Source organism: Micromonospora sp. SYSU B005 (assembly GCF_055362685.1).
Map to the genome: position 1 here is coordinate 1 of NZ_JAXCFU010000016.1, position 103,765 is coordinate 103,765.

At 73.0% G+C, this 103,765-nt stretch carries 112 protein-coding genes, 1 pseudogene and 1 riboswitch; of the genes and pseudogenes, 47 read left to right on the forward strand and 66 right to left on the reverse strand.

The genetic code is table 11. From position 1 onward, the window contains the following. The 3 genes from SM452_RS26280 to SM452_RS26290 all read right to left on the reverse strand — a co-directional run. Positions 1 to 874: alkene reductase (locus SM452_RS26280; RefSeq protein WP_463840916.1), on the reverse strand; the 874-nt coding region annotated here is incomplete at its 3' end. A gap of 65 nt (positions 875 to 939) precedes the next feature. Beyond that, positions 940 to 1,662, reverse strand: a complete 723-nt coding sequence (locus tag SM452_RS26285; RefSeq protein ID WP_463840956.1) for a zinc-binding dehydrogenase — start codon at positions 1,660 to 1,662, stop codon at positions 940 to 942. Further along, positions 1,650 to 1,871 (reverse strand): hypothetical protein, encoded by a 222-nt coding sequence (locus SM452_RS26290; RefSeq protein WP_463840917.1) that lies wholly within the window; start codon positions 1,869 to 1,871, stop codon positions 1,650 to 1,652. Before SM452_RS26290 ends, SM452_RS26285 begins: the two co-directional genes overlap by 13 nt. A gap of 133 nt (positions 1,872 to 2,004) precedes the next feature. Between SM452_RS26290 and SM452_RS26295 the strand changes: the two genes are divergently transcribed. Next, a complete protein-coding gene (locus SM452_RS26295) occupies positions 2,005 to 2,562 on the forward strand; it encodes a MarR family winged helix-turn-helix transcriptional regulator (protein WP_262012712.1) in 558 nt (185 codons plus the stop codon). 213 nt (positions 2,563 to 2,775) lie between these two features. Here SM452_RS26295 and SM452_RS26300 read toward each other — a convergent pair whose 3' ends face one another. After that, positions 2,776 to 3,399: a TetR/AcrR family transcriptional regulator gene (locus SM452_RS26300; protein WP_463840918.1), complete on the reverse strand. Its 624-nt coding sequence runs from the start codon at positions 3,397 to 3,399 to the stop codon at positions 2,776 to 2,778. Positions 3,400 to 3,516: 117 nt separating this feature from the next. Between SM452_RS26300 and SM452_RS26305 the strand changes: the two genes are divergently transcribed. The 3 genes from SM452_RS26305 to SM452_RS26315 are packed head-to-tail and all read left to right on the forward strand — an operon-like array spanning position 3,517 to position 5,322. Next, the gene (locus tag SM452_RS26305; RefSeq protein ID WP_463840919.1) at positions 3,517 to 4,203 is read left to right on the forward strand and encodes an SDR family NAD(P)-dependent oxidoreductase; all 687 of its coding nucleotides are present in this window, start codon (positions 3,517 to 3,519) and stop codon (positions 4,201 to 4,203) included. Between the two features lie 53 nt (positions 4,204 to 4,256). Then, positions 4,257 to 4,655 carry an ester cyclase gene (locus SM452_RS26310; protein ID WP_262012716.1) on the forward strand — a complete coding sequence of 133 codons (399 nt, stop codon included), beginning with the start codon at positions 4,257 to 4,259 and terminating at the stop codon, positions 4,653 to 4,655. Between the two features lie 13 nt (positions 4,656 to 4,668). Beyond that, positions 4,669 to 5,322: an NADPH-dependent F420 reductase gene (locus tag SM452_RS26315; RefSeq protein WP_262012717.1), complete on the forward strand. Its 654-nt coding sequence runs from the start codon at positions 4,669 to 4,671 to the stop codon at positions 5,320 to 5,322. Between the two features lie 28 nt (positions 5,323 to 5,350). Here SM452_RS26315 and SM452_RS26320 read toward each other — a convergent pair whose 3' ends face one another. Then, on the reverse strand, positions 5,351 to 6,217 hold the full coding sequence (locus SM452_RS26320; protein ID WP_463840920.1) for a LysR family transcriptional regulator: 867 nt from the start codon (positions 6,215 to 6,217) through the stop codon (positions 5,351 to 5,353). Positions 6,218 to 6,312: 95 nt separating this feature from the next. Between SM452_RS26320 and SM452_RS26325 the strand changes: the two genes are divergently transcribed. After that, positions 6,313 to 7,239, forward strand: a complete 927-nt coding sequence (locus SM452_RS26325; protein ID WP_463840921.1) for an MBL fold metallo-hydrolase — start codon at positions 6,313 to 6,315, stop codon at positions 7,237 to 7,239. Positions 7,240 to 7,298: 59 nt separating this feature from the next. Here the strand turns inward: SM452_RS26325 and SM452_RS26330 are convergent, their stop codons facing one another. After that, positions 7,299 to 8,684 carry a glycoside hydrolase family 6 protein gene (locus tag SM452_RS26330; RefSeq protein WP_262012720.1) on the reverse strand — a complete coding sequence of 462 codons (1,386 nt, stop codon included), beginning with the start codon at positions 8,682 to 8,684 and terminating at the stop codon, positions 7,299 to 7,301. Between the two features lie 156 nt (positions 8,685 to 8,840). Between SM452_RS26330 and SM452_RS26335 the strand changes: the two genes are divergently transcribed. After that, on the forward strand, positions 8,841 to 10,133 hold the full coding sequence (locus tag SM452_RS26335; RefSeq protein WP_355510257.1) for a GAF domain-containing protein: 1,293 nt from the start codon (positions 8,841 to 8,843) through the stop codon (positions 10,131 to 10,133). Between the two features lie 69 nt (positions 10,134 to 10,202). Here SM452_RS26335 and SM452_RS26340 read toward each other — a convergent pair whose 3' ends face one another. The 12 genes from SM452_RS26340 to SM452_RS26395 all read right to left on the reverse strand — a co-directional run bounded on the left by SM452_RS26340 (position 10,203) and on the right by SM452_RS26395 (position 20,406). Continuing rightward, on the reverse strand, positions 10,203 to 11,699 hold the full coding sequence (locus tag SM452_RS26340; protein ID WP_463840922.1) for a glycoside hydrolase family 130 protein: 1,497 nt from the start codon (positions 11,697 to 11,699) through the stop codon (positions 10,203 to 10,205). Continuing rightward, positions 11,696 to 12,748: a glycosyltransferase gene (locus SM452_RS26345; protein WP_355510261.1), complete on the reverse strand. Its 1,053-nt coding sequence runs from the start codon at positions 12,746 to 12,748 to the stop codon at positions 11,696 to 11,698. The genes SM452_RS26340 and SM452_RS26345 overlap by 4 nt, the downstream gene beginning before the upstream one ends. Positions 12,749 to 12,750: 2 nt before the next feature. Further along, a complete protein-coding gene (locus SM452_RS26350; protein WP_355510264.1) occupies positions 12,751 to 13,881 on the reverse strand; it encodes a glycosyltransferase in 1,131 nt (376 codons plus the stop codon). 138 nt (positions 13,882 to 14,019) lie between these two features. Further along, positions 14,020 to 15,033, reverse strand: a complete 1,014-nt coding sequence (locus SM452_RS26355) for a glycosyltransferase family 4 protein (RefSeq protein WP_463840923.1) — start codon at positions 15,031 to 15,033, stop codon at positions 14,020 to 14,022. Next, positions 15,030 to 15,203 (reverse strand): hypothetical protein, encoded by a 174-nt coding sequence (locus SM452_RS26360; protein WP_262012726.1) that lies wholly within the window; start codon positions 15,201 to 15,203, stop codon positions 15,030 to 15,032. The genes SM452_RS26355 and SM452_RS26360 overlap by 4 nt, the downstream gene beginning before the upstream one ends. A gap of 67 nt (positions 15,204 to 15,270) precedes the next feature. After that, entirely contained in the window at positions 15,271 to 15,636 is a 366-nt protein-coding gene (locus tag SM452_RS26365; protein ID WP_262012727.1) for a DUF5994 family protein, read from the reverse strand. After that, positions 15,636 to 16,028 carry a LapA family protein gene (locus SM452_RS26370; RefSeq protein WP_262012728.1) on the reverse strand — a complete coding sequence of 131 codons (393 nt, stop codon included), beginning with the start codon at positions 16,026 to 16,028 and terminating at the stop codon, positions 15,636 to 15,638. Before SM452_RS26370 ends, SM452_RS26365 begins: the two co-directional genes overlap by 1 nt. Before the next feature lie 166 nt (positions 16,029 to 16,194). Beyond that, on the reverse strand, positions 16,195 to 16,947 hold the full coding sequence (locus SM452_RS26375) for a SigB/SigF/SigG family RNA polymerase sigma factor (protein WP_262012729.1): 753 nt from the start codon (positions 16,945 to 16,947) through the stop codon (positions 16,195 to 16,197). A gap of 188 nt (positions 16,948 to 17,135) precedes the next feature. After that, a complete protein-coding gene (locus SM452_RS26380; RefSeq protein ID WP_355510272.1) occupies positions 17,136 to 17,960 on the reverse strand; it encodes a GAF and ANTAR domain-containing protein in 825 nt (274 codons plus the stop codon). A gap of 48 nt (positions 17,961 to 18,008) precedes the next feature. Beyond that, positions 18,009 to 18,227, reverse strand: coding sequence for a hypothetical protein (locus SM452_RS26385; RefSeq protein ID WP_244253947.1), 219 nt, complete (start codon positions 18,225 to 18,227; stop codon positions 18,009 to 18,011). A 118-nt stretch (positions 18,228 to 18,345) separates the two neighbouring features. Next, a complete protein-coding gene (locus tag SM452_RS26390; protein ID WP_355510276.1) occupies positions 18,346 to 19,413 on the reverse strand; it encodes a DUF2855 family protein in 1,068 nt (355 codons plus the stop codon). An 87-nt stretch (positions 19,414 to 19,500) separates the two neighbouring features. Next, positions 19,501 to 20,406, reverse strand: coding sequence for an oxidoreductase (locus SM452_RS26395; protein WP_463840924.1), 906 nt, complete (start codon positions 20,404 to 20,406; stop codon positions 19,501 to 19,503). A 132-nt stretch (positions 20,407 to 20,538) separates the two neighbouring features. Here SM452_RS26395 and SM452_RS26400 point away from each other — a divergent pair, with 132 nt between their 5' ends. Further along, entirely contained in the window at positions 20,539 to 21,420 is an 882-nt protein-coding gene (locus SM452_RS26400; protein WP_355510279.1) for a helix-turn-helix transcriptional regulator, read from the forward strand. A gap of 5 nt (positions 21,421 to 21,425) precedes the next feature. Here the strand turns inward: SM452_RS26400 and SM452_RS26405 are convergent, their stop codons facing one another. Continuing rightward, a complete protein-coding gene (locus SM452_RS26405) occupies positions 21,426 to 21,902 on the reverse strand; it encodes a TspO/MBR family protein (RefSeq protein WP_151010867.1) in 477 nt (158 codons plus the stop codon). Between the two features lie 170 nt (positions 21,903 to 22,072). On the opposite strand from SM452_RS26405, the gene SM452_RS26410 reads away from it, so the two are divergent. The 3 genes from SM452_RS26410 to SM452_RS26420 all read left to right on the forward strand — a co-directional run bounded on the left by SM452_RS26410 (position 22,073) and on the right by SM452_RS26420 (position 24,741). Further along, positions 22,073 to 23,236, forward strand: coding sequence for a M23 family metallopeptidase (locus SM452_RS26410; RefSeq protein ID WP_463840925.1), 1,164 nt, complete (start codon positions 22,073 to 22,075; stop codon positions 23,234 to 23,236). A 168-nt stretch (positions 23,237 to 23,404) separates the two neighbouring features. After that, positions 23,405 to 24,202 carry a S1 family peptidase gene (locus tag SM452_RS26415; protein ID WP_463840926.1) on the forward strand — a complete coding sequence of 266 codons (798 nt, stop codon included), beginning with the start codon at positions 23,405 to 23,407 and terminating at the stop codon, positions 24,200 to 24,202. Positions 24,203 to 24,300: 98 nt separating this feature from the next. Next, positions 24,301 to 24,741: a hypothetical protein gene (locus SM452_RS26420; RefSeq protein ID WP_463840927.1), complete on the forward strand. Its 441-nt coding sequence runs from the start codon at positions 24,301 to 24,303 to the stop codon at positions 24,739 to 24,741. A 7-nt stretch (positions 24,742 to 24,748) separates the two neighbouring features. On the opposite strand, the gene SM452_RS26425 is transcribed toward SM452_RS26420, so the two are convergent. The 5 genes from SM452_RS26425 to SM452_RS26445 are packed head-to-tail and all read right to left on the reverse strand — an operon-like array spanning position 24,749 to position 29,879. Beyond that, a complete protein-coding gene (locus tag SM452_RS26425; protein WP_463840928.1) occupies positions 24,749 to 25,459 on the reverse strand; it encodes an ABC transporter ATP-binding protein in 711 nt (236 codons plus the stop codon). Next, complete coding sequence (locus tag SM452_RS26430; protein WP_355510291.1) at positions 25,456 to 26,424, reverse strand: ABC transporter ATP-binding protein; 969 nt, start codon at positions 26,422 to 26,424, stop codon at positions 25,456 to 25,458. Before SM452_RS26430 ends, SM452_RS26425 begins: the two co-directional genes overlap by 4 nt. Continuing rightward, positions 26,421 to 27,287 carry an ABC transporter permease gene (locus tag SM452_RS26435; RefSeq protein WP_355510294.1) on the reverse strand — a complete coding sequence of 289 codons (867 nt, stop codon included), beginning with the start codon at positions 27,285 to 27,287 and terminating at the stop codon, positions 26,421 to 26,423. Before SM452_RS26435 ends, SM452_RS26430 begins: the two co-directional genes overlap by 4 nt. Further along, complete coding sequence (locus SM452_RS26440; RefSeq protein WP_355510297.1) at positions 27,280 to 28,299, reverse strand: ABC transporter permease; 1,020 nt, start codon at positions 28,297 to 28,299, stop codon at positions 27,280 to 27,282. Before SM452_RS26440 ends, SM452_RS26435 begins: the two co-directional genes overlap by 8 nt. Next, positions 28,281 to 29,879 (reverse strand): ABC transporter substrate-binding protein, encoded by a 1,599-nt coding sequence (locus tag SM452_RS26445; protein WP_463840929.1) that lies wholly within the window; start codon positions 29,877 to 29,879, stop codon positions 28,281 to 28,283. Before SM452_RS26445 ends, SM452_RS26440 begins: the two co-directional genes overlap by 19 nt. 203 nt (positions 29,880 to 30,082) lie before the next feature. Here SM452_RS26445 and SM452_RS26450 point away from each other — a divergent pair, with 203 nt between their 5' ends. Continuing rightward, positions 30,083 to 31,354 carry a PP2C family protein-serine/threonine phosphatase gene (locus SM452_RS26450; protein WP_463840930.1) on the forward strand — a complete coding sequence of 424 codons (1,272 nt, stop codon included), beginning with the start codon at positions 30,083 to 30,085 and terminating at the stop codon, positions 31,352 to 31,354. Here SM452_RS26450 and SM452_RS26455 read toward each other — a convergent pair. After that, entirely contained in the window at positions 31,337 to 31,687 is a 351-nt protein-coding gene (locus SM452_RS26455; RefSeq protein WP_463840931.1) for an STAS domain-containing protein, read from the reverse strand. The genes SM452_RS26450 and SM452_RS26455 overlap by 18 nt on opposite strands. An 83-nt stretch (positions 31,688 to 31,770) precedes the next feature. Beyond that, positions 31,771 to 33,048 (reverse strand): MFS transporter, encoded by a 1,278-nt coding sequence (locus SM452_RS26460; RefSeq protein WP_463840932.1) that lies wholly within the window; start codon positions 33,046 to 33,048, stop codon positions 31,771 to 31,773. Positions 33,049 to 33,156: 108 nt separating this feature from the next. Here SM452_RS26460 and pdxR point away from each other — a divergent pair, with 108 nt between their 5' ends. The 4 genes from pdxR (at position 33,157) to SM452_RS26480 (ending at position 37,626) form a co-directional block, all read left to right on the forward strand. Continuing rightward, positions 33,157 to 34,575: a MocR-like pyridoxine biosynthesis transcription factor PdxR gene (gene pdxR / locus SM452_RS26465; RefSeq protein ID WP_463840933.1), complete on the forward strand. Its 1,419-nt coding sequence runs from the start codon at positions 33,157 to 33,159 to the stop codon at positions 34,573 to 34,575. Positions 34,576 to 34,663: 88 nt separating this feature from the next. After that, positions 34,664 to 35,173, forward strand: coding sequence for a SigE family RNA polymerase sigma factor (locus SM452_RS26470; protein ID WP_463840934.1), 510 nt, complete (start codon positions 34,664 to 34,666; stop codon positions 35,171 to 35,173). After that, the gene (locus SM452_RS26475; protein ID WP_463840935.1) at positions 35,170 to 36,006 is read left to right on the forward strand and encodes a hypothetical protein; all 837 of its coding nucleotides are present in this window, start codon (positions 35,170 to 35,172) and stop codon (positions 36,004 to 36,006) included. Before SM452_RS26470 ends, SM452_RS26475 begins: the two co-directional genes overlap by 4 nt. A 36-nt stretch (positions 36,007 to 36,042) precedes the next feature. After that, positions 36,043 to 37,626, forward strand: a complete 1,584-nt coding sequence (locus SM452_RS26480; protein WP_463840936.1) for a DUF4139 domain-containing protein — start codon at positions 36,043 to 36,045, stop codon at positions 37,624 to 37,626. A 49-nt stretch (positions 37,627 to 37,675) separates the two neighbouring features. Here SM452_RS26480 and SM452_RS26485 read toward each other — a convergent pair whose 3' ends face one another. The 10 genes from SM452_RS26485 to SM452_RS26530 form a co-directional block, all read right to left on the reverse strand. Then, positions 37,676 to 37,945 carry a GlsB/YeaQ/YmgE family stress response membrane protein gene (locus SM452_RS26485; protein ID WP_174533488.1) on the reverse strand — a complete coding sequence of 90 codons (270 nt, stop codon included), beginning with the start codon at positions 37,943 to 37,945 and terminating at the stop codon, positions 37,676 to 37,678. Between the two features lie 111 nt (positions 37,946 to 38,056). Continuing rightward, positions 38,057 to 38,998 (reverse strand): ion transporter, encoded by a 942-nt coding sequence (locus SM452_RS26490; RefSeq protein ID WP_355510429.1) that lies wholly within the window; start codon positions 38,996 to 38,998, stop codon positions 38,057 to 38,059. Positions 38,999 to 39,115: 117 nt separating this feature from the next. Further along, positions 39,116 to 40,222 carry a magnesium and cobalt transport protein CorA gene (locus SM452_RS26495; RefSeq protein WP_262015928.1) on the reverse strand — a complete coding sequence of 369 codons (1,107 nt, stop codon included), beginning with the start codon at positions 40,220 to 40,222 and terminating at the stop codon, positions 39,116 to 39,118. Positions 40,223 to 40,280: 58 nt separating this feature from the next. Then, on the reverse strand, positions 40,281 to 40,961 hold the full coding sequence (locus tag SM452_RS26500; RefSeq protein ID WP_262015927.1) for a response regulator: 681 nt from the start codon (positions 40,959 to 40,961) through the stop codon (positions 40,281 to 40,283). Next, entirely contained in the window at positions 40,958 to 43,504 is a 2,547-nt protein-coding gene (locus SM452_RS26505; protein ID WP_463840937.1) for a sensor histidine kinase, read from the reverse strand. Before SM452_RS26505 ends, SM452_RS26500 begins: the two co-directional genes overlap by 4 nt. 71 nt (positions 43,505 to 43,575) lie before the next feature. After that, positions 43,576 to 44,457, reverse strand: coding sequence for a potassium-transporting ATPase subunit C (locus SM452_RS26510; protein ID WP_355510325.1), 882 nt, complete (start codon positions 44,455 to 44,457; stop codon positions 43,576 to 43,578). Then, positions 44,457 to 46,640, reverse strand: coding sequence for a potassium-transporting ATPase subunit KdpB (gene kdpB / locus SM452_RS26515; protein WP_355510328.1), 2,184 nt, complete (start codon positions 46,638 to 46,640; stop codon positions 44,457 to 44,459). Before kdpB ends, SM452_RS26510 begins: the two co-directional genes overlap by 1 nt. 20 nt (positions 46,641 to 46,660) lie before the next feature. Further along, positions 46,661 to 48,316, reverse strand: coding sequence for a potassium-transporting ATPase subunit KdpA (gene kdpA / locus SM452_RS26520; protein ID WP_355510331.1), 1,656 nt, complete (start codon positions 48,314 to 48,316; stop codon positions 46,661 to 46,663). Beyond that, positions 48,316 to 48,405 (reverse strand): K(+)-transporting ATPase subunit F, encoded by a 90-nt coding sequence (gene kdpF, locus SM452_RS26525; protein ID WP_036311210.1) that lies wholly within the window; start codon positions 48,403 to 48,405, stop codon positions 48,316 to 48,318. The genes kdpA and kdpF overlap by 1 nt, the downstream gene beginning before the upstream one ends. A gap of 184 nt (positions 48,406 to 48,589) precedes the next feature. Further along, positions 48,590 to 49,009, reverse strand: coding sequence for a hypothetical protein (locus tag SM452_RS26530; protein WP_463840938.1), 420 nt, complete (start codon positions 49,007 to 49,009; stop codon positions 48,590 to 48,592). A gap of 172 nt (positions 49,010 to 49,181) precedes the next feature. Between SM452_RS26530 and SM452_RS26535 the strand changes: the two genes are divergently transcribed. Further along, the gene (locus tag SM452_RS26535; RefSeq protein ID WP_355510336.1) at positions 49,182 to 49,763 is read left to right on the forward strand and encodes an AfsR/SARP family transcriptional regulator; all 582 of its coding nucleotides are present in this window, start codon (positions 49,182 to 49,184) and stop codon (positions 49,761 to 49,763) included. Positions 49,764 to 49,771: 8 nt separating this feature from the next. Here SM452_RS26535 and SM452_RS26540 read toward each other — a convergent pair whose 3' ends face one another. Further along, positions 49,772 to 49,990, reverse strand: a complete 219-nt coding sequence (locus tag SM452_RS26540) for a hypothetical protein (RefSeq protein ID WP_013283796.1) — start codon at positions 49,988 to 49,990, stop codon at positions 49,772 to 49,774. 85 nt (positions 49,991 to 50,075) lie between these two features. Here SM452_RS26540 and SM452_RS26545 point away from each other — a divergent pair, with 85 nt between their 5' ends. Continuing rightward, positions 50,076 to 50,831, forward strand: coding sequence for an SAM-dependent methyltransferase (locus tag SM452_RS26545; RefSeq protein WP_463840939.1), 756 nt, complete (start codon positions 50,076 to 50,078; stop codon positions 50,829 to 50,831). Positions 50,832 to 50,869: 38 nt separating this feature from the next. Beyond that, positions 50,870 to 51,295: an ATP-binding protein gene (locus tag SM452_RS26550; protein ID WP_262015918.1), complete on the forward strand. Its 426-nt coding sequence runs from the start codon at positions 50,870 to 50,872 to the stop codon at positions 51,293 to 51,295. A gap of 28 nt (positions 51,296 to 51,323) precedes the next feature. On the opposite strand, the gene SM452_RS26555 is transcribed toward SM452_RS26550, so the two are convergent. After that, positions 51,324 to 52,106: a DUF3152 domain-containing protein gene (locus SM452_RS26555; RefSeq protein ID WP_262015917.1), complete on the reverse strand. Its 783-nt coding sequence runs from the start codon at positions 52,104 to 52,106 to the stop codon at positions 51,324 to 51,326. 204 nt (positions 52,107 to 52,310) lie between these two features. Here SM452_RS26555 and SM452_RS26560 point away from each other — a divergent pair, with 204 nt between their 5' ends. The 3 genes from SM452_RS26560 to SM452_RS26570 all read left to right on the forward strand — a co-directional run bounded on the left by SM452_RS26560 (position 52,311) and on the right by SM452_RS26570 (position 55,211). Beyond that, on the forward strand, positions 52,311 to 53,501 hold the full coding sequence (locus SM452_RS26560) for a DUF2786 domain-containing protein (protein ID WP_463840940.1): 1,191 nt from the start codon (positions 52,311 to 52,313) through the stop codon (positions 53,499 to 53,501). A gap of 100 nt (positions 53,502 to 53,601) precedes the next feature. Continuing rightward, a complete protein-coding gene (locus tag SM452_RS26565) occupies positions 53,602 to 53,964 on the forward strand; it encodes a YciI family protein (protein WP_262015933.1) in 363 nt (120 codons plus the stop codon). After that, positions 53,961 to 55,211, forward strand: a complete 1,251-nt coding sequence (locus SM452_RS26570; protein ID WP_262015915.1) for an RNA polymerase sigma factor — start codon at positions 53,961 to 53,963, stop codon at positions 55,209 to 55,211. The genes SM452_RS26565 and SM452_RS26570 overlap by 4 nt, the downstream gene beginning before the upstream one ends. Positions 55,212 to 55,277: 66 nt before the next feature. Here SM452_RS26570 and SM452_RS26575 read toward each other — a convergent pair whose 3' ends face one another. From SM452_RS26575 to SM452_RS26590, 4 genes are all read right to left on the reverse strand, one after another. After that, positions 55,278 to 55,451, reverse strand: a complete 174-nt coding sequence (locus tag SM452_RS26575; protein WP_013283784.1) for a CsbD family protein — start codon at positions 55,449 to 55,451, stop codon at positions 55,278 to 55,280. 67 nt (positions 55,452 to 55,518) lie between these two features. Continuing rightward, a complete protein-coding gene (locus tag SM452_RS26580) occupies positions 55,519 to 57,774 on the reverse strand; it encodes a heavy metal translocating P-type ATPase (RefSeq protein ID WP_463840941.1) in 2,256 nt (751 codons plus the stop codon). Between the two features lie 17 nt (positions 57,775 to 57,791). Further along, positions 57,792 to 58,772 carry a hypothetical protein gene (locus SM452_RS26585; RefSeq protein ID WP_463840942.1) on the reverse strand — a complete coding sequence of 327 codons (981 nt, stop codon included), beginning with the start codon at positions 58,770 to 58,772 and terminating at the stop codon, positions 57,792 to 57,794. 36 nt (positions 58,773 to 58,808) lie between these two features. Continuing rightward, positions 58,809 to 59,015 (reverse strand): heavy-metal-associated domain-containing protein, encoded by a 207-nt coding sequence (locus SM452_RS26590; protein WP_262015912.1) that lies wholly within the window; start codon positions 59,013 to 59,015, stop codon positions 58,809 to 58,811. Positions 59,016 to 59,095: 80 nt separating this feature from the next. Between SM452_RS26590 and SM452_RS26595 the strand changes: the two genes are divergently transcribed. The 4 genes from SM452_RS26595 (at position 59,096) to SM452_RS26610 (ending at position 62,487) form a co-directional block, all read left to right on the forward strand. Continuing rightward, positions 59,096 to 59,395 carry a metal-sensitive transcriptional regulator gene (locus tag SM452_RS26595; RefSeq protein WP_013283780.1) on the forward strand — a complete coding sequence of 100 codons (300 nt, stop codon included), beginning with the start codon at positions 59,096 to 59,098 and terminating at the stop codon, positions 59,393 to 59,395. A 125-nt stretch (positions 59,396 to 59,520) separates the two neighbouring features. Beyond that, a complete protein-coding gene (locus tag SM452_RS26600; RefSeq protein ID WP_030503502.1) occupies positions 59,521 to 59,730 on the forward strand; it encodes an SHOCT domain-containing protein in 210 nt (69 codons plus the stop codon). A 164-nt stretch (positions 59,731 to 59,894) separates the two neighbouring features. Further along, complete coding sequence (locus SM452_RS26605; protein ID WP_463840943.1) at positions 59,895 to 61,169, forward strand: YibE/F family protein; 1,275 nt, start codon at positions 59,895 to 59,897, stop codon at positions 61,167 to 61,169. Between the two features lie 154 nt (positions 61,170 to 61,323). Beyond that, positions 61,324 to 61,454: riboswitch (cyclic di-AMP (ydaO/yuaA leader) on the forward strand. Positions 61,455 to 61,458: 4 nt separating this feature from the next. Further along, entirely contained in the window at positions 61,459 to 62,487 is a 1,029-nt protein-coding gene (locus SM452_RS26610) for a coiled-coil domain-containing protein (RefSeq protein WP_262015910.1), read from the forward strand. Positions 62,488 to 62,544: 57 nt separating this feature from the next. Here SM452_RS26610 and SM452_RS26615 read toward each other — a convergent pair whose 3' ends face one another. Then, positions 62,545 to 63,198 (reverse strand): carbonic anhydrase, encoded by a 654-nt coding sequence (locus SM452_RS26615; RefSeq protein ID WP_463840944.1) that lies wholly within the window; start codon positions 63,196 to 63,198, stop codon positions 62,545 to 62,547. 167 nt (positions 63,199 to 63,365) lie between these two features. Here SM452_RS26615 and SM452_RS26620 point away from each other — a divergent pair, with 167 nt between their 5' ends. Further along, a complete protein-coding gene (locus SM452_RS26620) occupies positions 63,366 to 63,707 on the forward strand; it encodes a helix-turn-helix transcriptional regulator (protein ID WP_463840945.1) in 342 nt (113 codons plus the stop codon). A gap of 56 nt (positions 63,708 to 63,763) precedes the next feature. Beyond that, positions 63,764 to 65,002 carry a type VII secretion-associated serine protease mycosin gene (gene mycP, locus SM452_RS26625; protein ID WP_262015907.1) on the forward strand — a complete coding sequence of 413 codons (1,239 nt, stop codon included), beginning with the start codon at positions 63,764 to 63,766 and terminating at the stop codon, positions 65,000 to 65,002. Between the two features lie 61 nt (positions 65,003 to 65,063). On the opposite strand, the gene SM452_RS26630 is transcribed toward mycP, so the two are convergent. From SM452_RS26630 to eccCa, 7 genes are all read right to left on the reverse strand, one after another. Next, complete coding sequence (locus tag SM452_RS26630) at positions 65,064 to 65,345, reverse strand: WXG100 family type VII secretion target (RefSeq protein ID WP_013283773.1); 282 nt, start codon at positions 65,343 to 65,345, stop codon at positions 65,064 to 65,066. A 28-nt stretch (positions 65,346 to 65,373) separates the two neighbouring features. Continuing rightward, positions 65,374 to 65,682: a WXG100 family type VII secretion target gene (locus tag SM452_RS26635; RefSeq protein ID WP_013283772.1), complete on the reverse strand. Its 309-nt coding sequence runs from the start codon at positions 65,680 to 65,682 to the stop codon at positions 65,374 to 65,376. Between the two features lie 215 nt (positions 65,683 to 65,897). Continuing rightward, positions 65,898 to 66,167, reverse strand: coding sequence for a hypothetical protein (locus SM452_RS26640; RefSeq protein ID WP_262015906.1), 270 nt, complete (start codon positions 66,165 to 66,167; stop codon positions 65,898 to 65,900). 12 nt (positions 66,168 to 66,179) lie between these two features. After that, positions 66,180 to 66,908, reverse strand: coding sequence for a hypothetical protein (locus SM452_RS26645; RefSeq protein WP_262015905.1), 729 nt, complete (start codon positions 66,906 to 66,908; stop codon positions 66,180 to 66,182). 31 nt (positions 66,909 to 66,939) lie between these two features. Next, positions 66,940 to 67,233, reverse strand: coding sequence for a hypothetical protein (locus SM452_RS26650; RefSeq protein WP_194798849.1), 294 nt, complete (start codon positions 67,231 to 67,233; stop codon positions 66,940 to 66,942). Between the two features lie 16 nt (positions 67,234 to 67,249). Beyond that, positions 67,250 to 67,660, reverse strand: a complete 411-nt coding sequence (locus SM452_RS26655; RefSeq protein ID WP_262015904.1) for a YbaB/EbfC family nucleoid-associated protein — start codon at positions 67,658 to 67,660, stop codon at positions 67,250 to 67,252. Between the two features lie 74 nt (positions 67,661 to 67,734). Beyond that, complete coding sequence (eccCa, locus tag SM452_RS26660) at positions 67,735 to 71,700, reverse strand: type VII secretion protein EccCa (RefSeq protein ID WP_357207434.1); 3,966 nt, start codon at positions 71,698 to 71,700, stop codon at positions 67,735 to 67,737. Between the two features lie 168 nt (positions 71,701 to 71,868). Here eccCa and eccD point away from each other — a divergent pair, with 168 nt between their 5' ends. Then, positions 71,869 to 73,266 (forward strand): type VII secretion integral membrane protein EccD, encoded by a 1,398-nt coding sequence (eccD, locus tag SM452_RS26665; protein WP_355510367.1) that lies wholly within the window; start codon positions 71,869 to 71,871, stop codon positions 73,264 to 73,266. Here the strand turns inward: eccD and SM452_RS26670 are convergent. Then, positions 73,250 to 74,422 (reverse strand): type VII secretion protein EccE, encoded by a 1,173-nt coding sequence (locus tag SM452_RS26670; protein ID WP_135243009.1) that lies wholly within the window; start codon positions 74,420 to 74,422, stop codon positions 73,250 to 73,252. The genes eccD and SM452_RS26670 overlap by 17 nt on opposite strands. A 162-nt stretch (positions 74,423 to 74,584) precedes the next feature. On the opposite strand from SM452_RS26670, the gene eccB reads away from it, so the two are divergent. The 8 genes from eccB (at position 74,585) to SM452_RS26710 (ending at position 81,089) form a co-directional block, all read left to right on the forward strand. Further along, positions 74,585 to 76,054: a type VII secretion protein EccB gene (gene eccB / locus SM452_RS26675; RefSeq protein ID WP_262015901.1), complete on the forward strand. Its 1,470-nt coding sequence runs from the start codon at positions 74,585 to 74,587 to the stop codon at positions 76,052 to 76,054. A gap of 116 nt (positions 76,055 to 76,170) precedes the next feature. Beyond that, entirely contained in the window at positions 76,171 to 76,542 is a 372-nt protein-coding gene (locus tag SM452_RS26680) for a hypothetical protein (RefSeq protein WP_013283763.1), read from the forward strand. Further along, positions 76,535 to 77,821: a WXG100 family type VII secretion target gene (locus SM452_RS26685; protein ID WP_262015900.1), complete on the forward strand. Its 1,287-nt coding sequence runs from the start codon at positions 76,535 to 76,537 to the stop codon at positions 77,819 to 77,821. The genes SM452_RS26680 and SM452_RS26685 overlap by 8 nt, the downstream gene beginning before the upstream one ends. Positions 77,822 to 77,981: 160 nt before the next feature. Beyond that, complete coding sequence (locus SM452_RS26690; protein ID WP_463840946.1) at positions 77,982 to 78,419, forward strand: hypothetical protein; 438 nt, start codon at positions 77,982 to 77,984, stop codon at positions 78,417 to 78,419. 157 nt (positions 78,420 to 78,576) lie between these two features. Beyond that, entirely contained in the window at positions 78,577 to 79,407 is an 831-nt protein-coding gene (locus SM452_RS26695) for a hypothetical protein (protein WP_463840947.1), read from the forward strand. Positions 79,408 to 79,554: 147 nt separating this feature from the next. Next, positions 79,555 to 79,890, forward strand: coding sequence for a YkvA family protein (locus SM452_RS26700; protein ID WP_013283759.1), 336 nt, complete (start codon positions 79,555 to 79,557; stop codon positions 79,888 to 79,890). A 30-nt stretch (positions 79,891 to 79,920) separates the two neighbouring features. After that, positions 79,921 to 80,334 (forward strand): pyridoxamine 5'-phosphate oxidase family protein, encoded by a 414-nt coding sequence (locus SM452_RS26705; RefSeq protein WP_262015897.1) that lies wholly within the window; start codon positions 79,921 to 79,923, stop codon positions 80,332 to 80,334. A gap of 146 nt (positions 80,335 to 80,480) precedes the next feature. Continuing rightward, positions 80,481 to 81,089: a C39 family peptidase gene (locus tag SM452_RS26710; RefSeq protein ID WP_262015896.1), complete on the forward strand. Its 609-nt coding sequence runs from the start codon at positions 80,481 to 80,483 to the stop codon at positions 81,087 to 81,089. Positions 81,090 to 81,138: 49 nt separating this feature from the next. Here the strand turns inward: SM452_RS26710 and SM452_RS26715 are convergent, their stop codons facing one another. Next, positions 81,139 to 81,321, reverse strand: a complete 183-nt coding sequence (locus SM452_RS26715; RefSeq protein ID WP_262015895.1) for an antitoxin — start codon at positions 81,319 to 81,321, stop codon at positions 81,139 to 81,141. 131 nt (positions 81,322 to 81,452) lie between these two features. Here SM452_RS26715 and SM452_RS26720 point away from each other — a divergent pair, with 131 nt between their 5' ends. Continuing rightward, entirely contained in the window at positions 81,453 to 82,550 is a 1,098-nt protein-coding gene (locus SM452_RS26720) for an AI-2E family transporter (protein WP_463840948.1), read from the forward strand. A gap of 28 nt (positions 82,551 to 82,578) precedes the next feature. Here the strand turns inward: SM452_RS26720 and SM452_RS26725 are convergent, their stop codons facing one another. Further along, positions 82,579 to 83,232, reverse strand: a complete 654-nt coding sequence (locus tag SM452_RS26725) for a dienelactone hydrolase family protein (RefSeq protein WP_355510383.1) — start codon at positions 83,230 to 83,232, stop codon at positions 82,579 to 82,581. A 207-nt stretch (positions 83,233 to 83,439) separates the two neighbouring features. On the opposite strand from SM452_RS26725, the gene SM452_RS26730 reads away from it, so the two are divergent. The 3 genes from SM452_RS26730 (at position 83,440) to SM452_RS26740 (ending at position 84,410) form a co-directional block, all read left to right on the forward strand. Further along, a complete protein-coding gene (locus SM452_RS26730) occupies positions 83,440 to 83,832 on the forward strand; it encodes a MerR family transcriptional regulator (protein WP_315985952.1) in 393 nt (130 codons plus the stop codon). Beyond that, on the forward strand, positions 83,802 to 84,149 hold the full coding sequence (trxA, locus tag SM452_RS26735; RefSeq protein WP_355510386.1) for a thioredoxin: 348 nt from the start codon (positions 83,802 to 83,804) through the stop codon (positions 84,147 to 84,149). The genes SM452_RS26730 and trxA overlap by 31 nt, the downstream gene beginning before the upstream one ends. Before the next feature lie 81 nt (positions 84,150 to 84,230). Further along, positions 84,231 to 84,410 (forward strand): hypothetical protein, encoded by a 180-nt coding sequence (locus SM452_RS26740; RefSeq protein WP_071097001.1) that lies wholly within the window; start codon positions 84,231 to 84,233, stop codon positions 84,408 to 84,410. Positions 84,411 to 84,452: 42 nt separating this feature from the next. On the opposite strand, the gene SM452_RS26745 is transcribed toward SM452_RS26740, so the two are convergent. Genes SM452_RS26745 through SM452_RS26755 form a run of 3 tightly spaced genes read right to left on the reverse strand, consistent with a single transcriptional unit; the run spans position 84,453 to position 88,089 of the window. Continuing rightward, the gene (locus tag SM452_RS26745; protein WP_355510389.1) at positions 84,453 to 86,825 is read right to left on the reverse strand and encodes a glycoside hydrolase family 65 protein; all 2,373 of its coding nucleotides are present in this window, start codon (positions 86,823 to 86,825) and stop codon (positions 84,453 to 84,455) included. Then, positions 86,822 to 87,574 carry an HAD family hydrolase gene (locus tag SM452_RS26750; RefSeq protein ID WP_355510392.1) on the reverse strand — a complete coding sequence of 251 codons (753 nt, stop codon included), beginning with the start codon at positions 87,572 to 87,574 and terminating at the stop codon, positions 86,822 to 86,824. The genes SM452_RS26745 and SM452_RS26750 overlap by 4 nt, the downstream gene beginning before the upstream one ends. 47 nt (positions 87,575 to 87,621) lie before the next feature. Further along, positions 87,622 to 88,089, reverse strand: coding sequence for a DUF4442 domain-containing protein (locus tag SM452_RS26755; protein WP_262015889.1), 468 nt, complete (start codon positions 88,087 to 88,089; stop codon positions 87,622 to 87,624). 131 nt (positions 88,090 to 88,220) lie between these two features. Between SM452_RS26755 and SM452_RS26760 the strand changes: the two genes are divergently transcribed. The 3 genes from SM452_RS26760 (at position 88,221) to SM452_RS26770 (ending at position 90,405) form a co-directional block, all read left to right on the forward strand. Then, the gene (locus SM452_RS26760; protein WP_355510395.1) at positions 88,221 to 89,399 is read left to right on the forward strand and encodes a Fic family protein; all 1,179 of its coding nucleotides are present in this window, start codon (positions 88,221 to 88,223) and stop codon (positions 89,397 to 89,399) included. A gap of 88 nt (positions 89,400 to 89,487) precedes the next feature. Beyond that, positions 89,488 to 90,012 (forward strand): hypothetical protein, encoded by a 525-nt coding sequence (locus tag SM452_RS26765; RefSeq protein WP_355510398.1) that lies wholly within the window; start codon positions 89,488 to 89,490, stop codon positions 90,010 to 90,012. Positions 90,013 to 90,117: 105 nt separating this feature from the next. Then, on the forward strand, positions 90,118 to 90,405 hold the full coding sequence (locus SM452_RS26770) for a hypothetical protein (RefSeq protein ID WP_355510401.1): 288 nt from the start codon (positions 90,118 to 90,120) through the stop codon (positions 90,403 to 90,405). Between the two features lie 13 nt (positions 90,406 to 90,418). Here SM452_RS26770 and SM452_RS26775 read toward each other — a convergent pair whose 3' ends face one another. Beyond that, entirely contained in the window at positions 90,419 to 91,375 is a 957-nt protein-coding gene (locus tag SM452_RS26775; protein ID WP_463840949.1) for a sulfotransferase family protein, read from the reverse strand. Between SM452_RS26775 and SM452_RS26780 the strand changes: the two are divergent. Together SM452_RS26780 and SM452_RS26785 are read left to right on the forward strand one after the other, a co-directional pair. Then, positions 91,374 to 92,078, forward strand: a pseudogene (locus tag SM452_RS26780) (cytidylate kinase family protein); the annotation flags it as partial. The gene SM452_RS26775 and the pseudogene SM452_RS26780 overlap by 2 nt on opposite strands. A gap of 27 nt (positions 92,079 to 92,105) precedes the next feature. After that, on the forward strand, positions 92,106 to 92,489 hold the full coding sequence (locus tag SM452_RS26785) for a YybH family protein (protein ID WP_262015931.1): 384 nt from the start codon (positions 92,106 to 92,108) through the stop codon (positions 92,487 to 92,489). 12 nt (positions 92,490 to 92,501) lie between these two features. Here SM452_RS26785 and SM452_RS26790 read toward each other — a convergent pair whose 3' ends face one another. From SM452_RS26790 to SM452_RS26800, 3 genes are read right to left on the reverse strand one after another with little or no spacing between them, the layout of a single operon-like run. Then, positions 92,502 to 93,413, reverse strand: a complete 912-nt coding sequence (locus SM452_RS26790) for an aminoglycoside phosphotransferase family protein (protein ID WP_463840950.1) — start codon at positions 93,411 to 93,413, stop codon at positions 92,502 to 92,504. After that, the gene (locus SM452_RS26795) at positions 93,410 to 93,598 is read right to left on the reverse strand and encodes a DUF397 domain-containing protein (protein ID WP_355510409.1); all 189 of its coding nucleotides are present in this window, start codon (positions 93,596 to 93,598) and stop codon (positions 93,410 to 93,412) included. Before SM452_RS26795 ends, SM452_RS26790 begins: the two co-directional genes overlap by 4 nt. Next, positions 93,589 to 94,389, reverse strand: a complete 801-nt coding sequence (locus SM452_RS26800; protein ID WP_355510412.1) for a helix-turn-helix domain-containing protein — start codon at positions 94,387 to 94,389, stop codon at positions 93,589 to 93,591. The genes SM452_RS26795 and SM452_RS26800 overlap by 10 nt, the downstream gene beginning before the upstream one ends. Positions 94,390 to 94,547: 158 nt before the next feature. On the opposite strand from SM452_RS26800, the gene SM452_RS26805 reads away from it, so the two are divergent. Beyond that, positions 94,548 to 94,817 (forward strand): hypothetical protein, encoded by a 270-nt coding sequence (locus SM452_RS26805; protein ID WP_463840951.1) that lies wholly within the window; start codon positions 94,548 to 94,550, stop codon positions 94,815 to 94,817. Beyond that, positions 94,814 to 95,164 (forward strand): hypothetical protein, encoded by a 351-nt coding sequence (locus SM452_RS26810; RefSeq protein WP_463840952.1) that lies wholly within the window; start codon positions 94,814 to 94,816, stop codon positions 95,162 to 95,164. The genes SM452_RS26805 and SM452_RS26810 overlap by 4 nt, the downstream gene beginning before the upstream one ends. Before the next feature lie 44 nt (positions 95,165 to 95,208). Here SM452_RS26810 and SM452_RS26815 read toward each other — a convergent pair whose 3' ends face one another. The 6 genes from SM452_RS26815 to SM452_RS26840 all read right to left on the reverse strand — a co-directional run. Continuing rightward, positions 95,209 to 96,522 (reverse strand): ABC transporter ATP-binding protein, encoded by a 1,314-nt coding sequence (locus SM452_RS26815; RefSeq protein ID WP_135242986.1) that lies wholly within the window; start codon positions 96,520 to 96,522, stop codon positions 95,209 to 95,211. A 157-nt stretch (positions 96,523 to 96,679) separates the two neighbouring features. Continuing rightward, positions 96,680 to 98,863: a bifunctional glycosyltransferase/CDP-glycerol:glycerophosphate glycerophosphotransferase gene (locus SM452_RS26820; protein ID WP_463840953.1), complete on the reverse strand. Its 2,184-nt coding sequence runs from the start codon at positions 98,861 to 98,863 to the stop codon at positions 96,680 to 96,682. Between the two features lie 16 nt (positions 98,864 to 98,879). Beyond that, positions 98,880 to 100,814: a DUF5941 domain-containing protein gene (locus SM452_RS26825; RefSeq protein ID WP_463840954.1), complete on the reverse strand. Its 1,935-nt coding sequence runs from the start codon at positions 100,812 to 100,814 to the stop codon at positions 98,880 to 98,882. After that, positions 100,811 to 101,554 (reverse strand): ABC transporter ATP-binding protein, encoded by a 744-nt coding sequence (locus SM452_RS26830; protein WP_013283732.1) that lies wholly within the window; start codon positions 101,552 to 101,554, stop codon positions 100,811 to 100,813. Before SM452_RS26830 ends, SM452_RS26825 begins: the two co-directional genes overlap by 4 nt. Next, on the reverse strand, positions 101,555 to 102,382 hold the full coding sequence (locus SM452_RS26835; RefSeq protein WP_357207419.1) for an ABC transporter permease: 828 nt from the start codon (positions 102,380 to 102,382) through the stop codon (positions 101,555 to 101,557). Positions 102,383 to 102,447: 65 nt separating this feature from the next. Next, positions 102,448 to 103,765: L-serine ammonia-lyase (locus tag SM452_RS26840; protein ID WP_463840955.1), on the reverse strand; the 1,318-nt coding region annotated here is incomplete at its 5' end.

The window sequence follows — 103,765 nt, forward strand, 5'->3', positions numbered from 1 at the left end:
TTCCGGGCGTGAACGGGTTGAGGATCAGCGGGCCGTCCCACCGGCGGCGCAGCTCGCGGGTGAGGTCGCGGTCGTCGGCCTCGGCGATGTGCAGGTAGGCCAGGCCGAGCGGGTTGAGGGTGTCGGCCAGCGCGGTGTAGGTGTGCTGGTGTGCGTCCTCGGTGATGTCGTTGAACGGGTTGGCGGGAGAGATCCTCAGTCCGGTCCGGTGGGCGCCGATCGCGTCGGCGACCGCGCGGACGACGTCGACGGTCAGCCGGCTACGGCCGGCGACCGTGCCACCCCAGCGGTCGCTGCGCCGGTTGGCATTGGTGGAGAGGAACTGGTGCAGCAGGTAGCCGTTGGCGCCGTGCACCTCCACGCCGTCGAACCCGGCGGTAACGGCGTTGCGGGCAGCGGCGGCGAAATCGCCGATGGTCGTGAGGATCTCCGCGTCGGTCAGCTCGCGGGGCGTGACGAAGTCCTGTGGGCCCTGCGCGGTGAACACCTTTCCGGCGGCGGCGACCGGTGACGCACCGACCGGGACGAGGCCCTCGGGCAGCAGGCTGGGGTGACCGATCCGGCCGGTGTGCATGAGCTGGGCGAAGATGACCCCGCCCTGGGCGTGGACGGCGTCGGTGACCTGACGCCACGCCGCTACCTGTTCGGCACTGTGCAGGCCCGGGGTGCTGGGGTAGCCCTGGCCGATCACCGAGGGCTGGATGCCCTCGGTGATGATCAGACCGGCGGAGGCGCGCTGGGCGTAGTAGGTGGCGGTGTCGGCGGTCGGCGCGGCGCCCGGGCCGTAGGCGCGGCTGCGGGTCATCGGCGCCATCGCGATCCGGTTGCTCAGCTTGGTGCCGGCGAGGCTGACGGGTTCGAATGCGGTCGTCATCGTGATCTGTCCTCCGTGCAGGGGGGTGGGTGGTGGCAGACGCCCCGCGAAGGGGGGCGGCTGACTCAGGGAATGAGGACGGTCTTGCCGGCCAGCCGACCGGCCTCCGACTCGTCGTGCACGGCGGCCAACTCGCGCAGGGCCCGCCGCTGGCCGACGTCGATGCGCAGGTCACCGGCGTCGACGCGGGCCACCAGCTGGGCGAGTTGGGCGGCGTCGCTGCGGACGAAGACCCGTACCGTGCGGATGCCGCGTCCGGGCTGCTCCGGGCCCGGAGCGGTGGTGCTCACGAAGGCGCCGCCGTCGGCGACCAGATCCACGAGTTCGACGCCCTGTGCGGGAGTGATGGGCGCCAGGTTCAGCACCACGTCGAACCGTTCGCCCGCCACGGCGTCGGTGAGCGCGGTGGTGGTGTGGTCGACGATCCGGTCGGCACCGTAGGAGAGCAGCCGGTCGCGGCTGCGCGCACTGGCGGTTGCGGTCACCTCGGCACCGGCCTGCTCGGCCAACTGGACGGCGTATCCGCCGACCGCGCCACCCGCACCGTTGACGACGATGCGCTGCCCGCTGGTCAGGCCGGCGTGCTCGAACAGCGACTGCCAGGCCGTCAGGCCGGCGGAGGGCAGGGCCGCAGCGTCGGCGAGTTCGCCGGTACGCGGCGCGGCGGCAAGCGCTTCGGCGGGGACGACCGCGTACTCGGCGGCCGCTCCCGGCGCGGCCATCGGCGCAAACGCCAGGACCGCGTCACCGACGTTCCAGTTGCCGGCGCCCTCGCCTACCTCGGTGATGGTTCCGGCGACGTCGAAGTTCGGCGTGTGGGGAAGGTCAGCGGGAAGACGTCCCGCAGGTAGCCGGCGCGGATCGCCACGTCCACCGGGTTGAACGAGGTGCCGGCCACCTGGACGACCACCTCTCCGGCTCCCGCCACCGGCCGTTCGGTGTCCTCATAGGTGAGCACGTCGCTGCCGCCGTGGGAGTGGTAGCGCACTGCCTTCATGGTGTCCTCCTCGGGTAACCGCTTCGAACTCGAAGCATGACTCGACACTAGGTCGCTTCGAGTTCGAAGCAAAGCCACGTGAGGAGTGACACCACTCACAATGCTGCGAGTTCGAAGCAGGTAAGGTGCGCACATGACATCCACCCGCACGGCGGGGGACGGCAGCGACGACGGGGTGCCACCGCTGCACCCCGAACAGCTGCAGACCTACTTCGCGCTCCTGGAGGCCGTCAGCCTGCTGCAACACCACGTCGAGCAGCAGCTACGCACCGAGGGCGGCATCAGCTACGTGCAGTTCCAACTGCTGGCCAACCTCGCGCGGTCCGAGACGCCGCTGACCATGACCCAGCTCGCCGACGGCGTCGTCTACAGCCGCAGTGGGCTGACATATCAGGCCGGACTGCTGGAGAAGGCCGGCCTGATCACTCGCAGCAGCTTTCCCGGTGACGAACGAGCCACCCTCGTCGCCCTGACCGACGCGGGCGCCGCCCTGTTCCGCCGGATCCTGCCCGGCCACATCGAGGTGTCGCGGCTGCTGCTGTTCAACCCGCTCTCCGACGACGACGTGCGTCACCTCGGCGACATCATGACCCGGGTACGCGACCACATGCGCGCGCTGCCGCCCCGCTCGGCCGCACCACGCAAGCGCCGCCCCAGGTCCACGCCGGACACCCCGGCCCAGGCCGACTGACCCGCTCCGCCGTCAGCCCGCCCGGACAGAGCAGTCCCCGCCGCTTTCCTCGGCACTACGCCGATCCCTCGTCGTACGTCCTCCACGTCGTGGCTGCCGCCGGTCAGGTTCAAACCCTTGTGCCACAACGAGATCAACGGCGTCCATGATGGAAGCCGTCGAGCGGGGAAGCTACCAACGCCACCCGAGAAGTAGCTGAGTGAATCCGGACGGTTACCCTCCGGAACCGGGATGGAGTGCCGCGACCGCTCGCATGGCGACGTCGACGGATGCCTGGAGGTCCTCGCAGCTCGCGCCGGCCGCGGCGTGGACGGCGTGACCCTCGCTGAGCGCCATCACGAAACGAGCGAGCGCCCGACTGTCCAGGCCGTCCGGGAGGTCCCCCTCCTTCGCCGCGCGGGACAGCCGCTCTTCGAGCGCGGCCTCGGTGGCCGCCCGGCCGGCGGCGAGGATCTCGGAGATGCGGGCGTTCTCCGGGGAGCAGGCCAGGCCGCCCTGGATGGAGAGACAGCCGGCGGGGTGGCCGCCGGCGGTCAGGTTGTCGGCGCTGGCGCGCAGGAAGGCTTCGATCGCGGCGTACGCGGTCGGCTGGTCGAGGGCGGCGCGCGCGTTCGCGAGGTTGGTCTCGTGGTAGCGGTCGAAGGCCCGCCTGAACAGCTCCTCCTTGCTGCCGAACGCGGCGTAGAGGCTGGGCCGGTTGATGCCCATCGCCCTGGTGAGTGAGCTCAACGACGCACCCTCGTAGCCCTGCTGCCAGAAGACCTCGGCGGCCCGGTCGAGGACCGTCTGCTCGTCGAAGGCCCGCGGCCGTCCCGGGGTCGGAGTCTCAGCGCTCATGCCTCGACTATACCGCTCGGTACAGAAGTGACCCAGCCCACGAACCGATCGGTACAGAAAGCTGTTACCGTGGTCCACGAACCGATCAGTACAAAACTGGGAATACGAGGGAACAGCATGACCGTCACGTTGATCACCGGCGCGAACAAGGGCATCGGTTTCGCGACCGCCAGACAGCTTCTCGACCTGGGGCACGTCGTCTACGTCGGAGCGCGCGACACCGGGCGGGGCGAGGAGGCCGCCTCGGCTCTGGGGGCACGGTTCGTGCCGCTCGACGTGACCGACGACGACTCGGTCACGAAGGCGCTGGCGACCATCGACGCCGACGAGGGGCGGCTGGACGTCCTCGTCAACAACGCCGGCATCGCCGAGAACGGCGTCGTCGACGGGCCGACCGCCCTGCGCGTCTTCGACACCAACGTGGTCGGGATCGTCCGGGTCACGGAGGCGGCGCTGCCGCTGCTGCGCCGGTCGTCCAATCCGAGAGTGGTCACGGTGTCGAGCAGCGCCGGCTCCTTCTGGGCGGTCACCAACCCCGACCGGCCGGAGTACCACCTGACGTCACCGCTCTACTCGGCGTCGAAGTCCGCCGCCACGATGATCACCCTCCAGTACGCCAAGTCCCAGCCGGGAATCAGGTTCAACGCGGTCGAGCCGGGCTACACCGCCACCGACCTGACCGCCGCGATCGGCGGCGGCAGGACCCCGGCGGAGAGCGCCCGGACCGTCGTACGCCTGGCGACGCTTCCCCCCGACGGCCCGACCGGAACCCTCCAGGACGACCTCGGGCCCCTGAGCTGGTAACCGTCCGCCCCGACCGCATCCGCACATCATCCGCACAGCAGAGGAAGAGTGACATGACTCAGCACGATCTCCGCGACTGGTACCTGCGCTACGTCGCCGCACTGAACGCCCACGAGTTCGACGGCATGGACGAGTTCATCAACGACACGGTGATGCTGAACGGCGAGCCGGGCACCCGGGACGACGTGCTCGCGGTGCAGAAGCACGACGTGGACGCCGTTCCGGACCTCCGCTGGGAGGTCAAGGAACTGCTGTTCGACCGCGACCGGATCGCCGTACGCGCGATCAACTACGGCACGCCGGTGAAGGAGTGGCTGGGCGTGCCGCCCTCCGGCGCCTCGTTCGAAATCGTCGAGTACGCCATCTACAAGGTCAGCGACGGGCGGTTCGTGCAGATGACCGCGCTGCACGACTCGGCCGAGATGCTGCGGCAGCTCACCGCCGCCCGCTGACGGACCACCGACGATGACATCCATCGGCATCATCGGCGCGGGCGAGGTCGGCAGCCAGCTCGCCCGCGCGGCGGTAGCGGCCGGGTACACGGTCGTGATCGCCAACTCGCGGGGACCGCACACGCTGACGGACCTCGTGGCCGAACTCGGGCCGTCGGCGCGGGCGGCGTACGCCGCGGAGGCGGCGGCAGCGGGCGACTTCGCGATCGTCGCCGTGCCACTCAAGGTCGTGAACGACATGCCGGTCGAGGAGCTGGCCGGCAAGGTCGTGCTGGACACGAACAACTACATGGTCTGGCGGGACGGGAACATCCCGGTCCTCGACTCGGGCGAGAAGACGGTCCACGAGCTGCGCCAGGAACAGCTCCCCACGTCGAAGGTCGCGAAGGCGTTCACCCACATCCAGGCGCCACGGCTGCTCACCTCGGCCCGGCCCGCCGGCGCGCCGGACCGGCTGGCGCTGTCCGTCTCCAGCGACCACCCGGAGGCGGTCGAGCTGGTGACACGGCTCTACGACCGGTTCGGCTTCGACACAGTGGACAACAGTCCGCTGAGTGAGTCCTGGCGTACCGGCCCGGGTCAGCCGGCGTGGCTCCGCCACGCGCACCAGAACCGCGAGGAGTTGGCGCGCAACCTGACGAGGGCGCGGCGGTTCGTCGCCGCGTGACTCCGGCCGCCCCCGCCCGGTGAGGTGCTCACCGGGCGGTGGCGACGTCGACGAAGCCGTGCACGAGTGACCTGCGGTCGCGGCGCCGCCACGCCACGACGAGCGGGCTCGGCACCACGCCGTCCACCGGGACGACGACGATGCCGGGGACCGGAGTGATGGCGAGCGGGGCCAGCCCGATCGAGTCCGACCACAGGACCGCCTGGATGCACTCGCGGACGGTCCGCACCACCGTGTCGGTGCCGTCCGCGGGTGCGCGACCACCGGTCCAGTAGTCCCGCCACACGGGGTCGACGGTGTCCGGGACGCGGAACCAGCGGCGGTCCCGCAGCTCGTCGAGCCGCACCCGGTCCCGGGACGCGAGCGGGTCGCTCGCACGCAGGACGACCCCGACCGGATCCCGGCGGAGTTCGGCAACGGCGACCTCGCCGGCGGTGAACGGCCCCCGGGTGAGCGCGACGTCGACCAGACCGCGGTCGACGCCCACCGTGGGGTCGGTGAGGTCGCCCTCGACGACGCGGATCTCGACGCCCGGGTACCGGGAGCGGAAGGCGTCGATCAGGGTGCCGCCGGCCCGGTCCACGCTGTCCGCGAGCGTCCCGATGGTGATGGTGCGCGGCTCGGCCGCCGGAGCGACGAGCGACGGCAGGGACTCGATCCGGGCGAGCAGCTCGCGCGCCTCCGGGAGCAGCACCTGACCGGCCGGCGTCAGCGTCATGCCCCGGACCGAGCGGGTGAACAACTCGACGCCGAGTTCGACCTCCAGGCGCTGGATCGCCCGGCTCAGGGGCGGCTGCGAGATGTGCAGGCGGGCCGCGGCGCGGCCCACGTTGAGCTCCTCGGCCACCGCGACGAAGTAGCCCAGAGAGCGCATGTCCACCACCGGAGGGACCATACCCTCAAGGTATTGCCGCCGCAGATCAGGTGTTGGACGCCGACGCGCCACCGGCTGTCGAATCGACCGGTGAGAAACGCGAAGAGGCACGACAGATGATCTACGTGTGGAGCGCTGTCGCGCTCGCCGCTGTGGCCGCCGCGCTGGTCACCGTCCGGTCGTTCCGGCCCGCGCCCCTTCCGGGGCCGGAACCGTGGACGGGTCCGCTGCCCGACGCCGCACCGCCACCCGAGATGGCGATCTACCAACTGCCCACCGGGACGTACGAGAATCGGGCTTTCCTGGCCTACCGCGGCGGCGCGTTCGGCGACCGGCGACGGTTCGCCGCCACCGCCGTGCTCGTCCGGCACCCGCGCGGTGACCTGCTGATCGACGCCGGGTTCGGCGCGGACGTCGAGGCGCACATCGCGGCCATGCCGTCCTACCGGCGCACCCCGCACGAAGTCGGCGCGACGGTCCGGGAGCAGTTGCGGGCGCGGGACTACGACATGGCACGGCTGCGGGGCGTCGTCATCACGCACGCCCACTGGGATCACGTCAGCGGCCTGGCCGACCTCGACGTGCCCATCTGGCTGAACCCCGCGGAGGGCCGGTACGTCGACCGGGCCACCGACGCCGCCGTGTTCCGGGAGGTCGCGAGCCACCGCCGGATCCACCACTACACGTTCGACGGGCCGCCCTACCTCGGCTTCCCCGCCAGCCACGACGTCCACGGCGACGGTTCGGTGGTGATCGTGGAGGCGGGCGGCCACACGGACGGCTCGGTAGTGGTCTTCGTCAACCTCCCCGACGGCAGCCGATACGCCTTCATCGGCGACCTGACGTGGCAGATGGAGGGTGTGACGCTCCGGGCGGAGCGTCCGGCGCTGCTACGGATGCTGGCGGACGTGGACGCGACGCGGGTCCGGGAGGGCCTTCAGCGCATCATCGCCCTGGCCGACCTGATGCACGTGGTGCCGGCCCACGACGTCCGCGCCCACGATCCGATTCCGCTGTGGACGGCGGCGGAGGGCCAGGGCTGACGACGAGAGGCCCGGCGCGGAGAGCGATCCTCCGCGCCGGGCCCCGGGATCGGTTCCGGTCAGGCTGCGCAGGTGGCGGTAGCGCCCTGGCCGGTGCCGGTGCCCTGGAAACCGAAGTTGGTCGTCTGGCCGGCGCCGACCTGCCCGTTGTAGCCCACGTTCGTGAACCGGACGGTGCCGCTGGTGCCGCTGGCCTGGGCGTTCCAGGTGCCGGTGATCGCGGCGCCGCCGGGCAGCGCGACGGTCACGGTCCAGCCGTTGATGGCCGCGGAGCCGGCGGTGACGTTCACGCTGGCGGTGAAGCCGCCGTTCCACTGGTTGATCGCGACCGACGCGGAGCAGCCGTTACCGGCCGGCGGCGGCGTGGTCGGCGGCGCCGTGGTGGGCGGCGCGGTCGTCGGCGGGGCCGTGGTCGGCGGAGCGGTCGTCGGCGGGTTGGTCGTCGGCGGCGCGGTGGTGGGCGGGTTCGGCGCGCCGTTCGCGAGGCTGAAGGCCAGGTCCGGCTGGAACGAACCGGCCGTGTAGCGGCAGCCGTCGGCCTCACCCGGGGGCTTCACCCAGAGGTACGCGTCGATGTTGGCGTCGCCGGTGTTCGTCGTCGGGTACTGCCCGATGCGCCGGTCGGTGTTGTCGTCGGCGCACCAGTCACCGGCGGCTCCCCCGTTGCGGCTGGTGTCGATGACCTGCCGCTTGCCGGAGATGCCCATGCCGTTGAGCGCGGAGATGACCGCCCGGCCGAAGTTCGCCTCGCTGGAGGTGGGGTTGAAGTTCGACACGTTGGTGAAGAAGCCGTCGGCGTACTGCACGCCGGCCGCGCGGAGCCGGTTCGCAGTGTCGTTGGCGCTGTTCCAAGTCGAGTGGCCGCCGTCGAGGTACACCTTGGCGTTGGGGTTGGCCGACTTGATGGTCTGGGTCGCCGTGGTGAGCGCCTGGTTGCGGGCGTTCAGCTCACCGGTGCTCAGGCAGGTCTGGAGCGCGAGCGAGTCGGTCTCCAGGATGATCAGGACGGTCTGGTTGCCGAGTCCGCGGGCGAAGTTGGACACCCAGGTCTGGTACTGGTTGAGGTCCGGCGCCCCGCCGGCGCTCGCGCCGCCGCAGTCCCGGTTGGTGATCTCGTATACCGACAGCACCGGGATCTGCTGCGCCGAGTTGGCGGCGCCGATGAACGCGGAGACCTCGGACTGGATGGTCGACGGGTTGAAGTTGGCGTACCAGCGGGCCTGCGGCTGGCTCGCGATCTTGTCGCGGATGACGGCGGCGCGCGAGTCGCCGGGGTTGGCGGCGACCCAGCGGACGACCGCCGAGGACGGGTCGCGGTAGAGCGATCCGGACACGGTGCCGGCGGACGCGCCGCCGACGGCGAGACCGACGCCGGCCGCGGCGAGCCCCGCGACCGCGGCCACGCTGATGGCCGCTGAACTGCGGCGGGATGAGAGGATAGCCACGTCGTGTTTCCTCCTGATCAAATAGATGTATCTAAGTTCATGGGAGCGTTCCCACGACGGTAACGGAGGCGGGCGTCGATGCCAAGATGTGAACGCCGGCCACTGCCCCGTAATCTGGCGACGGTCGACGAGGCGGGCGTGGGAGGAAGACCAGGCATGACGGCGCTACCAGGCCAGCACCTGCCTACGGCGGGTTCGCCGGTCGCCGGGCGGCCCGCGGACGAGGATCTGCGGACGCTGTTCGGCAAGTCCATCGCCGTCTTCGCCGCGCTCGCCGGGCCGACGCACGTGGTGGAGGCGGCGAACCCGGCGTTCTTCACCGCCATCGGCGAGGAACGGGCCCGTACCGGGGTCGCGCTCGCCGAGCTGATGCCCGAACTCGACGGCCAGGGCTTCATCGCCCTGCTGGACGAGGTCTACCGCACTGGCGAGTCGTACACCGGCCACGACGCCCGGATCATGCTGGGCACCGGGTCGCAGGCGCGGGAGGCGTTCTTCGACTTCACCTACGAGGCACGCCGCGACGCCGACGGCACGGTGACCGGGATCCGCGTGATCGGCGTGGAGACCACGCAGGTCAAGCACGCGCAACGGCTGATGGCCGAGCACCGCGCCATGCTGGAGCAGATCGCCCGGCAGGCGCCGCTGGCCGAGGTGCTCGACGGGATGGCCCGCTGCATCGAGAACCTCGCGCCGCAGGAGGTGCTCGTCTCCGTCCTGCTCGCCGACGCCGACGGCCGGCACCTGCGCCACGGCGCCGCGCCCAGCCTGCCCGACTTCTACAACCAGGCCATCGACGGGATCGCCACCGGTGAGGGTGTCGGCTCGTGCGGCACCGCCGCGCACCGGCGGGAACCGGTCGTCGTCACCGACATCGCCACCGACCCGTTCTGGGCCGACTTCCGCGACCTGGCCGAGCGGGCCGGGCTGGCCGCCTGCTGGTCCACGCCGATCCTGGCCCGTGACGGCGGCCTGCTCGGCACATTCGCCATGTACCACCGCACCCCGCGCGTCCCGCGCGACGCCGACCTGGCGCTCGCCCGGGTCTTCACCGGCACCGCCGCCCTGGCCATCGAACGCCACCACATCGAACAGGCGAAGGCCGACGCGGACGCCCGCGCCCGGGCCGCCCACGACGAGCTGGCCCGGGTGGTGCGGGCGGAGCGGGAACTACGCGCCGAGGCGGAACAGCGCGCCGCCGCGGCGGCGGAACTCACCGCCCGGCTGCGCGCCGCCGCCGCCGCGCAGGCCGCCACTCCGCGCCCCGAGCGGTGTCAGCTCGGCGGCGGCGACGGCTGCACGGCACCCGCCGAGATCAAGATCGCTGACTCGTGGGGCGACTCGGCGTGGGGCTGTCCGCTCCACGTCGAGGAGGCAATCATCAACGTGCGTTCGGTCTTCATCGCCAACGAGGAACTCGGCGGCCTGGCCGCCTACCTCAACCGCTGACCACCGGTCGATCCCGCGCCCGGGAAGCGTCGACGCCGCGCCGGGGCCTGGAGCGGGCGCGTCCTTCGTCTACTCCGCCGCCTGGGCGGAGGGGCCGTGCGGCGATCGCACCATCGCCCCGATGAGCACGGCCAGCGGCACGGTGGCGAAGCCGACCCGGGCGTCGCTCGCCCCGTACGGCAGCCACAGCTCGCCTGCGTGGACGAGCCCGCCGCAGGAGTAGACGACGTTCGGTACGTATCCGTCCCGGTCTGCCTCGTCGGGTGACAGGAGCGCGCCGGGAAGCCGTGCGACGACCCGCTCCGGCCGGCGCAGGTCCAGCAGGAGCGCGCCGATGGCGTAGCGGCGCATCGGGCCGACGCCGTGGGTGAGCACCAGCCAGCCGTCGTCGGTCTCGATGGGCGACCCGCAGTTGCCGACCTGGATCAGCTCCCAGCTGTCCCGGGGGGCGTGCAGCGGCACCGGTTCCTGCCACCGGTTCTCGCCGTTCAGACAGGTCAGGCCGATGGTCTCGCCGTCGGCGCGGCACAGGGCGAGGTGCCGGCCGCCGACGGTACGGGGGAACAGCGCGACGCCCTTGTTGCGGACGCCCGGCCCGCGCATCGGGGTGACCTCGAATCGGCGCAGGTCGGTGCTGGCCAGCGCGCGGGTGGCGATGCGCCGGCCGTCGTAGGCGGTGTAGGTGGCCCGGTACACCGGTCCGTTCTCGTCGGTGAACCGCACGAACCGGGCGTCCTCCATGCCGTTGCTCTCCGCCGGCGTGGCCGGCCAGAGCACCCGTTGATGCAGGGCGGTGTCGGCGGGGAAGGCGGTGGCGTAGCCGGCGGCGTTGGTGCGGCGCAGTTGTTCGAGACTGGCCATCCCGCCACTGCGGGACAGCAGGTCCGGTGGCAGGTCGCCGAGCACCCGCTCGAAGGTGGCCTCGTCGTACCGTTCGGGCAGGGCGTCCAGCACGGTGGCGGTGATCTCGTTGTCGCAGTCCACCTCGGCCAGGCCGGCGGCCAGGAGGTCCCGCCGGTGCCGTACGCCGGTCCGCTGCCCCACCACGAGCGGACCCGAGCGTTCGGCGACTGTCAGTCGGCGTCCGGGTCCGAGGACGGCGGTGGCGAAGCCGATGGACGACAGGTGGCCCTCGCCGATCTGGCGCAGGCTGACCGCGGCGCGTACCTGCCCGGCGCTCAGACCGGTCTGATCGGGGTGGACCACCATCGACGGGTTGCACAGCGCGGCGGACTCGACCGCGTACTCGTGACTGAAGTAGGCGCCGACCAGGAGACGGGCGGCGGGGGAAAGGTCCCAGGCCCGGGCGGCGCGGTGCCGCACCAGGTCGTAGTGGTGGTGAAGCCGGCCGTCCAGATCCCGGTGCCGAGCTCCGAAGCGCTCGAAGGTGCCCCGCAACAGACGGCCGGTCTCCTCCTCGTCGAGGTGCGCGACGCGGTCGATGAGCGCCCTCGCGCGGCTGCGTACCAGGGCGGCGTCCTCGCCCGGGACGAAGAGTTTGAGAATCACCCGGCGTGGGTCCGGGGTGAGGACGACGTCCTGCCGGACGGCCAGGCTCCCGGTCACGACCACCGCCGGGCGTGCTGCAGGGTGGAGATCAGCGCGAGGGTCGACTCGGCGCCCTGGTTGGCGTTCGGCCCGTGCGTGGTCAGACCGTCGTAGGCGCCGCCGGTCGCCGGATCCCACATCCGCGTGCCGGTGTCGTTCTCACCGAGGAACCACCCCACCGCCTGCCGTATCCCGGCCTCCCAACCGGGATCGCCGGTGACCTCGGCGGCCGTGGCGCAGGCGTCGGCGAAGGCGGCGACCTCGATCGGTTGCTGGTCGTGGCGCAACCGCGCCGCGCCGCGCTGCCACCCGCCGGCGGGTATGACCGACAGCCGCCCGTCGCGCAGTTGGACCTCACGCAGCCAGGCCAGCATCCGTAGCCCGTCGTCGAGGGAGGGACCGCCGTGACGCAGCTGGCTGGCGGCGACGACGACCTCCGCGAGGGCCGCGCTGGCGTAGGTCAGCCCTTGCTGCGGCCAGGGCCACCGCGGGTCGGATCCGGGGCGGCCGATCGTCGTCGCGGCGTCCGTCAGCAGCGCGGCAGCGGCAGCGTGGGCGGGGTGGCGGCGAAGCACCTCGACCGCGCCGAGCCCGGCGAAGGCCATCGTGTGCGGCGCCGGGGAGCGCCGGTTGGCGCCCCGGCTGAAGGCGACGAGTGCCTCCTCCCGGATCCAGGCGGCGGGACTGCGGGCAGCGGCGGTGCCGAGCCCCCACAGCGCCCGGCCCCACCAGTCGCCGAGGCCGGCCTCGTCGGTCCAGCGCCGGTCGTGCCCGAGCCGGTTGTGAAAGGCGCCGCCGACGTCCTGGGCGTGGGTCAGGAAGGCGAGGTAGCGCTCGGCGAGCCGCAGCACCTCCTCGGCCGGCTCCGGTTCGCGGCTGGTGACAACCAGGCCGCGGGCGACATCGTCGGTGCAGTAACCGTGCTCGCGCCGGACGATGGCGTGCCGGGCGTGTTCGAACAGCCCGGTGTCGTCACTCAACCGAATCAGGTGCGCGAAGCTCGGCCGGGGCGTCGGCTGCCGGCGGCCGGTTTCCGGCACGCTGGACAGACCAGTGGTCGCGGTCACGCCTATGCCGCACTGGCCGCGGTAAGGCGGGCGGCGACGAGCCGTTCGGCGAGGGCGCCGTAGCGGGCCGCCACCGCCGGCCAGCGCAGGTCCGAGGCGATCGGGCGGACGCGGCCGGCCAGCCGGGCCGCCAGGCCCGGTTCGCTGAGGATCCGCCGGATCGCGGCGGCCAGCGCCGCCGGATCCCGATGGGGTACGACCAGACCGGGGCCGCCGGTGAGCAGTTCGACGGCGTGCGGGAAGGCGGTGGCCACGACGGGCACCCCGGCGGCCACCGCCTCGACCAGCACACCTGAGGTGACCTGTTCGCGGGAGTCGTAGGGCAGCACGACCACATCGGCGGAGCGGATCAACCGGCCGAGGGCGGCTTGGTCGTGGTAGACGTCCTGGTAGTCCACGGCGTGGGCGATGCCGAGCTGCGCGCCGAGCCGGTGCAGTCCCGACCGGTACGCCTCCCCGTGTTGCTCGACCACCTTCGGGTGGGTCCGGCCCGCGACGGTGTAGGTGGGGGTCGGGTCGAGGTCCTGCAACCGCGCGAGCGCCTGCAACGACCACTCGACGCCCTTGCCGGGGCCGAGCAGTCCCCAGGTCAGCAGGTGTGGGCGGGTACGGCGGTCGGCGGGCACGCGGACGTGCTCGGCGGCGCCGTGCGGGATGACAGTGACCTTCTCCGGCCGTACGGAGTAGCCGACGAGCAGCCGGTCGCGAGCCGTGCCGGTCATCGTGACGACCGCTCCGGCGGCGGCGACGATCTGCTCAAGCAGGGACTTCTGCCGGGCGGTCGGACGGCGGAGCACGGTGTGCAGGACCACGATGCTGGGCACGGTGAGCCGGCGCAACACCGGCAGGACGTCCTCGCCGTCGGCCCCGGGGTAGATGCCGTACTCGTGCTGCACGACGGCCACGTCGAAGGCGTTCAGGGCGGCTGCGGCGTCCCGCCAGCCGGCCTGGGTGCACGTCGACCAGGTGTGCACGACCCCGGGCCCGGCCCGCTGGTCGTCGCCGCGGTCGGTGACCCGGACGATGCCACCGCGCGTGCCGTCGGCGGTCAGGTGGGCGGCGAGGGTGGAGTTGAAGGTGGCCAGTCCACACCGTGTCGGCGGGTGGGTGCTGAGAAATCCGTAGCTGGGCATGGGTGTCGGGCCTTCCGGTTGTCGGCCACCTCCGGGGTACGGGGACGAGCCTCACGCGGTATCGGCGTACGCCGGCCAGCGTGTGTGGCCGGCGGAACGGATTCGGGAGCTGCCCGGCGCGGGGCGCCCCCGGCAGGTTCAGCGTCTCGGTCGACGGATGAGGTCGTCGTAGACGGCAAGGTATTCGGTGGCCATCCGGTCGCCGCCGAAGCGCTCCCGGGCCCGCGCCCCACAGGCGGCCCGGTCCAGCTCGGCAGCCCGGGTGACGGCGTCGACCGCCTGCTCGACGGTGTGCACGAGGAAGCCCGTCAGCCCTTCGTCGACCACCTCCGGCATGGATCCTCGCGCGTACGCGACGACAGGCGTGCCGCAGGCCATCGACTCCACCACGGACAGCCCGAACGGCTCGTCGAAGGCGATCGGGTGCAGCAGCGCGGCGCTCGCGCCCAGCACCTCCGCACGTCGTTTCGGGCCGACCGAGCCGAGGAAGACGACCTGGTCGCCGTCGATGTGCGGGGCCACCTGTTCGGCGAAGTACCGCTCGTCCTGCACGATGCCGCAGATGGTCAGCGGCCGTCCGGCGCGGCGGGCGATCTCGATGGCGGTGTGGATGCCCTTGTCCGGATGGATCCGGCCGAAGGCGGCCAGTCCCGGGCCCGCCTCCCGCCTCAACGGCAGCCCGGTGAGGTCGACACCGTGGTACACCGTGGCGACGTAGTCGAGTTCCGCGCTCCGGTCGGCGTCGGAGATCGACACGTAGGACGAGCGGGCCCGGGCGTACGCGGGGAGGATGCCCGCGCCGGAGAAGCCGTGCACGGTGGTGAGCAGCGGAGCACGACAGTGTTCGGCGAACGCCAGCGGCAGCCAGTCGAGATGACTGTGCACCAGGTCGAACCGGCCGGAACGGGCCATCGCGTGGGACACGTGCATCGCCTCCCACACCCGCCCGTCCATTCCCGGGTCGTCGGCGTAGCCACGGGGGCACACGCCGTCGAGGGCGGCGGACGTGACGGAGTCGAGTGTCGCGAAGAGGGTCACGTCCACGCCGCGAGTGACCAGCCCTTCGGCGAGCAGCCCGGTCACCTGCTCCCAGGGACCGTAGTGGTGCGGGGGTGTCCGCCAGGCGATCGGCCCGAGCAGGGCAACCCTCACCAGGACCGGGTGGCGGCGAGGTCGGCCGGATCGAGACGCAGGGTGGCGAGCAGCCCGGCGTGCTGGTCGGAATCCACCAGCTCCGGCAGTTCCCGCTCGACCCATTCGGCCCTGACCTTCTGCCCGCGCTCGCGCAGCGCCGCAGCGATCCGGTATCTGGCGATCCTCATCGGTACCCCCTTGTGAAGCGGTGCGGAACGGTCATGGCCCGCCCTCGGGCCGGGCTGGCCCAGGCGTTCAGGCCCGGACCGGCGCTGTCACGGCCAGGTCGATCCGCAGATTCGGCGTGCCTGTCAGGATCACCCGCTCGGCGTCGAGGGTGGCGAACCAGCCCACCCGCACCACGGTGCCGCCGACACCGATCCGCGTCGGATGGCTGTCCCAGGCCGCCGGCGGAAGCATGACCCGTTCGATCACGCCGTCGCCTCGGGCGGCGAGCGCGGTGATCAGGCTGGACAGTTCGACGACCGGGTCTCGTGACGTGGGCCACCAACCGCCGTCGAACATCGCGCGGCTGGACGGTGGATCGGCCAGCCGCAGGCGTGCCGTCGGCAGGTCACTGGTGCAGACCCACGTCATGCGGTCCTGGGCTGAGCGGACCATCAGTTCCGTCCCTCTCGTACGCCGGCGTCCGGGTCGGTGCCGGCGAGGTCTGGACGGGTGCCGGGGGTGGCGCGGCGCCTGCGGGTCGCCAGCCGCAGCTGGATGACGCGTCGCGTGGTGGTCTGGACGGTCACCAGTAGCACGCCGAACACCGCGGCCAGCAGCAGCGCGACCCCCATCGGGAGCTCCCCGCTCGCACCGAAGAAGTGCACGGTCGTGCGTTGACCGTTCTGCAGGATGAAGATCAGAAGCAGGAGCAGCACCACGGCGAAGGCCGTGATCGCGACCAGCGATCCCGGGGCGCGGACGCGCGGCACCGGACGGGGCCGGTTGTTGATCTCAGGTGTGGACCGCACGGTGGCGGAGCGGGTGGAGTCGGCGAACCTGGTCATGGTGGACCTCATCTCGGCGGTGGTGCGCGAACAACGCGAACCGGGAGCCGTCGGGGTCCGGGACGACATCCTGAGCCTACCCGCGGCCTGACCGATCGGTACGTCCAAGATGTCGGAACTACCCCTCTGGCCGAACACGTACCGTCAGAGCCCGGCCGGCGACCGCTCAGCGGAGCATCCCGGCTCTCAGCTGGGCCAGAGAGCGCGTCAGCAGCCTGGAGACGTGCATCTGCGACAGCCCGACCCGGGCGGCGATCTCTGCCTGGGTCAGGTCACCGTAGAACCGCATGGTCAGGATCCGACGTTCACGTAGGGGAAGCGCCGCGAGGAGTCCTCGGAGGGTGAGGTGGTCGTCCACTGCCGCGTATCCCGGATCGGCGGCGCCGACGTGTGCGATCCGCTCGACACCGTTGCCCCCGGGCCGTGGCTCGTTCACCGACTGCAGACGATAGAAGTCGAAGGCGGTGACAGCGGCCACGATCTGGGGGACAGTCACCTCCAGGTGGTCGGCGAGCTCTGCGTCGGTTGGTTCGCGACCGTGCCGCTGCCCGAGCTTGCTCCGCGCCTCCGGCACCCGGGCGCTCAGTTCCTGCATCGATCGCGGGGGCCGGATCGCCCAGGCCGAATCGCGGAAGTGTCGTCGGATGCCGCCGAGGATGGTCGGGATGGCGTAGCCGGCGAACGGCGCGCCCAGGTCGGTGTCGTAACCGTCGACGGCTTTGATCAGACCGAGCGCGCCGACCTGAGCCAGATCCTCGTATGACTCTCCGCGGCCGGTGTAGCGGCGGGCCAGCCGGTCCGCCATCGGCAGGTTCGCCTCGATGATCCGGGCTCGCAGCCGGGCCCGGTCGGGATCTTCGGGGCTCAGGGCCGCGCGTCGACGCAACAGCTGTTCACTCGCCCCCGTTGCCGGGGTCACTGTCGGAGGGGACGGCACGGCCGGCGGTGTCACGATTGTGGTGACCATTGTCCTGTGCCCCTAACGGGCTGGTGGCGGCGAGACTGGCGGCCACCGGGGACCCGGGCGACACCGTCACCGTACGCCTTCATCCCCCCGGCCGAAACCCGGGCGGCCCGGCGAAGCACCCTCAGGTGTCGAACCGGTCGTCAGTCGGACTTGTCGGCGACCGGTACCGGCGCGAGCTGCTCGGAGCCGTCGACGATCGCCTGGGCCAGTTCGGACAGCCGCCGGTTGCGGCTGCGGGCGCCGTCGCGCAACATCGCGAAGGCCTGGCCGACGTCCACCTGGAGGCGCTCGGCCAGAATGCCCTTGGCCTGTTCGATCAGCACACGGCTGTTCAGGGCGGTCTGCAGCTGCTCGGTGACGATGTCGCGCTCGTGGATGGCACGGTGTTGCAGCAGTCCGATGGTGGCCACGTCGGCGAGCGCCCGGGCGATGCGGAGCCTGCCCTGGTCGACAGCTCCCGGCCGGACGTCGAAGAGGCTCAGCGCGCCGATCACCTCGGAACGCAGGCGCATGGGCAGGGCGTGCACCGCAGCGAATCCGACCTCGGCCGCGGCGGCGCTGAACCTCGGCCATCGGGCGGCGGTCAGGGTCAGGTCGGCGACCGACACCGGTTGCCCGGAGGTGAAGCAGTCGAGGCAGGGCCCCTGGCCGGTCTGGAGCTGGAACAGCTCCAGCTGCCGGGTGCGTTCGGAGGAGGCGGCGACCACCCGCAACGTGGCGCGCTTGTCGGTCAGGAGCAGCCCGGCCGCCGACACATCCAGCAGCTCGACACACCTCTCGGTCAGCCCCTGCAGGAACTCGATCACGTCGAAGTCGTCGACCAGAGTGTCGGCCATCTCCACGAAGACGTCGGCCAGCTGGATCTCGGTCATCTCGGTCACCTCGCCGATCAGCGGTCCCGCGGTCGGACCGCCGAGCGGCGCGTCATCGCCCTGGCGGACCAGATGCACGTGGTGCCCGCCCACGACCCGATTCAGAGGTAGGTCTCTGCGTCCGTCACCCTGGATGACGGCCTAGCGCCGGGCCGGCTCGCCGGCCGACTCGCGAGCGAAGCGCTCTGCGGTGAACGGGCTCCGCAGGCGGGTCATGGATTCGGCGCTGATGTCCGCGATCGGACTGCGCTCGTCGTCGGTGACCCCGAACCTCTCCGCACGGAAGGGATTCAAGGCGAACGTATTGTCGGGCACGAGGTGCTCCAAGGGAATCTGCACGGCAGCGCTCGACTCAGTCATCGCGGCTGGGAAACCGTGGGAAAAGCAAGGGGTCGGCGATCAGCCGCCGGTACCCCGTATCGACAGCCTAGCGCGCATCGGCCGACCGGGCCCGTCACGGTCGAAATCGGCGACGTTCTCAGAGCTGGACGACGTGCCCCACCCGGGGCGGCGTACGGCCCGCGAGGACGTCGAGCCACGCGTCCCGCAGCGCCTCCGGGCCGGTGCCGACCCGCACGTCGAGCCATCCGCTCACCACCCGGGAGAACCGCTGCCAGGCGTCGGCGAACCGCTCGTCGAGGCCGTCGCGACCCCAGTCCTGGCTCCGCTTGCGGATGCGCACCGGCGCGAAGAAGACCTCCCCGGCTGCCCCGGCGTTGGGCGTCTGCTGGGTGAGGCCGACGGCGATGTCCCGGACCAGCAGGTCGCCGAGGTGCCCACGCAGGGCGGCACGGGTGGTGGGTGAGCCGGACAGGTCGAGGTAGACGGTCGGTACGGCGTCGAGCGCGCCGAACTCGTCGTAGGAGAGAACCTCGTCGTAGCAGCCCAGCGATCGGGTGAAGGCGAGGTTCCCGGGCGAAGTGAGCCCGATCAGGCGCGGGCCGCGGCCGTACAGCTCGAACGCGGCGGCGTACGCCGTCTTGCTCGACGCGGACGACAGCACCAGCGCCGCCGCGCCGTAGCCGTCCTCGTCGATCACCTGGTCGGCGAGCATGAACGAGGTGAAGAACAGCGGCCGGAACAGGATCAGCAGATCCTCCTGCTCCGCGCGGTAGGCGGGGTCGCCGTCGGTGGCCCGGTAGGAGTTGTACGGCGAGGGCAGTTCGGCCCGGTGCGGGCTCGCGTCGCGGAACCCGGACGCGTCCACCCGGTCCGGGCGTACCACCAGGTGGCCGGCGGGCGGCAGGTAGCCGTAGACCCGTTGCCCCGGCTCGACGCCGGCCACCGTGGACGCGACGACCTCGGCGAAGCCCCACAGTGGCGGGAGCCCCCACCCGCCGTCGAGCCCGCGCGGCTGCGGCGGGAAGAACTCCCAGTAGCGCATCGCCTCGCCGAGCACCGCGTAGGTGACGTTGTTGGCGGTCAGGCCGACGCGGTCCACGCGCAGCAGCGCCTCCCCGTCGGCGAGGCCGGGCACGGCGCCGTCGACGAGCGTGGTGCGAGCGAGGTCGTCACGGGCCACAGCGAACGTCCACGAGTCAGCCATGGCCTGACGCTAGGCAGCGGCGAAACCGGAGACAAGTGCACTGGGAGTGCAAAATCCCACTCGGCCGCGTCGTTGCGCGCCGCCGGTTCAGAGGTAACGAACACCGGTCAGCTCCGCCGCCGCAGCCCAGAGGCGCTTCCCGACGGCCGGGTCGGCGGCCTGCCGGCTCAGCCGCGCCTCGGTCACCGGGCCCCAGGTCTCGAAGAACCGGGACGGGCCGAAGAACTGGCCGCCGCGTACCTCCGGGTCGGTCGCGGCCCGCAACTGCGGAAGGACGCCCCGCTCGACCGGCTGGGTGGCGAGCAGGCCGAGCCGCCCGATCACCCGTCCCAGCCGGCCCCGGTGCTCCCAGGCACGCGGCGTGAGGTTGCTGCGGGTGAGACCGGGATGCGCCAGCGCGCTGACGACCGGCGACCCGGCCGCGCGCAGGCGGCGGTCCAGCTCGACGCCGAAGACCGTGGTGGCGAGCTTCGAGCGGCCGTACGCGGCAGAGGCCCGGTAGTCGCGCTCGGACATCAGGTCGCCGAAGTCGAGGCGCGCGTTGCGGTGGGTGAGGGAGCTGAGGCTCACCACCCGCGCCGCCCGCGCCCCGGCCAGGGCGTCCAGCAGCAGGCCGGTCAGCGCATAGGGGCCCAGCGTGTTGGTGGCGAACTGGAGCTCGAAGCCGTCGGCGGAGGTACGGCGCGGGCCGAGCAGCACCACACCGGCGTTGTTGACCAGCAGGTCGATCGTCGGATGGTCGGCGGTCAGCTTCGCGGCGAACGCGCGTACCGAATCGAGGCTTGCCAGGTCCAGCTCGCGTACCTCGGTGTCGCCGCCGATGTGGCGGGCGGCCTGCCGGCCGGCGGCGGTGTTCCGCACGGCCAGCACGACGTGGGCGCCGCGGCGGGCCAACTCGGTGGCGGTGACCAGGCCGAGGCCCGAGTTCGCGCCGGTCACGACGGCGACCCGGCCGCGCTGGTCGGGGATGCGGTCGGCGGTCCATCCGGTCATCTGCTGCTCCTCGGGTGCGGGGTTCGCGTCCGGCGATGACGCTAGGAGCGATCCGGCCGGTCTCGGTCGTTCGCGGTTGCCTAGGTCCGCCGGACCTACCCTGGGCGCCCGGCGTCGCGGCAGACTGGCGGCATGAGCAGCCCGCATCCGTACGCCCGCGAGCTGGGCGCCTTCCTCCGCGCCCGGCGCGGCCGACTTCGCCCCCGCGACATCGGCCTGGAGCCGGGCGGCCGACGCAAGGTGACCGGCCTGCGGCGGGAGGAACTGGCCCTGCTGGCCGGGCTGAGCACCGACTACTACCAGCGGATGGAGCAGGGCCGGGAGGTACGCCCCTCGGACGACGTCCTGGACGCGATCGCGGGCGCCCTCGGTCTGGACGACACCGAACGCCGGCACCTGTTCACGCTGGCCCGGGCCGCCCGGCGGCCGGTGCCCGCGCGCGTCGAGCGCGGCCCGGAGCGGGTGCCGGACAGCACCCGGCGGCTGCTGCGGGTGATGGACACCCCGGCGGTCGTCCTCGGCCGGCATCTCGACCTGCTCGACTGGAATCCGATGGCGCAGGCGCTGCTCGGTGACCCGGCGGATTACCCGCCCGGCCGGCTCAACATGCTCCTGCTGATGTTCGACGACGCGCTGACCGGGGGACGGAGCTGCCCGGACTGGGAGCGGCAGGCGCTGGACTACATCGGCATGATGCGCGCCGCCGTCGCCGACGACCCGACCCATCCCCGCGCCACGGCCGTCGTCGGCGAGCTGAGCATCCGTAGCGCGGAGTTCCGGCGGCTCTGGGCACGGCACGACGTCCGCGCCTCGGTGAGCGGCACCAAGACGTTCCGGGTGCCCGGACTGGGGGACATCGTCCTGGACTGGGACACCTATCCGCTGCCGGGCAGTCCCGGCCCGGTCATACTCGTCTTCACCGCCGAGCCGGGCAGCCCGGACGCCGACCGGCTACGGCTCCTGGCGTCGTGGCGTGCGACCCGCCCGGCGCCCGCCGACGTCCACCCGGCCTGATCCGGTCACCGCCCCCGGTTGAGGCCGACGATCGCGCCGTTGAGGGCGGTGGCGAAGAGGGTCCAGGCGACGTACGGGGCGAGTGCCGCCCCGGCGGGACGGTCGGTGCGCGCCGCGCGGCCCAGCAGCACGACGTTGGACACGTTGAGCGCGGCGATCTCGGCCAGCGCGGCTCCGGGCCTGCGGGCGCCGAAGAACAGGGCGCTCCAGCCGGCGTTGAGCGCCAGGTTGAGCGCGTAGCCGCGCGCGAAGGCGGCGCGCTCGGGCCCCTCGGAGCGGTCCAGCGCGCGGGCGCCGGCCACCGCGATCAGCCCGTACAGCGGGGTCCAGACCAGGGGGAACGCGGCCGACGGCGGCTGCCAGGCGGGCTTGCGCAGGCGGCGGTACCAGCGCGACGAGGTGCCGGTGGAGGTGGCGGCGGCGCCCGCGGCGGCGGTCGCGGCGACTGCTGCCGCAGTCTTGACCAGGGTCGGTACTCGCATCCCGCTCATCTACCCGGTCGGCGGCGGATCAACCCGCCACCCACCGGAAGATCCACTTCCGGATACGCCCCGATGCACAGATCCTTCACCGTCGCGCCGAGAGTCGTAGACAACTTTCACGACCGTCGATAGCCACTCAATCCAGTGACAGATGTCGATAAGGAGGCTCCATGCGACGGCTCATGCTCTCCTGCGCCCTGGCGGCCATCGGCGCCTGGGCGGTAGCCCCGGCGCCAGCGACCGCCGCCCCTCGCCCGGCACCGGGCCCCGTCGCCGACGCCGTGACCGCGAAGCTTCTCGGCTCGGCCGGCTCGGCCACCGCCCGCGCGGCGGACGCGCAGCAGGCCCGGATCACCGTCACCCGCACGAACGGCCGGTGGGCCTTCGGCACCGCTGTGCTGCTGGCCGACCGGTCCGAGGACGCGCACCCCACCGGATCGGTCTTCCTCGCCCGGTCCGACAGCAAGGGCTGGACCGTCGCCTTCGACGGCGAGGCGTCGTTCGGTGACCTGGCCGCCGCGTCACCGCTGGTGAGCGAGAACGAGAAGGCCGTGTTCCGCACGCCGGTGGCGCCACTGGCCGCGGGCGGGGACTTCCGCACCGGCATGGCGCTGCCGTTCGCGGTCGGGCAGACGTGGACGCTGACCTCCGGGCCGCACGGCTGGGGCGGGGCGGCCGCGCCGTGGAGTTCGGTCGACCTCGCCGGTGGCGACCAGGTGGTCCGGGCCGCGCGGGCCGGTACGGCGTACACGATGTGCACCGGGTGGATCCGGGTCATCCACGACCGGGGCTACTCGACCGACTACTACCACCTGTGGAACAGCATCTCCGTCAACGGCGCCGCCGTCGCGCAGGGCGCGTACCTCGGCAACACCGGCACCGACGTCACCTGCGGCGGCTCCGCCACGGGCCGGCACGTGCACTTCGGGCTGCGGCAGAACTCGGCGTACGTGCCGATCGCCGGGCACGGCATCGGCAAGTGGGACTTCGTCAGCGGCGCGGCCGCGTACCAGGGTGGCGCCCGGCACGGATCCGCCTACGTCGGCGGCGGTGGCGGCGTCTACAACTACGGCGCGCTCGGCTTCAACCAGGGAGTCGTCGACGCCAACGGGGGCGGCTCGCTGACCCGGCGCTCCGGCCCCGGCACCGGGTACGGCGCCCTCGGGTCGGTGGCCGACGGCGCCACCGTCACCATCTCCTGCTCCGCCAACGGCACCTCGCACACCGGCCGCTACGGCACCACGGCGCTGTGGGACCGGCTCAGCGACGGAAGCTGGGTGTCCGACGCCTACCTCTCCACCGGAGTCAACGGGCCGATCAACGGCTGGTGCTGACCACGCGGGCGACACGTGCCGGCGCCGGACACGGCGTCGGCACGCGCGGCGTATGACGCAGACGGGATGCCCGCATCCATTGCCGTTCATCGATGCCTGCCCATAGGCTCCCTGCCACCACGAGTGCGGCCCGGCGGGGCGGCACAGCGTCGATGTCTGGAGGGAACCATGGTCCGTTGGCGCAGATTCCTCGGCCGGATGGCGGCCGTTCTGGCAGTGGTCACCGCGGGAGCGGTCACCGCGGTGGCGCCCGCCGCAGCGGCACCGGCCGGGGACATGACGCCGTACGTCGTCGGCGGCACCCGGGCCGCGCAGGGCGAGTTCCCGTTCATGGTCCGGCTCTCGATGGGCTGCGGCGGAGCGCTCTACAGCCCGCGACTGGTCCTCACCGCCGCGCACTGCGTCGGCCGTACCGGCGCCAACACCAGCATCACCGCGACGCTGGGCGTGGTGGACCTCCAGTCCTCCAGCCGGATCCAGGTCCGCTCCAACTACGTCTACCGGGCCCCCGGCTACAACGGCAACGGTGACGACTGGGCGCTGATCCGGCTCGCCACCCCGGTCACCGCGCTCGCCACGCTCAAGATCGCCACCAGCACTGCGTACGACAACGGCACGTTCACGGTGGCGGGCTGGGGCGCCGCGCGGGAGGGCGGCGCGCAGCAGCGCTACCTGCTCAAGGCCACGGTGCCGTTCGTCGACGACACCACCTGCAACCGCTACTACGGCGGCGACGTGATCCCCAGCGAGGAGATCTGCGCCGGTTACGCCAGCGGCGGTGTCGACACCTGCCAGGGTGACTCGGGTGGCCCGATGTTCCGCCCGGACGCCGCCGGCGCCTGGATCCAGGTGGGCATCGTGAGCTGGGGCAACGGGTGCGCCCGCCCCAACTACCCCGGCGTCTACACCCAGGTCAGCACGTTCGCCTCGGCGATCCAGTCCGCCGCCACGAGCCTCGGCGGCTGACCGCGCACGGCGCGGTGGCCCGGTCGCGGCGTTGCGGCCGGGCCACCGCCACGTCCACGCGGATCCGCCGGTGACGGTGACTGCTACCTTTCGGACGCATGGACGACTCCCCTCGCTGGTACCGCCCGGCCCCCGACGTGCTGCTCACGGTCGGCAGCGCCACCGCGCTGCTCGGCTACCTGATCCCGTGGTTCCGCGCCAGCCGCCGCCACCAGTGGTCGTACTCGGGCTGGGCCTACCTGGAGACCGAGGGCGGCTGGACCTGGCTGGTCGTGGTGTCCCTGGTGATCGCCGTCCTCGCCGGCCTCTGGGCCGGGCGGAGCGTGGCGTGCGCCAAGCTCGCGGTCGGCGCGGCGGTGGCCGGGATGTTCCTCGCCAGTGCGGTGGTCGCGGTGAGCCTGGGCGCACTGCCGGAGCGCGACAGCATCAACTGGGTCGGTGAGCTGCCGTTCGAGATGGGGATGCCGCTCATGGCGGTCGGATTCGGGGCGGTCGTCGCCGGGGCGCTGGGCACCGTACGCCGCCCGGTGCAGGAGTGACGCGACGTCACGCCGCCGGCAGGTCCACCACCCGGGTGGCCCAGCGGGCCATCAGTGCCGGGTCGTGGGTGATGACCAGGACCCCGGCGCCCTGTCGGCGCTGGTAGTCGCCGATGACGGCGGCGACGTGCGCCTGGGTGGAGGCGTCGAGCATCGCGGTGGCCTCGTCGCAGAGCAGGTAGTCCGGCCGGTGCACCAGGGCGCGGGCCAGGCAGGCGCGTTGCAGTTGCCCGTCGCTCACCGCGTGCGGGCGGCGGGTCAGCAGGTCGGGCGTCAGCCCGGCCAGGTCGGCAAGCTCCGCCGCGCGGGCGGCGGCCTGCTCGCGCGGTGTGCCGGTGGCGCGCAGTGGCTCGGCGACGATGTCGGCGAGGCTGAGCCGCGGGTCGGTGGCGGCGCGCGGGCTCTGGAACAGGATCGCGACGCGGGTACGTACCTGCGCCGGCAGGCGGTGGCGGACGCCGCCGACCGGTTTCCCGTCGATCGTGACGTGACCGCCGTCCGGGGCGTGCAGCAGGGCGAGGACGCGGGCGAGCGTGGACTTGCCGCTGCCCGACGGGCCACGCAGCCCGACCGTCTCGCCCGGGGCGATGTGCAGGTCGACCCGGTCGAGGACGCGCCGGCCGCCGTACGCGACGGAGACCTGGTGCGCGGCGAGCCCGGCCGCCGGCGCGTCGCCCGGGGCGGCGGCGTCGGTGGCATCCGGAACCGTGACCGTCATGCCGGTACTCCCTCTCGCAGCGGGTGGTGACAGGCGACCCGGCCCGCGCCGTCGGCGGCGAGGCGGGGCAGGGCGTCGCAGGTGCCGGTGGCGCGGGCGCAGCGCGGGGCGAAGGCGCAGCCGCCGGGCAGATCGGTGAGCGCCGGCGGGTGGCCCGGTACCGGAACGAACGCGCGGTCGGGCAACGCGTCGAGCAGACCGGCGGTGTACGGGTGGGCCGGTGCGTCGAACAGCGCCCCGGCCGGGCGGTGTTCGACGATGCGGCTGGCGTACATCACCGCGACGGTGTCCGCGACGCGGCGCGCGGCGGCCAGGTCGTGCGTGATGAGCAGGACGGCCGCGCCGGTGTCGCAGCGGCGGCGCAGCAGGTCCAGCGTGTGGTCGACGAGCGGCCGGTCGAGGCCGGTGGTGGGTTCGTCGGCGAGCAGCACCGGCGGGTCCGGTGCGAGAGCCAGCGCGGTGGCGAGCCGCTGGGCCATCCCGCCGGACAGCTCGTGCGGGTACCGGTCCAGGTCAGCCGGGTCGAGACCGACGTCGGCGGCGATCCGGCCGGCGGCGGCCGGCGCGTCGCGGCGGGTGTGCCCGTGGGCGCGCAGCGTCTCCTCCAGCAGCTTCCGCCCGGTACGCACCGGGGTGAGCGCGGTGGCGGGGCTCTGCGGGACGAGGCCGACGCCCCGGCCGCGTACGTGCCGGGCGAGGTGCCGCTCCCCCGCGCCGATCAGGTCGACCTCGTCGCGTCCCGGCGCGCGCAGGCGGGCCTGCCCGGTGACTGCGGCGTTGCGCGGCAGCAGGCCGAGCAGGGCGTGCGCGAGCACGGACTTGCCGCACCCGGACTCACCGACCACTGCAAGCAGCTCGCCCGGCCGCAGCGTGAGGCTCAGGTCGGTGACGGCGTGCACGACCGCGTCGCGCAGCCGGAAGCGGACGGTCAGCCCGTCGACGGTCAGCAGCGCCGGGGCGGTCACAGGTGCAGCTCCGCCCGTACGCGCGGGTCGAGGCGGTCACGCCAGCGGCCGGTGAGCACGGCGAGCGCCAGCGTGGCCGCCACGAGCAGGAGGCCGGGGACGATGCTGGCCCACCAGGCGCCGGTGAGCAGGGACCGCTGCCCGTCGTTGATCATGTTGCCGATCGAGGCGAGGTGCGGCGGCAGGCCCAGGCCGAGGAACGACAGCGCGGTCTCGTGCCAGACGGCGTGCGGCACCATGAGCGTGGTCGCCAGCGCCAGGCGCGGCAGCACGTGCGGCAGCAGGTGCCGGGTGAGCACCCGGACGCGTCCGGCACCACCGGAGATCGCGGCGTCCACGAACGGCCGGTTGCGCAGGCTGAGCAGCTCGGAGCGGACGATCCGGGCGGTGGACAGCCAGTGCGTCAGCGCGATGGACGCGATCACCGCGCCGAGGCTGGGACGCAGCATCGCCACGATGAAGATGCCCAGCAGCAGGTGCGGCAGCGCGGCGACGGTGTCCACGACGCGCATGAGCGCCCGGTCGACCCACCCGCCGACGCTGCCGGCGACGGCGCCGACCAGGCCGCCGACGACCGCTGCGACGAGCGCGGCGACCGCGCCGACGAGCAGCGAGACGCGCAGGCCGTAGAGGCTGCGCACGGCCACGTCGCGGCCGAGGTCGTCGGTGCCGGCCAGGTGGTCGGGCGAGGGCGCGAGCCGGGTACGGGACAGGTCGACGGCGCTCTGGTCGAGCGGCCACAGGACCGGGGCGAGCAGCGCGGCGGCCACCACACCGGCGAGCACGACGACGGCGACTGTCGTGCCCACGCTGCCGGGGCGGCGCAGGCGCCGGACGCGCGCGGGGAGGGCGAGATCAGTCATCGAGGCGTACCCGGGGGTCGGCGGCGGCGTAGGCGAGGTCGGTGACCAGGTTCGCGGTCAGCACCACGACGGTGGTGGCCAGGGTCGTGGCGGCGAGCAGCGGGAAGTCGGCGCCCAGCGCGGCCTCGACGGTGACCGCGCCGAGGCCGGGCAGGGAGAACACGGTCTCCACCAGGACGGCGCCGCCGACGAGTTCGGGCAGGTGCGTGCCGACCAGGGTGAGGAACGGCAGCAGCGCGGTACGCAGTGCGTGTCCGAACAGGACGACCCGGCCGGGGAGCCCGCGGGCTCGGGCGGCCAGCACGTGGTCGTCGCGCAGGCTCTCGGCGACCGCGTCGCGGACGAACAGGACGAACCACGGCGCCTGGGAGATCGCCAGCACTGTCACCGGGAGCACCAGGTGCCGGGCCACGTCGGCCGGGTCGGTGCTCGTGGCGGTGATGTCGGTGAGCCCGCCGGCGGGCAGCCAGCCGAGGCTGAGCGCGAACACGGCGATCGCCGCGAGGCCGATCCAGAACACCGGCATGGACTGCACGGCGTACGCGACGGCGCGCAGCGCCCTGTCGAACCAGCCACCACGCCGGTACGCGGCCAGTGTGCCCAGCAGCACGCTCGCCACCAGCACCAGGGCGAGCGCGGTGCCGACGAGCAGCAGCGTCCAGCCGGCCCGGGCGGCGAGCACCGACGTGACCGGCTCGTGCCGGCTGGTCGACCAGCCCAGGTCGCCGCGCAGCAGGTTGCCGACCCAGCGGGCGTACTGCACCGGCAGCGGGTCGTCGACACCCCAGTTGGCGCGGATCTGCGCGAGGTTCTCCTCGCTGGTGGTGAACGCCGCCGCGCCCGCGTACTGCTGGGCCGGGTCGATCGGGGAGGCCGCACCGAGCGCGAACATGCCCATGCTTGTCGCGGCGAGCACCGGTACGGCCACCAGCAGCCGCCGCCGGACCACGGTGCCCGCCCCGGCCAGCCGCCGCCGGCCGGTCGCGGGCGCGGTCACGGCTTCTTCGTCCATGTGTGCACGTTCCACCAGATGCTGTTGGCGACGTCGTGCTCGTGCGGCTCCACCCGCGGCGTCACCCCGGTCACGGCGTCCTTCAGCACGTAGGTGTGCTGGAGATAGGTGAGGAACACCCACGGCACGTCGGCGGCGAGCTGCTTCTGGAACGTGGCGTACGCGGCCTTGCGGGCGGCCGGGTCGGCGTTGTCCCGGCCGTCCTGCAACGCGGCGTCGGTGACCGCCGAGCGGTACGAGCCGGGGTTGAAGAAGCCCTGCCCGGCGAAGGCCGAGCTGAACAGCTTGTAGGAGACGAAGTCCGGGTCGTAGGGCGTGCCGTAGCCCATCATCAGCGCGTCGTTCTTCATCCGCGGGGTGATCGCGTCCCAGGTCAGACCCTCGGGCGTGACACTGATGCCGACCTTCTTCGCGTCGGCGACGACGGCCAGGGCCAGTTCCTTGCGCAGGCTGTCGGTGGCCGGGTACAGGAGCGCGAACGCGGCCGCCCGGCCGTCCTTGACGCGGATGCCGTCCGGGCCGGTCTTCCACCCGGCGGCGTCCAGCGCGGCGGTCGCGGCGGCGGTGTCGGCGGCGGGCCGGCCGGCGATCGACGGCTCCGCGTATTCCGAGGTGGGTGGCACCGGCCCGAACGCGGGCTCGCCCGCACCGCCGAGCACACCCGTCACCATGGCCTGCCGGTCCACCGCGACGTTCAGCGCCTGCCGGATCGCGAGGTCGCCGGTGACCGGGTTGCCCATCGGCAGCATGACGCCCCGGTAGTCGGCGGTCGGCACCTTGTGCACCCGGTAGCCGTTCCGGTTCTCGAACCCGGAGGCGAGCTTCGGCGCCAGCTCCGCCGCGTCGAACTCGCCGGCCCGCATCCGCTGGGCCCGGACGTTGTCGTCGGCGACGAACGCCACCATCACGCCGGAGTTCGCCGGCTTGCCGTCCCAGTACGTCTCGTTCGCCGCGAGCACGAGCCGGTCACCCGGGGTCCAGGAGGTGAACCGGTACGGGCCGGTGCCGACCGGCTTGCGGTTGAACGCGGCCTTGTTGACGTCCTGCCCGGCGAACGCCTTCGCCGGGACGATCCCCAGCGCCAGCCGTTGCAGGAACGGCGCGTACGCGTACCTGAGGGCGAACACCACAGTCGCCGGGTCGGGCGCGGTGACGGAGGCGAGCATGTCCAGATCGGAGCGCAGCGTGGAGTCGACGGCCGGATCGAGCACCGCCTGGTAGGTGAACACCACGTCCTGCGCGGTCAGCGGGCTGCCGTCGTGGAACAGCACGCCCTCGCGCAGCTTCGCGGTGACCGTCTTCCCGTCCGCCGAGACGGTGGGCAGCTCGCGGGCCAGGGCGGGCACCAGATCGTTGCGGGCGTCCCGGGCGACCAGCCCGTCGAAGATCAGCGACGCGCCGTCGACGCCGTAGTTGAGCACCGGGTTGAGCGTGTCCGGCTCGCCCGCGGTGGCGACCACCACCGTGCCGGCGTTGTTCGTACCGCCGGTCGAGGCCGTCGGCGACGAGCAGCCGGTGACGGCGAGCAGGGCGGCGGCGAGCGCCACGGCCACGCGTACGGGCTTGGGCTTGATCGCCACCGGCAACCCCTCGAACACTCGTCTGCGGATGGCAGCGGGCGGGCGCTCCGGCGAGGATCGATCATCGCGTGCCGGAGCGCCCACTACCGCCACTATTCGGTAGTTGCCAACTATATGCAATAACCTCTGATCGATGACCGCGCCCCGCCGCCCCCGGTGTCGCTCGCGAGGCGGCCGTCCGGCGGGCTGAATATGCTCACGAGGTGAAGGAGAGCGAGCAGGCGATGCTGGCCGAGATGTTGCAGTCGGCCGAGGACGCCGCCCCGGTGGAGGCGGTCGAGGCCGTCACCGGCGTCATCGCCACGGCGCTGAACGCGCTCGGCGTCTCGCTGCTGATCGCCGACCTCAGCGGCCGTGCGCTGGTCCGGCTGACCCACCAGCCGGCCGGTGGCGGTCCCGGCCGGCGCCACGACGAGGAGGACGCCGAGGTCCTCCCCTTCGACGGTGGGCCCTACGAGCAGGCACTACGTCAGCAGGCCCCGGCGGTCATCCCCGGCGACGGCACCTGGACCGTGCTGGCGCCGGTCACCGACCGCGGTGAGGCGATCGGCCTGCTGGAGATCGACCTGCCCGACGAGCCGGACGACGACGTGGTGGGCCGGATCGCCCGCACCGCGCTCGCGCTGGCGTTCGTGGTCATCGCCAACCGCAGGCACACCGACCTGTTCGAGTGGGGGCAGCGCACCACACCGTTCAGCCTCTCCGCCGAGATCCAGCGTCGCCTGCTGCCCGCCTCGTTCACCTGCGAGGCCAACTCCTTCGCCCTCTCCGGGTGGCTGGAACCCGCGGCGAGCGTCGGCGGGGACACCTTCGACTACACCCTGGCACGAGACGTCCTGCATCTCAGCGTCACCGACGCCATGGGCCACGGCGTGGCGAGCGCGCTCACCGCCACCCTCGGCGTCGGCAGCCTGCGCAACACACGGCGGCGCGGCAGCAGCCTGATCGTCCAGGCCGAGGAGGCCAACCGGGCCGTCGCGGAGCACGCCAACGTACGCGGCGCGTACCTCACCGCCGTGCTGGGCCGCATCGACCTGACCACCGGTCGCTGCGAACTGCTGAACGCCGGGCACGTACCGCCGATACTGGTCCGGGACGGCCGGGTCGCACCGGTGGACCTGCCGGGCAACTTCCCGCTCGGCATGTTCCCCGACGAGGGCTACCGCAGCGCGGAGCTGCCACTGCGGCCCGGCGACCGGCTGGTGGTGGTCACCGACGGCATGCGCGAACGCAACGCGGCCGACCTCGATCTGCCCGCCGCCCTGCCCCGTCTCGCCGACCTGCACCCCCGCGAGGCGGTCCGGGCGCTGTCCGACGCGATGCTGGAGATCGCCGGGCCGGCTCTGGCCGACGACGCCACGCTGCTCGTCGTCGACTGGTACGGCGACCACGGGCCACGGCGCAGCACCGCCGGCGCCGACCTCACCCGCACCAGCGATCGCCCCGGCGAGGAGCGCTCACGGCACCAGCGGTGACGCGTCCTCCGCCTCCGGCACGGTGTCGAACAGCGGGATCACGCGGTCCACCGAGGTGATCGAGAAGACTCTGCGCACGGACGGGCGGACTCCGGCCAGGCCCAGCCAGCCGTCGCGCTCGCGCAGGCTCTTGTAGCCGACCACGAGCGCGCCCAGGCCACTGGAATCCATGAATCCGACGCCGGTCAGGTCGACGACGACGACCCGGGCGCCGCCCTCCGTGAGCTCGTGCAGCCGGTCGCGCAACTGCGGAGTGGTGCTCATGTCCAGGTCGCCGACGACTTCGATCACCGCGCCGACATGCCCCTGTCTGCTCGTCGCCGAGAACTCCACCACTCCCCCTCAACCGCGTACCTCGCTACCCGACACCGTGCCAGAAACCGGCCCCTACCGCCTCCCGTGGGGCGTACGCCAGCTCAGCGGTCTTCCCGGGACGTGGTGGACGACACCTCGGTGCCGGTCCGCCGCACCGGAGCGGGAATCCGCAGCTCGGCGACGGCCCGACGGCGCTCGGCGAGGCGTACCGCCGGACGCATGGCCAGGCCCGCGACCACGAACAGCCCGCCGAGCACCAGCCAGCCCGGCGTGCCCCAGCCGAGCAGCAGCGAGGTCAGCAGCACCGGGCCGAGCATCCGGGCGAGCTGCGGCGCCATGCCGAAGAAGCCCTGGTACTGCCCCTGCCGGTCGGGGCGGGCCAGGGTGAAGCCGACCTCCCAGCCGCTGGCCGCCTGCACCATCTCGCCGAACACCTGCGCCAGTGCCGCGCCCAGCAGCACCGCCGAGGCCACCAACGCGCCGCCGACCATCCCGGACACCGCGTACGCGCCGCAGGCGACAAGCAGCACCCAACCGGCGTGCCCGCTGGCCCGCGCCGCCGTGCCCGGATCGGTCACCCGGCGGGCCACCCGGACCTGCCACAGCACCACGCACAGCATGTTCACGGTGAGCACGATCGCGCCCATCGGCGCCGGGGCGTCGGTCCGTTCCGCGATCCACAGTGGCAACGCCAGGCTGAGCAGCGGCATGTTCAGGCACATCACCGCGTTCAGCAGCGTGATCAGCGCGTACGGGCGGTCGCGCAGCACGGCCAGCCGTCCCGGCTCGGGTCCGGCCGGAACCGGCGCCGCCGCCTCGGGCAGCCGGCGCACCAGCAGGGCGGCGGCCAGGAAGCTCACCGCGTCGAGCGCGAAGGCGGACAGGTACGCCGGGTGGCTGTCCGCCCAGAGCACGAGCGCGCCCAGCCCGGCCCCGGCGGCCAGGCCGGCGTTCGAGACCGACTGCAACCGGGCCCGTACCGCCGTGCGCCGCGTGCGCTCGATCAGCCCGACCAGCAGTGCCTGCCGGCTGGCGGTGAGCCCGGCCTGGCAGGCGGCGTAGCAACAGGCGAGCAGCACGAACAGCGGGAAGGAACGGATCACGAGGAAGCCGCTGAGTGCGGCGGCGGTGGCGACGGCGAAGACGACTGTCATCCGCCGCGCACCGTAGCGGTCTGCCGACTGGCCGGCGGGCACCCCGGCGAGGATGCCCGTCGACCAGCCCACGGTGAGGGCGATCCCGACCTGCGCCGGGGAGAGCCCGACCACCCGGATGAAGAACAGCGCCGAGCAGGCGTAGAACGCGCCGTCACCCACCGAGTTCGCGAGCTGGGCCAGGGCCAGCACCCGGACCCGGCGGCCGGTGTCGACATCGGTCATTGCTCGTCCCCCGTTCGCCGTGCTCCTTCCTCCATCCAAGACCTGCGGATTGGCTCGCAGAAGCGCCGATTCCGGGCGATGTGATTGGGCCAATGTAGTGTCGTCGCCGTGGATGTCCACGTCAGCCTGGCCGGTCCCGGCGACCGCGCCACCCGGATCCACAGGCAGTTGCTGGAGGCGATCCTGGACGGCCGGCTGCGGCCCGGCGAGCGGCTTCCACCCACCCGCGAACTGGCCCGGCGGCTCGACGTCTCCCGCAACACGGTCGCCGTCGCCTACGAGCGGCTGACCGCCGAGGGCCTGCTCACCGCCCGGGTCGGCGCGGGGACGTTCGTCGCCGGCGAGCCGGTCGCCCGCGCCCGGCCCCGTCCCGCGCCGGCCGGTGGGGTACGCCCCCGCGCGTTCTGGGCGTCCGCCGAGCCGGCGCCCACCGCCGCGCCCCGGCCGGGCCACGACTTCCGGGCCGGCACCCCTGATACCGGGCTGTTCCCGCTGGCCACCTGGCGGCGGCTGGTCGCCGGGGAACTGCGTACCGCGACGATCCGGGGCGGCTACGCCGACCCGGCCGGGCACCGGGGCCTCCGTACCGCCGTCGCCCGGTACGTGGGTCTCGCCCGCGCGGTACGGGCCGGGCCCGACGACGTCGTCGTCACCCACGGCGCGCAGCAGGCGCTGGACCTGATCGCCCGGGTGATGCTCGAACCGGGCGACCGGGTGGCCGTCGAGGATCCCGGCTATCCCCCGGCCCGGCGGCTGTTCGCCGGCCACGGCGCGCGGGTCGTGCCGGTGCCGGTCGACGACGAGGGCATCGACGTACGCGCGCTACCAGGCGACGCGCGGCTGGTCTACGTCACCCCGTCCCACCAGTTCCCGCTGGGCGTCCGGATGTCGCCGGCCCGCCGGGCGGCGCTGCTGGACTGGGCGACGACCCGGGACGCGGTGATCGTCGAGGACGACTACGACACCGAGTTCCGCTTCTCGGCACGACCGCTGGACCCGTTGCAGACGCTGGACCGGGCCGGGAAGGTGGTCTACGTCGGCACGTTCTCCAAGACCCTGCTGCCCATGCTGCGCCTCGGGTACCTGGTCGCCCCCGCCTCGCTGCGCCCGGCGCTGCTGGCCGCCCGGCAGCTCACCGACTGGCACGGCGACCACACCACGCAGGCCGCGCTGGCCCGGTTCATCGACTCCGGCGAACTGGCCCGGCACATCCGCAAGGCGACCCGGGTGTACGCCGAGCGGCGCGACCTGATCGACGCCGCGCTGCGCTCCGACCTCGCCGGCTGGCTCGACCCGGTGCCGTCCACAGCGGGCCTGCACCTGTGCGCGCGGCTGCGCCCGGAGGCCGGCGTCGACTTGCCGGCCGTCGTCGCCCGGGCGGCCGAGGCCGGCGTCACCGTACGCGAGATCGCCGGCTACCAGGCGGGGCCGCCCGGCCCGGCCGGTCTGGTGCTCGGCTACGGCGCCGTCGCCACCGCCGACGTACCCGAAGGGCTCCGGTTGCTCGCGCGGAGCTTCCGCGGCTGACCGGCGGCGGCGCAGATTCGCCTCGCCCTCCGAGCAACCCCGGGAGCCACACATGGCGTGACTATCCCGAATCCGATCGGAGGTCCGAATGAGTGATCGCGACACGGCGTTCGCGGAGTACTTCTCGGCGAGGCACCACGCCATGCGCGCCACCGCGTATCTGCTCTGCGGTGACTGGCACCGCGCGGAGGACCTGGTCCAGACCGGGTTCACCAAGCTGTACCTGGTCTGGAACCGGATCGCCCGGCACGAGGCGCTCGACCCCTACCTGCGCCAGATCATCGTGAGGTCCTTCCTCGACGAACGGCGGCGGGGCTGGTGGCGACGGGAACGGGTGGGCACGCCCGACGCCGATCCGCCGGTGCCGGCGAGTCCGCACGAGGACCGGCTCGTGCTGCTCCAGGCGCTGGCCGCCGTACCGCCCCGGCAGCGGGCCGTCCTGGTCCTCCGCTACTGGGAGGACCTGCCGATCGACGAGGTGGCAGCGCTGCTGAACTGCTCGCCGGGAACGGTGAAGAGCCAGTCCGCCCGCGGACTGGACACGTTGCGCGGCCTCCTGTCACCCATGCACTCGACGAGCGAGAAGGGGCAACGATGAACGGAGACCAGCTGCGCGAGGCGCTTCGCGACGAGATGCGCGGCGTCGCCGCGCCACCGCGACCGAGCACGGACGCCATGCTCCGGACCGCGCGGCGGGCCCGCAACCGGCGCCGGGCCGTCCAGGCGTGCGCCGGGTCGGCGACGGCCGTACTCGCCGTCGTGGGTGTCGTGGCCCTCGCCACCCCCGACGGCGGCGACCGGCGCCCGCCGGCCGCGCTGCCGCAGGCCGCCCCGCCGCCGTCGGCGGACACGAGCGCCGAGCCGATGCCGACCGGGCCCGACGGCCTGCCGCAGGAGGACCGCACCGCGCGGGCGGGCACCCGGTACGACCAGGCCGCCCTGCTGCTCGACCGGCTCGTCACAGTGGTGCCCGCCGGCTACACCGCCGAGAAGACCGTCTCCACCGAGACCGGGAAGGAGACGCTCGGCACCCATCAGGCGGACTTCACCGGACGGGCAGGCGGCGTCGAGCTGTGGAGCTACCTGGCCTCGGTCGACGTGGCGAAGGGGACGTGGAAGGGGCGCCTGCTCACCGAGGTGCACACCGCGGGCAACCTGCTGCCGTCCGAACCGTGCGCCCTGGCACGCGAGTTCTGGGGCATGGGGGGCGAGTGCCAGCCGGTGACGGTCGGCGACGCGACTGTGGGCGTGGTGGTCCGGCCCGGCTCGGACGACCGGTTCGACCAGTGGGCCGCCTACCGGCACCCCGACGGCGTGGTGGTCTTCGTCGCGCAGGGCGCGTACGACAGGCAGGCGCCCGCGTCCCCGCTGCCGTTCACCGCGCGCGACCTGGCCGCTGTCGCCGTCGACGAGCGGCTCCATCTGCGGTAGCGCTGCCGCGGGCGCGGCTGAACTACCCTCGCCGCCGTGGACACAGTGGAGATCGATGCGCCCGTCGCCGGCGTGACCGTCTACCCGGACCGCGCCCGGGTCACCCGCCGCGGCCGCGTCCGGCTGACCGCCGGCGACCACCGGGTACGCGTCGCCCCGCTCCCGCTGGGCCTGCGCCGGGACTCGATCCGGGTGGGTGGCCGGGGCGCGGTGACGGTGCTCGGGGTGGACGTGGCCGCGTGGCGGCAGGCCCGCAGCACCGACGCCCAGGTCGTCGAGCTGGAACGGCGGCGGCGCGACCTGGCCGACGAGCTGGCCGAGGTCGGCGACACCGACGCGATCGAGGACCAGCGCGGCGATTTCCTCACCCGGCTGGCCGAGCGCGCGGGTGGCACGTACGCCCGGGCGCTGGCCGCCGGTGACGCGGCCCCGGCCGACGTCGCGGCCTTCACCGACTCGGTGGCCGGTCAGCTCGCCGAGTCCCGGGCCCGGCGGCGCGGGCTGACCCGGCGCCGCGCCGAGCTGGCGGAGGAGCTGGCCGCCGTCGACCGGGAGCTGGACGCGGCGCGCGGCAAGCGGGAGCCGGACCGGCTGGCCGCCGAGGTGTCCGTCTCGGTGGACGCCGACGAGACCGAGGTGGAGCTGGAGCTGACGTACCTGGTGGACGGCGCCCGCTGGACGCCCTCCTACGACCTGCGGCTGGTCGAGGACACCATGACCGTCACCTGGTTCGGGCTGGTCAGCCAGGGCACCGGGGAGGACTGGCCGGAGTGCGACCTCCAGCTCTCCACCGCCCGGCCGGCGGCGGCGAGCGGCGTACCCGAATTGTCGCCCTGGTATCTCGACCGGTTCCGGCCGGAACCGCCGATGGCCGTGTCGGCCGCGTCGTTCGGCGGCATGGCGCCGCCCCCGGCGCCCGGCGCGGCGCCGGCGGGCCGTCCCCGCGCGGCGCGGGCCGCGGCGCCGGCGGTGCGGGAGAGCGTCGCCGAGGTGGAGCAGGGCGTGACGGCGGCCACCTACCGGCCCGCGCGGCCGGTAGCGGTTCCCGCGGACGGCGGTGCGCACCGGGTGACGATCGCGGTGCTGGAGCTGCCGACCCGGCTGGACCACGTGAGCGTGCCGGTGCGTGCCGCCGAGGCGCACCTGCGGGCCACGGTCCGCAACACCTCGGACCACACGCTGCTGCCCGGCCCGGCGTCGGTCTTCCACGGCGCCGATTTCGTGGCGGCGACGCGGCTGAAGACGTGGGCGCCGGGCGAGGAGACCGAGCTGGCGCTCGGAGTGGACGACCGGCTGCGGGTGGAGCGGAAGCTGTCCCGGCGCACCGAGAGCAAGGCCACGCTCGGGTCGACGCGGCGGCGGGAGGTGGAGTACCGGATCACTGTGGCGAACCACACGCCCCGGCCGGCCACTGTGGAGGTGCGGGATCAGCTGCCGGTGTCCCGCGACGAGGCGGTGGTGGTACGCGAGACCGCGCTGACGCCGCCACCGGCCGAGCGTACGGAGCTGGGCGAGCTGACGTGGCGGCTGTCGCTGGCGCCGGGTGAGAGCGGCGAGATCGCCCTGGGCTTCCGGGTGGAGCTGGCGAAGGGCGTCGAGCTGACCGGCTGGCGGGAGTGACACGCCGGGGCCGCTTCCGCGACGTGCGGAAGCGGCCCCGGCGGGTGCCTCAGATGCGGCGGCGTCCGTAGAGGCCGGCGAAGACGGCGACACCGATGGCGGCGAAGCCGACCTGGAGCGCCAGCTCGATCCAGTCGATGCCGGGGGTGTCGTCGACGCCGAACGCGCCGGCCACCAGCGTGCCGACGAACGCGGCGACCACACCGATGAGCAGGGTCAGCCAGATCGGGATGTTCTGCTTGCCCGGCACCACCAGGCGCCCGAGCGCACCGATGATGAGACCGATGATGAGCGCGGTGAAGAAGCCCGTGATCTCCACGAGAGGCGTCCCTTCCCTCAAATGTGTTGGCGTCAGCCTGGTTGCCCCGATCAACCAGTCGGCCAAACCCGGGAACCGCTTTCGTCACGGAACTGTCATGACCGCCCCTGATCAGTGGTCCGAGGGCTGCCGGCGGCGCGGCGCGCCGGGCGGCTCCTCCCGCTCGATGCGCAGTTCCCGCTCCAACTCGGCGATCACCATGCGCAGGTCGTCCAGGCGCTGGCTGATCGCGATCCGGTCCACCTCGTCCGGAATCCCGTCCCCGTCGGAGTCGTAGTCGGACGCCAGCCCCTCGGTCATCTCAAGCCGGCGCGCCTCCTCCATCGAGTTGACGATGACGGCGATGAGGATGTTCAGCAGGAGGTTTACCGCGATCATCACGAAGCTGACGTAGTAGAGCAGCGTCCACGGCGACACCTCCAGACCCTGTTCCAGCAGGTCCGGCAGCGTCTCCAGGGACAGCAGCACGAACAGCGTGACAAGCGAACGGCCGATGTCGCCGTACTGCTCGGGGTAGCGGTCGCCGAAGATCAGCCAGCCGGCCATGCCGTACACGTAGAGCGTGACGGCGGCGAGCGCGAGGAAACCCGCGACGCCTGGGAGGCTGCGCCACAGTGCTGCGACGATGGTCCGCAGGCCGGGTGAGAAGCGCACCAGACGCAGTACCCGGGCGACCCGGATGAACCGCAGTACGGCCGAGTCGCCGTGCAGGCCCGGGACGAATATGGCCGCCGTCACCAGCAGGTCGAAGACGTTCCAGCCGTGCCGGAAGAAGTCCTGCGGGCGGCGGCCGTACGCGAGCACCCGGATGGTGATCTCCACGACGAAGACCGCCCGGAACATCCACTCCGTCCACCGCAGCACCGGCCCGGCCGCGCCGAGGTTCGGGTACGTCTCGATGCCCAGCACCACGCCGTTGGCCATGATGAGCACCACGATGGCCACCTCGAACGGCCGGGACGCGACGATCCGGGCACAGTGGCCGGCCAGCCCGCGCTTTCCGTCACTGGTCCGGCGCCCGCCGCGCGGTGCCGGAACCGTGTCCCCGATCAGCGTTCCGCTCCGGAGGGCCGGAACCGGACGACGCGCGCACGACGGGGGGTAGCCACCCGGACACTTTAGTGGATCAACGAAGGCGTGCGGCTGCGGCCGAGACGCGCACGGCCCGGCTCAGAGCCAGCCGCGGCGTTTGAACAGCAGGTAGAGCGCGCCGCAGACGGCGAGCATCAGGGTGACCGCGAACAGGTAGCCGTACCGCCAGTCCAGCTCCGGCATGTGGGTGAAGTTCATCCCGTAGACGGTGCCGATCAGGGTGGGCGCGAACAGGATGGCCGCCCACGCGGAGACCCGTTTGATCTCCTCGTTCTGCTCGAAGCTGGCCGCGGTCAGGCTGCGCATCTCCTCGTTCTGCGCCTGCGACACCAGCGTGGCGTTGACGGTGAGGATGTTCTGGAGCAGGTGCCGGAACCCGTCCACCCGCTCCACCACCTGGGTCAGGTGGTCGGCCACGTCGCGCAGCCGCCGGCGCAGTTCCTCGTCCGTGCCGTACCTGTCGAAGCCGTGCGTGAGCGCGTCGACCACCTTCAGCAGCGGCCGGGCGGCCCGCTGGAACTGGATCACCTCGCGGCTCAGCTCGTAGATGCGGCGGCTGGCGTTCGGGTCGCCGCCGAACACCTCGGTCTCGATCTCGTCGATGTCGTTCTCCAGCCCGGCCACCACCGGCGCGTAGCCGTCCACCACCCGGTCGAGTACGGCGTAGAGCACTGCTTCCGGGCCGAGCGCGAGCACCTCGGGTTCGGCCTCCAGCCGCCGCCGCACGCCGGCCAGGTCGGGCGTGCCGCCGTGCCGCACGGTGATCACGAAACCGGGGCCGAGGAACAGGTGCAGTTCGGCGAACTCGACCGCGTCCCGGGCGTCCAGGTAGCGGGCGGCGCGCAGCACCACGAACAGGGTGTCGCCGTAGCGTTCCAGCTTGGGACGCTGGTGGGCGTTGATCGCGTCCTCGACGGCCAGGTCGGGAAGCTGGAACTCGGCGGCGACCGAGGCCACCTCCTCCCGGCCCGGCCGGCGCAGCCCGATCCAGGCCATCGCGTCGTCGAGCTGTTGCAGGCAGCGGAACGTGTCGGCGAGGCTCACAGGTGACGCCCGGCGTACGCCGCCGACGTAGACGCCGCTGTCGACCAGCCCGTCGGGTCGCTCCGGCTCGGCCGCGCCCGCATCGATGGCGTGCTCGTCGAGGCGGCGGCCGAACCCCTCCGAGGACCGGTTGTCCGCCATGCCCCTCCCCCGCTGCTCGGCCGGCTCGCCGAATCCCCCGCCGGGGCTCGCGCAAACGTCAGGGGCGGTAGCGGTAGCCCATGCCCGGTTCGGTGATCAGGTGCCGGGGCCGGGCCGGGTCGTCCTCCAGCTTGCGGCGCAACTGGGCCATGTACTGCCGCAGGTAGTTCGTCTCGTGGTGGTACTCCGGTCCCCACACGTCGTGCAGCAACTGGCGCTGGCTGACCAGCTTGCCCGGGTTGCGCAGCAGCTTCTCCAGCATGGCCCACTGGGTGGGGGTGAGCTTGACCTCGACGCCGTCGTCCCGGGTGACGGTCCGGTCGGCCAGGTCGACGGTGTTGCGGCCGATCCGCAGCGCGGGCACGGCGGGCGAGGCGGGGGCGAGCCGCCGGGTCACCGCCCGGATGCGGGCGAGCAGCTCGTCCACGCCGAACGGCTTGGTCACGTAGTCGTCGGCGCCCGCGTCGAGCGCGGACACCTTGTCCTCGCTGCCGGCCCGCCCGGACAGCACGATGATCGGCACGGCGGTCCAGCCGCGCAGGCCCCGGATGACGTCGGTGCCGTCCAGGTCGGGCAGGCCGAGGTCGAGCACCACCAGATCCGGCGGGTGTGCGGCGGCGGCCTTGAGCGCGGCGGCGCCGCTGTCTGCGACCTCGACGTCGTAGCCCCGGGCGCGCAGGTTGATCCGCAGCGCGCGCAGGATCTGCGGCTCGTCGTCGACGACCAGGATGCGGGTCATTCCTGCGGCCCCTCCGGCTGGGTGGCGGCCGGCAGCCGCAGCACCATGGTGAGACCGCCACCGGGCGTGGTCTCCGGGGTGATGCTGCCACCCATCGCCTCGGCGAGTCCCCGGGACAGCGCCAGCCCCAGGCCCACCCCGGTCTGGTTGTCCCGGTCGCCGAGGCGCTGGAACGGCAGGAAGACGTGCTCCCACTGGTCCTCCGGGATGCCCGGCCCGGTGTCGATCACCCGCAGCTCGACCTGTCCGGCGTGCGCGCTGCCGGTGATCGTCGGCGGCCGGCCGGGCGGGCTGTGCCGCAGCGCGTTCGCCACGATGTTGACGAGCACCCGCTCCAGCAGGCCCGGGTCGGCGAGCGCCGCCGGCAGGTCGGCCGGGATGTCCGTGGTCACCTCGGCCGCCGCCGGGCCCAGTTCGTCGAGGGCCAGGGGTACGGCGTCCTCCAGCCCGATCGCGGTGGCGCTCACGCCCAGCGCGCCGGCCTGCAACCGGCTCATGTCGAGCAGGTTCGCCACCAGCCGGCCCAGCCGGTCCAGCGACTCGTCGGCGGTGGCGAGCAGTTCCTCCCGGTCGTCCGCGTCGAACTCGACGTCGTGGCTGCGCAGGCTGCTCACCGCCGCCTTCGCCGACGCCAGCGGCGTACGCAGGTCGTGGCTGACCGCCGCGAGCAGCGCGGTCCGCATCCGGTCGGCGGCGGCCAGCGGACGGGCGGTGGCGGCCTCCTCGGCCAGCCGTTCCTGGCGCAGCGCGACGGCGGCCTGCGCGGCGAACGCCTCGACCACCCGCCGGTCGGCCGCCTCCAGCCGCCGGCCGGCGAGCACCACGCTGAGCCGGTCGTCCACCGGCACCACGGTCTCGCCCGCGCCCGGGCTACCCGGCGGCCGCTCGCCGACGCTCGCCACCACCCGCCAGGCGTCCGCCCCTCGGGCGCGCGCCGGGCGTCCGCCGGCCTCGTCGGTCAGCTCCAGCACGCTCACCGCGCGCAGCCCGAACGTCTCCCGCAGCCGGTCCAGCAGCGCGGGCAGCGGCCGCTCGCCGCGCAGCACGCTTCCCGCCACGGTGGCCAGGGTCTGCGCGTCGGCGGAGGCCCGGGCCGCCTCCCGGGTACGCCGCGCCGCCACGTCGACCACCCAGCTCACCGCGATGGCGACGCCGACGAACACTCCGAGGGCGAGCAGGTTGTCCGCCTCGGCGATGGTCAGCGTCCGGTACGGCGGGGTGAAGAACCAGTTGAGCAGCAGCGAGCCGCCGAGCGCGGCGACCAGCGCGGGCCACAGTCCGCCGACCAGCGCCACGCCCACGACACCGGCGAGGAACAGCAGGATGTCGTTCGTCAGGGTGAGGTCGGGCAGCGTCCGCAGCACGAGCGTGAGCAGCGGCATGCCGAGCACCGCGAGCGCGTACCCGATCAGCCGCCGGCGTCGCGACAGCGCGGCGGGCACCGACGTGCCCCGGCGCCCGCGGCCCGCCTCGGGGTGGGTGACCAGGTGCACGTCGATCGGGCCGGACAGCGCGGTGGTGGTCACGCCGACGCCCCTGGCGAACACCTGCGCGAACCGGCCCCGGCGGCTCGCGCCGAGCACGAGCTGGGTGGCGTTGACGCCCCGCGCGAAGTCGAGCAGCGACGCCGGGATGTCGGTGCCGAGCACCTGGTGATACGTGCCGCCGAGGCTCTCCACCAGCACCCGCTGCCGGGCCAGCTGGGCCGGGTCGGCGCCGGCGAGCCCGTCGCTGCGGGCCACGTGCACGGCGAGCAGGTCGGCGCCCTTGCTGCGGGCGGCGATCCGGGCGGCCCGGCGGATCAGCGTCTCGCCCTCCGGGCCGCCGGTCAGCGCGACGACCACCCGTTCCCGCGCCTCCCAGGTGTCGGAGATGCCCTGCTGGGCCCGGTACGCGTCGAGCTGCTCGTCGACCTTGTCGGCCAGCCAGAGCAGCGCCAGTTCGCGCAGCGCGGTGAGGTTGCCGACCCGGAAGTAGTTGCCGAGCGCGGCGTCGATCTTGTCGGGCCGGTAGATGTTGCCGTGCGCCATCCGCCGGCGCAGCGCCTCCGGCGTCATGTCCACCAGCTCGACCTGCTCGGCGGCCCGGACCACCTGGTCCGGCACCGTCTCCCGCTGGGTGGTGCCGGTGATCTGCGCGACCACGTCGTTCAGCGACTCCAGGTGCTGCACGTTGACCGTGCTGAGCACGCTGATCCCGGCGTCGAGCAGCTCCTGCACGTCCTGCCAGCGCTTCTCGTGACGGGAGCCGGGCACGTTCGTGTGGGCCAGCTCGTCCACCACGACCACCTCGGGCCGCCGGGCCAGCACCGCGTCCAGGTCCATCTCGGTGAACTCGACGCCCCGGTACGTCATCGACCGGCGCGGCACCACCTCCAGGTCGCCGATCATCTCGGCGGTGTGCCGGCGGCCATGCGTCTCGACCAGGCCGATCACCACGTCGGTGCCGCGCTCGGCCCGGCGCTGGGCCTCCTCGAGCACGGCGTACGTCTTCCCGACGCCCGGGGCGGCCCCGAGGTAGATCCGCAGTTCACCCCTGCCCACAGCGTCCATCCTCCCTGACCGGCCGGGAGCGGCCCCGGGTCTTCCCCGGGGCCGCTCCGGTCGCTGTCGCGTCAGCGTGCCGGGAACGCCTCGTCCAGCGCCAGATTGAGTTCAAGCACGTTCACACCGGGCTCGCCCATGAAGCCCAGCGCCCGGCCGGTGGTGTGCTCGGCGACCAGCCGCCGTACCGCCGCCGGGTCCGCGCCGCGCTCCCGCGCCACCCGGGCCACCTGGATCCGGGCGTACGCCGGGGAGATGTGCGGGTCGAGGCCGCTGCCACTTGCGGTGACCGCGTCGGCCGGCACGGCCGGGCGGGCCGGGGCGTCCCCGCGTACCGGGGTGACGATGCCGCCCTCGGCCACGTAGTCGTGGCCGGGCTGGGCTGCCTCCACCGGCACGCCCTGCCAGGTGGTGACGAACGGCGTCGCGGGCGCGGCCTGGTTGACGCTCACCACGCGGGTGATCCGGCCGGTCAGCCCATCGGCGCGGAACACGGCCAGCACCGCGCCCACCCCGTCCGGGGTGCAGTACGGGCGCCGCCCGTCCACGCCGTCCAGTTCCCCGACCGCCTTGCTGCGGGCGCAGACCTGGGTGAGCAGGCTCTGCGCCGAGGTCTCCTCGTCGCCGGTGAGCGTGTCCACCACGCTCTCCGGGCCCAGGTTGCCCGCCGCGGTGGAGGTCGGGTCGTAGCCGTCCCCGGCGGCCGACGGGCGGGACTGGAAGTAGCGCGGGATCGGGTTGCCGTCCGCGTCGGTGAACGACTGGCCGATCAGCGAGCTGCCGACGGTCCGGCCGCCGACGGTGAGCAGTGAGCCGTCCGCCCTGCCGTCGAGGCCGGGGAGCCGGCCGACGGCGACCAGGGCGAGCGGGTAGACCAGGCCGAGCAGCACGGTGAAGACGAGCACCGCGCGCAGGGCGGCCAGGTGCTGGGAGAGCCAACTGGGAAGGCGCATCACGAGATCCCCGGGACGAACTGGACGAGCAGGTCGATGAGCTTGATGCCGGCGAACGGCACCACGATGCCGCCGAGGCCGTAGAGCCACAGGTTGCGGCGCAGCAGCGTCGAGGCGCTGGCCGGGCGGTAGCGCACGCCGCGCAGGGCCAGCGGGATCAACGCCACGATGACAATCGCGTTGAAGACGACGGCGGAGAGGATCGCCGACTCGGGGCTGTCCAGGCGCATGATGTTGAGCCGGTCCAGCGACGGGTAGATGCCGGCGAACATGGCCGGGATGATCGCGAAGTACTTCGCGATGTCGTTGGCGATGCTGAACGTGGTCAGCGCACCCCGGGTGATCAGCAACTGCTTGCCGATCTCCACGATCTCGATCAGCTTGGTCGGGTCGGAGTCGAGGTCGACCATGTTGCCGGCCTCCTTCGCGGCCGACGTGCCGGTGTTCATGGCGACGCCGACGTCCGCCTGGGCCAGCGCGGGCGCGTCGTTCGTGCCGTCGCCGGTCATGGCGACGAGCCGGCCGCCCTCCTGCTCCTTCTTGATCAGCGCGAGCTTGTCCTCCGGCGTGGCCTCGGCGAGGAAGTCGTCCACGCCCGCCTCGTCGGCGATCGCCTTCGCGGTACGCGGGTTGTCACCGGTGATCATCACGGTGCGGATGCCCATCCGGCGCATCTCGTCGAAGCGCTCACGCATGCCGGCCTTCACCACGTCCTTGAGGTGGATGACGCCGAGCGCCCGGGCCGGTTCGCCGGCCACGTGCTCGGCCACCACGAGCGGCGTGCCGCCGGTGCCGCTGATCGCGTCGACCAGTTCACCCACCTGTTCGGTCGGGTGACCGCCGTTGTCGCGTACCCACTTCATCACCGCGGCGGCCGCACCCTTGCGGACGTGCCGGACGCCCCCGTCGGCGTCGAGGTCGACGCCGCTCATCCGGGTCTGCGCGGTGAACGGCACGAACGTGGCGTGCGGGATGAGGCCGGGCTCGCGCTCGCGCAGCCCGTACTCGTTCTTCGCGAGCACCACCACCGAGCGGCCCTCGGGGGTCTCGTCGGCCAGGCTGGACAGCTGCGCCGCGTCGGCGAGTGTGGCCGCGTCCACGCCGGTCACCGGCAGGAACTCGGCGGCCTGCCGGTTGCCGAGCGTGATCGTGCCGGTCTTGTCCAGCAGCAGCGTGTTGACGTCGCCCGCCGCCTCGACCGCCCGGCCGCTCATCGCCAGTACGTTGCGCTGCACGAGCCGGTCCATGCCGGCGATGCCGATCGCGGACAGCAGCGCGCCGATGGTGGTCGGGATGAGACAGACCAGAAGCGACACGAGGACGACGCCGGTGACGCCGGAGTCGGTGATCGCCGCGGTGTCCGGCGCGGCGGCCTGGTAGCCCTTCGCGAAGATCGCCATGGGCTGGAGCGTGACGACGGCGAGCAGGAAGATGATCGTCAGCGCGGCCAGCAGGATGTTCAGTGCGATCTCGTTCGGCGTCTTCTGCCGGTTGGCGCCCTCGACCAGCGCGATCATCCGGTCGATGAAGCTCTCGCCGGGCTTCTGGGTGATCCGGACGACGATCCGGTCGGAGAGGACCCGGGTGCCGCCGGTGACCGCGCTGCGGTCGCCGCCGGACTCCCGGATCACCGGGGCGGACTCGCCGGTGATCGCCGACTCGTCGACGCTGGCGATGCCCTCCACCACGTCGCCGTCGCCGGGGATGACCTGCCCGGCCTCGACCAGGACGACGTCGCCCTGCCGCAGTTGCGGCGCGGGCACCGCCTCGTCCCGGTACGCGTTCGCGGCGGCACCGGGCGTCCAGCCGACCAGGCGGGCGGCGATGGTGTCCTGCTTGGCCCGCCGCAGCGTGTCGGCCTGCGCCTTGCCGCGCCCTTCGGCGACCGCCTCGGCCAGGTTCGCGAAGATCACGGTGAGCCAGAGCCAGACGGTGATCGCGACCGCGAAGACGGACGGGTCGGCCACCGCGAGCACTGTGGTGAACAGCGCGCCGATCTCCACGATCAGCATCACCGGGTTGCGCCACAGGGTGCGCGGATCGAGCTTGCGCAGCGCGTCCGGCAGCGACCGGAGCAACTGGCGAGGGTCGAGCAGTCCGCCGCCGACCCGGCGGTCCGGCGTGCCGGGAGCCGCGGTGTCGCCGATGACCGGCGCGTCGGCGGTCTGCACAGGTGCTGTCATGTCCTTGTCTCTCATGGTGGTCACAGCCCTTCGGCCAGCGGGCCGAGCGCGAGTGCGGGAAGGAAGGTGAGCGCGACGAGGACCACTGTGACGCCGACGACCATGCCGACGAACAACGGCCGGTGGGTCGGCAGGGTGCCCTCGGAGGCGGGTGTGGGTTGCTGGCGGGCCAGCGAGCCGGCCAGCGCGAGCACGAAGATGATCGGCAGGAACCGGCCGAGCAGCATGCAGAGCCCGAGCGCGGTGTTCCACCACTGCGTGTTCACGGTGATGCCGGCGAACGCGGAGCCGTTGTTGTTGCTGGCCGAGGTGAACGCGTAGAGCACCTCGGAGAGCCCGTGCGGCCCGACGTTCAGCGCCGTCGAGGCGTTGCCGGTGGCGAACGCGGCGGCGGTGCCGGTGAGCACCAGCGCCGGGGTGATCAGGAAGTACATCGAGGCGAACTTGATCTCACGCGAGCCGATCTTCTTGCCCAGGTACTCCGGGGTGCGCCCGACCATCAGCCCGGCCACGAACACCGTGATCACCGCGAGGATCAGCAGCCCGTACAGGCCGGCGCCGACGCCGCCGGGGGCGACCTCGCCGAGCATCATGTTGCCCAGCGTCATCATGCCGCCCAGCGCGGTGTACGAGTCGTGGAACGAGTTGACGGCGCCGGTCGAGGTGAGCGTGGTGGCCGCCGCGAACGTGGCCGAGTTCGACACGTCGAAGCGCACCTCCTTGCCCTCCAGCGCCGCGCCGACCGCCTGCGGCACCGTGCCGTCCCCGGTCAGCTCGAAGACGTTGGTGAGGGTGATGCTGGCGAGCGCCAGGATCGCCATGACGGCGGCGATCGCGTAGCCCTGCCGCTTCTGCCCCACCATCCGGCCGAAGACCCGGGGCAGGCTGAACGGGATCACCAGGATCAGGAAGATCTCCAGCCAGTTCGTCCACGCGGTCGGGTTCTCGAACGGGTGGGCGCTGTTGACGTTGTAGAAGCCGCCGCCGTTGGTGCCCAGCTCCTTGATGACCTCCTGGCTCGCCACCGGCCCGCCGGTGACGGTCTGGGTGCCGCCGGTCAGCGTGGTCACGTCGGTGCCGCCGGAGAGGTTCTGCACCACGCCGCCGAGCATCAGCGCGAGCGCGCCGAGCACCGCGATCGGCAGCAGGATCCGCAGCGTGACCCGGGTCAGGTCGACCCAGAAGTTGCCCAGCTCGCCGGTGCGGCTGCGGGCGAAGCCCCGGACCAGCGCCACCGCCACGGCGATGCCGACAGCGGCCGAGACGAAGTTCTGCACCGCCAGGCCGGCCATCTGCACCAGGTGACCCATCGTCGACTCACCCGAGTACCACTGCCAGTTCGTGTTGGTCACGAACGACACAGCGGTGTTCCAGGCGCCGTGCGGCACCACCGGGTCGAATCCCAGCGAGAGCCACAGGTGGTTCTGCAGGCGCTGGAACGCGTACAGGAACAGCAGGGAGACGGCCGAGAAGGCCAGCACCGAGCGGGCGTACACGCCCCAGGTCTGCTCGGCGGCCGGGTCGACCCCGACCAGGCGGTAGATCCCCCGCTCGACCCGGGACGACCGGGTTCCGGCGACCACGCGGTGCATGTAGTCGCCGAACGGCCGGTGCACGGCGACCAGCGCCGCCACCAGCGACAGGACGAAGAGCACGCCGGCTGTCGTCATGCTCATCAGAAGCGCTCCGGGAACAGCAGGGCGGCGACCAGGAACACGCCCAGGCCGATCGCCAGCACCAGGCCGACGGCGTTGACAGCGTTCACAGCTTCTCCACGCCCCTCACCACGAGGGCGAGAGCCGCGAACAGCCCCACCGTCAGCAACACGAACAGCACGTCAGACACGGCTGACCTCTCCTAGCGGAAGATGTCCTCGCGACCGCCTCCCGGCCGCGCCGGGCAATCACAGCGCCGTATCCGCCGGACGGACAGGGGTCTTGACGCGACCATCACGCGCGGCCGCGGTTTCTTGACGCGCTTTTCACGCCGCCTCCGCGGCCGGTGATCCGGGTCACCGGATCGGCCTCGGCGCCGATCGACCGGAGGTACCGGTAGCCGGCGCCGAGCACCGCGGCGAAGCCGATCGGCACGGCCTGGGACCAGGCGTCATCCGGGCCGGTCAGCTCGCCGTAGCGGTGCGCGAGGAACCCGACGAAGACCGCCGCACCCAACGCGGCCACCGCCGCGACCGCGCGCAGGTCGGCCACCACAGCGGCGTACGCCCCGACGACGCCCGCCATCACCAGGACCCGCCCGGGCCGCTCGTCAGACCCGAACACCCCCGCCGCCACCAGCGCCGCGCCGACCACCACTGCGGCGCCGGCGGCCACCCGGAATCCGGTGCACCCGTCCGCCCGATCTCGTCCCATGTCCGCCTCCCGCGTCGGTACGTCCTCCGCGGGCCATACCAGCCGGGCCGGGTGCGTACGGTCGACGGCTTTGACGGATCCGGTACGGGCGGGCCGGGGCTTTTAACGCCGCCTTCACGGGCCGCACGGCGCGGGGGCCGTGACGGGCCGGTCCGCCGCCTACGCTGGCCCGGTGACCACCGAACTGACCCTGCTGTCGGACGTGGTCTGCCGAGGTGTGCCGGTGGGCGGCGCCCGGCTGCGCGGGCTGCTGGCCCTCCTGGCCGGCCGGCTCGGGCCCGGCTGCGGCACCGGTGCGCTCGTCGACGCGCTCTGGCCGGACGATCCGCCCCGGCATCCGGTGAAGGCGTTGCAGATCCTGGTCTCCCGGGCCCGCGCCGAGCTGGGCGCCGACCTGATCGTCCGGACCGCCACCGGTTACCGGCTGGCGCTCACCGATGCGCAGGTGGACGTGGCGGCGGTGCTGCGGCACGCCGCGGCGGCGGCACGGCACGCCCGGGCGGGGCGTCGGGGCGCGCCGTTCGGGCCGAGCAGGGCGAAGACAGTGGCCTCGGGTACGCGCAGGTCGACACCGTCGAGCACCACCTGTCTCCGGTACGCCTTGCGCAGCCCGGACACCTCGACCATCGCGCCGGGAGAGTTCGTCGTCGTCATGCCCGCAACCGTGACGGCAGGCGGGATCAGCGCGGTTTCACGACGGTTTCACGCCGCCGAATCACCCGTCGATCGCTCGGTGCAGGGACCTCGTGACTGAGCGTGAGGTCAGCGCGGCATCTCGCGCCAGCCGGAGCCGCTCGCGCGCCACGCCCCGGCCAGGATCGTCGCTGAGCCACGACTCGGGCACTGCTGAATCCGGGACCGGCCGCTCGCCCCGCCGATCTGCGCCTGGACCTGCCACTGGCTTCCGTCGGTGCGGATGTAGACGTCGCGCCGTCCGCGAGGGTTGCTGACGCCGTTCCACCAGTGTTCCTCGACCACCATGCGGTGACCGTACCCCAGGAGACCCGGACGGGCCCAGACCGGAATTCCGTTGCTCCGCGTGACCGGGTGGGCGCACCCTCCACGAATGACCTCACCGGACCTTCCCCGCCAGTTCACCATTCGCGAAGGCGAGCTGCGCATCCTCAACCCGTTCGACGACGTCAAGCTGGCCACGCTGGGCCGGGCGATCCGGCTGCGGCCCGGCGACGAGATGCTCGACCTGTGCAGCGGAAAGGGCGAACTGCTCTGCACCTGGGCCCGCGACCACGGGATCACCGGCACCGGGGTCGACATCAGCACCGTCTTCACCGCCGCCGCCCAGGAGCGCGCCGTCGAACTCGGTGTAGCTGACCGGGTACGTTTCGTGCACGGCGACGCCGCGGCGTACACCCCGGAGCGGCCGGTCGACGTGGCCGCCTGCGTCGGCGCGACCTGGATCGGCGGCGGGGTGCCCGGGACGCTGGACCTGCTCGGCCGGGCGTTGCGGCCGGGCGGCATGGCGCTCGTCGGCGAGCCCTACTGGCGGCGTGACCCGCCGGACGACGAGGCGGTCACCGGCTCGCACGCCCGGTCCCGCGACGAGTTCCGCGACCTGCCCGGCCTGGTCGAGTCGTTCGGCGAGTGCGGCTGGGACCTGGTCGAGATGGTCCTCGCCGACCAGGACAGCTGGGACCGGTACGCCGCCGCGCACTGGCTGAACCTGCGCCGCTGGCTGGACGCCAACCCGGACGACGAACTGGCCCCGGAGCTGCGGCGGGAGCTGACCGAGGACCCGGTGCGGTACGTCCGTTTCGAGCGCGAGTACCTGGGGTGGGGCGTGTTCGCGCTGCTGCGGCGCTGACCTGCTTAACGAACGGCTACGCAGGGTAAAGCCAGATCATGGGACAGTTGCGCACCTCGCCTCCGCCGCCACAGGCCACCGAGCTGGAGCAGTGGGTGCTTGACAGTCCCGAGGATCTTCGTGGGCTGCGCGCCTCGCTCCGTGACGCGCTGAACCGGCACGGCCTGGTGCAGGGCGAGGATCTGGACGAGGTGCCGCACCTGGTCGTGCTGGTCGCCACCGAGCTGGCGAGCAACGCGCTGCGGCACGGCCGCCCGCCCACCATCGTCACGCTGCTCACCACCGACGACCGGTTCCTGCTCGACGTGGCCGACCACGACGTCAGTTCGGTGCCGGAGCTGACCGACATCAGTCCGACGGACTCGGGCGGGCGGGGTCTGTTCCTGGCCCAGTCGGTCTCGCTCGACGTGGGCTGGTACGCCACCGGGAAGACCAAGAACATCTGGGCCTCGTTCTCCCGGTGAAGGGCCGGGGCGGCCGCCGGGCGAGGGCTCAGCGGTCCCCGGCCGGGATCGGGTCGTCGTACTGGCCGGGCGGTCCGGACAGCGGCTCGCCGCCCACGATCGGCCACGGGTTCGGCGTGCAGCCGTGCAGGCCGAGCGTCTGCTGCACCATGACCGGCGCCGGACCGCCGGCCCGGGGGCAGCGCTCGTGGCCGCGGCCCAGCCGATGGCCGACCTCGTGGTTGAGCAGGTACTGCCGGTAGCGGGAGAGATCGGTCACGTGCGGCACCCCGTACACCCAGCGGGCCACGTTGATCACCACCTGGTCGCCGTTGCGGCAGGAGGTGTACCTGTCGCTCGGGTCGCCGCACAGCCGCCCCCGGGTGACCGGCGTGGTGAGCAGCACTGTGAAGTCGGCGCGGTCGTCGCGGCCCACCCGTTGCAGCCGCCACCGGCCGTCGCCGGTCCAGCCCCGCCGGTCGGCGAGGGTGGCGGCGACGTCCCGGGCGAACCGCTCCACGTCCACGTTGCGGATGCCGTCCTCGACCGCGACCCGGTAGCGCAGCAGCTCACCGGAGCGGCCGGCGACCGCGCCGACCGTGTCGGCGGTGCGGAACGTGCCGTCGCCCCGGGCCGGGTAGCCGATGCCGGGGGCCACCCGGCCGGCCGCCGGGACCGGCGCCGGCGCGGCCGTCGGCGTGGGACGCGCGTCCGGCGCGGGCGCGCCCGGTGCCGCCGCCTGCACGGTCCGCCGCACCTCGATGCGGTCCAGCAGGTCCGGGTGCCGGGCGGCGTACCCGCCGGCGGCGAGCACGGCCCCGACCAGGACCACCGCCAGGACCCGTGGTGATCTCGACCTCCGTCGTCGCCGGTGCAGCCCCCGGTCGTGCCCGCCCACGTGATCTCCGTCCGTCGCGCCGCCCCGCTCCGGGCAGGAGTACGGACGCCGGGCCCGGACGGTTGAACCGGCGGGCCGGGTACCGTCGGTACCGGGGTGGACGACCTGCCGCCTGTCGGAGTTCAGGGAGAGTCACCCGTGTCACCAGCCGAGCGACTGCTCGACGCCGCCGTCGCGACCGCGCGCGCCACCGACGTACGCGCTGCCGAGCGGGCCCTCGACGGGCTCGTGGTGGCCGACGGCGCGGCGGTGGACGCGGCGCTGCTCGCCCGGCTCACGCGGGACGTGGGCCGGCTCTGGCCGCGTGGCTGGCAGCCCGCCGACCTTGATCGACTAGCCGTCCGGCGGCTCACCCCGCGCGGCGCCCGGCTGCTGCGCGACGCGATGGCCGCGCAGCGGCGCACGCTGCCCGCGCCGGTCCCGGCCTGGTTCGACGAGCAGCTCGCCGAGACCGGCGCCCGCTGGGACGACGACGCGGGCTGGCTGGATCGGCGCGCCGACGGGGACCGGATCACCGCGCTGCGGGACGCGGTGGACGCGATCGTCCTGGTGGCGGGGTTGCCGCCGATCGCGGCGCTCCGGCCGCCGCCCGGCTCGGCGGGTACCGCCCTCGCCGCCGCGACACCGAGCGGTTCCCGGATGCTCGACCGGGTACGCGCGCTGCTGGCGAAAGCGGAGTCGACCGGCTACCCGGCCGAGGCGGAGGCGTTCACCGCGAAGGCGCAGGAGCTGATGGCCCGGCACAGCATCGACGCGGCGCTGCTCGACGCCGGGGCCGACCGGACCGGCGGCCCGGGTGGCGTGCGGATCGGCGTCGACGCCCCGTACGCGGCCGCGAAGGCGCTACTGATCCAGGAGGTGGCGGCGGCGAACCGGTGCGAGTCGGTCTGGTCCGACGACCTGGGCTTCGCCACGGTCCTCGGCTTCCCGGCCGACCTGGCGGCTGTCGAACTGCTGCACACCTCGCTGCTCGTGCAGGCCACCGCCGCGATGCTGCGCGGCCGGGGTGAACGCGGCAGGGCCGGCGGGCGACGCACCAAGGGGTACGACGAGTCGTTCCTCAACGCGTTCGCGCTGCGCGTCGGCGACCGGCTGCGGTCAGCGAGCGCGGCGGCGGCAGAGGAACTCGACGACGACCGGCTGCTGCCGGTGCTCGCGGCCCGCTCGGACGCCGTCCGGGAACGCGTCGACCAGCTCTTTCCGGGCACCACCCGGCACCGCCTCCAGGTGCGTGACGAGCAGGGCTGGGTCTCCGGCACCAGCGCGGCCGACCGGGCCTCGCTCGACCCGGGCCGCCCGGCACGCCGTCCGGTACGCGGGGGCCGCTGAACTTCCCGGGGGATGATGTCGGATCGGGCGGACCGGCTCCGACCCGTCTGCGAGGCGCCACCGCCGGTGGCCCGCATCCGAGGAGTGCACCGTGAAGTACATGCTGCTGATCTGGAACCGGCCCGGCTTCGTGGAGGAGCTGTCCGAGGCGGAACGCACCGCGATCTTCGGTGAGGTCGACGAGATCATGAAGGAGCTGACCGAGTCCGGCGAGCTGGTCGGCGGCGAGGCGCTCGCTCACCCCTCGCAGACCCGTACGGCCCGTCCGGCCGCCGGTGGCGGCGCCGAGATCACCGACGGGCCGTTCATGGAGAGCAAGGAGCAGTTCGCCGGCTACCTGACCGTCGACTGCGAGACCCCGGAGCGGGCCGCCGAGATCGCCGCGCGCTGGCCGGACGTGCGGCACGGTTTCGGTGTGCTGGAGGTGCGCGCGGTGATGGAGCAGGCCGGGACGGAGATGTGACGTCGCGGGCGGTCGAGGATCTGCTGCGTGAGCTCGCGCCGCAGGTCCTCGGCGTGCTCGTGCGGCGGCACGGCCAGTTCTACGCCTGCGAGGACGCGGTCCAGGAGGCGCTGCTGGCCGCCGCCGTGCAGTGGCCGGAACAGGGCCTGCCGGACCATCCCCGCTCGTGGCTGGTCACCGTCGCCACCCGGCGGCTCACCGACGAGTGGCGCAGCGAGCACGCCCGCCGGGAACGCGAGGTGGCGGTGGCGGTGCGGCAGCCCGCGTACGCGACCGTCGCGCCGCCCGCCGACGAGGAGACCCCGAGCGGGGACGACACGTTGAAGCTGCTGTTCCTCTGCTGCCATCCGGCGTTGCCGGTGAGCGGGCAGGTGGCGCTCACACTGCGCGCCGTGGGCGGGTTGAGCACCGCCGAGATCGCCCGCGCCTACCTGGTGCCGGAGGCGACGATGAGCCAGCGGATCCGCCGCGCGAAGCAGCGGATCGAGGCGTCCGGCGCGCGTTTCACGCTGCCGTCGCCGGCGGACCGGGACGAGCGGCTGGCCGCCGTGCTGCGGGTGCTCTACCTGGTCTTCAACGAGGGTTACACCGCGTCCAGCGGCGAGGCGCTGCACCGGGCCGAGCTGACCGCAGAGGCGATCCGGCTGACCCGGGAGCTGCGCCGGCTGCTCCCGGACGACGGCGAGGTGGCCGGGTTGCTGGCGCTGATGCTGCTCACCGACGCGCACCGGGCCGCTCGTACCGGGCCGGACGGCGAGCTGGTGCCACTGGCGGAGCAGGACCGCAGCCGGTGGGACCGGGACGCCGTCGCGGAGGGGGTGGCGCTGGTGACCGAGGCGCTCACCTGGTCGGCGCCGGGGCCGTACCAGGTGCAGGCGGCGATCGCCGCGGTGCACGCGGAGGCGCCCACCGCCGAGGACACCGACTGGCGGCAGATCGTCGCGCTCTACCGGGTGCTGGCGCGGGTCGCGCCGAACCCGATGGTCACGCTCAACCAGGCCGTCGCGGTGGCCATGGTGGACGGCCCGCGTGCCGGGCTGGCGCTGCTGGCCACGCTCGACGGCGACGACCGGACCTCGGGGCACCACCGGCTCGCCGCCGTCCGCGCGCACCTGCTCGACCTGGCCGGTGACCGTGCGGAGGCCCGGGCCGCGTACCTGGCCGCCGCGCGGGCCACCACGAGCCTGCCGGAGCGGCGTTATCTGGAGGTACGCGCCGCGCGCCTGGCCGGTGACCGGCCGCGCTGACCCGCACCCGGACAGCACTCCGGGCCGGCCCGTGGGCCGACCCGGTGGTGTGTGTGCGTCACGTACTCAGCTCTTGAAGGCGTCCTTGATCTTCTCGCCGGCCTGCTTGAGCTTGGCGCCCGCCTGGTCGTTGCGGCCCTCGGCCTCGAGGCGCTCGTTGTCGGTCGCCCGGCCGACGCCCTCCTTGACCTTGCCCGCGGTGTCCTGGGAAGCGTTGTCGATCTTGTCGTCCAGACCCATGATGACCTCCACTGATGCGGTTGCCTGACGACAACTGGTTACCCCGTCGGTCGTCGGCTCAATCCCCTCACCCGACCGGGCGGAAGCTCCGCAGCCGCAGGCTGTTGCCCACCACGAACACCGACGAGAACGCCATGGCCGCCCCGGCGAGCATCGGGTTGAGCAGTCCGGCCGCCGCCAGCGGCAGCGCCGCGACGTTGTAGGCGAACGCCCAGAACAGGTTGCCCTTGATGATCGCCAGCGTCCGCCGGGAGAGCCGGATGGCGTCCGCGGCGGCCATCAGGTCGCCCCGGACCAGCGTCAGGTCGGCCGCTTCGATGGCCGCGTCGGTGCCGGTGCCCATGGCCAGCCCGAGGTCCGCGCGGGCCAGCGCGGCGGCGTCGTTCACCCCGTCGCCGACCATCGCGACCACTCGGCCCTCGCGCTGGAGCCGCTCGACCACGTCGACCTTGTCGGCGGGCAGCACCTCCGCGATCACCTCGTCGATGCCGACCTCGGCCGCCACCGCCTTCGCCACGGTGGTGTTGTCGCCGGTGAGCAGCACCGGCTTCAGGCCCAGCTCACGCAGCCGCGCGACGGCCGCCCGGCTGGTCGGCTTCACCGCGTCGGCCACCGCGAGCACGCCCCGGGCCCGCCCGTCCCAGCCGGCCAGGATCGCCGTCCGCCCGGCGGCCTCCGCGCCGGTCACCGCCCGCACGACCTCCTCGGGTACGTCGAGACCCCGCTCCCGCAGCAGCCGGGCCCGGCCGACCACCACGGTCCGGCCGTCGACGGTGCCGGTCACGCCCAGCCCTTCGGCGTTGGCGAACTCGCCGACCGGCGGCAGCGGTCCGGCTTCGGCCGCGGCCTCGGCGACGGCCCGCGCGATCGGGTGCTCGGAGGCGGCCTCCAGCGCACCGGCCACCCGGAGCAGTTCGTCGGCGTCCTCGCCGTCGGCGGGCAGCACCTCGGCCAGCGCCATCCGGCCGGTGGTGACGGTGCCGGTCTTGTCCAGCACCACGGTGTCGACCCGGCGGGTGGACTCCAGCACCTCCGGCCCCTTGATCAGCACGCCGAGCTGCGCGCCGCGGCCGGTGCCGACGAGCAGCGCGGTCGGGGTGGCCAGGCCGAGCGCGCACGGGCAGGCGATGATCAGGACGGCCACCGCGGCGGTGAACGCGGCGGTCGGCCCGGAGCCGGTGCCGAGCCACCAGCCGAGCGTGCCGGCGGCCAGCGCGATCACGATCGGCACGAAGACGCCGGAGATCCGGTCGGCGAGCCGCTGCACCGCCGCCTTGCCGGTCTGTGCCTGCTCCACCAGCCGCGCCATCTGGGCGAGCTGGGTGTCCCCGCCGACCCGGGTGGCGCGGACCACCAGCCGGCCGCCGGCGTTCACCGTGGCGCCGACCACGGCGTCGCCCTGGCCAACCTCGACCGGCACCGACTCGCCGGTGAGCATGCTGGCGTCGACCGCGGACGTGCCCTCCTCGACCACACCGTCGGTGGCGATCTTCTCGCCGGGCCGGACCACGAACCGGTCGCCGACCGCGAGCCGGCCGACCGGGATCCGGGTCTCCTGCCCGTCGCGCAGCACCGCCACGTCCTTGGCGCCGAGTTCGAGCAGGGCGCGCAGCGCCGACCCGGCGGTGCGCTTGGAGCGCGCCTCGAAGTACCGCCCGGCCAGGATGAACACGGTCACCCCGGCGGCGGCCTCCAGGTAGATGTTGCCGGCGCCGTCGCCGCGGGTGATGTCGAGGCTGAACGGGTGCTTCATCCCGGGCATGCCGGCGTCGCCGAGGAACAGCGCCCAGAGCGACCAGCCGAACGCGGCCAGCGTGCCGAGCGAGACGAGTGTGTCCATGGTCGCCGCGCCGTGCCGCAGGTTGATCAGCGCGGCGCGGTGGAACGGCAGCCCGCCCCAGACCACCACCGGGGCGGCGAGGGTGAGCGAGGCCCACTGCCAGTAGTCGAACTGCCAGGCCGGAACCATGGCGAGCACGATCACCGGCAGGGTGAGCGCGGCGGAGACCCAGAGCCGGGTACGCGCGGTGCGCAGCTCGTCCACCGGCTCCCCGGCCGCTGCCGCCTCCGCCTGCTCGGGCGGCGGCGGCACCACGGCGGTGTAGCCGGTCTTCTCGACGGTGGCGATCAGGTCGGCCGGCGCGATGTCGTCGGCGTACCGGACGGTGGCCTTCTCGGTGGCGTAGTTCACAGTCGCCTCGACGCCGTCCATCCGGTTGAGCTTCTTCTCGATCCGGGCGGCGCAGGACGCGCAGGTCATCCCGCCGATCGCCAGTTCGATCAGGTTCGGCGCGGTGGGCAGCGCCTTTCCCGTGGCAGTCATCGCGGCACCTCCGGCGCTCAACTGTGCCCGTGCCCCGGGGTGCCGTGTCCGGCGTCCGGGGTCGGTGCGGTGGTGGATGCCGGCGCGGCGGGCGCGGGCGCGGTCCGGTCGCCGGCCAGGACGGTGAACTCGGCGGTGTGCACCGCGTCGCCGTGCCGGAAGTCCAGGTAGAGACGGTACGCCCCGGCCGAGGGCACCTCGGCGGCGAACGTGATCGCCGGACCGGCCGGTGTGCGCCCGTCGCCGGGCGTGCCCTCCGGGTGCACGTGCAGGTACGCCAGATCGCCCTGCCGCAGCGCCACCAGGTGCCCGTACGCCCCGAGGTAGGGCGCAAGGTCGGTGACCGGCCGCCCGTCGCGGCTGACGGAGAGCGTGAGCCGGCTGGTGCGGCCCGGCTCCGGCGTGCCGGTCAGGGTGACCGTGTAGCCGTCGACTGTGGTGCTGGTCACCGGCGCCGGCAACGGCTGGGCGGTCAGCTCGCCGGGGACCGTGACGTCCAGGCCGAGGGTCAGCGGCTCGCCGCCTTCGGGGGTGAAGTCGGCGAACGCCCGCCAGACGCCGGGGCCGCCGAGCGGCGAGGCGACCCGCCAGGTGCCGTCGCCGGCCATCTCCGGGTGGACGTGCCGGAACCCGGACAGGTCCCGGCGGGCGACGATCAGGTGCATGCGCTTGTCGTGGGCCACCTCGAAGCGGGTGACCGGTGCGCCGTCCGGGCCGGTGATCCGGAAGGCGAACTGCCCGGCCGGGGCGTCGGCGGGCTGGAACGTGTAGCCGCGCTCGGAGACGAGCAGCCCGCCGGGCAGGTGCGCGGAGGCGCCGCCCGCCTGGCTCTCGTCACCGTGGCCGGTATCGCCGGCCCCGTGGTCGCTGCCGGTGTCGTCGTGTCGGGTCTCGGCGGCCGGGGCGACGGGATCGGCCAGGTTGCCGATCCCGTACGCCGCGCCGAACACCGCCACGAGGCCGAGCGCGAAGCCGCTGAGCTTCGTCGCCGTGTTCATGGTGTCTCCTCGGTTGTCGCGGGTCCGCCGGACCCGTCACGCACCGACGAGGTCGTAGCCGGCCTCGTCGACCGCCGCGCGGACCGCGTCCGCGTCCAGCGGGTTCTGACTGGTGACGGTGACCCGGCCGCCGGCCAGGTCGACCTGGACGTCGGTGACGCCCGGAAGTGCGCTCAGCTCGGTGCTCACCGAGTTGACGCAGTGCCCGCAGGTCATGCCGTTCACCTGGTAGGTGGTCTCCATCTCGCCCTCCGATCTGATACCCCCCAGGGGTACGTTCCGAACGTTAGCATACCCCCGAGGGGTACGCTATCCTCGGTTTCATGACCGCGCCGTCCAGCCCGACCCGGGGCTACACCGCCAGCAAGGACCAACTCCTCGCCCGGCTCCGCCGGATCGAGGGGCAGGTCCGTGGCATCGAGAAGATGGTCGAGGACGACCGTTACTGCATCGACGTGCTGACCCAGATCTCGGCCATCCAGGCGGCGCTGGACAAGGTGGGCCTGGGCCTGCTCGACGGCCACGCCCGGCACTGCATGCACGAGGGCGCCGCCGAGGGCCGGGCCGACGAGATGGCGACCGAGATGATGGCCGCCGTCGGCCGCCTGATGAAGCGCGGCTGAGCGGGGACCTCCGACCCTCGGGCCAGGGCACATCGACCCGTGCCGGCGCACCCGGGCGGACGTACCGTCGACGTGGCGGGCAGGCCGGCCCGGCGGACCCGCGGTGACGGACGGAGGGCGGCCCGATGATGTGGCAGAGCCCGATGATGGGCTGGATGTGGATCTGGTCCCTGCTGGTGCTCGCCGTGCTGGCGGGGCTCGTCTGGGCGGCCGTGCGGTGGACCGGCCCGCAGTACCTGGGCCCGACGACGGCCCGGCGCATCCTGGACGAGCGGTACGCCCGCGGCGAGATCGACGAGGACGAGTACCGGCGGCGCCGGGCCGGCCTGGCCTGACCCGCGCGGGACGCGCGTCACCGGCCACGGTGTGCGGGAGCGGCCGGCCGGGCTGCCTACCATGGCCGGGCGACGACCCGGACGTGGTCGACACGTCCGCGCCGGCCGGGTGACCAGACCGGTCCGGCGGACCAGGCGTCGCCGCGACCGTTGGGAGAGACGTCATGGGTGCCGACCACACCCGCCCCGCACCCGCCGCGCCGCCGGGCGTACGGCGGCTGCTCGTCGCCGTGGTGGTGCCGCTGTTCGCGCTCACCGTGATCGCGGCGCTGGTGCTCTGGCCCGGGCAGGACCGGGAGCCGGTCGGCGGCGCGGACGTCCCTCGCTACCACGGCACGGTGACCCGGGTGGTCACCGAGCCCTGCCCGCCGACGCCGGAGGCCCCGGAGGGCGGCGGTGGCCCCTGCGGCACCGTGACCGTCACCGCCGAGCAGGGCCCGGACGCGGGCCGGCAGGTCGAGACGCCGATCCCGGCCGGGCCGGGCGCGCCGCGGGTCGCGGTCGGCGACGAGGTCGTCCTGGTCGAGCTGACCGACCCGGCCGACCCGGCGGTGAAGTCCTACAACATCGCCGAGCACCAGCGCGGTACGCCGCTGATCTGGCTGATGGTGCTGTTCGCCGCCGCGATCGTGGCGTTCGGCAGGTGGCGCGGGCTCGCCGCGCTCGGCGGCCTGGCGGCCAGCTTCGCCATCCTGCTCGGCTTCGTGCTGCCGGGCATCGGCGCCGGCCAGCCGCCGCTGCTCGTCGCGATCGTGGGCGCTGCGTTGATCATGTTCGTGGTGCTCTACCTGACCCACGGGATCACCGCGCAGACGTCGGTCGCGGTGCTCGGCACGCTCGGCAGCCTGGTGGTCACCGGCGTGCTCGGCCTGCTCGCCACGTCCGCCACCCACCTGACCGGCTTCGGCAGCGAGGACGCCACCACGCTGTCCATGTTCCAGGGCGACGTGGACCTGCACGGACTGCTTCTGGCCGGCATCATCATCGGCTCGCTGGGCGTGCTAGACGACGTCACAGTCACCCAGGCGGCCACCGTCACCGAACTGGCGCACGCCAACCCCGGGCTGTCCCGGCGGCAGCTCTACCGGGCGGCGACCCGGGTCGGCCGGGCCCACATCGCGTCCACCGTCAACACCATCGTGCTGGCGTACGCCGGCGCCTCGCTGCCGCTGCTGCTCCTGCTGGTCGCCGACTCCCGCCCGGTGAGCGAGATCCTCACCAGTGAGTTCCTCGCCCAGGAGATCGTCCGCAGCGCGGTGGCGACGCTCGGCCTGATCGCCGCCGTACCGCTGACGACCGGACTGGCCGCGATCGTGACCACCGCCGGGCGGCGCTCGCCCGGCGCGGAGCCGGCGCCCGCCGCGCCCCCGCCGCCGGCCGGACGGGACGACGCGCTGGAGGCGCTCGGCGGCGGGAAGAGTACGGAGGCCGCATGGTGACACTCCGCAGCGTGACCATCGAATTCAAACGCGACGCTGGTCACGGTGTGCCACGGCGAAATCTCGCTATTGGTCGGCTTCCGGACGTAGATCCTCACGAGTGCTGTCAGGTAACCTCGCTGCCGGTCACCGCCGAAGGCGCGCACCGGCGCCAGCGGTGCCGCCGCCCAATCGCCCACGGGCGAACCGGGGAACCAGGTACATGGGGTGAATCCGCGACAGCGGTAGGGGCCACTTCCGTCCCGAACCCGTCAGCTAACCCGGTCGGCGGCCGACGGAAGGGAACACTGTGACGGCACCCCTGCGCCGCTGGCTGACACCCGTGGTGGCCGTGCTGGCCTCGCTAGCCGTGCTGGCCGGCCCGAACCCGGCGACCGCGGCCCCCGCCGCGGCGGCCCCCGGCACCCCCTCGGGCCACGAGGAGGACGGCGATCCGCCGCTCATCACCGAGGCGATCGACTCCGCCAACCGGAACTTCCTCCAGGCCAAGGCGAAGCTCGCCAAGTCCCAGGACCGCCAGCGGCGGCTGGCGGCCGAGGTGAAGACGGCACAGGCCGAACTCGACGCGCTCAGCCCGCAGGTCAACCAACTCGCCGCCCAGTCCTACCGGACCGGCCGGATGGGCGCGATGGCGATGCTGCTGGAGAGCAACTCCCCCGACTCGTTCGTCCGCCGGGTCAACGCCCTGGACGAGCTGAACCTCCTCAACGCGCAGCGCCTGGCCGCCATCAACGCGGTCAAGACCCGCGCCGAGCAGGCCAAGATCGCGCTCGACGCCGAGGTGCGCGAGCAGGAGAAGCAGAAGAACGCGATGGAGCGCGAGAAGGTGCAGGCCGAGCGCGCGCTGAAGCTCGTCGGCGGTCTCGGCTTCACCGGCGGCCTGGTCTCCGCCACCTCACCGGTCGCCAAGATCGCCCCCGGCCGCACCGCCGACGGCGGGTGGAAGGCCGAGTCGTGCAGCGAGGACGACCCGACCACCTCGGGCTGCGTCACGCCGCGCACGCTGCACGCGTACAAGGAGGTCCGGCGCGCGGGCTTCAAGCGCTTCGTGGGCTGCTACCGGTCCGGCGGGCCGTGGGAGCACCCCAAGGGCAAGGCGTGTGACTGGTCGCTGCAGAACAGCGGCTTCGCGCCGTGGCACAACAACGACACCCGCCGGTACGGCAACGAGGTCGCCGCGTTCCTGATCCGCAACGCCGACCGGCTGGGCATCTACTACGTCATCTGGAACCGGCAGATCTGGTTCCCGGCCACCGGCTGGCGTTCCTACAGCGGACCGTCGAACCACACCGACCACGTCCACATGTCGCTGCTCTGATCCGGACACCACGAAAAGGGGCCGCCCGAGGGCGGCCCCTTTTCGCGTCCGAATGTGTCAGCTCGCCAGCGCCGGGTCGGCGGGCGCGGCCGGGGCGGGCAGCGGGGCCGGGGACTGCGCCACGGTCCGCACCTCGCCACCGGCGAGCCGGTACGACATGCCCACCACCGTGCACCGCCCGGCGGCCACCCGCTCGGCCAGCACGGCGGACCGGGCCAGCAGCGTCTCCACGGTCTGCGCGATGTGGACGTCGATGATGCCGTCGAGGTCCTCGACGCCCTGGCGGGCGGCGCGCAGCAGGCTCGGCGAGACCGCGTCCACCACCGCGCCCAGGTGCCCGGCCGGGGCGGCACCCGTCCGGACCCCCTCCCGGGCGGCCTGGACCGCGCCGCACGAGTCGTGCCCGAGCACCACCACGAGCGGCGTGCCCAGCACGGTGACGGCGTACTCGACGCTGCCGAGCACCTCCGGCCCGGCGGTGTGCCCGGCGGTACGCACCACGAAGAGGTCACCGAGACCGCGGTCGAAGACGATCTCGGCGGCGAGCCGCGAGTCGGAGCAGCCGACGATCACCGCGAACGGGTGCTGGCCGTCGGCGACCGCCGCCCGGTGCCCGGCGTCCTGATTCGGATGCTGCGGGACGCCCGTGACGAACCGGTGGTTACCGGCACGCAGCTCGGCAAGTGCCTGTTCCGGGGTGCTCGGCGTCATGTCCCTCACCTCGTCTACCTGGGGAACCACCAGGCCGAACGGCCTCGCGACCCACGGTCACACGCCCCTCGGGGTCCGTCAAGATTCGTGATACGCATTTCATACTTTCCCGTCTCCGCTCCGCCCCGGACCGCGCCGATTCGGCAGGTGGCGGACGTGGCCATAGCATGACCACCATGGCGACCACACCAGTTGAGGACGGGAGCCGCCGTAACTGGACCTTCCTCACCAACCATGGCCACGTGCTGCTGGCGATCGCGCGCAACCCCACCGCCCGGCTGCGGGACGTGGCGGACGAGGTGGGCGTGACCGAGCGGGCGGCCCAGGCCATCGTGGCCGACCTGGAAGCAGGGGGTTACCTGCGGCGTACGCGGGTGGGACGGCGCAACGAGTACACGATCAATCCGAAGGGCCGCTTCCGGCACCCGGCCGAGGCCGACCAGCAGGTCGGCGCGCTGCTGGCCCTGTTCGCCAGCGAGCCCGCCGGGGACGCCGCCGCCGGCCGGTGATCCGGCCGGCACCACGTGCGCCCCGCGCGGGCGGGCGCGGCGGGTAATCTCACCGCGTGCGCGACAGCTTGCGGCCGGGCGCGACCACGGGACGCGTCCGGGCCGGACACCGGATCAGGTCCGTCCTCTCCGGAGCGGCGGTGACCGCCCTGCTCGGCGGCGCGCTGGCGGTGCCCGCGCCCGCGCTGGCCGCCCCGAAGTGCGGCCCAGCCGGCGGCCCCGCACCCACCGAGGTGCCGTGGGCGCTGAGCCGTCTCGACCCGGCCGCCGCCTGGCGGCTCGGCAAGGGCGCCGGCATCACCGTCGCGGTGATCGACTCCGGGGTCTCACCGACCCATCCCCTGCTGCGCGGGCGGGTGCTGCCGGGTGAGGACTTCAACCAGCTCGTCCGCCTGAAGGGGCAGTGCGACCTGGTCGGCCACGGCACCATGGTCGCGGGCATCATCGCCGGCCGGGAGGGCACCGGCACGCCGTACACCGGCATCGCGCCGGAGGCGAAGATCCTGCCGCTGCGGGTGCTGGCCGAGAACAAGGAGAACTTCGACCCGGACGTGCCGGCCGAGATCGGCAAGGCGATCCGCTGGGCCGTCGACCACGACGCCGACGTGATCAACCTGTCCCTGGTCACGCTCGACGACCCGGCGCTGAAGTCCGCCGTGCAGTACGCGCTCGGCAAGGACGTGGTGATCGTCGCGTCCGCCGGCAACCGGCAGGAGAACCGGGAGGACCGGCCCGCCTATCCGGCGGCGTACGAGGGTGTCGTCGCCGTCGCCGGGATCGACGAGCAGGGCGGGCACGTCGGCAGCTCGGTCAGCGGGGACTACGTGGACATCGCCGGCCCCGGCCTGAACATCGTCGGGCCCGCGCCGCAGGGGCCGGGCTACCGGGGCGAGCCGCAGGGCGGGACGAGCTTCGCCACCGCGTACGTCTCCGGGGTGGCCGCGCTGGTGCGGGCCGCGCACCCGGACATCGGCGCCGACGAGGTCGCCTACCGGCTGACCCGCACCGCCGACAGCCCGCCGGACGGGCACAACGCCGAGGTCGGCTACGGGATGGTCAACCCGTACCGGGCCGTCACCAGCCTGCTGGGCACCCGCAGCGACCCACCGCTGGGCGCGATGCCGCCACCGGCGCCGCCGGCCGACCCGCTGGCGGGGCAGCGCACCGTCGCGATCTGGGTCGCCGTCGTCGGCGCGCTGCTGGCCGGCGTCCTGCTGACGCTGCGGCCCATCCTGGTACGCGGACGGCGGCGCGGGTGGCGGCCGGGCCGGCGCGACGTCCCGCAGGACGCCTGACGATGCACGACGGCTCCGCCCGGCGCGAGCCGTAGCGGAGCCGCTGTGGACCGGTCGGGGGTCAGTTGCCCCAGACCTTGGAGTTGCTCATCTCCGTGGTCATGTAGTTCTCGCGCGCGATGCCCACCGCGCCACCGATCTCGTTCAGGACCTTGTTGATGTCCCGCACGGCGGCGTCCCACTGGGCCTGGTGCTGCTGGTAGGCGGCCCGGTCCTGGCCCTCCCACTCGAGCTTGGTCAGCATCGCCCGCAGCGTGTCCAGCTTCTCGTCGATGGTCCGCGAGATGGCCTGCATCTGCTGGTTGCTGCTCTCCAGAACAGCGTAATCAACCTTGATGCTCATCGGTTCCTCCTCTGCCTGTCTTCGCGGATCACGGGTTGAGCGCAGCGTGGAACTTGTCCAGCATCTGCTGCTGCTCTTCGTCGTTGACCTGGTGCGTGGTGCCCGACTTGTCGAGCAGGTCCGCGATGTTGTCCATCGCGGTCAGCAGCTTCGTCGTGTCCTCGTTCCAGCGAGTCATCAGGCTCTGGAAGCCCGTGGACGCCTGGCCCTTCCAGGCCATCGCCAGGTCGTCGACCACGTTCCACAGCTTCTTGAGCTCGCCGTCGACGTCGCTGCGCGTGGACCGCACGTCACTCGCGGCGGTGTGCAGAGTCGCTGCACTGACCTCGAACGCCATGCTTCACACCCTTCCGTCATCTTGTGGCGGCGGTTCCGCCGCGCCCTCCCCCGCGGCAAGGCGTACACACCCCACCGACGGACACTTCATCCGAACCGTAGCGGACGATGTCCAACCCGCGCAGCCCTGCTGACCCATCGTCGTATTCCGACATGCCACTGTCGACAGACGCGGAGCGCCACCCCTCCGTACCAGGTGGACGGTCGAGGGCGAGGTCAGGACCGATCGCGTGCGGATCTGACGATCGTCGACACGCCGAAGGCCAGCACCGCGACCAGCATCACCACCACGACCCACAGCACCGGCTTCTCGAACGCGCGCTGGAACGACAGCACCAGCAGCGCCGCGCAGGTGCTCAGCGCCACCACCTCGGCGGCCCGTCGCAGCCGCGCCGAGCGGTTCAGCCCGGCGAACAGCATCAGGACCACGAAGACCGGGATGGTCAGCAGGACGTACAGCAGCAGCGAGAAGAGCAGGGTGTCCACGCGTCGCTCCCGTCACCCGTAGAACTTGGAGTCCCGCACCCAGTCGATCTTGATGTCCTTGATGTCCGGGTCGGAGCCGGTCGGCGCCCAGCCGGGCCGGGAGTCCGCGCTGAACGTGAACCGGCTGTCGGTGTGGAAGGCGGCCATCAGCGCGTGCAGCAACGCGCTGATCTCGCCGAAGACCAGGACCAGGATGGCGGCGGTGGCGGCCAGGCCGGCGATGCCGATGGCCTGGGCCAGCGCGGTGGTCGCGGGGAAGAACTGGAGCGCGATCGAGGCGATCACCGCGACCAGGATCGGCATGAGCGCCTGGGCCAGGCCGGAGACCGCGTCGTTGTACGCGTCCCGGGCGGCGGTGAGCGTGTCCCGGTTGGCGGCGAACGCCTCGGCCAGCGAATTGATCTCCGCACCGAGCTTGCGCAGGAACAGGTCGAACGCGTCCCGGTCGTCGAAGTCCCACTCCGCCGCGTCCGGCGGGACCGCCGCCATCGCCGCGCCGAACTGGTCCGCGCCGAGCAGACGGGCCGCCTCGTCCCACTTCTTGATGGACTCGTTCACCTCCTGGTTGTCGAACGACTCCAGGTAGAGGATCGTGCCGATCAGCGCCGCCGAGGCCGCGATCCAGACCAGGTTGCCCTTGGCGATGGCCGCCGCCGAGCGGACCGGGGCCGTGGTCTGCGCGACCGACACCGAGCCGGTCACCGTCCCGGACGCGTTGGCGATGAGGATCTCCGGTGGCATCAGGCGTCCTTCCCGTGGCGGACCCGGCCGATCACTTGACCACCCAGGGCTGATCCGACTTCTCCCAGTTCTTCGCGCTCTGTTCGAGCTGCGCGGCGGCCCTGCGCAGATGCTCCACGCCGGTGCGGACGTTGTCCAGGTGCCCGTCCACCGCCGCGTTGTGCCGCTCCACCGCGCCGGTGCCGAACCAGCTCAGCGCACCGCCGGGCAGCTTCACCTCGGCCAGCAACGTCTCGACGTTGCGGAGGTATTGGATCGGGCCGTCCGGGGCGTCGAGCCGCTGCCCGGCCTTCCGGATCGCGTCGACGTCGACCGTGTTCGGCATCGTCGGCTCCTCTCGCTCAGCGCCGCAGGTTGCGGGTCGGGTCGGACAGGTCCACCCCGAACTGACGGAACCAGTCCTCCGGGGTGAGCGTGCCGTCCTGCGCCCGGCGGACCATCTCGGAGTCGCCGAGCATCTCGCCCAGCATCTCCCGCTGCCGCTCCTCGAAGGCGGCGTAGGCCGCGTCGATCGCCGCCTGCATCGCCTCGGCCAGGGAGAAGCTGTCCAGCCGCATCGCCCGCGGGTTGAGCTCGACGTCGCCGACCTTCATGTCGCCGTCGACTGTCACGCGCACCAGGCCGTCCGGGCTCTCCCCGGTCACCCGCAGCTCGGCGCGCTGCCGCTGGACCTCGGCCAGCCGGCGCTGCTGCTCCTGCGCCTGCCGCAGCAGACCCTCCACGGCGGCACCGAAACCCGACGGGCTGCTCACGGACGCGCCCCTTCCCACTCGCGGCTGTCGATCGGGCCGACGCTACCGGACGGGGCGGCCCGCCGTCCGTCCCGTCAGGCGGGTTCCGTCCACGCGGTCTGGATCAGCTGCTGGCCGTCGCGGCGGCGCACGAGCGTGCCCCGGCCCGGCGGCTGCGGGGTCGGCCGCAGGTTGCCGAACACCGCGCCCTCCTCCCTGCTGCCGGACATCAGCAGGCCCGGCGAGTCCAGCTCGCGCAGGCGTTGCAGCACCGGCTCGTACAGCGCCCGGGCCACACCGCCGACACGGCGCGTGATGATCAGGTGCAGGCCGATGTCCCGCGCCTGTGGCAGCAGCTCGTGCAGCGCGCTGAGCGGGTTGCTGCCACCGGAGGCGACCAGGTCGTAGTCGTCCACCAGGATGTACAGGTCCGGGCCCTTCCACCAGCTCCGGTCACGCAGCTGCGCGGTGGTCACGTCCGGGCCGGGCAGCCGGTTCTGCAACGCGCTGCGGATCGAGCCGAGGCCCTGGCTGAACACCTGGTTCGACGGCGCGTAGTCGAGCAGGTGGTCCCCCTCGACCGCACCCAGCAGACCACGCCGGTAGTCGGCGATGACCAGCCGCGCCTGGGCCGGGGTGTACCGCTCCGCGATCCCCCGGGCGATCAGCCGCAGCAGGTTCGTCTTGCCGCACTCGGCGTCGCCGAACACGGTCAGGTGCGGCTCGCCCGCCAGGTCCAGGTAGACCGGGGCGAGCGCCGACTCGTTGACGCCGATCGGGATGCCCGGCGCGGACCGGTCGACGACCTTCGCCAGCTCGGTGACCGCCAGCTTGCGCGGCAGCAGCCGGACCTTCGGCGCCGGCTGTCCCGGCCAGTTCGCCGCGACGTGACCGGCGAGCGCCACCGACGCCTCGGTCAGGTCCTCGATGTCGCGCTTGCCGTCGATCCGCGAGATCGCGGTCAGGAAGTGCAGCTTGTCCCGGGTCAGACCGCGGCCGGGCGCGCCCACCGGCACGTTCTGCGCGGCCCGCCTGTCGATCTCCGACTCCGACGGGTCACCGAGCCGCAACTCCAGCTTGGTGCCGAGCAGGTCCCGCATGTTGATCCGGATCTCCGCCCAGCGCACCGCCGTGATCACCACGTGGACACCGAAGCCGAGGCCCCGGTTCGCCAGGTTGGTGATCGTCTGCTCCAGCTCCTCGTACTCCTGGCGCAGCGTGTTCCAGCCGTCCACCACGAGGAAGACGTCACCGAACGGGTCGTCGGCGAACTCACCCGCCGCCCGGCGACGCCGGTAACTGGCCACCGAGTCGATGCCGTGCTGGGTGAACCGGTTCTCCCGCTCGTCGATCACGGCGACCACCTCGGCCACCGTCCGCCGGACCGCCTCGACGTCGCGCCGCCCCGCCACACCCGAGGTGTGCGGCAGCCCGTCCAGGCTGCGCAGCGCGCCGCCACCGAAGTCGAGACAGAAGAACTGCACCTCGCGCGGCGTATGGGTGAGCGCCAGCGAGGCCAGCATCGAGCGCAGCATGGTGCTCTTGCCGCTCAGCGACGCCCCGACGATCACCACGTTGCCGCCGGCCCCGGCCAGGTCGACCATCATCGGGTCGCGGCGCTGCTCGTACGGCCGGTCCACGATGCCGACCGGCACCGCGAGCCGGCCGCGGCCCGGCCAGTCGGCGGTGGTCAGGCCGTACGTCGGGTGCACGCTCAGCTTCGGCAGCAGCTCGGCCAGCCCGGACGGCTCGGCCAGCGGCGGCAGCCACACCTGGTGCGCCGGCTTGCCCCGGCCCTTGAGCTGGTCGATCAGCACGTCGAGCATCGCCACGGCCTTGCCGTCACCGCTCTGCTCCGGCTCCGGGGCGGCCTCCGCCGGGCTCGGCGCCGCCGGCACCGGCACGTAGTCGATGCCGTACGGGACGATCCGGCGCTGCACCTGCGCCCGGGTGGAGCGCTGCACCTGCCCGGGCGCCCGGTACGGGCCGGACACGTAGGCGGCGCGGAACCGCAGCATGGTCGCGGTGTCGGTCTTCAGGTAGCCGTGACCGGGCGCGCTGGGCAGCTCGTACGCGTCCGGCACGCCGAGCACGATCCGGCTCTCCACCGCCGAGAACGTGCGCAGACCGATCCGGTACGACAGGTGCGTGTCCAGGCCGCGCAGCTTGCCCTCCTCCAGCCGCTGCGAGGCGAGCAGCAGGTGCACGCCGAGCGACCGGCCGAGCCGGCCGATCATCACGAACAGGTCGATGAAGTCCGGCTTGGCCGCGAGCAGCTCGGAGAACTCGTCACAGATGATCAGCAGGCTGGGCATCGGCTCCAGCTGCTCACCGGCGGCCCGCGCCTTCTCGTAGTCGTACCGGGAGACGTAGTTGCCCGCCGCCCGCAGCACCTCCTGGCGGCGGTTCATCTCGCCGGCGAGCGCGTCCCGCATGCGGTCCACGAGCGGCAGCTCGTCGGACAGGTTGGTGATCACCGCGCTGGTGTGCGGCAACGCGTCCAGCGAGGCGAACGTGGCGCCGCCCTTGAAGTCGACGAGGACGAAGTTCAGCTCCTCCGACGAGTGCGTCACCGCGAGCGCCGCGACCACCGTCCGCAGCAGTTCGCTCTTGCCGGAACCGGTGGCGCCGATCACCAGGCCGTGCGGGCCCATGCCCTCGTGCGCGGACTCCTTGAAGTCCAGCTCCACCACGTTGCCGTCCGGGCCCAGGCCGAGCGGGATGCGCAGCCGGTCGCGGTTGCTGCGCGGACGCCAGGTCTGCCGGACGTCCACCGTGGCCGCGTCGCCGACCCCGAGCAGGTCGGGCAGCTCCATGCTGCGGGACAGCGGCTCCTCGGTGCTGGCACCCTGCTGCTGGGAGAGCCGGAACGGGGCGATCTGGCGGGCCAGCCCCTCGGCCGCGCTCAGGGACAGCCGGTCCGGCCGGCCGAGCCGCGACGTGGCGGTGCCGCGGACCAGGTCCAGACCGGTGCCGTCCCCGGCGTCCAGGCAGAGCAGCCAGCGCCCGGCGTCGCGCGGGACCGCGCCGGACAGGTCGAACACCGTCGTGCCGAGCAGACCCGGCCCGGTCAGCGCGCAGGTCGCCGAGACCTCGCCGCCGTCCAGCACCACCACCACGTGCGGCGCGGTCGTCAGCGGCTTCGCCTCCGGCGCGAACCGGGGCCGTCCGCCCAGGTCCTGGGCCAGCGCCGTCTCCGCCTCGTCCAGCGCGGCGAACACCATCCGGCGCGCGCCGGCCGCGTCCGTACGCCCCGGGTGCTGGGCGTGCGGCAGCCACTTCACCCAGTCCCAGGCGGCCTGCCGGTCCGGCGCGGCCACCACGACCACCAGGAGGTCCTCCGGGGCGTGGAACGTGACCAGCTGACCCAACGCGGCCCGGGCCAGGTCCAGCACCGGCTCCCGGTCGCCGCGCAACGCGATCCGGCTGAACGCGCGCAGCGACAGCGCGGTCGGCAGATCCGGCACGCTGGAGTGGGCCCGGACGAACCGGCGCAGCGCGATCGCGCTCATCGGCTCCAGGTCCTCCACCGGCTTGGTCTCCGGCGGCACGATCTCCACCGCCAGCCGCTGCGGGCCCAGCGCGATCCGCACCTCGCCGAAGTCGTCCTCGGTGATCCGCCGCTCCCAGAGCCGGCGCGAGGCGGCGATCGACCAGAGCGCGTCCGGCTCCGGGTGCCGCCAGGTCATCGCGGCGCGCTGCTGCTCGGCCGCCCGCCGGGTGCGCTTACGCATCTGCGCCAGGTAACGCATGTAGTCGCGCCGCTGGGCGTTCAGCTCGGCCTTGTCCTTGCCGCCGTTGCCGAGCGTGCCGATCGCCATGCCCAACATGGACACACCGAACAGGCCACCCGCGACGTACGTCATCATGCCGCCGCCCCGGCCGGCGTAGAGGAACGCCATCGCGCCCACGCCGCAGAGCATCGGCAGGATCATCAGCACCTGACCCATGCCCTTGGCCTGCGGCTCCGGCAGCTCGGGCGGGGATTCCAGCAGCACCTCGCCGCGCGGCAGCGCGGGCCCCGGTTGACGCGGAAGTCGGCGGAACACCACCGTACTCACGGCTCTCCCCTCCCCAGAAGCGGCCCTGATCGTGGTCTGCCACCGCCGGTGAGCGTCGGGTGGGCAACCTGTGCGACCGCCATCGTAGGTAATCTCCGTCAGGCGTCGTGGACCCGTGTGGCGACGCCGACGGCCCAGCGGATCGTATGCGAGCACGAGGAGGCCACTGTGGCGACGAAGACGGCGACCGGCGGACTGAGCCGGATCACCATCGTGGCGCCGCGTACCAGGATGGATCTGGCGCTGCCGTCCGACGTGCCGCTCGCCGACCTGCTCCCCACGCTGCTGCGGTACGCGGGCGAGGACCTGGCCGACGAGGGCGTACGGCACGGCGGCTGGGCCCTGTCCCGGCTCGGCGGTCAACCGCTCGACGGCGGCCGCACCGCCGCGCAGCTCGGTGTCCGCGACGGCGAGGTGCTCTACTTCAACCCGCGTGCCGCGACCGCGCCCGAGATCGTCTTCGACGACGTGGTGGACGCGGTCGCCACCTCCACCACCCAGCGGGCGGGCGCCTGGCAGGTGGGCACCACGCGGGCGTTCGCGGTCCTGCTGGCCGGCTCGGCGCTGGCCGCGGGCGCGGTCGCGACGCTGCTCACCGGCCCGCCGCAGCTACCCGGCGCGGCGGCCGCGTTCGTGGTCGCGGTGGCGCTGCTGGTCGGCGCCGCGGTGCTGTCCCGCGCGGCCGGCGACAGCCGCACCGGCGCGGTGCTGGCCCTGGTCGGGATCGGGTACGCGGGCGTCGGCGGCCTGCTGGTGCTCGCCGGTGAGCGGACACTCGGCGAGCTGGCCGGCCCGCACGTCCTGCTGGCCGGCACCGCGGTGGTGGTCTTCGGCGCGGTGGCCGCGCTGGCGGTCGGCGACCGCCTGCCGCTGTTCCTCGGCGCGGTCGGCGTGGGCGGCGCGGTCGGCCTCGGCGCGGTGCTCAGCCTGTCCTTCGACATCGGCGCGGCGGCCTCCGCGGCGGTGGTGGCGACTGTCGCGTTCGGCGCGCTGCCCGCGCTGCCGATGCTCGCCTACCGCCTGGCCCGGCTGCCGGTGCCGTCCATCCCCACCGGCCCGGACGACCTCAAGACCGACACCGAGTCGGTGGACGGGCCGTCGGTGCTGCGCAACAGCGAGCGCGCGGACGCGTTCCTCACCGGTCTGCTGTGGACCGTCTCGCTGCTGGTGCTCGGCGGCGAGGTGGTGCTGGCCGAGGACGGCCGGCTCCCGGCGGTCCTGCTCTGCCTGGTGCTGGCGCTGCTGTCGCTGCTGCGGGCCCGCCCGTTCCTCGGCCGCGCCCAGCGCACGCCGGTGCTGCTGGCCGGCACCGTCGGCCTCGGGCTGGTCGCCGCCGCCACCTTCGCCGCCGGCTCACTGGCGGTACGGCTCGGCCTGATCCTCGGCGGCCTGGCCGTGGTGGCCGTGATCAGCCTGGTCTACGGCCTGACCGTGGCCGGCAAGCGGATCTCCCCGGTCTGGGGCCGGACCCTGGACATCGTCGAGATCCTGCTGATCATCGCGCTGGTGCCGCTGGCCGTCTGGGTGTGCGGCGCGTACGGCTGGATCGTCAACCTTCGACCGTGACGGTCCCCATCGCGGTGCCGACCGGCGCGGTGGCGTAGACGCCCGGGCCGTGCTGGCCGTCCAGCGGGCGGGCCGGCACACCGGCGCGCCGGGCCATCTCCCGGACCGCCTTCACCAGCGCCTCGGCGTGCCCGTCCATGGCCGCCACCCGCAGCAGCGGCGGCACCCGCCGGCCGCCCGGGAGCACCACGGCGGCGACCGTGTGCGAGGGCGCGGAGGTGGAGGTGACCGCGTCCACGAGTGCGCCGAGCGAGCCGTTGGGGCGTACCCGCAGGGCCAGGCAGCGCTGCGTCCAGCCGCCTCCGCGCAGGCTGGTCCACGTCTCCACCGGGGACTCCGGGGCCAGGTCGAGGCCGGCGCCGGACACCACCGCCGCGTGCAGCTCGTTGCGGTCGAGCACCCGGTGACCGAGGCCGGCGGCGTTGAGCGCCTTGCCGAGCCGGCCCACCCCGGCCGCCACCGTGCGGTGCACGCCGCGCAGGCCGCCGCCCCGGCTCACCGCCTCGGCCCGCGCGTCGGACACCGACAGGCGCAGCGCCACCCACACGGTCCGGTACGCGGACGGCGGCGCGCCGGGTGCCGGGTACCAGACCAGGGTGTGCGAGACGACCTGGGTCTGGGTGACCGGGCCGGAGAAGTCGGCGAGCACCGCGAGCGCCCGGTCGACCACCGCCGCCTCGATCGAGCCGGCGGGCGCACCGGGACGGCCGGTCAGCGCCAGCGCGGCGAACCAGCCCCGGTCGTCCTGCCCGATCCCGAGCCGGGTGCCGCGCTCGGTCAGCTCCACCACCGTCAGCTCGGGGGCGAGCGCGGCGAGCCGCGGGTCGCCGCCCGGCGCCGCGCCCCGGGCCCGGTCGCGGCGCCGGCGCAGCCGGCGCCGGAGCATCAGGTCCTCGTACCACCAGCGGCCGCCCCGGCGTGCGAACGCCGCGGCCACCGCCAGCAGCGCCAGGACGCCGACCACCGCGAGCAGCCACGCCGGGCCGGCGGTGGCGAACCAGACGGCGAGCGCCGCGCACTCCACCACCACGAGCTGCCCGACCACGACCGGGCCGAGGCGTCCCCGGCGGCGCTTGTCGGCCGGGGTGACCGGCCGGTCCGGCGGTACGGCGGGAGCGGTGGCGGTACGACCGGGTGGCGCCTGGAGCTGCGTCATCGGTGTGCGTCCCTTCTGGACATCCTGGGCATCCGCCGGGCGGGTGCGGTCGTTCGGGCGGCGGACGGGGTCCGGCGCACCCCCGACGGCCCCTTATCGTAGGGAAGCCCGCGGCGCTGTTCGGACCTGTCGCCGCGGACCCACCCCCGCCGGAGGTTAGTCATGCGGACCCGCCGCGATCAGGTGCAGGCGTACCGCTTCGTCACCCGCCGCATCGTCTCGGCACTGCTCTCCGGTGATCCGGAGACGAACGACCTGCCGATGCGCCGCCTCGGCATGGCGGTGTTCGGCAGCGTCATCGCGGCCGCCGTGGTGCTCGGCGGCGTGGGCGCGTACGGGCAGCTCACCAGCAACTCGGCGCCGCTGGAGCCGAACACGCTGGTGATCGAGCGGGAGACCGGCGCGACGTACTACTTCGGCGAGGACCAGGTGCTGCGCCCGACGCTCAACTACGCCTCGGCGCGGCTGATCGTCAACGACGCGGCGGCGCAGCCGCGCACCATGTCGCAGGCGTCGATCAAGGACCGTCCACGCGGGCGGCTGGTCGGCATCGTGGGTGCCCCGGACGACCTGCCGGACCGCAAGTCCCTGGTCGGGCTGCCCTGGTCGGTGTGCGACGTACCGGATCCGAACGACCCGCAGCGCTCCACCACGCACCTGGTGATCGACCGCGCGCTGCCCGGTGGCACGGCGCTGACCGACCGGGCCGTGGTGGTGCGGACCAGCGACGCCCGTTACCTGCTCACCGGCGGTTCCCGGCTGCAGGTCGCCGGCGACGAGCAGGCGCTGGTGGCGTTGAAGATGGCCGGCGCGACGAACCTGACGGTCGGGCAGCAACTGCTGAACGCGGTGCCGGTCGGTCCGGTGCTGCGCAAGCCGGCGATCGCCGGGGACGGCAGCGCGAGCGGGCTGACGGTGGCCGACCGGCCGGCCCGGATCGGCCAGGTCTACCAGGCCGCCGGCCAGTACTACGTGCTCACCCGGCAGGGCCTGGCGACCGTCCGCGAGGTCACCGCGCTGCTGCTGCTCGGCAGCGGCGGCGAGGTGACGCAGATCACTCCGGACGAGGCGGGCCGGCTCCTCACCGACCAGCGGCTGGACGCGGACGGCCTGCCGGCCCGGCTGCCGACGCTGCACGAGGTCCGGCCGGGCCGCACCGTGCTGTGCGCCACCTACCGGCCCGGCCCGGCCGGTCAGCCGCCGACCACCACGTTGGAGGTCTTCGACTCCCCGCCGGCCGAGCTGACCTCGGCGACCGCGATGCCGGCCCGGCAGGGCGCCCGCGACGCGGTACGCACCGCCGAGAACGTGCTGCTACCAGGCGGCAAGGGCGTGCTGGTGCAGGCCACGGCCGGGGAGAGCGGCAAGGCGGCGGCCGGTTCGACCGTCTACCTGATCACCGCCCAGGGCATCCGCTATCCGCTCGGCACCGCCGGGGGCGACGCCAGGAGCGCGCTCGGGTACGGCGACGTGACGCCACTGGCCGTACCGGCCTCGCTGCTGGCGCTGGTGCCGACCGGCCCGACGCTGTCCCGCGAGGATGCGATGACCTACTTCGATGCGTCGGCACCCCCGGGGGCCACCGCGACACCCTCGGCCGGGGGCGCGGCGGCGCAGGTCCAGGGCGGTTGAACAGCCGCCGGCCGATCCGAAGTGGAGGAACCCCGTCACGGGTCGCCCGGGTTGGCCCGCTTCGACTAACCTGAGTACGGCGAACGGTTATCGACGATGACTACGGGGATGCAGCCATGACGGGGCGCACGACGGTAGACGTACTGTCCTTGGAGGACTTCCACCAGCGGCTCGAGCGGCGCCTGCACGAGGCGGAGTCCGTGTTGCGCAAGCTCAACACCCAGATGCAGTGCCGCCCGCCGGCGCTCGGCACGTTCACCGACGCGACCGACAACGCACGTCGCTACTCCGAGACGCACCAGAGCTACGTCAACCACGTCGACCGGCTGCGCCGGGCGATCCTGGCCGCCCGCGAGGCGACCCACAAGATCATGACGAACTACAAGACCGCCGAGGCCCGCAACGCCGCCGCCGCGGCCGACATCGCCGCCGCCCTCTCCGGGCTCAACGAGGCGATGAAGCAGCCGAAGGAGGACCCGCGTGTCTGAGTACACCCGGCGCTACGAGCACGTCAGCCACGAGGAGCTCTACCAGGGCGTCAACGCCGGCGACCCGAAGCAGATCGAGGCGCTCAGCGCCCAGTGGACCTCCCTGAAGGGCACGCTCGACGACCTCGGCCGCGACCTGACCGCCGACCTGGAGGCGCTGGCGAAGACCTGGACCGGCGACGCGGCGCGGGAGTTCCACCGCCGGCTGGACATGGTCGTGCGCTACTCCGGCAACCTGTCCGAGGGCATGACCGGCATCCGGCAGGGCCTGGACATGATGTCCAGCGAGCTGCGGGCCGCGCAGTCGAAGGCGGAGAGCCCGGAGAAGACCGACGACAACGACAAGCTGCTCTCCGGCGCCGGCAAGGGCTTCCTGATCGGCGGTGCCCCGGGCGCGGTGATCGGCGGGATCGTCGGCCACCAGCAGGACAAGGCCGAGCAGGAGAAGGCGCACCAGCGGATGGTGCAGGTCGTGGCGAAGCTCGCCGAGGGCTACGACTTCTCGGCGTACGGCCGCATCGTCGTGCCGGACCCGCCGGAGACCGAACTGCCCGGCCACACGAGCAACGGCGACCCGACGCTGCAGAACGGCCCGTCGGTGAAGACGCCGTCGTCCGGCCCGAGCCTGGGCAGCTTCGGCCCGGGTGCCAACGCCACCGCCACCACGTCGGGCGTGCACCACACGGCCCCGACCGGCGGTACGCCGGGCGAGGGCACGCCCGGTGCGGGCACTCCGGGCGGCCAGCCCGGCGCCGGCGCTCCGGGCTCGGTGCCGACCAGCGGCACCGTCGACCCGGGCGGTACCTCGCTGGCCGGTGCCGCGCCGCTGACCAGCACCGTCGGCGGTCCGACGATCGGCGGCGGCCCGGGCTTCGGTCCCGGCGGCGCCGGCCCGACGACGATGAGCGCCGGCGGACCGGGTGGCGGCCTCTACGGCGCCCCCGGTGTGCTGAGCACCGGCTCGCTCGCGGGCACCGGCACCAACGCGGCCTCCTCGGCCCGCTTCGGCGGCATGTCCGGCGCGGAGAACCGCTCGGCGGCCGGCACCGGCCGGCTCACCTCCGGCCGTGGTCTGGTGGTCGACGCCGGGAGCAAGCCCGCCGAGCGCACCGGCGGCGCCACCGGGCGGCCCGCGATGGCCGGCCGCAGCGGCGTGCTGGGCGGGCGCGGCGGCCACGGCGACGACGAGTCCGACGGCCGGCTGACCTGGCTCACCGAGGACGAGATGGTCTGGAGCGACGGCGACGCCGCCCCGCCGCCAGTGCTCGGCGGCAACTGAGCCCGGGCTTCACGAGACGGCGCGGCACCCCGAAAGGGGCGCCGCGCCGTTCCGCGTCGGGCCTGCGTGAATGTCCGTCCACACCGACCCGTGGGGTGGCTCACGTAACCCGCAAGATCCTTGAGCTGCGGGATCGTCCGTCGACCGATAGGTTGAACAGGTGCTGCCCGTAGCGTTCGCCCCGTCCACCTGGACGGCGACGCTGCGCCGGATCGCCCGCACGGCTGTGGCCGGCCTGGCGATCATCGCCGGCCTCCAGGGCATCGCCGCCGCACCCACTCACGCCGCCGCGGCCTCGCACGCAACCGTCGCCTCGCACACCGTCGCGACCGAGCACGTCGCAGCGATCGAGCACATGGCGGCGATCGAGCACGTGGCGGCGCGGCAGGCGGTCACGACCGGCGCCGCGCGTTCCGCCGGCCTCACGGCGGCCGACGCGACGACCGCTGCCCCGCGGACCACCGGCCCCGGCACCGGCCCGGCCGCCACGGAAGCCCTCTCCGCCGACTCCGCCGGGCGCGTCCCCGGCGTCGAGGTCGTCGCCGCCGCCGACCCCGGCCGGGCGGACATCGCCCGTCGCGGTCCGCCGCGCGCCTGACCGGGCGCCCCTTCCGGTACGCCCCGGCGCGGCCCACCGGCCGCACGCCTCGCGCCCCGCTGCGCGTCCCGTCGCGTCCGAGTCACGACGCGCACCCGCCCGGATGCCCGGGCCACGACCGTTTATCGTCCTTCCGTTCCACCACGAGGTGCTGGTGATGCAGACCGTCTTCTCCGCCGTCCTGCCCGACATGCCCGCGGCCGCCGTGATCTGGCTGGTCCTGCTCGCCGTGGCCGCGACAGTGGTCACCGCGCTGATCGTCCGCCCGTCCCGGTTCCGCTCGGAACTGGTCGACCGGATCAGCGACGCCGCCCGGCCGAGCAGCATCGATCGGGCCGAGCGTGCCCGCGTACGGGACCAGGAGCAGATCCGCTACGCCGACGAGGTGGCGGTGGCCGCGTCCCGTGCCACGGCGACCGCCGAGCGGAGCCGATCCGAGTGGCTGACCGCCCAGGAGGAGGCCGAGGCCGCCTGGCAGGCGTACCAGGCGGCCGAGGAGGACGTCCGGCGCCTGAGCGCCGCCGCGGCGCTGCCGCTGCCCCGGACCGCCAAGACCCCGGCCGAGTACGCCGACCGGGAGCGCTGGCTGCACCGGGCCGCGATGGACGCCCAGTGGCGTAACGAGATCACGGTGCGGCAGCTCAGCGACATCCTCGGCGGCAACGGCTGGGACCCGAGCCGGCACCCGGTGGAGCAGGAACTGCTGCTGCGCCGGCTGGTCCGGGACAACATGGCGGCCCGGCACCGGGCCGCGATGCAGCGGGAGCAGGCCGCCTGGCACGCGGCCGAGCTGGCCGCGGCGGCGGCGCAGAGCCTGCGTGACGAGGCGTTCGCGGCCCTGCACCCGGTCGCCGAGCCGCAGACGGAACTCTCCATCGTCGGGTTCGCCGGACCCGAGGCCACCCGGGAACTGCCGACCGTAGCGGGCGTGGGGACCACTCGCGAGCCGACCCCGGTGGCCCGGGGCCGGGCGGCGGTCGTGGCCTGAGAGCACCGTGGCCCGGGCTCCCAGATGGATTACTTCCGAGCACTATGACTGAGAGGCATAAACATGCCTCTCAGTCATACGCGTTCCGTCAGAGTCGTCTGTCGTCGGCACCGCGCGGCCCGGGCCCGGCTCGGCTAGCGTGGTGGCGTGTCCCGTGAAGCCTGGGTGCTGGTCGTCCTCGCCGCCGTCCTCGCGGCGGCCATGCTGGCCGGGGCGGTACTGCTCGCCATCCGGGTGGTCCGCACCCGCCGGATGCTCGGCGCGCTCGGCGCCGGCGGCAAGGTCGCGTTCTACGGCGCGCTGATCTACACGATCCTGCCGGTGGACCTGCTGCCCGATCCGATCTACCTGGACGACATGGGCGTGCTGGCCGGCGCGCTGTTCTACCTGGGCCGGCTGGTCGCCAAGCACCGCGCCGAGCAGCGGGCCGCCGGGGAGTCCCCGGTGGCGACGTTGCCGCCCGGCGCGGCACCCCGCCGCTGAGACGTCACCGGCACGGAACAAGGAGACGACATGGCGGCACGGCATCGGCTGGATCCGAGCGACGAGCGGGTGGCCCGCTTCTTCGCGGATCGGCACCTCGCCACGCTCACCACACCGCGTGCCGACGGCACTCCGCACGTCGTACCCGTGGGGGTGACCTTCGATCCCGCAGCCCGGCTGGCCCGGGTGATCACCTCAGCCGGGTCGGCCAAGGCCCGGCACGTCGCGGCGGCCGGGCCGGACGGCGTCCCGGTCGCGGTGTGCCAGGTCGACGGCCGCTGGTGGCTGACGGTGGAGGGGCGGGCGGTGCTGCGCCGCGACCCGGAGTCGGTGGCCGAGGCCGAGCGCCGGTACGCCGAGCGGTATCGCACGCCGCGCCCGAATCCGGAACGGGTGGTCATCGAGATCGCGGTGACCGGGCTCCTGGGAAGCCTCCCCGACTGAGGCGTCTGTCCGGTTCCGCGGTGGCCCCGGTCACGGCCGGAAATGGGCCGCAGCGGCAGGGCGGTTGAACTCTCCGTACGCCGAGCGCCACTCCTGGTGCCGCGTCTCCCGCACGGAGCCGTCGACCCCCGAATGGAGCCTCGACCATGAACCCGATCATCCGTAAGTGTGTGCTGTCCGTCGCCGGCCTGGCCGCGGCCGGCGGTGCCGTGGCCGGTCCGGCCGCCGCCCACGCCGCCCCGGTCAAGGGCAAGGGTGACCGCGCCGCCGACTACGAGTACCAGGCACAGCCGAACTACTTCTACTGCGGTCCCGCCTCGACCCGGATCGCCCTGTCGGCCGAGGGCAGGGACGTGAGCCAGGACGAGCTGGCGACGAAGCTCGGCACCACCGAGAACGGCACCGACTCGGCCATCGACATCACCCGCGTGCTCAACGAGTACACGGGTGGCAAGTACAAGACCACCGAGATCCGCGACGACGTGGCCACCCGGGACCAGGTCGAGCGTCTGCGCGCGGACATCCGTACGGCTGTGGACGACGACCGCCCGGTGGTGGCGAACATCCTGGGCGGCGCCCGGGACATCGACGGGGTGGAGCACAGCTACCCCGGCCACTACGTGACCGTCGTGCGGTACGAGGGCGACGGCGACCGGGTGCTGATCGCCGACCCGGCCCGGCCGGACGAGCCCACGTACTGGATGGACGTGACCGAGCTGGCCAACTGGATCGCCGGACGCGGCTACAGCTCCTGACCCGCACGGGCCGGTCCCCTTCTGGGGGCCGGCCCGCCGCCGGGGTACGTCAGCGGCCGGTGTCGCCTTCGCCGGTGCGCTGCTGCGCCATGTCGACGCCCTTGTCGATCTGCGCGTCGTACTTGCCGCCGGTGCGCTTGTCCGCCGCGTCACCGGCCTTCTCGATGCCCTGGTCGACCTGCCTGTCGTGCTTGTCGGCGAGGTCCTTGGCCTTGTCCATGAAGTCGCTCATGCCCGAATCTCCCTTCGATACGGTGAATGCCTTCCCGGAGGCCGGGGGCACAAACACCGGGTGGGCGGTTACGTCCCTGGTGTCGGATCGGCCCGCGTCGGGTACCAACGGCCCGGATCGAGGAGGGCGACGTGGACGACGACGCTGGCATAACCGGGCGGGCACCGACCGCCGGACCGCGACAGACCTGGGCGGGACTTCCCTGGCCGGTACGGACGGCGGTCACCTGGAGCGCCTGCCTGCTGGTGGTGACCGCCGGGCTGTGGCTGCTCGGGCAGATCGCCGTACTGCTCGCGCCGCTGGCGGTGGCGCTGGCCGGCACGCTCTTCCTCGCCGCGCTGCTCGACCCGATCCTGGTACGCCTGCGCCGGCTGCGGGTACCGGCCGGGCTCGCCGCGCTGCTGAGCATCCTGCTGCTGCTCGGCATCCTGGGCGGTGCCGGCGTCCTGGTCTGGAACCTCACCGCGAGCCAGTTCAGCGAGTTGAGCCAGCAACTCGACGAGGGTTTGCAGCGCACCCGGGACTTCGTCACGTCCAGCCTGCCGGTCACCGACCAGCAGCTCGACCGGCTCGTCGAGCAGATCCGGCAGGGCCTGAGCAGCGGCGCGCCCGACCCGGTCGCCGGTGCGCGCAAGGTCGCCGAGGTCGCGGGCGCGGTGCTGCTCGCCCTGGTGCTGCTGTTCTTCCTGCTCAAGGACGGCCGCTCGATGTGGCGCTGGGTGCTGCGCCGGCTCGCCGGCCCGCGCCGGGAACTGACCGCCGAGGCGGGACGGGCCGGCTGGCGGACGCTCGGCGCGTACAGCCGGGGCACGATGATCATCGCGGCCATCGACGCCATCGGCATCGGGCTGGCCCTGGTCGTGCTGCGTGTCCCGCTGGCCCTCCCGCTCGCCCTGATCACGTTCCTCGGCGGGTTCGTACCGATCATCGGCGCCACGGTGGCCGGTGCGGTGGCGGTGCTCGTCGCGCTCGCCGCGAACGGTCCGACCACCGCGCTGCTGACGCTGGCCGCCGTGATCGCCGTCCAGCAGATCGAGGGCAACCTGCTGGAACCACTGGTGATGCGGCGGCAGGTGCAGCTGCACCCGGCGGTCATCCTGGTGGTGGTCACCGCCGGCACGCTGGTGGCCGGGGTCGCCGGGGCGTTCGTGTCGGTGCCGATCGCGGCGGTGCTGTGGCGGGTGCTGGACACCGTGCAGCGGCACCGCGCCGCCGAGGCAGCGGGCTGAGCCACCGGAGCGCTGACGGGTACGGCGGTCAGGCGGGGTGCGGCTGGCGCAGGTGCGTGGTGAACCACGTACCGGCCTGGTCGGCCACCTGCTCCAGCGTGCCGGGCTCCTCGAACAGGTGCGTGGCGCCGGGCACGATCCGCAGCTCGGCGACCTCGCCCAGCGCGTCCCGGGCCTGCTCGTTGAGCACGATCACCTGCTCGTCCAGGCCGCCGACGAGCAGCAGCGTCGGTGCGCGTACCGCAGTCAGTGAGCTGCCGGCCAGGTCGGGCCGGCCGCCCCGGGAGACTACAGCGCCCACCCGGTCCGGCCGGGCCGCGGCGGCGACCAGCGCGGCGGCGGCGCCGGTGCTGGCGCCGAACAGCCCGACCGGGAGCCGCCCCAGCTCCGGGTCAGCACCCATCCAGTCGACGATCCCGGCCAGGCGCTCGGCCAGCATGCCGATGTCGAAGCGCAGTTCGGCGGTGACCTCGTCCCTGACCTCCTCGTCGGCGGTCAGCAGGTCGACGAGCATCGTGGCGAGCCCGCGCTCGTTGAGCGCGTGCCCGACGGCCATGTTGCGCGGGCTGTGCCGCGAGCTGCCGCTCCCGTGCGCGAACAGCACCACCCCCCGCGCCTCGGCAGGCACCACCACGTCCCCCACGAGCCCGCCGTCCACCACAGGCACCGAAACCTCACGCATAACCTCACCGCCCCTCCCGCTCTCCCCCACGCATACCCCCCACCCCGACGATCATGAAGTTGACGCCCCAGAAAGCGCTCCCCCACCCCGTCAACTTCATGATCGCGCCCACCGGGCAAGATCCACAAAAGCGCACGCGTTCGGGTTGCGTTGACGTCGGCGGCAAGGTTTAGCGTCGACCTGGCAGTGAGGGAACGGGGGCGGCGGATGCGGATCGGGGAGCTGGCGCAGCGGGCCGGTACGAGCACCCGCACCCTGCGCTACTACGAGGCCCACGGCCTGGTCCGGCCGAGCCGGTCCGCCAACGGATACCGGGTCTACGACGAGGCGGAACTACGCGTCGTCCGCGAGATCCGGTCCCTGCTGGCGATCGGCTTCGGCCTGGACGACATCCGCCCGTTCGTGGCCTGCCTGCGCGCCGGAAACGACTCCGGTGACGTCTGCCCCGATTCGGTGGCGGTGCTGCGGCGCAAGCTCGCCGAGGTGGACGACTACCTCGACCGGCTGGGCGACGTCCGCCGCCGGCTGCACGACCAGCTCGCCCACGCGATCGCCCAACGGGAGGAAACATGCCTCAGGACACGGGGACCGGCCGGCTGAACCCGGTCACCGACGACACCTTCGCGGCAGCCGTGCTGGCCGCCGACCGGCCGGTGGTGGTGGACTTCTGGGCCGAGTGGTGCCCGCCGTGCCGGGTGGTGTCGAAGCACCTGGCCGAGCTGGCCGAGGAGTTCGGCGACGCGCTGCGCTTCGTCACTCTCAACACCGACGAGAACCCGGCCACCGCACGCGCCCACCGGATCATGTCCGCGCCGACCATGCTGGTGTTCCGGGGCGGCGAGGTGGTCGGCTCGATCGTCGGCTCCCGCCCCAAGGACCACCTGCGGCGCAGCTTCGCCCAGCACGTGGACGGCTGAGCCCTCGCCCGGACGGTTGAGCCGCCGCCGGGCGGGAACGCGCGGGGTGACCACGGACCCCGACCGATCGCGAGGATCGTCATGGCGAAACAGGACAGGTCCCGGGAACAGGAACTCACCGACCAGGAACGTCGTAAGCAGGAGCTGAAGGACTCGCCGGACTGGGCCGACCGCGCCTCGACGGCGCGGACGTCCGACGATCCGCGGGCCACGGCGCCGCGCGACGCCGGCGGGCGTCCGTCAAACGGCCGCCAGTTCTGAGGTACGCGTACCGAGCGGTCCCGCCCTTCGGGGCGGGGCCGCTCAGTTCATGCGTTCCGGCAGGTGCATCAGCGGCGCGCGGCCCTGCGGCTGCTCCGGCTGCGGACCGGTCGGGTGAGCCGGTGGCACCGCCACGGTGACCGGCTGCGCGGAGGTGACCCGCAGCGGCTCGCCGTGATGCCGCAGGTCCACGACGGTGTCCGGGCCGCCGTTGCGCAGCGAGTACGTCGTCTGGTGCGGCCGGACGTCGACCCGCAGTCGCATTCCCTGCCACTGGAGTGAGAACTCCAGGCGGCTGAGGCGGCTGGAGAGCCGGGGCGCGAAGGAGAGCATCCCGTCGTGGTCCCGCAGCCCGCCGAACCCGGCCACCAGCGCGATCCAGGCGCCCGCCAGGGACGCCATGTGCACGCCGTCGCGGGTGTTCTCGTTGAGGTCGTGCAGGTCCATCAGCGCGGCCTCGCGCAGGTAGCGGTGGGCCAGTTCGAGGTAGCCGACCTCGGCCGCCAGCACCGCCTGGGTGCAGGCGCTCAGCGACGAGTCGCGTACGGTGCGCCGCTCGTAGTAGACGAAGTTGCGCAGTTTCTCGGCGGCGCTGAACGCGTCGCCCCGCCAGTGCATGGCGAGCACCAGGTCGGCCTGCTTGACGACCTGCTTGCGGTAGAGGTCGAAGTACGGATAGTGCAGCAGCAGCGGGTACTTCTCCGGCGGCGTGTGCTCGAAGTCCCACTCCTGGAAACGGGTGAATCCCTCCACCTGCTCGTGCACGTCGGTCTCCGCGTCGTACGGGACGTGCATGTCGTTGGCGGCGTCCCGCCAGGCGGCTGCCTCCTCCTCGGTGACGCCGAGGTCGAGTGCCTGGTCCCGGTAGCGCATCGCGCAGTCCGCGGCGGTACGCAGGTTCCGCTGGGCCATTAGGTTGGTGTAGACGTTGTCGTTCTTCACCGCCGTGTACTCGTCCGGGCCGGTGACGCCGTCGATGTGGAACCGCCCGGCGCGGTCGTGGTGGCCGAGCGAACGCCACAGCCGGGCGGTCTCGACGAGCAGTTCCAGTCCGATCTCCCGTTCCAGCGCCTCGTCACCGGTGACGAGCACGTAGCGGCGCAGCGCGTCGGCGACGTCGGCGGCGATGTGGAACGCGGCGGTGCCGGCGGGCCAGTACGCCGACGACTCCGGCCCCTCGATGGTGCGCCACGGGAAGGCGGCGCCTTCGAGGTTCAGCGTGCGGGCGCGTTCCTGGGCCTGGGCCAGCGTGTCGTACCGCCACTGCAATGCGTCACGGACCGCGCTGGGCTGGGTGTACGTGAGCACCGGCAGCACGAACATCTCGGTGTCCCAGAACGCGTGGCCGTCGTACCCGGGGCCGGTGAGGCCCTTGGCCGAGATCGGCCGCCGTTCCGCGCGGGCGCCGGCCTGGAGGACGTGGAAGAGGCCGAACCGGACAGCCTGCTGCACCTCGGGGTCGCCTTCGACGCGTACGTCGGCGGCGTCCCAGAACGCGTCCAGGTATTCGCGCTGGGCCCGGCGCAGGCCGTCCCAGCCGTCGAGCCGGGCCGCGGCGAGCGCCGCGCCGACCTGGTCGCGCAGCGCCGGGAGGGACCGGCGGCTGGACCAGCCGTACGTGAGGTACTTGACCACCCGGAGCGTCTGTCCGGGCTTGAGCACGCAGCCGATGGTGGTGCGGACCCAGTCCTCGTACCCCTCGCTCTCGATCGTGGTGCGTTCGGGCCCGTCGACGTCGTGGCCCATCGCGGCGGCGACCCGCAGACCGCTGACCTTGGTGCGGTGGATGAGCTGGCCGCCGTCGTCGGTGGTCAGCTCCTCCTCGGCCTGCAACGGCGACTCCAGGACGGCGGCGACCCGGGGGTCACGGCTCTGCGGCGGCAGCGACTCGTTGGCGACCAGCTCGGACTGGAGGATCAGCCGCAGCGGCCCGTCGACCGGTTCGACCTCGTAGTGGATGGCTGCCACCGAGCGCTGGGTGAACGACACCAGGCGGGTGGTACGGACCTTGACCTCCCGGCCGGCCGGGGAGCGCCAGTGCAGGTCCCGCTGGAGCGTGCCGGCGCGCATGTCGAGGACCCGCTCGTGGGCGAGCAGTTCGCCGTAGCGCACGTCGAGCGGCTCGTCGTCCACGAGGAGCCGGATCAGCTTGCCGTTCGTGACGTTGACGATGGTCTGCCCGGACTCGGGGAAACCGAAGCCGGCCTCGGCGTACGGCAGCGGGCGCAGCTCGTAGAACGAGTTCAGGTAGGTGCCGGGCAGCCCGTGCGGCTCGCCCTCGTCGAGGTTGCCCCGCAGCCCGATGTGCCCGTTGGACAGCGCGAACACCGACTCGGACTGGGCCAGCACGTCCATGTCGAGCTGCATCTCCCGGACGTGCCAGGGCTCGACCGGATACGCCCGTTCCCGGATCACGCGGCCGGCTCCGCGGCGAGCAGGTCGGCGAGGTCGGTGACCACCACGTCGGCGCCGTGCGCCAGCAGCTCGTCGGCCTGGCCGACCCGGTCGACGCCCACCACGTACCCGAATCCGCCGGCCCGCCCGGCGGCGACGCCGGCGAGGGCGTCCTCGAAGACGGCGGCCTGCGCCGGTTCGACGCCGAGCAGCCGGGCGCCTTCCAGGAACGTGTCCGGGGCCGGTTTGCCGCGCAGCCCGTTCGCGCGGGCGACCACACCGTCCACCCGCGCCTCCAGCCAGCGGTCCAGTCCGGCGGCGTGCACCACGGCGGCGCAGTTGGCGCTGGCCGAGACGACGGCGCGGCGCAGTCCGGCCGTGGTGGCCGCCTCCAGGTAGCGCACCGAACCCTCGTACACCTCGACGCCGTGCTGCTCGATCCGCTGGAGCAGGACGACGTTCTTGCGATTGCCGAGGCCGTTGACGGTGTCCGCCTCGGGCGGGTCGTCAAGCGATCCCTCGGGCAGGGTGATGCCGCGCGAGGCCAGGAATGTGCGCACCCCGTCGGCGCGCGGTCTGCCGTCCACGTAACGGTTGTAGTCCGGTCCGGGGTCGAACGGGTGGAACGGCTCGCCGGTTTCCGCCGACCGTCGCCGCAGGTACGCGTCGAACGTCTCCGCCCAGGCGGCGTTGTGCACCTTGGCGGTCTGCGTCAGCACACCGTCCAGATCGAAGAGACAAGCGCGCACGTGCGCGGGGAGGCCCAGCATCGCTTGAATCTATCCAGCGCTCGCACCGGGCAAACACCATTCGGCGCTCAGCGGTTCGGGCGCAGCGTCCAGATCACGGTGAGCGAGGAGGTGAGCGTGCCGTCCTCGGTGTGGACCTCCACCTCGACCGGGAACTCCGGCCGCCGTCCGGCGTCCAGCTCCGCAAGCACCTCGGCGGGTACGCCGCCGAGCCGCGCCGTCGCCAGCACCGGCCCCATCGCCACCTTGAGGTAGCGGATGGTCGCGGTCACGGCCAGGGGTACGGCCCGGTCGAGCACCTGCCCGAACGCGGCCAGAACAACCGCGCCCGAGGCGGTCTCCCCCAGCGTGAACATGGCTCCGGCGTGCGGGCCGCCCACGTGGTTGTGGTGCGCCGGGTCGTCGGGGAGCCGGACCACGGCCCGGACCCCGCCCTCGGCCTCGGGCGCCACCTCGACGAACTCGATTCCGAGCGTGCGGGCGAACGGCACGGCGTCGAGGAGACCGGCCGCCACCTGGCGAGAGTCGATGCTCATGCCCGAACGCTACTCGCCAGTAACTTTCCCGGCAAGACGCCAGGCCACCGTGACCTAATGTCACTAACTAAGCGACATCCTCGCGGTCTGCCGCTAAGCTTGTCTCTTACTAAGAGACAATGGGACATAAGATGATCTACGCCACCCCAGTACTCAGTGATCACGACGAGACCGTGCTGGCCGAGGTGCATGACATGCGCCGCATGCTCGCCGATGTCCTGCGCACCCCTCGCCGGTGGACCGGTGGCCTCCGGCGCACGATGTTGGCCCGCGCGATTCTCGGCTCCAACAGCATCGAGGGCTACGTGGTCGCCGAGGACGACGCCGCCGCCGCGCTTGACGGCGAGGAGCCGTTGAGCGCCGACGACCGGACCTTCGCTGAGATCCGGGGCTACCGGCAGGCTCTGGGATACGTGCTGCAAACCGCCGGGGATCCACACTTCCGCTTCGATACGTCGGCGATTCGCAGCATGCACTACATGATGCTCTCGCACGATCTGAGCAAGAGCCCGGGGCAATACCGCAAGGGCCCGATCTACGTGCACGATGAGCGGACCGATGAGCGGGTGTATGAGGGCGCGGACGCCGACCACGTGCCTCACCTCATGGAGGAACTAGCCGAGGATCTACGGTCGGACGTCACCGCCTCGCCGCTCGTCAAAGCAGCCATGGCGCATCTGAACCTGGTGATGATCCACCCGTTCCGTGATGGCAACGGGCGTATGGCACGCGCCCTTCAGACGCTGGTGCTCTCCCGTCGTGCGATCATTGAGCCGGCCTTTTCCAGCATTGAGGAATGGCTGGGCAGCAACACCGAGGACTACTACCGAGTGCTGGCGGTTACCGGACGTGGCCGCTGGAACCCCGAGGGTTCGGCGCACCTCTGGGTGTCGTTCAACCTGCGCGCCCATCACATGCAGGCGCAGACCGTCGCGCGCCGCTTCGATGAGGCGTCCGGCATCTGGTCGGAGCTGGACGCGATCGTTGCCGACAAAAGGCTCCCTGAGCGGGTGACCGATCTGCTCTACGAGGCAGTCCTGGGCTATCGCATCCGCCGCTCCGGGTACGTCAAACTTGCCGATGTCGAGGATCGGACCGCATCTCGTGATCTGGCCAACCTTGTTGAGCACGGGCTGCTGGAAGCACGTGGCGAACGGCGGGGAAGGCACTACGTCGCCGGCCCCACGCTGGTGTTGGTGCGGGAACGGGTCCATGCTCAGCGCAAGCCGATCAGCGACCCCTATCCGGCCATGCCGGTCGTTCTCGCGACCGAGGCTGCCAATACGACCGGCTCAGGTGAACGGTTGTAAACCAAGGTCCATGCCACGGCGCTGTCCGGCCCGATGGATCAGCTCAGCGGCGTTTCGGAGGCTGCCCGCTCCGGGTAGCGAGTGGCCCATGAACTGCGATCTCGCGCGCGGGCTGACGGTGGCGTGGGCGCTGCCGGAGTTCCGCGACGGGCTGCGTCACCTCGTCGACCTCGACGAGGTGACGGTGCTGCTGGCCGCGCTGTCCCTTCCGGACCGCGACGGCGAGGTCGAGCGGAGCGCGCTGGGCCTGCTGCGATCCGGGCTCGACAGCACCGAGGTCCGGGAGGCGGTGTTGCTGCTGCTGGAGCGGGACACCGTACGCCGGCCGCTCGTCGCCGCGGCGGTGGAGCCGCTCGCCGACCGGCCCGGCCTGGTCACCGCCGTCACGTCCGCGGCCGAGGATCCCCGGGTACGCCACGAGGTACGGGCGATGCTGGACAGCGCCGGCGTCCGTGAGCTGATCTGGCGGGCGGTAGACGACCAGATGAGCGACAACCGGTTCGGGCTGATCCGCCGGGCGGCGGTGCTGTTCGTCAGACACCCCAGCGCACGGCGTCTGGGGTGGGCGCTGCGCCGCCACGGCGTGCTCCGCGAACTGGGCCACAAGGCGTGACACCTGATCTGCCGTCGCCCGGTCGTGTCACCTTCGAGATCTTCGGGCCCTACTGTCCAGTCGATGCGATCCCGTGCGGCGAGGGCGGCAGCGACTCTGGTGACCGTGCTGGGCACACTGCTCGTCGTCGCGAGCTGCCTCAGTTGCATCCCGCTCCTGGCGCCCTCGGCGCCGTGCGACGGTGACACCTACGCTTCGGCGCAGGCGGCGAGGAACGCGTACGCCCTGCTGGTCCTGGCGATGACGGCGGCGGCGGTCCTCTCCGTCGTCGTGGCCCGGGTAGGTACCCGGCCGCACGTCCGGAACGCCTGGCCGTGGTTGGCGGTCGCCGTACTGGGGCTCGCAGTGAGCGCCGCCCTGATGGTCCCGATCGATCGCGCCGGCTCCTGCTGAGGTCTCTCGGCCGTCACTCGTATCCCATCGCGGGGATGATCTCGCCCAGTTCCCGCTCGACGTACGCGCGGGTGTCGGCGTCGAACTGGTCGTCGCGGTGCGCCAGCCTGTCCGCCTGGAACGTCGACGCGGTGACGGCGTCCTCCACGCCCAGCCGCTCGAACAGGACCCGCCGCTGCCCGGGCCAGTCGGCCGCCAGGTCCTCCGCCTTCACCTCGACGTATCGCCGGGTCGTCAGGTCGGCCGTGTTCCTCCAGGCCAGCCACCTGTCGTAGACCGGCAGCAGGTAGGCGAGCGTCCCGTCGACAGTGGACGGCGCCCACGGCTGGGCCAGGTGGGAGGCGAGCACCGAGACCGGGTGACGCTTGATGTGCACGATCGTCGCCTCGGGCACCAGTTCCCAGAGGAAGTCCATGGCGAACAGGTTGAACGGCGTCTTCTCGCACCAGGTCGGCTTGCCCGCGTCGGCCGCCGCCCCGCCGAACAGGGTGTCGACCAGGCTCCGCAGGACGCCGATCAGTTCGCTCCGCTCACTGAAGTACCTCGGCACGACCCGCCGTCGGCTGGCCGGCCCGAACGGTCCGGCGGGCCGGTCGCCGTCGCCGAAGCCCTCCGCGGGCGCGGGCTCCTCGAAGGCGTGCGCGATGACCTGCGGCCAGAGCCGGTGTACGGCGTCCCGGTACCGGCCCACGCCGACCAGCTCGGGCACGGTCTTGCCACGGTCGTCACGCCGCCCGGGCACGCGTACGGTGAGGAAGTCGCTCAGCCGGTGCAGCGCGTCCTCACCGACGATGGGGTCGTACCGGTCGGTGAGCGCGTCGGCCAGGTCCCGCAGGCCGCCCGGTTCGACGAGGAACTTGGTCTCCATCGGGATCCGGTGGATCAGCGGATGCTGACCGATGACGTCGGCGATCCGCGACGTGCCCGAACGGCCAGTGCCCGCGACGAAGACCGGTGAGGGGGACGGCATGGACGGCAGTCAAACTCCCGGCCCGGCGCGGGGGCAATCCATTTGTCCCCGCCGCGATCAGCTGATCGACCTCCTGGCCGACGCGGTCGGGTCCGTCACCGTGGCGCACCCGACGCGGGTCGCCGTCGACGGGCCGCCCGCCGCCGGCAAGACCACGCTCGCCGACGAGCTGGCCGCCGTCCTGCGCGCCCGCGGCCGGTACGTCATCCGGGCGACAGTAGACGACTTCCTCTTCCCCCGGGAGCGGCGCTACCGACGCGGCGAGTTCTCGGCGCAGGGCTGCTACGTCGACACCCACGATCACGGGACGCTGAAGCGGGTGCTGCTCGATCCGCTCGGCCCGGGCGGCGACCGGCGCTTCCGGCACGCGGTCTACGACCACGCCTCCGACGCGGTGCTGTCCCCGCCGCTCACCACCGCCCCCGCCGACGCCGTGCTGGTGTTCGACGGCGTCTTCCTCCTGCGCCCGGAACTGGTCGACCGGTGGGAGCTGCGCGTGTTCGTGTCGACAGCGCTGGACCGTACCGTGGAGCGTGCGGTGGTCCGGGAGAGCCGCGTGTCAACGAGAGCCGACGTGGAACGGCGCTGGCGGGAGCGTTACCTGCCCGCCCAGCGGCTCTACTTCGCCACGGCCCGCCCGGCCGAGCACGCCCACGTCGTCGTGCACAACGACGATCCCCGGCAGCCGATCTGGGAGACCCGGACCCACCCGGATGGCAGGCTGGCAGCCATGGACAGGAATCGGGTGGCCGCCTGGATCGCGGCGTACGAGCAGGCGTGGCGCACACCGGGAACGGCGGCGCTCGGCACGATGTTCACGGCCGACGCGAGCTACCGGCAGGGGCCGTACCGGGATCCGGTCGTCGGCCTGCCCGCCATCACCCGCATGTGGGACAGCGAGCGCGACGGGCCCGGCGAGGTCTTCGAGATGACATCGGAGGTCGTCGCGGTCGACGGCGACACCGCTGTGGCACGTGTGCAGGTCCGGTACGGCGACCCCGTCCACCAGGAGTGGCGCGATCTCTGGATCATGCGGTTCGCCGAGGACGGCAGGTGCGCGTCGTTCGAGGAGTGGCCGTTCGCGCCGGAGAAGGGGACCACAGCCGCCGGTTGAGAGACCGGCCGCCTATTCGGCGAACATCTCCCCGAGAATGCGTAGCGCCTCGGCTGACTCCTCCGCGTCCTCGGGGTCGTCGAAGGTGCGGGAGTAGGTGGACAGCGTCTTCCAGAGCGCCCAGCCACGTCCGCGCGTCCACGTCGCGTCATCCACCGACAGCCGCTCGCGGAACGCGGCCCGGCCCTCGGCGGTCAGCAACGTCCAGGCGATCGCCAGGTCGCAGGCCGGGTCACCGACGCCGCATGTCCCGAAGTCGATGACGGCCGCCAGCCGGCCGCGCGCGAGCAGCAGGTTCCCCGGGGCGATGTCGCCGTGGAACCAGCGGTCCACCCCGCCCCAGCGGGCGCCTACCGCCCGCGCCCAGACCTCGCGCACCAGCTCGGCATCGACGTGGCCGTCCAGCGCCACGAGCGCATCCTCGACCTTCTTGTCGTACGTGCGCAGCGTGCCGCCCCGGAACCAGTTGTGGACGCCCGGCTGCGGTCCACCGGCGGCGTCGACGTCCTGCAGGGCCGCGAGGAATCCGGCCAGGTCGAGGGCGAACCGCACCGGGTCGGCGATCCGGTCCACGCCCGCGGTCTCGCCGTCGAGCCAGCGGTAGATCGACCACGGATACGGGTAGCCCGCACCCGGCTCGCCCTTCGCCAGCGGTGCGGGGATGGGTAGCGGCAGCCGAGCGGCGAGGGCCGGGAGCCACAGGTGTTCCTTCTCGACAGCCAGGGCGTACTCGGCAGCGCTGGGCAGGCGCACCAGCAGCTCGGGGCCGAGGTGGAAGGTCCAGTTGTCCCAGCCGCCGTTGGCGACCGGTTCGATCCGGAGGTCGGTCAGGTGCGGGAACTGGTCGGCGACCAGGCGACGCACCTGCTCCACCCCGACGGCGGTGCGCCGTGGCGGCGGACCGAGATCCGGTACGTCGCTCACGCCCGTTTGGTGTACGCGACGAACGCCGCCCAGCTCGACGGCGTGAACGTCAGCGCCGGCCCCTGCCGGTCCTTGCTGTCCCGCACCCCCACCACATCGGGCAGGTTGTCCGCCACCTCGACGCAGTTGCCGCCGTTACCGCTGCTGCGGGTGCTCTTGCGCCAGATCGCGCCGGTCAACTCCATCGTTTCGCCGCCTCCGTGATCGCCGCCAGGGTCGCCCCGTGCGGCATCGCCTCCGCCCGAATGGACTCCCACGTCTGCCGCAGTGAGTTCACGTCCACCGTGCGCTCCACGATTGTGCCGTGCAACGGGTTATCCAGATAGCCCAGATCGTCGCCGTCAGCCGGGGTCGCGAGCACGAAAGCACCGTTGAGCCCCGGATAGGCACCGACCGTCTCCGGCACCAGGTGCAGGTGCACCCGGGGCCGCCGCGCCATCTCGATCAGGTGCTCCAACTGCTCCCGCATCACCTTCGGCCCGCCGACCGGGCGAGCCAGCACCGCGTGGTCGAGCACCACCACGAACTGCGGCGGCGTCGGGCCGTCCAGCACCGCCTGCCGGGCCAGCCGGGCGGCCACCTGCTGTTCGACAACCTCGCCGACGAACTGCGCGGCCCCTTCGTAGAGGGCTCGGGCGTACCCCTCGGTCTGCAGCAATCCGGGCACCACGAGTGGCTCGTAACTGCGCAGCGCCGTCGCCTCCTGCTCGATGCTCACCCACTCGCGGAACCACGGCATCAGCGCCTCCTGCATCAGCGCGTCCCGGATCCGCACCAGCAGGCCGCCGCCGTTCAGCACCTCGTCGCAGCGCTCGGTGAACTCGGCGCGCGGCGCTCGGCGGCACTGCTCGACGGCCGCCACCAGCGACGCCGAATAGCTCACCCGCTCGCCCAGCGCCTCCTGGGTCAGCCCCGCATCGGTACGTAACCGGCGTAGCTCACCGGCGAACAGTTCCCACAACGGCACACGGATCATCTGCACACCTCTGCACACGGCTGCACACGGAAAGACGGCCGGTAGGACGGCCAGGAAGGTGGGGGTGGAACGCCTTTCGACCCTAGCGGCGCGGTGACGAGACTGTCACGCAGTGGAGCCGAATTCGTCCGGTTCCCGCTACCGAGAGGAGTTGCGCCGTGCGACTGCACTGGTTCCGCTGCCGGGGTGCGTTGGCACCGACACTGCCCCACCGGGTACGGGGCGACAACCTGCCGGAGTGGATGCGGCAGCCCACGCGTCCACTACCGACGATGGGCCCCGGCCGGGTCGGCAACCTCACCCCGGCCCAGCAGTGGCGGGCCAACGGCGGTCGCTGGTCCGTACCGGAGCAGCGCGGGAACAGCGGCGGCCATCGGACCACCCCGGAGCAGCGCCCGGGAGACGGCCACCACGAGGAGCGCCGGTGATCAGCCACCAGCTCGGGCAGCCGCCGGACGGGCCCAGGCCGGATCGCCCCCGGCCGTACCCGTCGCACGCCACCCCGCACACGCCGCTGCGCCCGATGTGGTGTTGCCGGGCCTGCGGCCAGCCGTGGCCGTGCCCGATGGCCCGCCTGCTGCTGCGCAGCGAGTACGAGGACAACCGGATCGGGCTGTCCATCTACCTGTGCGGGCTGCTGTACGAGGCCACACGCGACCTCTACCGGCTGAACCCGAACGACGCGCCGGCCCCGGCCGACATGTTCGCCCGCTTCGTCGCCTGGGGCCCGTATCGCCGTCACCCGCCCGTCCCTCCGGGCGGTGACTGTCAATAAGGGGCCCTTCCTCTACCGGAGGCGTTAATAGGGTGCCCCTCCTTTCACCGCCAGCCGACGTCGATGCGGTCGCCGCGCTCGTCGAAGAAGTGCAGCGCGTCCATCCGCACCTGCACGGCGAGCGGGTGCCCGGGCGACACCTGCGGGTACGGCGCGAGCCGTACCGCCAGTTCCGCCGGACGACGGTGGTGGCGGCCCGGGTCGGGCAGCACGCTCGTGCGGTTGCCGCCGCCCCCGCCCGCCTCGGGGGCCGGGGCCGACGACTCCGTCGCGCGGCCGGTGAGCCGCTGCATCACCTGGTTGAACCGGCGCAGGCCGCGCTGGCCCGGTGCGGCCTGCTCGACCGGGGTGCCCATCTCGTCGACCACGATCGCGGTGGCGCCGATGTCGAGGAACGCGAGCGACTCGTGACCGTGGTGCTCCAGGTAGCGGATGCGCCCGTGCAGCACGTCACCGGCGGTGTCCGGGGCGACCGGGGTGAGCGCCTCGGCGCGCATGCCGACCACGATCCGCTCACCGTGGTAGTGCGCCACCGCCCGGCTGCGGATGTCGTCCCAGGGCAGGTAGAGCGACTGCTCACCGAGGTTCAGCGCGACGTACCGGTCGAGGTGGACGTAGACCGACGCCTCCAGCAGGTTCATCCGGGGGCTGCCCAGGAACGCGGCGACGTAGAGCGTCGCGGGCCGGCCGTACACCTGGGTGGGGGTGCCCACGTCCTGGAGCACGCCCTTGCGCATGATGGCGACGCGGTCGGCCATGGTCAGCGCCTCGGCCTGGTCGTGGGTGACGTAGATGGTGGTGACGCCCAGTTCGCGGGTGAGGCCGGAGATCTCCGCCCGCAGTTCGGCGCGCAACCCGCTGTCCAGGTTGGAGAGTGGCTCGTCCATCAGGAACAGGCCGGGCCGGCGCACTATCGCCCGCCCCATGGCGACCCGCTGCCGCTGGCCGCCGGAGAGCTGGCTGGGCTTGCGCCCGAGGACGTCGCCGATGCCGAGCGCGCTCGCCACGTCCTGGATCCGCTCGCCACGCGGTACGGGCTCGACGCCGCTCAGGCGCAGCGGGAAGCCGATGTTGTCGCCGACCGTCATGTGCGGATAGAGCGCGAAGTCCTGGAAGACCATGGCGATCTTCCGGTCGCGTGGTGGCAGGTCGTTCGCCAGTTCACCGCCGAGCATGATGGCGCCGGAGGACGGGTCCTCCAGCCCGGCGACCATGCGCAGCACTGTCGATTTCCCGCAGCCCGACGGGCCGAGCAGCACCATGAACTCGCCGTCGTTGACGTCCAGATTGATGGTGTCGACCGCGACTGTTCCATCCGGGAACACCTTGGTGACATCCTTGAGCGCGACGGTCGCCACCGTCACCTCCCCAGTTCCTCGCCCCAAACCCGGGAATGACTGTGACCAGGATCATCTGATTCGCACATCGGGTAAACGTGCCATGTTCGTCTCGTGACAGTCCTATTAAGCGGTATTCGCCGGGCTCCGCAGTTAAGTGACCTGCCGGTAACCCCTTTCACGGCGTTTCGCCGAGGAACACACGGCGCACCACGCGCTCGGCGGCGTGCCCGTCGTCGAGCGCGCAGAACCGCGATCGGAACGCCGCCCGGGCCCGCTCGGCGTCCTCGTCGTCGACGGCGCCGGAACGGAACACGTCGAGCAGCCCGGGGAAGTCCCGCGCGACGGCGCCCGGCGGCTCGGCCAGCAGGTCGAAGTAGACGCCCCGGGCGACCCGGTAGGCGTCCCAGTCCGGCGCGTAGACCACTATCGGCCGGTCCAGCACGGCGTAGTCGAACATCGCCGAGGAATAGTCGGTGACCAGCACGTCCGCGGCCAGGTAGAGGTCCTCCACCCGCTCGTACGCGCTCACGTCCAGCACGCCGTCCGCCGCCGGTCCCCGGGGATGCCGCTCCCGGTCGTGGAAGTAGTGGCTGCGCATCAGCAGCCGGCCCCGGGGCCCGAGGACGTCGAGCATCCGGTCCGGGTCGAACGGTGGCCGCCACCCGGGCAGGTGCTCGCGGTGCGTCGGCGCGTAGAGCACCACGTACTCGTCGGGCGCGATGCCCAGCGCGGCGCGGACCTGGCCGCGGTCCTCGGCGGTGGCCAGCGCCAGCCGGTCGTTGCGCGGGTAGCCGACCTCCAGCGTGGTGTAGTCCGCCGGGTACGCCCGCTCCCACATCTGGGTGGAGAAGCTGTTCGAGGTGATGCTGTAGTCCCAGCGGTCCACGCGGCGCAGCAGGCCGGCGAAGTTCATCCCCATCGCGCCCACCGGGTAGCGCTGCTGGTCCAGGCCCATCACCTTGACCGGCGTGCCGTGGTGGGTCTGCACGTGCACCGAGCCCTGCCGCTTGCGGACGAAGTCCGGGAAGTTGACGTTGTTGACGAGCCAGCGGGCGCGGGCCAGCACGCGGTGGTACTCGCGGCTGCCGGCCACCACGTACTCGACACCTGGTGGCAGCGTGGCCACCCGGTCGCGGCGGACGATCCACACGCCACGTACCTGCGGTGCGAGCCGGCGGGCGGCCTCGTAGATCGCCGCCGGGTTGCACGAGTAGCCCCGGTACCAATAGGCCGCGTACACGGCGAGCGTCGGGTCGATCGGCCGGTGCAGCTCGGCCCGGTAGTACTCGCCGAGCGCCAGGTCACGGGCCCGCCGGGCGGTACGCCGCACCACCGGCGTCACCCGTCGCCGGGCCCGCCGCGCGGTCCGCCGGGCCGTCTCCCCCGCCTGGTGCGCCTCGCGCAACGCGCTGAACGTCCGCCAGCGCCCGGCCGCCACCAGCCGGTGCTTGAGCCCTTCCGCGCCGGGCGGAACCGGGTAGCCCTCGGGCGGCAGGAACCGCACGTAGTCGGCGTGCATCTGGGCGAAGAACGGCGCCCGCAGCTCGGGCGCGATCCGGTCGCCGTTGCCGAGCACCGTCAGGTAGTGCCAGATCATCCGCTCGAAGACCGCCGGTCGCAGCCCGGTCACCCTCCAGCGGTCCATCAGCCCGAACACCCGGTGCCACTGGGCGAAGACCTCGAAGTGCCGGTCCCCCCGGGTCTTCGTGATCGCGCCGGTGCGGCGCTGCCGGTAGTTCAGGCAGATCCGGTCGAGTACGCCGATCCGCCCGGCGGCCATCAGCGCCGGATAGCTGAACGACACGTCCTCGTACCAGCCCGGTTCGAAGCGCAGCCCGCGTTCGAGCAGGAACTCCCGGCGTACCACCCGGTTCCACGCGGTGTGCAGCAGCTTCAGCGTCTCCGGGCGGTCCTGCAGCGTGAACGTCGTCGCGCCGGGCGGGTCGGGGAACACGTCGCGCATCGCGCTGCGGGTGCCGATGTTGTTCCAGTGCGCCCGGACGTGGTCGACGATCAGCACGTCCGGCGCGGTGTCGCGGAGCCGGTCCGCGACGTGCGGCAGGCAGCCGGGCACCAGCCAGTCGTCCCCGTCGACGAACCACACGTACTCGCCGACGGCCCGGTCCAGCCCGATGTTGCGGGCCGGACCGAGCCCGACGTTCTCGGCGAGGCGTACCGGGCGGACCCGGGGGTCGCGCAGCGCGTACTCGGCCAGGATCTCGCCACTGTCGTCGGGGGAGGCGTCGTCGACACCGATCACCTCGATGTCGACGAACGGCTGGTCGAGGATCGAGTCGAGACATTCCCGCAGGTAGCCCTGCACCTTGAAGGCCGGCACGACGAAGCTGATCAAGGTCACCCCGGCCCGCCCTCCGTCAGCCCGGCGAGCGCACACCCCCATGGGCGCGGGCCGGCAGGACCACCCAGGCGAGGACCACGCTCGCGACAAAAACCACGAGAAGGTACGCACCTAGTGTAGCCAGAGCGATACTCGCATATCCGGCGATCAGCCCGATTGCCAGCAACACAGAACGTGCCGCCCAGCCCAGCGTCGCCGCGTGCAGCGGCGGCGCCGCCTGCCGCTTCTCCAGCCTGGCGGTCAGGTCGTAGTGCAGCAGCGTGAGCACCAGGACGTACCCGAAGATCAGCCAGGCCGGCGCCCGGCCCGCCACGCCGATCGCGATGGCGAACAGGTACTCGGCGGCCCGCAACGCAGCAGGCACCAGCCAGTCCAGCGACCCGTCGTGCGGCGCCCGTGAGCCCTGCGCGGCACCCAGCAGCAGCACCAGCGCGAGCACCGGCACCCAGACCGGCAGGTCGCCGCCGCCGTGCACCGCGAGCAGCGCCCACACCAGCGTCCCCGCCGCGCCGAGCGCGCCGAGCACCGCCAGCAGCAGCGGCCGCCGTGCGGTCGGCAGCGTCCGCGCCAGCAGGCCGTCGTCGCGGTGCAGACCCGCGTCCACAGTGGTCAGCACCGGCACCCGCATCCACCGCGCCCGCAAGGTCCGCAACCCCCCGGTGTACGCGAACGCCAGCGTCCCCCAGACCAGCACCGCGACCAGCGCCACCAGCGGCCCGAACAGCGCGGCGGCGATGGCGATGAGCGCCCACCGCTCACCGATCGGGAACACCACCGTGCGCTTCAGCCAGTACGACACCGAGCCGGTGTCCGCCTGCACCCGGGTCGACGCGGCGTTCAGCTTCCCGCCGATGCCGCCCGCGTCGGCGCTCACCACCTTCGGCCGCCGGGCCGCCTCGTCGTGCAGCGCGCCGTACCAGGTGTCGGTCATGTGCCGCACGGTCTGCAACGTCATCGCGGCGAGCGCCAGCGCCCAGCCGTACCGGAACCCGGCGTGCGTGGCGCCGAAGCCGAGACCGGCGTAGACCACGTACTCCTTGAAGCGGTCGGCCATCGTGTCCAGCCAGCCGCCCCAGGCGCTGAAGTGCCGCGTGTAGCGGGCGAGCTGCCCGTCCACGCAGTCGAGCACGAAACCCAGGTAGAGCAGGATCGCGCCGGCCACCAGCGCGGGCCGTCCACCGGCGCCGAACAGCACCGCCGCGGCCACCGCGAACGCCACCGAGACCATGGTGACCCCGGTCGGGCCGATCCCGATCCGTGCCGCCGCCTTGGTGACGTACGGGGACCAGGTGCTGACGAAGAACGTGGTGAAGAAGTCGTCCCGCTCCTTCACCGACAGCTTCAACTCGGCCCGGTCCTCGTCGACGGCGGCCACCGCCGACTCGGCCGCCACCCGCTGCGCCTCGTCGCCGACCCGGTGTGCCACGAGCAGACGTACCCTCTGGGCGAAGATCAGCGTGCCCCGCGCGGCGAGGTCGGCCACGAGCCGGTCCACCGCGTCCAGCGGCCCGCCGCCCGCGGCGCGGCGGGCGGCGTCGGCGAGCGCGGGCAGGTCGGCCGCGCCCACCCGCAGCGCGCCACCGAACACGCCGCTCGCGTCGGCGGCGCCGACCTCGACCACCTGCCCGCGCTCCTCGCGCACGGTGGCCTGCCCGGGAGCGGGCGGATCGGTGAGCACCAGCGCCACCGTCGGCCCCACCGGGCTGGTCGCGAGGTGCTTGAGTACGGCGGTGTGCGCCACCAGGTCGGCACCGCTCACCAGCACCGGGCCGGTCGCGGTGGCCACCAGGTCGGCCAGCTCGGTCAGGTCGGCGGCGACGCGCACGTCGTCCGCCCCGGCCCGGCGCCACTGCGTGGCCAGGCGCTCGGTGAGCGGTTCCCCGGCGGGCCAGCCGGGCTCGCTGCGGTGGCCCGCCGCCGGGTCGGCGGCGAGCACGATCGCGAGCGTCACCGCTTCGCCGCGTCGGCGTAGGCCGCCAGCGCCTCGTCGATCGTCCCGTCGACGATCAGCCGTCCGGCGTCGAGGTACAGCCCCCGACGGCAGAACCGGGTGAGGTCCTTGTCGTTGTGTGACACCAGCACCAGCGTGCGCCCTTCCGCGAGAAGTCGCTCGATGGTCGCATAGCACTTCGCGCGGAACTCCGCGTCCCCGACCGCTGTCACCTCGTCCACAAGCAGCACCGGGTGCGGCAGGTGCGCGATCACCGCGAAACCCAGCCGCACCTTCATCCCCGACGAGTAGTGCCGCACCGACGTGTCGATGGCGCGTTCCACCTGCTCACCGGCGAACGAGACGATCTCGTCGAAGTGTTCCCGCAGGTACGCCGACGACAGCCCGTGCAGCCCGCCCACCAGGTAGAGGTTCTCCCGCCCGGTCAGGTCGCCGGAGAACCCGGCGGACAGTTCGAGCAGCGGCGCCACCCGGCCGTGCACCCGGATCGAGCCCTCGTCCGGGATGAGCACACCGGCGATCAGCCGCAGCAGCGTGCTCTTGCCGGTGCCGTTGCGCCCCACCACGCCCACCGTCTCGCCCGGCTCGACCCGGAACGACAGGTCACGCAGCGGCCAGAACCGGCCCGCGTCCGGGTCGCGGGCGCCCCGGTGCACGATCAGCTCCCGCAGCCGCAACTGGCGGCGCCGGTTGCGGACGAACCGGATGCCGAGCCCGTCCGCCTCGATGATCGGCGCCATTCAGAGTTCCTTCAGCACTGCCGGTTCGAGGCGGTGGAACGCCCACCAGCCCAGCGCCAGCACCAGCACGCTGCCGGACACCGTGATGGTGAGCAGCCGGGCGTCCGGGAACTCGTCCGGATACCAGACCGCATGGTGCAGCTGGAAGATCCCGACCAGCGGGTTCAGCTCGTACCCGATCTTGATCCAGCCCGGCATGCCCGACTCCCGCACCAGGTCGAGCGGATAGATGATCGGGGTCGCGTAGAACAGCAGCCGGATGACCAGCCGCATCGTGCGCTCGATGTCGCGCATCAGCACGTTGCCCGCCGACAGCAGCAACGCCAGACCCACCAGCAGCACGAACTGCACCGCCACCGCCAGCGGCAGGGCGAGCAGGCTCCAGCCGGGGCGGATCTTCCCCTGGCTCGCGTAGATCGCCGCGACGGCGGCCAGGATCGGCAGCCCGGCCAGGTACTCGGCGAACCGGCCGGCGACCCGCCCGATCGGGAAGATCGGCCGGGGCAGGTTCATCGTGGTGATCAGCCGGGACTGCCCGGTGAGCGCGTTAGCGGCCTCGGTCAGCGCCGAACTCGCCCACATCCAGGCGAAGATGCCGGTGATCAGGAACAGCGGGTACGACCCGGCCGCCTCGCCCAGGTGCCGCCGGGTCGCGCCGGAGTAGAGCACGCCGAAGACGAACCAGTAGATCAGGCCCATGCCGAGCGGCTCGATCAGCGACCAGAAGTAGCCCAGCACCGACTGCTGGTACTTCACCGCGAGATCCCGGCGGACCAGGATGCGCAGCGAGGTGCGGGCGGACCAGAGCGCCGCGACGCCTGACGTCACCGCACCATCGTCGCTCGGTCCGTCGCGGCCTCGGCCCGGGCACGCGCCGGGTCACCCCAACGGGGTCAGCACTCGATCACGTTGACGGCGAGCCCGCCCCGCGCGGTCTCCTTGTACTTGACCTTCATGTCCGCGCCGGTCTCCCGCATGGTCTTGATGACCTTGTCCAGCGACACGTGGTGCACCCCGTCGCCGCGCAACGCCAACCGGGCCGCGGTGATCGCCTTGATGCTCGCCACCGCGTTGCGCTCGATGCACGGGATCTGCACCAGGCCGCCCACCGGGTCGCAGGTCAGCCCCAGGTTGTGCTCCATGCCGATCTCGGCGGCGTTCTCCACCTGCTCCGGCGTACCGCCCAGCGCCTCGGCCAGCCCGGCCGCCGCCATCGAACACGCCGAACCCACCTCGCCCTGGCAGCCCACCTCGGCCCCGGAGATCGACGCGTTCTCCTTGAACAGCACGCCGATCGCGCCCGCCGCCAGCAGGAACCGGACCACGCCCTCCTCGGAGGCGCCCGGCACGAACCGGGTGTAGTAGTGCAGCACAGCCGGGATGATCCCGGCGGCGCCGTTCGTCGGCGCGGTGACCACCCGCCCGCCGGCCGCGTTCTCCTCGTTGACCGCCAGCGCGAACAACGTCACCCAGTCCATCGCGCGCAGCGGATCCCCGCTGCCTGTCTCCGCCTCCAGACCGCGCCGCATCTCCGCCGCGCGCCGCCGGACCTTCAACCCGCCCGGGAGTACGCCGTCGCGGGTGCAGCCGCTCTCCACGCACTCGCGCATCACGCGCCAGATCTCCAGCAGCCCCGCCCGCACGTCCGCCTCGCTGCGCCAGGCCAGCTCGTTGGCGAGCATCACCTCGCTGATCGACAGCCCGGTGCCGGTGGTGACCTCGAGCAGTTCCGCGCCGGTGAGGAACGGGTGCTTCACCCGGGTGCTGTCCGCCTTGATCCGGTCCGCCCCGGCCGCCGCCTCGTCCACCACGAACCCGCCACCCACCGAGTAGTACGTGCGCGTCCGCACCTCGTTCCCGGCCGCGTCGTACGCCACGAACGTCATCCCGTTCGGGTGGTACGGCAACGAGCGCCGGCGATGCAGCACCAGATCCGTGTCCGGGTCGAAGTCGATCCCCTGGCTGCCGAACAGGTCGAGCCGCCGCTGCGTACGGATCCGCTCCACCCGCGGCCCCACCGAGTCGGTGTCGACGGTCTCCGGGACCTCCCCCTCCAGCCCCAGCAGCACCGCCCGGTCACTGCCGTGCCCGTGCCCGGTCGCGCCGAGCGAACCGAACAGCTCCGCCCGTACCCGCGCCACGTCGGCGAGCTGCCCGTCGGCCTTCAGGCCCGCCACGAACGTACGGGCGGCCCGCATCGGCCCGACGGTG

Excerpts from the sequence above, each read along its gene's own strand:
- SM452_RS26290 (WP_463840917.1), bottom strand. The coding sequence starts at position 1,871 with ATGAAGGCAGTGCGCTACCACTCCCACGGCGGCAGCGACGTGCTCACC.
- SM452_RS26295 (WP_262012712.1), top strand. The coding sequence starts at position 2,005 with ATGACATCCACCCGCACGGCGGGGGACGGCAGCGACGACGGGGTGCCA.
- SM452_RS26300 (WP_463840918.1), bottom strand. The coding sequence starts at position 3,399 with ATGAGCGCTGAGACTCCGACCCCGGGACGGCCGCGGGCCTTCGACGAG.
- SM452_RS26305 (WP_463840919.1), top strand. The coding sequence starts at position 3,517 with ATGACCGTCACGTTGATCACCGGCGCGAACAAGGGCATCGGTTTCGCG.
- SM452_RS26310 (WP_262012716.1), top strand. The coding sequence starts at position 4,257 with ATGACTCAGCACGATCTCCGCGACTGGTACCTGCGCTACGTCGCCGCA.
- SM452_RS26315 (WP_262012717.1), top strand. The coding sequence starts at position 4,669 with ATGACATCCATCGGCATCATCGGCGCGGGCGAGGTCGGCAGCCAGCTC.
- SM452_RS26320 (WP_463840920.1), bottom strand. The coding sequence starts at position 6,217 with ATGGTCCCTCCGGTGGTGGACATGCGCTCTCTGGGCTACTTCGTCGCG.
- SM452_RS26325 (WP_463840921.1), top strand. The coding sequence starts at position 6,313 with ATGATCTACGTGTGGAGCGCTGTCGCGCTCGCCGCTGTGGCCGCCGCG.
- SM452_RS26335 (WP_355510257.1), top strand. The coding sequence starts at position 8,841 with ATGACGGCGCTACCAGGCCAGCACCTGCCTACGGCGGGTTCGCCGGTC.
- SM452_RS26350 (WP_355510264.1), bottom strand. The coding sequence starts at position 13,881 with ATGCCCAGCTACGGATTTCTCAGCACCCACCCGCCGACACGGTGTGGA.
- SM452_RS26360 (WP_262012726.1), bottom strand. The coding sequence starts at position 15,203 with ATGAGGATCGCCAGATACCGGATCGCTGCGGCGCTGCGCGAGCGCGGG.
- SM452_RS26365 (WP_262012727.1), bottom strand. The coding sequence starts at position 15,636 with ATGGTCCGCTCAGCCCAGGACCGCATGACGTGGGTCTGCACCAGTGAC.
- SM452_RS26370 (WP_262012728.1), bottom strand. The coding sequence starts at position 16,028 with ATGACCAGGTTCGCCGACTCCACCCGCTCCGCCACCGTGCGGTCCACA.
- SM452_RS26385 (WP_244253947.1), bottom strand. The coding sequence starts at position 18,227 with ATGACTGAGTCGAGCGCTGCCGTGCAGATTCCCTTGGAGCACCTCGTG.
- SM452_RS26390 (WP_355510276.1), bottom strand. The coding sequence starts at position 19,413 with ATGGCTGACTCGTGGACGTTCGCTGTGGCCCGTGACGACCTCGCTCGC.
- SM452_RS26395 (WP_463840924.1), bottom strand. The coding sequence starts at position 20,406 with ATGACCGGATGGACCGCCGACCGCATCCCCGACCAGCGCGGCCGGGTC.
- SM452_RS26400 (WP_355510279.1), top strand. The coding sequence starts at position 20,539 with ATGAGCAGCCCGCATCCGTACGCCCGCGAGCTGGGCGCCTTCCTCCGC.
- SM452_RS26405 (WP_151010867.1), bottom strand. The coding sequence starts at position 21,902 with ATGCGAGTACCGACCCTGGTCAAGACTGCGGCAGCAGTCGCCGCGACC.
- SM452_RS26410 (WP_463840925.1), top strand. The coding sequence starts at position 22,073 with ATGCGACGGCTCATGCTCTCCTGCGCCCTGGCGGCCATCGGCGCCTGG.
- SM452_RS26415 (WP_463840926.1), top strand. The coding sequence starts at position 23,405 with ATGGTCCGTTGGCGCAGATTCCTCGGCCGGATGGCGGCCGTTCTGGCA.
- SM452_RS26420 (WP_463840927.1), top strand. The coding sequence starts at position 24,301 with ATGGACGACTCCCCTCGCTGGTACCGCCCGGCCCCCGACGTGCTGCTC.
- SM452_RS26425 (WP_463840928.1), bottom strand. The coding sequence starts at position 25,459 with ATGACGGTCACGGTTCCGGATGCCACCGACGCCGCCGCCCCGGGCGAC.
- SM452_RS26435 (WP_355510294.1), bottom strand. The coding sequence starts at position 27,287 with ATGACTGATCTCGCCCTCCCCGCGCGCGTCCGGCGCCTGCGCCGCCCC.
- SM452_RS26440 (WP_355510297.1), bottom strand. The coding sequence starts at position 28,299 with ATGGACGAAGAAGCCGTGACCGCGCCCGCGACCGGCCGGCGGCGGCTG.
- SM452_RS26460 (WP_463840932.1), bottom strand. The coding sequence starts at position 33,048 with ATGACCGATGTCGACACCGGCCGCCGGGTCCGGGTGCTGGCCCTGGCC.
- SM452_RS26470 (WP_463840934.1), top strand. The coding sequence starts at position 34,664 with ATGAGTGATCGCGACACGGCGTTCGCGGAGTACTTCTCGGCGAGGCAC.
- SM452_RS26475 (WP_463840935.1), top strand. The coding sequence starts at position 35,170 with ATGAACGGAGACCAGCTGCGCGAGGCGCTTCGCGACGAGATGCGCGGC.
- SM452_RS26495 (WP_262015928.1), bottom strand. The coding sequence starts at position 40,222 with ATGGCGGACAACCGGTCCTCGGAGGGGTTCGGCCGCCGCCTCGACGAG.
- SM452_RS26500 (WP_262015927.1), bottom strand. The coding sequence starts at position 40,961 with ATGACCCGCATCCTGGTCGTCGACGACGAGCCGCAGATCCTGCGCGCG.
- SM452_RS26510 (WP_355510325.1), bottom strand. The coding sequence starts at position 44,457 with ATGCGCCTTCCCAGTTGGCTCTCCCAGCACCTGGCCGCCCTGCGCGCG.
- kdpB (WP_355510328.1), bottom strand. The coding sequence starts at position 46,640 with ATGACAGCACCTGTGCAGACCGCCGACGCGCCGGTCATCGGCGACACC.
- kdpA (WP_355510331.1), bottom strand. The coding sequence starts at position 48,316 with ATGAGCATGACGACAGCCGGCGTGCTCTTCGTCCTGTCGCTGGTGGCG.
- SM452_RS26530 (WP_463840938.1), bottom strand. The coding sequence starts at position 49,009 with ATGGGACGAGATCGGGCGGACGGGTGCACCGGATTCCGGGTGGCCGCC.
- SM452_RS26540 (WP_013283796.1), bottom strand. The coding sequence starts at position 49,990 with ATGGTGGTCGAGGAACACTGGTGGAACGGCGTCAGCAACCCTCGCGGA.
- SM452_RS26545 (WP_463840939.1), top strand. The coding sequence starts at position 50,076 with ATGACCTCACCGGACCTTCCCCGCCAGTTCACCATTCGCGAAGGCGAG.
- SM452_RS26550 (WP_262015918.1), top strand. The coding sequence starts at position 50,870 with ATGGGACAGTTGCGCACCTCGCCTCCGCCGCCACAGGCCACCGAGCTG.
- SM452_RS26565 (WP_262015933.1), top strand. The coding sequence starts at position 53,602 with ATGCTGCTGATCTGGAACCGGCCCGGCTTCGTGGAGGAGCTGTCCGAG.
- SM452_RS26575 (WP_013283784.1), bottom strand. The coding sequence starts at position 55,451 with ATGGGTCTGGACGACAAGATCGACAACGCTTCCCAGGACACCGCGGGC.
- SM452_RS26580 (WP_463840941.1), bottom strand. The coding sequence starts at position 57,774 with ATGACTGCCACGGGAAAGGCGCTGCCCACCGCGCCGAACCTGATCGAA.
- SM452_RS26585 (WP_463840942.1), bottom strand. The coding sequence starts at position 58,772 with ATGAACACGGCGACGAAGCTCAGCGGCTTCGCGCTCGGCCTCGTGGCG.
- SM452_RS26590 (WP_262015912.1), bottom strand. The coding sequence starts at position 59,015 with ATGGAGACCACCTACCAGGTGAACGGCATGACCTGCGGGCACTGCGTC.
- SM452_RS26595 (WP_013283780.1), top strand. The coding sequence starts at position 59,096 with ATGACCGCGCCGTCCAGCCCGACCCGGGGCTACACCGCCAGCAAGGAC.
- SM452_RS26600 (WP_030503502.1), top strand. The coding sequence starts at position 59,521 with ATGATGTGGCAGAGCCCGATGATGGGCTGGATGTGGATCTGGTCCCTG.
- SM452_RS26605 (WP_463840943.1), top strand. The coding sequence starts at position 59,895 with ATGGGTGCCGACCACACCCGCCCCGCACCCGCCGCGCCGCCGGGCGTA.
- SM452_RS26615 (WP_463840944.1), bottom strand. The coding sequence starts at position 63,198 with ATGACGCCGAGCACCCCGGAACAGGCACTTGCCGAGCTGCGTGCCGGT.
- SM452_RS26620 (WP_463840945.1), top strand. The coding sequence starts at position 63,366 with ATGACCACCATGGCGACCACACCAGTTGAGGACGGGAGCCGCCGTAAC.
- SM452_RS26630 (WP_013283773.1), bottom strand. The coding sequence starts at position 65,345 with ATGAGCATCAAGGTTGATTACGCTGTTCTGGAGAGCAGCAACCAGCAG.
- SM452_RS26635 (WP_013283772.1), bottom strand. The coding sequence starts at position 65,682 with ATGGCGTTCGAGGTCAGTGCAGCGACTCTGCACACCGCCGCGAGTGAC.
- SM452_RS26645 (WP_262015905.1), bottom strand. The coding sequence starts at position 66,908 with ATGCCACCGGAGATCCTCATCGCCAACGCGTCCGGGACGGTGACCGGC.
- SM452_RS26650 (WP_194798849.1), bottom strand. The coding sequence starts at position 67,233 with ATGCCGAACACGGTCGACGTCGACGCGATCCGGAAGGCCGGGCAGCGG.
- SM452_RS26670 (WP_135243009.1), bottom strand. The coding sequence starts at position 74,422 with ATGACGCAGCTCCAGGCGCCACCCGGTCGTACCGCCACCGCTCCCGCC.
- eccB (WP_262015901.1), top strand. The coding sequence starts at position 74,585 with ATGCGGACCCGCCGCGATCAGGTGCAGGCGTACCGCTTCGTCACCCGC.
- SM452_RS26680 (WP_013283763.1), top strand. The coding sequence starts at position 76,171 with ATGACGGGGCGCACGACGGTAGACGTACTGTCCTTGGAGGACTTCCAC.
- SM452_RS26695 (WP_463840947.1), top strand. The coding sequence starts at position 78,577 with ATGCAGACCGTCTTCTCCGCCGTCCTGCCCGACATGCCCGCGGCCGCC.
- SM452_RS26705 (WP_262015897.1), top strand. The coding sequence starts at position 79,921 with ATGGCGGCACGGCATCGGCTGGATCCGAGCGACGAGCGGGTGGCCCGC.
- SM452_RS26710 (WP_262015896.1), top strand. The coding sequence starts at position 80,481 with ATGAACCCGATCATCCGTAAGTGTGTGCTGTCCGTCGCCGGCCTGGCC.
- SM452_RS26715 (WP_262015895.1), bottom strand. The coding sequence starts at position 81,321 with ATGAGCGACTTCATGGACAAGGCCAAGGACCTCGCCGACAAGCACGAC.
- SM452_RS26725 (WP_355510383.1), bottom strand. The coding sequence starts at position 83,232 with ATGCGTGAGGTTTCGGTGCCTGTGGTGGACGGCGGGCTCGTGGGGGAC.
- SM452_RS26730 (WP_315985952.1), top strand. The coding sequence starts at position 83,440 with ATGCGGATCGGGGAGCTGGCGCAGCGGGCCGGTACGAGCACCCGCACC.
- trxA (WP_355510386.1), top strand. The coding sequence starts at position 83,802 with ATGCCTCAGGACACGGGGACCGGCCGGCTGAACCCGGTCACCGACGAC.
- SM452_RS26740 (WP_071097001.1), top strand. The coding sequence starts at position 84,231 with ATGGCGAAACAGGACAGGTCCCGGGAACAGGAACTCACCGACCAGGAA.
- SM452_RS26750 (WP_355510392.1), bottom strand. The coding sequence starts at position 87,574 with ATGCTGGGCCTCCCCGCGCACGTGCGCGCTTGTCTCTTCGATCTGGAC.
- SM452_RS26755 (WP_262015889.1), bottom strand. The coding sequence starts at position 88,089 with ATGAGCATCGACTCTCGCCAGGTGGCGGCCGGTCTCCTCGACGCCGTG.
- SM452_RS26760 (WP_355510395.1), top strand. The coding sequence starts at position 88,221 with ATGATCTACGCCACCCCAGTACTCAGTGATCACGACGAGACCGTGCTG.
- SM452_RS26765 (WP_355510398.1), top strand. The coding sequence starts at position 89,488 with ATGAACTGCGATCTCGCGCGCGGGCTGACGGTGGCGTGGGCGCTGCCG.
- SM452_RS26775 (WP_463840949.1), bottom strand. The coding sequence starts at position 91,375 with ATGCCGTCCCCCTCACCGGTCTTCGTCGCGGGCACTGGCCGTTCGGGC.
- SM452_RS26785 (WP_262015931.1), top strand. The coding sequence starts at position 92,106 with ATGGACAGGAATCGGGTGGCCGCCTGGATCGCGGCGTACGAGCAGGCG.
- SM452_RS26795 (WP_355510409.1), bottom strand. The coding sequence starts at position 93,598 with ATGGAGTTGACCGGCGCGATCTGGCGCAAGAGCACCCGCAGCAGCGGT.
- SM452_RS26800 (WP_355510412.1), bottom strand. The coding sequence starts at position 94,389 with ATGATCCGTGTGCCGTTGTGGGAACTGTTCGCCGGTGAGCTACGCCGG.
- SM452_RS26830 (WP_013283732.1), bottom strand. The coding sequence starts at position 101,554 with ATGGCGCCGATCATCGAGGCGGACGGGCTCGGCATCCGGTTCGTCCGC.